Below are 115,343 nucleotides of genomic sequence, written 5' to 3'. Positions count from 1 at the left end.
TGTACGAGAAAGAATAATAACAAAATGACTTGCTGTAGGAATTTGGCCTTGTGCTCCCCAAGAAACAGCTTTTAATTTTTCTTTTAAATCTTCATTTTCAACGACTAAAAATTTCCACGGCTCGTAACCTACTGAGCTTGGAGATAAACGCCCCGTTTCTAAAATGAATTGGAAATCTTCATCGGAAATTTTCTTCGCTGGATCAAACTCTTTTGTAGCATGACGAAAGTTAAATGCGTCTAAAATTTCTTGTTTCTTATCTGTATTGTTCATGTGTAAACAACCTTTCTGTAAAAATATTTAATGATGAACTGTTCAGAGTAATCTATACCCTGTATAGCTTACAACTAACAGTCAGTTAACATACAATTTGTCGTAAAATCCGTTTGCAGATTTATCATAAATCATATAATTCATCCTAACAAGTACGCACATTTTTGTTGTATAGTATACTTTTTTATACTATTGATACAGTTTTATAAGAAGCAGAAAGAAGTAAACGACCTGGGGAGTGTATGTAGGAAAGCAGTTAAGAGGGGGAGAAAGGAGAAGAGGAACCTTCTCCTTTTTAGTTAAATTTTTGTATTTGATTTTTTCGCTTTGTTTTCAAGTTCACTTTTCGGTTCTGTTGAAAATTCAACATCTTTTCCGTGCCCTTGAGGGTTAACACCAGGAGCTACTTGACCTCGGTTAGCAGATTTTTTTGTACCCATTTTCGTCACCTCCGTTCGGTTAGTATGTGCAAAAAAGTGAAACAAAAATCAGGAAATAAAGAGTGCAAGTATAAGTCGAGTTTGAACACGACTATCTTTAAGCATTTTCATCACATAAACAAGATACCCATTCAAGAGTCCATAAAAAAACACCCCTAAAAGGGTGCTTTTCTGTTTAAGAATCTGAACTTGTCGCTCTGTCTGCATATGGATAGATAGGATCTTTTAATTGAAATTCGTAAGTCACGCCATCTACAAGTCCTACCGTTTTATTGCTATCATAAAGGTCCAGCATAAAAGCAGCCATTTCTTTTGACGTATGAAACTTAGGTACTCGTCCTTCGTATTCAAAATCACTCATATCCATCGAACGCTGTGCAAATTCTGTTTCAGTAGCCGCTGGAGCTAGAACTTTAGCCTGCATTTTTGATCCTCTTCCTTTCAATTCTTGAGAAAGACCTTCTGTAAATGCACTTACATAGAATTTTGTTGCGCAATAAGTGACTGCATCAGCAACAATGGTGTAGCCGCCTCCAGAAGAGACATTAATAAGCTGTGTACCTTCAACATTTTCATAATCTCTTACAAATAGAGAAGAAAGAATGGTTAAGGCTTCGATATTTAAGTGAAGCATTGTTTCAATTTTAGTTAATTTTTGTTCACCGACAGAAGCAAAGTTTCCAAATCCAGCATTGTTAATCCATGTTTCTAACTCATATTCTTTAAGCGACTCATAAAACGTGTGAGCATTTTCTGCCACGGATAAATCAACCGACTGGATAATAACATTTACATCTTGGTTCAGTTTTTCAATCTTTTCTTTTAACTCATCCAGCTTGTCCTCTCTACGTGCAGCTAATATAAGGTTTTTTCCGCGCGCTGCGAAAGCTAAAGCTGTTTCATATCCAATTCCCGAACTTGCGCCAGTGATTACTGTATATTTCATGTTAATTCCTCCATTTGCGATGTTTTCGAATTGATTATAATTGTTAAAGTATACTTTAAGTCAAGCGTTTATTCGATTTATTTTTCCCTTTATCAGTCTGATTATAAACATTTGAAGTTTGGTGCTAAACTTCCTTTTTTTTATGCTAAACTTAAAACAAAAGACGGTATTTTATTTCATTATTAATTCCTTAAAAGGAGGAATGTATGCGTTCTCTTTACGTGAATAGAAGACTTAGCTTACTTGCCCAAATTACATTACTCATCACTGTAGTTATTCTTGTTAGTACCGTCCTTGTATGCATCTTATTTTCTGCAATGGTAGATGAAATTGTCGAAAAATATGTAGGTAATCAAGCTATGACAGTAGCAAAATTAGCTTCTGAAGATAAAATGATTGTAAAAGCTTTTAAGCAGAAAAATCCTTCTGAGCACATCCAACCTGTTGCTGAAAAAATAAGAAAAACCACAGGGGCAGATTATGTCACCATCGCCAATGATAAAGGAATACGCTATTCTCATCCCAATAGTAGTTACATTGGAAAACATACCAAAACAAGCAATGAAGCTTCTTTAAAGAAGCATCAATCCATTATTTATAAAGGAAAAGGAATTTCAGGATTTGCAATTAAAGCCAAAACCCCCATATGGGATAGCCAAGGAAACGTTATAGGTGTTTCTTCGGTAGGGCTTCTTGTAAGCAATATAGAAAAACAGATTAATGATTATAGAATAAAAATTATTAAATTGTCCTGTATTCCTTTTCTTATTGGAGCATTTGGGGCTTTCTTTATTGCAAGGCGGGTAAAAAGACTAATATTTGGACTGGAACCAGAGGAAATTTCCTTTCTTTTTAAAGAAAAAGAGGCTACCCTTGAATCTATTCGAGATGCTACTGTTACTGTAAATGTCGAAAAATATGTAACGTCGATGAATAGAAGGGCTAGAGAGCTCTTTGATAACCTTCATTTAGCAATAGGAGGAGAGATAAAGAACACCCGTTTAGGACAGCTAATTGATCAAGCAATAGAAGAGAAATGCGTGTATTCTAACCAATCCCTTCTACTAGATGGTCAGCAGTATATTTTAGATTTATCTCCTATTGTAAGAAAAAAAGAAGTGCAAGGTATCGTTCTTACCATAAGAACTTTATCACAAATTGAAGAATTGACTGAAGAGATTTCTAAAATTAAAATGTTCTCTGATAATTTACGCGCTCAAAATCACGAATTTTTAAATAAGCTGAACGTGATTTACGGGTTATTAAGGTTAAAGAAATATGAGCATGTCATGCAAATGATTTCATCAGAGGTAAAGGAACGCCAAGATATTCTTTCTTTTTTAATGTCTTCTGTGAAGGATCCTTTGATTGCTGCCTGCTTACTTGGGAAAATCAATCGTTCGAAAGAATTAGACGTCACTTTAGAAATTGATCAAGATAGTAACTTAACAAGTACTTTAGATATCGAAGAGGCAAAAAACGTTGTTTCCATCTTGGGGAATTTAATTGATAATGCGCTCGAGGCTGTGCGAGAACATAAAGGGAACGTGCTGGTATCTTTTACAGATGTAGGAAACGACCTGATTTTTGAAGTTGAAGACAATGGACAAGGGATATCAAAAGAAGTAGAAAATATGATTTTTATAGATGGTTACACAACGAAAAAAGGTGAAAATCACGGGATTGGATTGACCATTGTTAAAAGATCTGTAGAGTTGCTTAAAGGTGAACTATACATAAGCAAAAGTATGTTACAGGGAGCAAGATTCACATTAGTTATCCCAAAGCTATTAAATAATGAAAAGGAAGAATCGATATGACTGAAAATCAAATTAATGTCATGATTATAGAAGATGATTCTACAGCTGCACAAATTTATGAACAATTTACTAAGAAACTAGAGCATTTCACTGTTGTTGCGACAGCAGGATCTGGAGAACAGGCTTTAGAATTACTGACAATATTTACACCGCAATTAATTTTATTAGATGTCTTTTTGCCAGATATCAATGGAGTAGAACTGCTATGGGAAATTAGAAAGAAGTATCGAGGAATCGACATTATTTTAATAACGGCAGCCAATGATGTTGAAACAGTAGGAGAAGCAATAAGAGGCGGAGCGTTTGGTTATTTGGTGAAACCTGTAATTATTGATAAATTTTTATCTACTTTAAAACATTATCAGTCTACGAGAATAGAATTAACTGAAAATAAAATGATTAATCAAGACAAAATAGACCATTTATTTAGAACACATCATAGTCGCCGCAATCAATCAGCGGCTGCAGTAACAGCATTTCCTAAAGGTATTGATAAACATACTCTTCGTTTGGTAAGAGATAAAGTTTGCAAAGTTCAGGAAAGCTTGAATGTAGATGAGTTTGCTCAATTAGTCGGTATCAGTTATTCAACAATGAGAAGGTATTTAGAGTATTTAGTATCGTGTAAGGAAATGCAGGTTGAAATAGTGTATGGAAGTGTAGGGAGGCCCGAACGGAAATATCGAGTAACTAATCTTACATAAAAACGAGATAGTGGGTTTTTATCCGCTATCTCGTTTTTATATAGAAATGATGCATGAAAAAAATGAAAAAAATTACTTTTATAAAAGATATTAAACTTATGTTGGTTATCTATGAACCAGCTTCAACAAGTGATACCTTTTTAGTAACGTGTAGCAAATAAAAATGAAAACGTTATCAAAAAAGGAGGAAAAATATCTGTGCTTTCTTTATTAGGATTTTTAATGGTTGCAGTCTTCATGTATTTAATTATGTCAAAACGACTTACCCCAATGGTTGCTCTTATCATTATCCCCATCATATTTGGTCTAATAGGCGGTTTTGCTAGTGGAATGGGACCTATGATGCTCGAGGGTGTAAAAGACATTGCGCCTACAGCTATTATGATTTTATTTGCTATTTTATATTTTGGGTTGATGATTGATTCAGGATTGTTTGACCCTCTTGTTTCATTCATTTTAAAGGTTGTAAAAGGAGATCCTCTAAAAATCGTTGTAGGAACTGCTGTGCTTTCAATGATGGTTGCTTTAGATGGGGATGGAACTACTACATATATGATAACGGTTTCTTCTTTGCTTCCGCTATATAAACGCTTAGAAATGAATCCACTTATCCTTGCAGGAGTAGCGATGCTATCTATGGGAGTTATGAATATGACTCCGTGGGGAGGTGCTTCTGCTATGGCTATGAGTTCATTAAATTTGGATTCATCTCAGTTGTTTTTGCCTTTGATACCTGTAATGGGTTTTGGGCTTCTATGGGTGCTATTTGTTTCTGTTGTACTTGGAAGAAGGGAAAGAAAAAAGTTAGGAGTTATCAATATTAAACATTCTGCAAATGAAATTGCACACGCACATGAAGTAGAGGGAACAGTGCAATATTCAGACTATCGACGTCCTAAGTTAGTATGGTTTAATTTTCTGCTTACCGTTAGTCTTATGGTGTGCTTAATTATGGACTTCATGTCGCTGATGCTTTTGTTCATGGTAGCATTCGCTATTGCATTACTAATAAATTATCCAAACATCAAAGATCAACAGCAGCGAATTTCATCTCATGCAAATAATGCGGTAGCCGTCGTTTCAATTGTTATTGCAGCAGGTATTTTTACAGGAATTATGTCTGGAACAAAGATGATTGATGCTATGGCAAATGCACTTGTAGGAATAATTCCAGATGCAATGGGCCCTTTTTTGCCAGTTGTAGTAGCATTTTTAAGTGCTCCTTTTACATTTTTTATGTCTAATAATGCTTTTTATTTTGGCGTATTGCCGATTATTGCTCAAGCTGCCGAAAGTTATGGCATTAGCGCAGCTGAAATTGGAAGAGCTGCTATCTTAGGACAACCTGTTCACGTGATAAGTCCCTTGGTAGCAGCAGCTCACTTATTAATTGGAATGGTAGGAATTGAATTTAGTGATTTGCAACGATTTTTAATTAAGTGGGCGCTAGGAACTACGGCGGTGATGACACTAGCTGCATTAATCTTAGGTGTTATTTCTATTTAATAAAAAAAGACCCCGAGGGGTCTTTTTTTATATTCTTAATCTTAAGTTGAACTAGACTGTTCGCTGCAGCTGCTCTTTTTTAAATAGAACTTATAAATTAAAAATCCGCATACAGCCACTACCGCTGCAATTAGAATATAAGTTTGTGCATCTGAGATAAAAGACTGAATGGACTTAAAGTTTCCGATTTGTCCTAGCCAAAGCATGGCAATATTCAAAGGAAAGATACCAAGAAATGTGAGCAGAGCAAACGGCATAGGTTTTACTTTAGATAGCCCTGAAAGGTAAGAAATGTAGTTGCCGAGCCCTAAAGGACGAGCAATCGCAATACTCCATAATCCGCATTTTTTAAACCATTTTTGCGATTTCTCAAATGCTTTTTTCTTTTTTGATAATTTTTTCTTTACCTTATCTTCTAATTTATAGCCTATCCCATACGGTATAAAGCTAAAAGCTGTATAAACGGCGCTTCCTGCAAGAGCGATTAATAATAATTTCACTATGTGCATGTTTAATAAGTATCCGTAGGTAAGGGTGAGAAGAGAACCAGGAAACGGCAGGGAGGAAGCCTCAATGGCCAGTCCGCTTAAAAGTCCCCAAATTCCAAATTGTTTCAGTAAGTCTGTTATGAAGTGTAGCATAAGATCGCCTCTTTTTCTGTGTCATAACATTCAAATACCCATCTATATGTTCGGAAAAACTTATAAGAGAAAAGAAAATAAAGGAAGAGCGCGGGATATAACAGAAAAAAACTTAGCTTGTACAAGGAAAAAAGAAGGAAGTATATTTTATAGCTTCTACTCAAAGTGAAATTATAGGAAAAAAATAATTGAGTGTGAATTTTTAAATAAACTACGACTTTTATTCATAGTTTTGATTCCTTTTATTCATTTTACTTATAAAACTAACGGGTGTAAACTTGTTGTGTTGTGAAATAATCCATTATGTATATGTATTAAAAGGAAAGGAGGTTACCGTGTGGTTATTATTGTAGGATTGTTATTGTTGATGTTTTTTGCTTATCTAGGATGGTCTATTATCTGGGTGGCACCTGTTGTCGCTACGTTTGTTGCTTATTTTAGCGGTTTAAAAGTACTGCCTACTTATACAGATGTGTATATGGGAGGGTTTGTAGATTTCGCTGCAAAATGGTTCCCCATCTTTTTATTAGGAGCCGTCTTTGGAAAGCTAATGGAAGATACAGGCGCAGCTAAGTCGCTAGCGCAGCGCATTGCTAAATTGTTTGGAAGTAAAAGAGCCATTTTAGGGGTGCTGATTGCTTCAGCCATTTTGACATACGGCGGAGTCAGTTTATTCGTTGTTGTCTTTGCGATTTATCCTTTAGCAATCGCATTATTTCGAGAAGCTAACGTATCGCGAAATTTACTGCCAGCAACCATTGCACTCGGAGCATTTACATTTACAATGACAGCGATTCCAGGTACGCCTCAAATTCAAAATCTGATTCCGACTGCTACATTTAAAACCAATGCAATGTCCGGTTCGATTATTGGAATTGTCTCAGGTCTTATTATGGCAGTGGGAGGCTATTTATGGTTAGCTTATCGCGATAAAAAATTAAAAGCTAAAAATCAAGGGTTTACTGAGCCTAATGAATCATCGGTTGCCGCAAGTGAAGAGCAGGACTCGATGAATGTAATGTTAGCTATTTTACCGCTGATTATCGTTGTCGTGACATTAAACGTTTTAAAATGGGAGCCTATCGTATCATTATTAATTGGTATTTTTTCTATTTTACTTATTAATTTCAAACACTATAAGACGTTTATTTCTTCTATAAATGAAGGAGCAAAAGGATCCGTAATGGCTGTTATTAACACGAGTGCAGCAGTAGGCTTTGGCTCGGTTATTACAGCAGTTCCAGAGTTTAAAGATGTCACGCACGTACTACTAAACATTTCGAGTAATCCGCTCGTTTCAGAAGCGTTAAGCGTTCAAGTGCTAGCGATGATCACGGGTTCAGCATCCGGTGGTATGGGTATTGCGCTTCAAGCATTAGGAGATACGTGGTATCACTTGTCTCAAACGACGAATTTAAGCGCCGATGCGCTTCACCGTATTGCAAGCGTTGCGTCAGGTGCATCTATTTTACCGCATAACGGCGCGTTGTTAACGCTATTAGCTGTAACTGGTCTTCGGCATAAAGAAACGTATAAAGACGTATTTGTTGTTGCATTTATCATCCCGACAATCGCTTTATTTGCAGGAGTCGCATTAGCGGCAGCCGGCATTATTTAAAAACAGGAGGAGAATACACATGGTTGAAAATCAAGTAATTGTAATCACAGGAGCAGCAAGAGGAATTGGATTTGAAATAGGTAAACGATTCGCTGAAAACGGCGGGAAAATTGTGTTATCTGATATTGATCAAACTGCCGTAGAAGCTGCAGCACAAAATCTTCGTGAAGCTGGATTCGAAGCACTTGGTGTCAAAGCGGATGTAACAAAAGAAGAAGAAATCAAACATTTAATTGAAACAGCAAACGCACATTTTGGAGCGGTTCATACGTTCATTAACAACGCTGGTTTGCAGCATGTTTCTCCAATCGAAGAGTTTCCAACTGAAAAGTATGAGTTAATGATTAAAATTATGCTGACAGCTCCATTTATGGCGATTAAGCACGCGTTTCCAATCATGAAAAAACAAGGGTTCGGACGTATTATTAACGTTTCTTCTATCAATGGTTTAATCGGTTTTGCAGGCAAAGCGGCTTATAACAGTGCCAAACACGGTGTAATTGGGCTAACAAAAGTAGCTGCTCTTGAAGGTGCAGCACACGGTATTACGGTTAATGCACTTTGTCCTGGTTATGTGGATACACCACTAGTGAGAGGTCAGTTAGATGGTTTAGCTAAAACAAGAAACGTACCATTAGAAAGCGTTCTTGAAGAAGTTATTTATCCTTTAGTCCCTCAAAAAAGATTACTAGACGTGAGCGAAATTGCTGACTACGCTATCTTCTTAGCGAGTGATAAAGCAAAAGGTGTAACTGGTCAAGCGGTAGTAATGGACGGCGGATATACAGCTCAATAAAAATAGAACAAATCATTAAAAGCATAAATGAGTCCAACGGGCTCATTTATGCTTTTTTAGGTTATATCTATTCTATTGAGTTAATCAACGTTAAAATATAACTAGGCGATACATAAAAAAAGCCTCATATGCTATTTCTACTGTCAAGATAAATAGTAGGATAAAAAAGCGTACAGATTAGAAAGGATGATACATATGGTGCAAACAGTAAATGAATTAATTAAACATCCGGTTTTCTATTTCTTTAACGAAATCTCAGCTATTCCTAGAGAATCTGGAAATGAAAAAGAAATTAGTAACTATTTAGTTTCTTTTGCAAAAGAAAGAAGCCTTGAGGTTATCCAAGACGAAGCTTTAAATGTAATCATTAAAAAGCCGGCAACTAAAGGATATGAACATGCTTCAGCTATCATTTTGCAAGGACATATGGACATGGTATGCGAGTTAAATAAAGGAACTGTCCATGACTTTGAAAAAGATCCGCTTCAACTGCGAATTGTTGAAGATATGCTTTATGCAAATGGTACTACGCTAGGAGCTGATAACGGGATTGCCGTTGCATATGCACTGGCTTTACTAGATGCTCAAAATATAGCGCATCCCTCTCTTGAAGTAGTCATTACCACTGAAGAAGAAACGACTATGGGCGGAGCCATTGCTGTAAATCCAGCTTATTTTGAAGGGAAAATCTTTATTAACCTTGATACAGAAGAGGACGGAAAGCTCCTTGTCAGCAGCGCAGGCGGGGTAAAAGGCGTGCTTCGTATTCCTATAAACTGGGAGTCGTCTTCCAATAACTCAGAAACATATAGCTTAAGCATCGGAGGACTGCGCGGCGGACATTCCGGAATGGAAATTGACAAAGAAAGAGGAAATGCGAATAAACTGCTAGGGAGAGTTTTGTATGATTTACAACAAGAACTTCCCTATTCTTTAAGCAGCATTAGCGGAGGATTAAAATCAAATGCAATTCCCCGTGAATCAGAAGCAATTCTATCAGTTGAGCCTTCTGAGGTAGGAAAGCTAGAAAATAAGATTCGTGAGTGGAACGAAATAGTAAAAAATGAATTACAAGCGGCTGATCCGAGCGTATATGTAAAAATAAACAAATTTTCTTCCGTTGAGAAATGTTTTACAAGAGAAACGACAGAACGAATTGTACAAGCTATTATGCTAACACCAAACGGCGTTCAAAGCATGAGTATGAATATTGAAGGATTAGTAGAATCTTCTACCAACTTAGGTGTGATCACGACGACAGAATCTGAGGTTGTTTTTCAAAATGAAATTCGCAGCTCAGTAAAAAGCTTAAAAGAAAAAATAGTAAGTCAAGTGCGCATACTTGCTCAGGTAGTCGGGGGAAGAGTTGAAACAAAAGGTAATTATCCTGAATGGGCGTACAATGGAGATTCAAAAATTCGCGAATTATGTAAAAAGGTTTACAAAGAAAAGTATGGTGAAGAGGCGGAGATCATCGCCATCCATGCTGGAATTGAATGCGGTATTTTCTTAGAAAAAATCCCTGGATTAGATGCCATTTCGCTCGGACCCGATATGTACGACGTTCATACACCTGATGAACACCTGAGCATTCCGTCTACTATTAAGACATGGGAATACTTATTAGCAGTATTAAAAGAGGCAAATAAGATATAAAGTTATCAGCATTCCTATAATCTTAAAAAGAGAGCTTCTGTAAAGGAGCTCTTTTTCATTCGTCATTTATCAGATAATAAATAGGGTTCCATCAACGCGTCAGGCAATTGAGAACATTTATGTAAGCGTTTTACAAATAAAGGTTTTAAAACGGTCCTAAAAGAGGTAAACAATTACTAAAACGATAGACAAATGAATTCAAAACAAGCTCTGCAACTAATAAATTAGTAGGGAGAGAATGTATATGAATGATAATAGTCTTATCAAAGATCCTTTTTTAGAAAAAGGAGAAATTGAATTTTTAGAATTAAAGAAAGACGAAATACGTTATCTAAAGTTCGATCGATTTTTAAAAGTCATTAAAGCACTTAATCAACGCAGTGATAAAGGCTACCAGAGTCTTATGCTTTCCGTTGATGGCTTTAAAGGTACTTCAAGAGAATTATATGAGATAGAGGAGTTTCGCAGGTATGTAAATTTGTTAATTAATCAAGTTCCTCAAATGTTATTTTATATTCATGATAAAAACAAAATGACTAATCAAATTTTGAAGAGTTTATCAAATAATAGCAGCCAGCCGGCCTCTATAGATCCTAAAAGAGCACGTTTAATGATTGATGCCATACAAGAGCAAGTAACGAAAACAGAAGATAAAGAGATAAAGGAGAATCTTTCTGAATTCGTATGTAAAATCCAGAGCTTTGTGAATCAGTATTAACAGTTCCCAATAGAAAAGCAGAATCCATATTATAAAAAAGTACGAGAACTTAAAGCTTCTCGTGCTTTTTTTGTTGGGAAAACTGTAGAAAAAGAAAAGGATTATCAACATATATTGATAAATAATAAAAGTAAAACTTCATATTTGGCAGTGAAATAATCAGGAGGGATGAACATTGAATCATATTGAAATAAGAAGACCAAAAATAGAGGACAGCGCAGAACTCCACGAGCTTTTTAATGAAGTGATCACAGATACCTTTCATAGAGAGGGTCTATCTGACATGGTGAACGATATACAAATAGAAATTGAAAGTAAAGAACAATATTTAAAAAGTGACCTTGATAGCGATGGGAAATGTCGATTCTTTTGGCTCGGAATAGATACGTGCACCAATAAGATTATTGGCTGCATTGAATATGGCCCTGTTAGTGAATTAATTATGGCATGTACAAAAGGGGAGCTGCAAGGATGGATTGAAATCGGCACAGTTTTTGTTCATCCAAAGTACCAAAGAAAAGGGGTAGGAACACTGCTTATACATATTATGCTGCTTACGCTTCAAAGCAGAGAAATTAAAAAAATTTGTTTGGATAGCGGATACAAGAATGCTCAGAAAGTATGGAAAAACATATTTGGAATTCCCGATTACTTAGTAAAAGATTACTGGAGCAAAGGATATCATCACATGATTTGGAAAATAGAAACAGAACGTACACCGATAGTATTTAAGTTCAGTCATAACGGATAATAAGATGTCTTCTAGAAAATAGCCGGTAGAAAGGTACCGGATATTTTTTACGGATTGAGCTACGATTATTTAAAGATAAAAAAAGACCTCTCTGAAGGTCTTTTTTTATGGACATATAACAATTCTTTTTAAGAGCGAGCAGGATAGTTTATTAGAGAGCTAGAACACATTCATAATACGAACGATTACGGCAACAAGCTGAATATGAGAAAAACATATTCGTATCTTTGAATAATAAAGCTTTTATCACTTATGTGGAGGAGTATGGAAATGTCTATATATGAAATTTGGAATGAAGTGGATCTTTATATGAATCATAAGCTCATACAACCTGACCCTATTCTTGATGAGGTATTGAAGGCAAATCAAGAGGCTGGATTACCTGCCATCGACGTATCGCCTAGTCAAGGAAAGTTTCTGCATTTGTTAGCTTCATTAAAAGGGGCTAAACGCATTTTGGAAATTGGTACTCTTGGAGGGTACAGCACGATTTGGCTAGCCAGAGCTCTTCCGAAAGACGGACAGCTGATTACGCTCGAATTAAGCGCTCAGCATGCAGAAGTAGCACGAGCTAATTTAAAAAGAGCGGGAGTAAGCCACTTAGTAGAAGTCATTGTCGGCCCCGGGCTTGATACATTAGCTGTATTAAAGGATAAGGGAACAGAGCCGTTTGATCTTATCTTTATTGATGCTGACAAGCCGAATAACCCAAATTACTTAAAGTGGGCTCTAGAATTATCAAAACGAGGAAGTACGATTATTTGTGATAATGTTGTTCGTCAAGGGCATGTGGTGAACTCAGAAAGTGAAGATGAAAATGTAAAGGGAATTCGACAATTTATGGATGCTCTGGCTCAAGAAAAACGAATCAGCGCCACGGCTATACAAACCGTTGGAAGCAAAGGCTATGATGGATTCATTGTAGGGATTGTTGAATGATAGAACTCGTGTTACATATAAAGAGGCTGGGACAAAAGTAGTTTTGTTGAAGGGAAATCCGACCGATGAATTCAAATTCTTGATGGAGAATCTCGATTCCTCGGTCGGATTTTTTCATGGTGATAGTGAACGTAAATTTCATGTGTGTAGGCGTAGGTGCTTCTAGCTGTGGATTGATTTCGTTATCTCCCAGCCTCTATTTAATTTGCGTCCAACTTATTTGTTATTTGTTTTGCTGTCAGAAAATTAATCAACTCTCTTACAGCGAATGAACTGTAGCGTTCTTTTAACAGAATAATTCCAAGTTCCCACATCATTTCAGGATCTGCAATAGGTACCGTAATAATATTGGAATCTTTCACTTTGGCATAAAGCGATTCGGGTAAAATAGCAATACCTAGTTCTGCTGCTGTTAATTCAATAATTAAATCCCATTGAGAACTTTTATATGCGATAGAAGGCACAAATCCTGATTTTAAAGCATCTTGAATTAACCGGTCGTGCAGCGTAAATTCTTCACTGAACATAATGAATTTTTCATGCTCCAATTCTTTCATCCAGACGGAAGAACGTTTCGCTAAAGGATGGTTTTTATGGGCGTATAAAAGGAATCTCTCCTTAACGAACGGGTATAAGTGAAAATGCTCATCATGACCGCTTGTGAGAGGAAGCATAACAATCCCCATATCTACACCAGCCTCTTCCACAAGGGCTTCAATTTTTTTTGCTCCAAATTCAATAAGCTCTAGAGATACTTTAGGGTATTGTTCATTAAATGCTTTTGCAATCTTCGGGAAAAACAAGGTCCCGATGAGCGGAGGGATTCCCATCTTGATTTGCCCTGTTTGCAAGTTCATTAAATCGCCCAACAAGTGAGGCATGTCTTTTAACACCGACAGCGCTTTAGTTGCCTGATGATACACGACTTCTCCTGCATCGGTTAGCTTTAATTCTCTTGTTGAACGGTCAAGAAGCTCAAATCCTAGTTCATTTTCTACTTTTTTGACGGCTTTACTTAAAGCCGTTTGTGACAAATGAACTTGCAGCGCTGCCTTTGTAAAATTTTTATGATTCGCTACCTCTATAAAGTATTCTAAGTCTCTGATTTCCATGTGAAACTCCATTTCTGCAAACTGCTTATCCTTTTTTTTTACTCTTTATTTTAACCATTAAATTATTTACTGTAAATGCGCTGATTAAAAAAGGGAGCTATCCAATGAATAAAAACGAGGAAAGGAAATGAACTAAAGTTTCTGTCGAAATTGATTTATAAAACCAATAATCTTTTTATAGAGAAACATAGATTTTGCTACTAGCTGATGAGGAATATAAAGATTTTTGCCTGTACGTTCGGGCAAAAATGCAAAACTTATCAAAATAACTGAAAGCCCAAAGGCTGCAGCTGTAATCTCTATCCAAGAAAACACCATATCATTCCTCCTTTTACAAACCTATTAATAGAATATGTAAAAGTTTGAAAGGAGGTTGTACGATAGACCTATAAAGAGCGTCGTCATTAAGCTCTCTCAAAATAAAATGACGTCAAAGAACGCAGGGCCTGTGTCAAACGTTCTTTGACGTCATTTTATTTTCGCTCTTCAGCTTGATGCTCTTGTTTGTTTTGCTCAGTGAGACGTTTTTGATGAGCTTTTGTTTCTGCACTTACGTGATTCGCATCATTCGGTTGATTCTTCTTTGAACCTCCTGCAGCGTTACTCATTAGACGACACCTCCAGTCCGGTTATGAAACATACCTATAGAATGTGCGTATTTACAAACTTTATACACGGCTATCGATATTACTGCACACGAAAAAAGCAAAGGGAGAGTCACTAAGACTGTTCCCTTTGCTTTTTTACTAGGCGACTTTATCGGTGGTGATAATTTTGTTAATCCAGTCTTTTCCTTCTGTAAACCTTGTAACAAGCATCGCTGTTACTGTATTTCCCGTACTGTTTAAGAGCGTAGCAGGGGCGTCAATAATTGTGGAAATGACCGCAATGATGGGCAGAACTTCTGGCGAAAATCCGTAAATTGTAATGATTAACATTTCGCCAATCATACCGCCTCCAGGAATTGCTCCCATTACGGCTCCAACTAAAAAGGCTACGCCTAATATGCTCAAAATACTCGTAGCAGACGTCATATCTTTGCCGAACAAACTGAATAAGAAAACAATTTTTAGAATACCACCGATAACAGAACCATCTTTATGGGTGTTTGCTCCTAATGGAATCACTGTTTCAGCAATATCCAGCGGCACACCCATTTTCTTTGTTGCGTCTAAATTGACTGGAATAGATGCCGCGGAAGAACAGGTAGCAATAGCAGTGATAGAAGGAGCAGCTGCATTTTTCCAAAACAGCTTAATTCCTGCTTTACCGCCAGCAATCCATGCGTATAGCGTAAAGAAGCCAAAATAGTAAACGATTGCAATTAATAAATAAAGAATAAATGCTCTAGCATACCCTTGCAAGATCTTTGGTCCAAGTTCTCCTACTACAGTAGCAAAATAGCACCCTAAACCAATTGGAGCATAGTACATGACAATTTTAACGACTTTCATCGATACTTCTTGACCCGAAGTCAGAAATTTCGCCATAGGCTGTCCTTTTTCACCAGCCATCGTGGTAGCAATACCGAAGATAACGGCAAAGACAATTAATTGTAAAATATGCTCTTTCGAAAATAACTGAACAAAATCAGGTACAGTAAATGTACTAACAAGCTGATTTAAAAGCGTCATTTTTTCAGCTGTATTTTCACTGTCACCCATTAATTCTTTAATGGCAGAAGTATCTACGTTGTGCAGCGGATTGTAAAGTGATGCGCCTAAAAAGCCTAGAACGGCTGAAACAGCAGCAGTGGCGACAAACACAACGGCGATACCTAGCATAATTTTACCAAGACGTTTCATTTCGTTCATGTTTGCGATTGCCGAAGCCACACTAAAAAAGACAAGGGGAACGATAATCATGAACATTAAATTAAGAAACAAATCACCAAAGGGCTTTACGACTGCCACATCGGGCCCGATAGCATATCCTGCTATCCCGCCAATTAAAATAGCGAGAAGCAGAATAAGCGATGATCTGTACGTTTTAAATACACTTAAAACCATATAGATTTCCTCCAAACAACAATAGCTTCTTTACTACGCAAGAACAGCTATCATTTGCTCATTGCATACGTAGTAACGACTGGCTTTACATCTTTACGCACCAAATCTTCGTATGTTTCTCGCTCTACAGCAAGACGAGCTTCTCCATTTTTCACAAATACAACAGCAGGGCGCGGAATACGGTTGTAATTGCTAGCCATTGAATAGTTGTAGGCACCTGTAGAGGATACTGCTAGTAAATCTCCTTGATTAACGCGCGGTAAATCGATATCCCAAATAAGCATATCTCCTGATTCACAGCATTTCCCCGCAATTGATACTGTTTCATCTTTTTTATCCGTCACTCTATTAGCCAAGACAGCTTCATGTTTTGCATCGTAAAGAGCAGGACGGATATTATCGGTCATACCGCCATCAATTCCTACGTATTTGCGTACACCTGGAATCTCCTTCGTTGAGCCGATTGTATAAAGCGTTGTACCTGCTTCTCCTACGATGCTTCTTCCAGGCTCAATCCAGACTTCCGGAAGGGTATAATTCTGTTCAGTTAACGTGCGGCTTAGCTTTTCTGTCAGTGCATCTACATAATACTCAACTGGAAGTGGAGAGTCGCTTTCGGTATAACGAATACCAAAACCACCACCTACGTTTAAAACTTTTACTTCAAATTCCATTTTATCACGAATACTGAATAAGAAATCAGTTAAAATATCAATGGCGCGAGAAAAACCATCTACTTCAAAAATTTGCGAACCAATATGACAATGAATGCCTAAAAGATCGTAGTAAGGCTTTTCTAATGCAGAACTTACCGCTTTCATAGCCTGGTCATTGGAAAGACCAAATCCAAACTTGGAGTCTTCCTGTCCGGTCATAATATACTCATGTGTGTGGGCTTCAATCCCTGGAGTAACACGCAGAAGAATAGATGCTTTCTGTTTGCGCTCAGCTGCTAAGGCATGTAAAACTTCAAGTTCGGTAAAGTTATCCACAACAAAACAGCCAATATTCGCATCAAGAGCCATTTCAATTTCTTCAATCGTTTTGTTATTTCCGTGAAAATGAATGCGTTCAGCTGGATATCCCGCTTCAAGAGCTGTAAATAATTCGCCTCCTGAGACCACATCTAATGACATATCAAGCTTCGTTAAAAGGCTAGCCATTTCCATACAAAGAAACGCTTTCCCTGCATAGGCGATTTGATATGAAAATCCGCTTCTTTGAAAGGCTGAATGGAAGGCCTTGCATTTCGTCTCAATTAATTCTTGATCGTAGATGTATAGGGGAGTGCCGTATTGTTTTTTCAGTTCGACCGTATCACACTGCCCAATTTCTAAATGATTGCTGCTGTTAATTTTACTCGTTCCATGTAAGTACATAATCCGTATCCCTCCATTTAAATCATTCAACTATAACTTTGATGGTCAGTAGAAAAACACAAAAAAGACCCGTGAAGTGATGTTCACGCGTCTTGGTTTCATAATAATAAAGTATTATTACATTCTAGGCATCAACATCTCTTCAATAGCTCTCCACAAACCAAGTGGTTTGTGACAGCTCAGCATTTATTCAATACTGAACCAGTATATGAACACAATGGATGTTTATATACTTCGGCACGAAATCCCTTTTACTTATCTTCACAGACTCCATTAGTCTCCAATAAGTGACTCTTGATTTCATGCACCTCTATTCTCAGAGAGGAAAATTATATTTAAATGTAACTCCTATTATATTTCCTTTTCCTCTGTCTAGTCAATGAAAAGTTAAGGCATAGGAATATCAAAGAAGGTAAATAAAAAAGCTATGAAGCTTCCAGATAGAATCCAAGCAGCCAGCGCTGTCTTCTGATGAATGATTAAAAGTGAGAACGTGACAATATTGAAGAGAAAAGAACATAGCAGCGACCATCCATAATGATGAGTGATACTGTGATTAACATAAGCAATGAACTCAATCACAGTAAATAAAAGCGCCCATAAAAGAATCCACCACAGCCGGCCGCTTACATGCAGCGGCAGCCTTCCTAAAAAAACCGGTATAACAAACGGATAAATAATTAAGGTTATTCCAAGAGAAACCATTAGGTGATCGGGTAGAAAAAGATGATCAATACCAACAGGGTGAAATACCCATACGCGGTGATGAAACAGCAGCACTTCATAAAGCAAATTCCCCGTGACCCAAAACAGCAAAGTAGGGTAGTATTCTTGATACCTTCGCCACTTGCCAAATAGTAAACCAAGAATGATAAAAAATAATACAAATGAAGATTGCATACGCTCTCCTTAAAATAATGGTTATTTCTTTTTATTTACATATTATAGTGGTTTTATTCTTTCATTTTTTTATTCAGCACCTATAATAGAAAAGCCGTAAGCCACAGCGTTAAAGACGTACTACCACTATTTATGGCTTTCTTCACCCTGTTATAATCTTGGTAAAAGAACTTCTACCGCTTTTGCTTACGAGACTAAAGGAGCTATATGTCAAAGTCAGCAAGGCTTAAAAATAAGCTTAAAATAGCTTCGCCTAGTATGTGACTTCTTTTTTTGCTATGCTAAAATTGCATACATATAGCATGAGAATACTAGAAGAAAGAAAAGGGTGTTTCGGTATGAAAACATACATCGTAGTTGGAGCTGGGGTACTTGGAGCTTCTACGGCATATCATTTAGCAAAAGCAGGAGCAGATGTGACATTGATAGATCGCAAGGATGCTGGTCAAGCTACTGATGCAGCAGCAGGAATTGTTTGTCCGTGGCTTTCGCAGCGTCGAAATAAAGCATGGTACCGCTTAGCAAAAGGCGGCGCCAAGTACTATCAAACATTAATTCAGCAATTAGAAGAAGATGGAGAAACGGATACGGGATATAAGCGAGTAGGAGCAATTAGTTTACACACTGATGAACAAAAGCTTAAAAAAATGGAAGAACGAGCATATAAGCGTCGGGAAGAAGCCCCCGAAATAGGCGAGATTACACGTTTATCCGCTAAAGAAACACAGGCTTTGTTTCCGGCTCTTTCGGAAGAATACAGTTCAGTTCATATTAGTGGAGCCGCTCGCGTTAACGGAAAAGCTCTTCGAAACGCACTTGTGAATGCAGCGAAGAAAAACGGTGCAAAAATAATAGAAGGAAACGCAGAACTACTTTATGAAAATAATCGAGTAACGGGCGTTGCCGTAAATGGACAAACCCTTCTAGCAAGTACAACAATCGTGACAGCAGGAGCGTGGGCAAATCAATTACTAGAGCCTCTTGGAGTGAAATTTTTAGCAAGCTTTCAAAAAGCGCAAATTGTCCACTTGCATCTTCCTGATTTAGATACAAAAGACTGGCCCGTTGTAATGCCTCCAAGCGACCAATATATTCTTTCGTTTGAACAAGGTCAAATTGTCATAGGAGCAACACATGAAAACGACACGGGTTATGACTTGAGAGTAACGGCTGGGGGGCTTCATGAAATTTTTTCAAAGGCCTTATTAATTGCTCCTGGCTTAACAGAAAGCACAGTCTTAGAAACAAGGGTAGGGTTTCGACCATTTACTCCAGGCTTCTTGCCAGTCATCGGGGCTCTTCCAGCTTACGAAGGAATACTAGTAGCGAACGGTCTCGGAGCTTCAGGCTTAACGTCGGGTCCTTATCTTGGTTCAGAGCTTGCTAAATTAGCACTTGAAATGGAAATGGAAATTGATCTTAGCGATTATGATGTAAGAGGAGCTATTGAGTCCTAAGCAAATAGAATGAATGAAAACAAATAGAAGTTCGCAAACTATAACTACTATATGATGAAAGGAAGTAGATTGTTTGCGAAAGGTTATGATAAGTGCAGCAGCAGCTTTTTTATTTATGAGCGGGACGCCTGTATTAGCGGAAAACAATCCTCAGCCAGAAACAAAAGACGTGCAGCTGACGTCTCAGCAAAAGCAGGAATTATCCGTTCTTTACAAAGAAATGTTCGAAAAAAAGAAAGAAATACTTTCAAAATATGTGGAGTACGGCGTGCTAAGCAAAACGGAGAGTCAAAACATTTCTTCACATATGGAAAATCGCTATCAGCATATGGAGAAAAATGGGTTTGTTCCGAAGCGGCACTGTCATAAAATGCATCATTCAAAGTAATTCCTATTCACATAAAAAAGCGCCTATACAGGCGCTTTTTTTATGTGAATGAATGGAAAATATCTGCTTCTTTATCTAGTAAATTTTAAACGCCTCATGTAAAATTAAGAGAATGAGAACGATTAGGAAAGATGCTAGTGAGGGGTAGGTAAATATGAACGATGAACGAAAATAAAAAAATAGTCCGATTACATGCAGAAAATCATTCAGCTGAGGCTCTAGGAATCATATTTGCTTACAAACAAAAAGGTGACCACCTTGTTTACAGTATGTATCAAGGAGAAAGCGTTTCTGAGCAAAAAATACCTCTAGAAGAATGGGTCTCGTATGAGCATTTTTTCGAAGCGCTAAATAAAAAGAAAAAGCTTATGTACGAGCTTCAAATAAATGATAAACGCTATGTAGTAAACTTAACCCCTTTATCTTACACAGAAAAACCTGAAATTATGGGACATTGCGTGAATATAACTAGTTATCAGGAGAAAAAAGAACAGATTCAGCCTTTTATTTATCATAACGCAGATGCTGTTGCTATCGTTGACTTAGAGGGTAAAACGCTTCAAGTGAACCCTGCGTTTGAGAATACATTTGGCTGGACGTTTGAAGAAATTCATCAAAAGCCTCTTCCGATTATACCTTCGTTTTTAAAGGAGCCCGTGTGCGAACTTCATAAGACTATTCAATCAGGGGAATCGAAAACGGAATTCGAGACGGTCAGACAGCATAAAGACGGGCATTTAATTAATGTAAGCGTCACACTATTTCGCGTTGAAAATATGAATGATTGGCCGTTATGCATTGCGTTTGTCTATCGAGATATAACATCGCGCAAGCAGGATGAGACGGCTTTAAAAGAAAGCGAACAGCGCTACCGAAGTTTGATTGAGTTATCCCCGGAAGCAATTATCGTTCATAGTGAAGGTAAAATTGATTATATCAACCCTGCAGGAGCTAAAGCACTAGGATACAAGAATCCTCAAGATGTATTAGGAGCTTGTGTTTATCAGTTTGTTCACCCTGATTACTATGATGTTGTAAAACAGCGAATTTATCGAATGAAAACAGAAAATAAATCTGTGGATCTGCAGGAAGAAAAGTTTATTCATAAAGACGGTCATACGATTGATGCCGAAACCATTGCCTTTCCTATTCCGTATATGGGAAAGCAGGCCATTCAAGTTTTGTTTCGTGATATTACAGAACGTAAAAAAACTGAAAAATTGCTGCGTGAATCCGCTCAGCTTTCCTTAGTCGGACAGTTAGCAGCGGGTATCGCTCACGAAATCAGAAACCCTCTAACAGCGGTAAAAGGATTTATGCAGTTATTAGAAGAAACGAGCGGTCAGCCTTACTATGTAGAAATGATAAATCATGAGTTAGATAGAATCGAATTGATTGCCGACGAGTTCTTGAGTCTTGCAAAGCCTCAGGCGAAAACCTACAAAGACAAACACGTCCAAGATATCTTAGAGAACACGTTAAAGCTAGCTGAGGTGCAGGGGATTACAGAGAAAATTCACGTAAAAAAAGAGATTGATCTTCATCTTCCTCTCGTATTATGCGAAGAAAACCAGTTAAAACAGGTCTTTAGCAATATATTTAAAAATGCCGTCGAATCCATGCCAAGTGGAGGAACTGTAACGATTCAACTAAAAAGATTTAATCAGGAGAACCTTGTTGTCCGGTTTAGCGACGAGGGGCCAGGCATCACGCAGGAACGAATGCAGCATTTAGGAAAACCTTTTTATAGTACGAAAGAGAAAGGAACGGGGCTTGGACTGATGGTGTGCTATAAGATCATTCGAGAACATAGAGGAGAAATTAACTTTGTAAGTGAACTTGGAAAAGGAACTACCGTAGACATTCTTTTGCCTTTTAAAAAGTAGATTCTACTTTTATAAGCATGAAACCTTTTCTAAAGGGGAATACATGTTAGTGAACGAATAATGAGGTTAAAATAGGAGGGAATACGATGGAACGTATTGAAACGGGAGAGATTTTTACAATTTTAGATGAAAATGATCAAGAGCAAGATATTGAAGTGCTTGGAAAAATGACGATTGAAGGCCACGATTATATTGCCGTTGCGTTTGTGGAAGAAGTTTTAATTGAAACAGAAGAAGAAATTGATGTTTTCTTTTTAAAAATTGAAGATGATGGTGAATGGTCTTCAATTGAAGATGATGATGAGTTTGAAAAAGTATCAGCCGTATTTGAGGAAATGACATCCGCGTAAAAAGAGAGGTTACAACCTCTCTTTTTTTATTTATAAATAATATAATATTTAGAATTTTTCTAAAAATATCTTGCTGAATTATTTCCCTTCATTTATGATGAATATGTAACATACCAACCGGTTAGTAAGTAAATGAAAGCGAGGGACTACCGTGTATTTTTCTTACTCTGACAAAGTAGTGAAGCTGCAAAAAGAATTGAGCTCTTTTATGGAAGAGCATATTTATCCAAATGAACAGCTATACGAACAACAGCTGAATGAACAGCCATCTAGATGGTCAGCTGTTCCTCCAATCATGGAAGAGTTAAAAGAAAAAGCAAAGCGAGCTGGGCTATGGAACTTATTTTTGCCAGAAAGCGAATACGGAGCAGGTCTAACAAATGTAGAATACGCTCCTCTTTGCGAAATTATGGGCCGTTCTATTATTGGACCAGAAGCTTTTAACTGCGGAGCTCCTGACACTGGCAATATGGAAGTGCTGGTTCGATACGGAACGCCTGAACAGAAAGAAAAATGGCTAAAGCCTCTGTTAAATGGAGACATTCGCTCCTGCTTTTCTATGACAGAACCGGATATAGGTTCTTCTGATGCCACAAACATTCAGTGCAGTATTGTAAGAGAAGGCGATGAATATGTAATCAATGGAAGAAAATGGTGGTCTTCAGGTGCGGGAGATCCTCGCTGCAAAATTGCTATTGTCATGGGAAAAAGCGATTTTAACGCATCTAAATATGAACAGCAGTCTATGATTCTAGTTCCATTAAATACTCCGGGAGTTAAAATTGAACGAATGCTGCCAGTCTTTGGATACGATCACGCTCCTCATGGACATGCTGAAATTCATTATGACAATGTGCGTGTGCCAGCATCCAATATGCTTTTAGGCGAAGGAAAAGGGTTTGCTATTGCTCAAGGTAGATTAGGGCCTGGACGTATTCATCACTGCATGCGTCTAATAGGAGCAGCTGAAAGAGCGCTGGAAGAATTATGTAAGCGTATTCAAAGTCGTTCTACATTTAATAAGTTGCTTTCTCAGCAAGGGGTTATTCAAGAATGGGTGGCAGAATCGCGTATTGAAATTGAGCAAGCTCGCTTATTAACATTAAAAGCTGCTTATATGATGGACACAGTTGGAAATAAAAAAGCGCGGAAAGAAATTGCCATGATTAAAGTAATAGCTCCTGCTATGGCTTTAAAAGTCATTGATCGTGCCATTCAAGCATTTGGAGCAGCAGGTGTTTCAGAAGACACGCCGCTTGCGGCACTTTGGGCAAATGCCCGCACTTTGCGCCTTGCCGATGGTCCAGACGAAGTGCACAAAGCACAGCTTGCAAGACTTGAGCTAAAATCCTATCAAGAACAGGAGGCAACCTATGCACATAAAGGATCTGTTTGATTTAACTGGAAAAACAGCTATTATTACCGGAGGAGGCAGAGGATTAGGAGAGCAAATGGCAGAAGGGCTTGCAGAGGCAGGGGCAAATATTGTTCTATGCTCAAGAAAAAAAGAAGCATGTCAGCAAGTGGCTGATCGATTGGCCACCGTGGGCGTAAAAACCCTCGCTTTAGCATGTGACATCAGTCAGCCTGAAGATATTAAAAATGTCGTGCATCAAACGATTGAAACATTTGGACGCATCGATATTTTAATTAACAACAGCGGAGCTACGTGGGGAGCTTCGGCTGAAGAAATGCCTCTTGAAGCATGGCAAAAAGTGATGAATATTAATGTGACGGGCACGTTTTTAATGTCACAAGAAGCTGGAAAAGAAATGATTAAACAAAAAGCTGGTAAGATTATTAACATTGCTTCAATTGCGGGTCTTGGAGGAACGGACCCTCAGTATATGGATACAATCGGGTACAACACGAGTAAAGGAGCGGTCATTACGTTCACGAAAGATTTAGCTGTCAAATGGGGACAGCATAATATTCAAGTTAATGCAATTGCGCCGGGATTTTTTCCTACTAAAATGTCAGGTGCGATTATGGAACAAGGAAAAGATTATTTTCTAAGTCAAACCCCTTTAAAACGCTTTGGCTCCGAAGCTGATTTAAAAGGAGCGGCTGTTTTTCTTGCTTCTGCAGCGTCTAATTATATTACGGGCGATATTCTGACAGTAGACGGTGGAGTTCATGCTATGTGAATAAGAAAGGAGTTACTCAATGGAAGACGTTAAAAAATGGTTTACACCTTATCCAGAAGCCTACACTCATGACATTCACATCGAAGATATTTCACTATTTGATATGCTGAAAGAAACAGCCGAACGTTATCCTGCTCACACAGCCACGCGCATGTATCAGCATACGTTAACGTACCAGGAGCTGTACCACTCAGTTCGCGTATTTGCAGGAGCACTGCAGAAAAAAGGGATTAAAAAAGGAGATCGTGTAGCAATTATGCTGCCAAATTGTCCGCAATATATAATAAGCTATTTTGGCATTATAGCAGCGGGCGGCATTGTCACTCAGGTCAACCCCATGCTTGTCGAACAAGAACTAAAGCATATTTTACACGATTCCGGCGCAAAAAAAATAATTCTACTCGATGATTTTTATACGAGACTTCAAGAGATAAGGAATCGTGTTGAGATAGAAGAAGCGATAACCGTCAGCTTGCAAAAACCTTTTGTTCCTACATCACCAGACCTTTCCTTCTTAGATTTTCTAACCATTAAGCATGAATTTAATCAGCCGGTCATCCATCCAGCACACGATATTGCTGTTCTTCAGTATACGGGAGGAACGACCGGACCATCTAAAGGTGCGATGCTTACACATACAAACATTTACACAAACGCAGTTCAATCATACGAAATATTTAAGCATGATATTGAATTAGGAAAAGAAAAATGCTTAACCGTTATTCCATTGTTTCACGTATTTGGCATGACTTCCTGTATGCATTTATCAATTCTTTGCGGAAATGAAATATTGCTATTGCCGCGTTTTGATTTAGAAGAAGTACTAAATACAATCAAAAAAGAGCAGCCTAGTATTTTTCCTGGAGTGCCAACTATGTATGTCGCGATTACCAATCATCCGCGGGCAGAAGAATACAATATCGAAAGTATTCGCATCTGCAACAGCGGCAGTGCGCCAATGCCTGTTGAGCTGATGAAAGAGTTCGAACGAAAAACGGGTGCTAAAGTGTTAGAAGGGTACGGCTTATCAGAAGCGTCCCCCGTTACCCATTGCAACCTGCCGTTTTGTGAACGAAAGCCAGGCACAGTCGGACTTGGCGTTCCGCAAACTGCTTATAAAATTGTAGACGTGGCTACAGGAACAAAAGAACTGCCAAGAGGAGAGCTTGGAGAAATAGTGATTAAAGGCCCTCAAGTTATGAAGGGCTATTGGAATCAGCCTGAAGAAACAGCTCACGCGCTTAGAAACGGCTGGCTGTACACAGGAGATATTGGACAGATAGACGAAGATGGGTATTTATCCATTGTTGATCGCAAAAAAGATATGATTATTGCGAGTGGTTTTAATGTGTATCCTCGAGATATTGAAGAAGTTTTATATGAGCACAGCCACATTAAAGAAGCCGTTGTCATTGGCGTTCCGCATCCTTACAGAGGAGAAACAATTAAAGCGATTTTAGTAGTGAAAGAAGGAAAATCTCTTTCTGAAGAAGAGCTTACTTCTTATTGTCGACATCATCTTGCAGCTTACAAAATTCCGCGAATCTTTGAGTTTCGCGCTGAGCTTCCTAAGACCAATGTAGGGAAAATTTTACGAAGAGCACTGCGAGAAGAAGTGGTGAAAGAAACGATGTAAAGAAGCTGAACATAAACAAACTTTTTCAAAAGCTCCCTCTAAGCCATGGTATAATTTGTGAAAATGAGAAAAGACAGAGAGGGTTTGACGATGAAAGATTTGATGATGGAACGAAGCATTCAGCTTTTTGCTCAAAAAGGTTTCAAAGAAACGTCTATTCAAGATATTGTAAATGAATTAAACGTCACAAAAGGAACGTTTTATTATTATTTTAAAAGCAAGCAAGAGCTTTTAATGGATATTCACCTTCAATATATTGAAAGATTAATAGAAAACCAAGAGACGATTCTTGCAGATAAGACAATATCTTATCCTGAAAAGCTGCACAGCATTATTTTTAAACTTGTTCATGATATTGAGAAAGAAGGTCTTCGAGCTAAAGTGTTTTTTCGAGAGATGCGTCATTTGAGTGAAGAACACTTACAGCAAATCATTCCAAAGCGCGATCGTTTTAAAGAAAACGTACAGGAAATTATTGAAAAAGGAATGGAAGCAGGGCAGTTCCGTTCAGATGTGCCTTCAGATATCGTGACGCTAGGCATATTAGGAATGACAAATTGGAGCTATTTTTGGTTTCAGCCGGATGGTGAAAAGTCAGATCGAGAAGTTGCGGCTATTTTTTATAAGATGTTAATGAAAGGTATTCAGTCACAGTAGCTGCTAGGCTGGACAGTGCTCGTAAAAGGTGGGAAAGTATAAGCTCTTTCTCTCCTTTTATATTAAAAGGAGGCTATAACATGAATAGTAAAGATATACAGCGTATTGCTGTCATTGGCGCAGGACAAATGGGACATCAAATTGGTATGCTTTGTGCACTTGGAGGATATGAAACAATTATTCAAGATATGAATGAACAATCACTCATAGAGGCAAAAAATAAGCTGGAAGCAATTATAGACAAGTGGGTTCACAAAGGCAAAATTTCCTCTGATGCTAAAGAAGCCGCATTTCAAAGGTTGTCTTTTACAAGCACATTAAAGGAAGCGGTTTCAAGTGCTGATTTTGTGATTGAAGCTGTTGTAGAAAAGTTAGATGTAAAACAAAGCGTCTTTAAAGAAATAGATGAGTACGCACCAAGTCACGCCATTTTAGCATCGAATAGTTCAACAATTGTTAACTCGCTTATTGCAAGTGCAACAAACCGTCCAGAGCAAATCGTTAACATGCATTTCTTTTTTCCTCCTCTTGTAATGGACTGCGTAGAAGTTGTGATGAGTGAAAAGACAAGTGAACAAACAGCTCAAACGACAATGGAAGTTTGCAAGCAAATTAATCGCACAGCAGTCCTTCTGAAAAAAGAAATCTCAGGTTTTATTGCCAATCGAATTTTAGGAGCGCTGCAAAAAGAAGCCGTTTTCCTTTACGAAAATGGATACGCAGATTTTGAAGACATTGATACGATTTGCAAAAAAGCGCTCAATCACCCGATCGGTCCTTTTGAATTGATGGATCTCTCAGGAATTGACGTCGGATATTTTGTGATGCAGCAGCGCTATAGCGAAACAGGGGACCCTGAGGACAAGCCAGCTGCGTGCATAGAAGAAAAAGTTCAAAAAGGCGAGCTTGGACGCAAAACAGGAAAAGGTTTTTACACATACCACACACAGGGAGTGAAGCAATGATGAAAAAATTTGTACGTATTGAAAAAGAAGAGAAAACAGCTATTGTAACCATTGATAATCCGCCTTTAAATGTAATGAGCCAGGCTGTTGTGCAGCAGCTTGAAGAAACGTATGAAGAGCTTAGTAAAGATCCTGATGTCATTACAATCATTTTAACGGGAGCGGGCGACCGGGCGTTTATGGCTGGAGCTGATATTAAAGAATTTCCACAGCTAATGGGACAAAGCGGTATTAAAGAAGAGTTTATGAAAACCCATCGTGTTTTGCAAAAACTTGAAAACATTGAAAAACCAACAATTGTCGTGTTAAACGGTTTAACGTTTGGGGGAGGGTGCGAACTTTCACTAACCGCTGATATACGCATTGCCGAAGAACATGCTCAAATCGGTCTTCCGGAAGTGAAGCTCGGATTGTTTCCCGGAGGCGGCGGAACTCAGCGTCTTCCGCGCGTAATCGGCGCATCTAAAGCTAAAGAATGGATGTTTGCCGGCAGTCCTGTTTCGGCGGAAGAAGCACTTCATGCAGGCTTTGCCAATCATGTAACGCCTAAAGGAAAAGGGCTCGAAAAAGCAAAAGAGCTGGCTAAGAAATTTAACCGTCACTCTCTTCCGTCACTTTCTCGAATTAAGGCAGCGGTAAACGAAGGAATGAATCGTACACTATCTGAAGGTCTTGAACTTGAGGCAGAGCTGTTTGAAGAAGTCTTTCAAACAGAAGATATTAAAGAAGGAGTATCAGCATTTATTGAAAAGCGTCCCGCTGTTTTTTCACATAAGTAAAGGAGGAGAAAACCATGTATGAAACACAGGTCAAAGTGCGTTTTTGCGAAACAGACGCACTCGGTCACATTAACAATACGAGCTATTTCATTTATTTAGAAGAGGCACGCATTGCTTTTTTTGAAGAAATGGGAGCATCCATGCATACAGAAAAGTGGGAGTATATTTTAGCGTCTACTAAATGTGATTTTGTTGCGCAAGGATATTTTAATCAAGTGTTAATGATTAAAACCTTTGTATCTAATGTCGGCAATAAAAGCTTTACAATTGGTCATGAAATTACCGACAGCAAGACGGGATCGCTGATTGCCAAAGGAGAAGCTGTCATCGTGTACTTTGATTTTGATGCACAAAAAAGCGTTTCTATTCCAGCGGATATTAAGCAGTTTTTGATGAATTATAAAGTAGCTGTTTAACTATAAAAAAGCAGGTGGTAAAAGAATGTCACAAATCATTCCCGTACGAAAAGGAGAGGAATTAAACACGGAAAAACTGCATCAGTTTCTCCGTGTTTCGATTCTTGATTTACCTAAAGAGCCTCTTGTAATCAAGCAATTTGGATCAGGTGCGTCCAATTTAACCTACGCTCTTTCAGTCGGAGAGTGGGAGGCGGTGTTGAGACGCCCGCCATTTGGGCCAGTTGCGCCAAAAGCGCATGACATGGAAAGAGAATACAAGATTTTATCTGTTTTATCGAAGTCGTTCCCTCTCGCTCCTAGGCCGTATGTGTTTTGTGAAGATGAGACGGTGGTCGGAAAATCCTTTTTTTTAATGGAGCGAAAGCACGGTGTTCTCATCGACACAGCGTTTCCAAAAGAAGTGAAAGAAACGAGCCAACTTTGCCGTCGTATTTCAGAACAAATGGTGGATGTCCTTGTTCAGCTTCATGATGTTCCTTATAAAGGCACGCTCCTTGAAGAAATCAGCAAGCCTGAAGGTTTTTTAGAACGTCAAGTACACGGCTGGATTCATCGTTATGAAAAATCAAAAACAAGTGACATACCGGAAGTAGAAGCACTAAAGAAATGGTTGACCACACACATCCCCACTTCACAGCATCCAACCATTATTCACTATGATTATAAGCTTAACAATACGTTATTTTCACCGGATGGAAATAAAATTGTAGGATTATTTGACTGGGAAATGACAACCGTTGGAGACCCGCTTTCTGATTTGGGAGTGGCGATGAGCTATTGGATGGAAGACAGCGACCCTGAACTTTTAAAAAGAGGATTGGGGAACCCACCTGTTACTGTGCAAAAAAGCTTTTATTCCCGTCGAGATTTTGTGGAAGCGTATGCTAAAAAAAGCGGACGAGATGTGTCACACATTGACTTTTACCTGAAGTTTGCGTACTTCAAACTTGCTGTCATTTGTCAGCAAATTTATTACCGTTATAAAAAAGGCCAAACAAATGACAAACGGTTTTCACAATTTGGAGAGTATGTAAAAACGCTGATTATTCATGCTCTGCATACAGAACGCAGGCATATATGAAAAGAAAAGTTCACGTAATACTCAAAAAAGAAGAGCTTCTTGCCAAAAAGCTAGAAGGAAAAACGGTCGTTATATTTGACATCTTATTGGCTACTTCAACAATTGCGGCTGCTTTACAACAAGGAGCAATAGAGGTTATTCCCGTAAAAAACGAAGAAGAAGCGCGCAATAAAGCAAAAACGTATAAGCCTGATGAAATTGCGCTTGTAGGCGAATATAGAGGGAAAACGATTGAAGGCTTTTTTGATCCAAGCCCCAGCACGATAAAGCAGCATGTTCAAGATAAAACGGTTATTTTGTCCACCACTAATGGAACGGTGGCCATTCATAACGCTGAAAAAGCAAAACATGTCTATGCAGCTTCACTGTTAAACGGAGAAGCGGTTGCCAGTGCTGTTTGTCAACCAAGTCAAGATGAAACTGTTTTATTGGTTTGTTCAGGTTCATCCGATCGCTTCTGTCTAGAAGATTTATATGGAGCGGGGTACTTTATAAGCTGTCTTCTGCAACTAAAAACATTTTATTTAACGGATGCTGCAAAAGCCGCACTGCTTTTGTATAAGGCTTATGAGCATTCATCTCTTGAAATATTGAAACACTCAGCCGTAGGAGAAATGCTCACTCAGTATGGCTTTCTAGACGAAATTGGCTTTGTAAGCCGGAAAAACGTCTATTCTGTAGTTCCTAAGGTAGTGAAGAAAAAGCTAGTAAACGGGGAGGAAATGATATGTCTGAAATGAAAACCGAAGCAAAAGGCGGATCATTTTTACTTAAAAAAACATCTGCGCAGCACGTCTATACATCTGAAGACTTAACGGATGAGCATCGTATGATCGCTCAGACAGCAAAGCAGTTTATTGAAAAAGAAGTCGACCCTTACCACAGTGACATTGAGCAGCAAGATTTTGATAAAGTAGTAGAATTGATGCAAAAAGCAGGCGAACTCGGACTTCTTGCTCACAGTATTCCAGAAGCATATGGAGGACTAGGTCTTGATAAAGTAAGCAAAGGACTCGTCGGTGAAATCATCGGCCGGACAAGCGGATATGGAGTCGCTCATTCTAATCATACATGCATTGCGACACTTCCTATTACGTATTTTGGTACCAAAAAGCAAAAAGAAAAATACTTGCCCAAATTGGCAAGCGGTGAATATATTGGCGCCTACTGTTTGACAGAGCCAGAAGCTGGTTCTGATGCTCTTGCAGCCCAAACAAAAGCCGTATTAAATCCTGAAAAAACGCATTATGTATTAAATGGAACGAAGCAGTACATTACCAATGCTGCCTTTTCAGATACGTTCATCACATATGCAAAAGTAGACGGAGAACATTTTACCGCTTTTATTGTAGAAAAAGATTTTGAAGGACTGTCTCTCGGGCCAGAAGAAAAGAAAATGGGGATTAAAGGGTCGTCTACTCGCCCGGTTATTTATGAAGATTGTTTAGTACCCGTAGAAAACGTACTTGGACAAGTAGGAAGAGGTCACTTAATTGCGCTGAACGTTTTAAACCTTGGACGTTTTAACTTAGGTTCTGCATGTATGGGCGCAGCGAAATATGCGTTTGAACTTGCTTTAGGTTATACAAAAGAACGCAAGCAGTTTAAAACAGCTATTGCGGAATTTAACGCTTCAAAAGAAAAAATAGCAAAAATGGCGGCTCGTATTTTTGCATCTGAATCTATCCAGTACCGTACAGCTGGTTTACTAGAAGAGGCGCTTGGTGGACTATATGAAAGTGAAAATCATAAGTTAGTAGCTAAACAGCTGGCTGAATTTGCAATGGAATGTTCAGTGTGTAAAGTGTATGGATCGGAAACTCTTGATTTAATTGCCGATGAATCGCTGCAGCTTCATGGCGGAGCAGGATTTATTCAAGAATATAAAATTGAACAAGTATACCGTGACTCACGCATCAATCGTATTTTTGAAGGTACAAATGAAATCAACCGCCTTTTGCTTCCAACTCAGCTTCTAAAAAAAGCAGGCAAAGGAGAAATAGAGCTGAACAAACGAGTAGAACATGCCGTTAGTGAATTGATGAGCGGTCAGTGGGAAATATCTTCAAATGAACTTCTAGCACGAGAAAAGCAGGCTGTTATTACAACAAGGCATTTATTTCTTGCATTGCTAGGAACAGCATTCCAAACGTTTCAGAAAAATCTAGCGCAAGAACAAGAAACGCTGATGAAACTAGCAGAAATTGCTATTGGGCTATTAGCTATGGAGTCATCTGTGCTGCGCGTGGAAAAAGCTGTAACCAGAAATGGAGAAGAAAAAGAAACGTTAAAAAGCAAGCTCACAGCAACAGTTGTTAGTGAAACGCTCTTTGAAATTGAAAAGCAGGCTCGACAATTAATAAACGGGATGTTAACGGGTGAAAAACACCGACAGTACCGCACAATTCTTGGAAAATGGATGAATGATTTGCAAAGTGAAGGAGAGTTCATGCGCAATCGAGACATCGCCCGTGAATTTATCGACAGCGGACGATATGTTGTATAAGGAGGGATATTATGCTGCGTTTTGAAGGGCAAATAGCTGTTATTACAGGAGCTGGAAGCGGCATTGGAGAAGCGACCGCTCAAAGAATGGCGAAAGAAGGCGCTCGCGTCATTCTTGTCGGGCGAACGAAAGAAAAACTAATACAGGCTGCATCCGCTATTGACACACGGTGTGAACGAAAATGTACAGATATTTTCCCAGCTGATGTAACGCAAGAAGAAGACGTCAAAGAGCTTGCTGAGTTTATAAAAGAAAAGTACGGACAAATTCATTTATTAATTAATAACGCAGGCGGATCTGTTAATTCCACAATCAAAGAAACAACGCTTGAACAGTGGAAACAGGTGCAGGACGTCAATTTAACAAGCGTATTTCTTGTAACAAAACATTTGATTCCTATTTTAACTGAAGAAATAGCAGAAAATCGATCTATTGTTAACATCGCTTCTCTTTCAGGACATAAAGCAGGTGCGCAAATTCCCCACTATAGCGCTGCTAAAGCTGCTTTAATCAACTTTACAAAAGCAATGGCATTTGAATTAGCACCTCACGGAATCAGAGTAAACTCTGTGTCTCCTGGATTCGTAGAAACACCTTTAACACAGCCTGGACTTGAAAATGAGCGCTTCACTAAGGCAATCGAAAAAAATACGGCTTTAAAACGTGTAGGTAAACCAGATGAAATTGCAAATGTTATTGCTTTTGTAGCGTCTAAAGAGGCATCGTATATGACGGGAAGTGATTTATTAGTAGACGGCGGGTGGCTTATCGTTTAATACAAAGCAAAGAGGAGGAAGTCGAAATTATGAGTGATTTAGTAGTAGAAAAGCAGGGGACTATTTTATCTTTAACGTTAAATCGACCGGATCGTTTAAATGCATTCAGTGAGGAAATGATTGAAAAGTTAACAGCTGAAATAAAACAGGCACAAAGCGATGAGTCTATTAAAGTGGTTATATTAAATGGAGCGGGGCGCTCGTTTTCTGCCGGAGGCGATGTGAAAACGATGGGCCAAGCATCGGGAGCTGATGTTTATGAACATATCGGCCGTTTAAATGAATGTATTTTAGCGATGCAAAATCTAGAGAAGCCAATTATTTCAGCAGTTCATGGGTTTGCAGCAGGAGCTGCTTTTAATTTAGCTCTTGCCTCTGACTTTATCATCGCATCACAAGAAAGCCGATTTGTATTAAGCTTTTCTCAAGTGGGATTGATTTCAGATGGAGGAGGTCTTTACTTTCTCACAAAAGTCGTTGGCCCCCACAAAGCTAAAGAACTGCTATTTTTAGCAGAGCCTCTGGATGCCGATACGGCTTACAAAGCCGGTTTTTTGAACCGTGTAGTGCCGTTAGATCAGTTGAAAGATGAGGTTACGTCTTTTGCAAGCCGTTTATCACAAGGGCCAACGAAAGCGTACGGAAAAATGAAAAAAATCGTCAACGATTCATTCCATTTAACGCTAGAACAAGTGCTTGAACAAGAAAGGCTAACGCAAGTTCTTATGGTAGAAACGAGGGATCATCAAGAAGGAATATCTGCATTTAAAGAAAAAAGAAAGCCACTATTTCAAGGGAAATAAGAGGGGGATATAAAAGATGAAAGCTATTCAATTCACGCAGTATGGAGGGCCTGATGTTCTGCAAGTTATCGATATTGCACGCCCTGTACCTAAAAAGAAAGATGTGCTCATTAAAGTTGCGGCAATTGGCGTTAATTATGCCGACGCTGCGCGGCGCGAAGGAGCATATGTAGTCGAAACGCCGCTGCCTTTTATTCCAGGCTCTGAAGTAGCAGGCGAAGTGGTTGAAGTAGGCGAGGATGTACAAGGGATAAAAGTAGGTACAAAAGTCGTGACACTGCTGGGATCTAATCGAGCAACAGGATACGCTGAGTACACGCTGGCAGATTCAAGAGGCCTTATTCCGTTGCCGGAGAATGTGGATTTAACACAGGCCGTTGCTTTGCCTCTTCAAGGACTAACGGCTTATCATATTTTAAAAACAATGGGTCGCCTTGAAAAAGGAGAAATCGTCATCGTTCATGCAGCAGCAGGCGGCGTCGGAACCTTAGCTGTTCAGCTTGCGAAAATTTTTGGAGCTGGAAAAGTTATTGCTACAGCGAGCTCTAAAGAAAAGCTTGAGCTTGCAAAAAATCTTGGAGCCGACGAAGTGATTAACTATACAGAAACAGGCTGGGAAAAACGGATTTTAGAAGTAACAGAAGGAAAAGGAGCCGATATTATTTTAGAAATGGTAGGAGGGCATATATTCTATGAATCTCTTCAATGTCTTGCACCATTTGGACGCCTCGTTTTTTACGGAATGGCTAGCGGAAAATCTGTAAAGTTTAACCCTGCTCGCCTGATGGAAAAAAATCAGTCGGTTCTCGGCTTTTTCTTACCTCAAATGATGGCAAAACCAGCACTTTATCAGCAAAGCCTGCATGAGCTATTAAACTACGTGAATTCCGGTCAGTTAAAATTAATGCTGGGCGGTACATTTTCACTTGAAGAAGCAGCAGATGTACATCGTCTGCTTCAAGGAAGAAAAACGACCGGAAAATTAGTGTTAGTTCCTTAATAAAACAGCTTCCGTCTCTAATAGGGATGGAAGCTGTTTTAGTTTAAAAAATTGGCTTTCGCCTGCCAAATTTTTAAAAACCGCTTAATAATTCGGCATAAAAATCAGTACTTTTTACTAATTTCTTCTATATTTTAACACTGGCATGGAAGTTGCATAATAAGTGTTTGAACATATAAAGGAGGAATTGAATATGGTGAGAAATGGAACGGACCGCGTGAAGCGGGGAATGGCAGAAATGCAAAAAGGCGGCGTTATCATGGACGTGATTAATGCAGAACAGGCAAAGATTGCAGAGGTAGCAGGCGCTGTTGCTGTTATGGCGTTAGAGCGTGTTCCAGCTGATATTCGTGCAGCAGGCGGCGTGTCTCGTATGGCAGACCCAACAATTGTTGAAGAAGTGATGAACGCTGTATCCATTCCAGTTATGGCAAAAGCCCGAATCGGCCATATTGTTGAAGCACGCGTGCTAGAAGCGATGGGTGTAGACTACATTGATGAAAGTGAAGTACTTACTCCAGCTGATGAGGAATATCACCTTAACAAAAGTACATTTACGGTTCCATTTGTATGCGGATGCCGTGATTTAGGGGAAGCAGCAAGACGAATTGGTGAAGGTGCTTCGATGCTTCGTACAAAAGGCGAACCAGGAACAGGAAATATCGTGGAAGCAGTGCGTCATATGCGCCAAGTCAACGCTCAAGTACGTAAAGTGGTAGGCATGGATGAAGACGAGTTAATGACAGAAGCCAAACTATTAGGTGCCCCCTATGAGCTATTACTGCAAATTAAACGTGAAGGCCGCTTACCGGTTGTAAACTTTGCAGCAGGCGGCGTAGCAACACCCGCGGACGCAGCGTTAATGATGCAGCTTGGAGCAGACGGCGTGTTCGTTGGATCAGGAATCTTTAAATCCGACAACCCTGAAAAATTTGCTCGAGCAATCGTTGAGGCAACAACGCATTATCAAGATTATGAACTCATTGCAAGCTTGTCAAAAGGGCTAGGAAGTGCAATGAAAGGAATTGAAATTTCATCATTATTACCAGAAAATCGTATGCAAGAACGCGGCTGGTAATAAGTAATAACTTTTAAACTTAGTTAGGAGAATGATCATGGGGAAATATACAATAGTCGATAAAGAAACGTGTATTGCGTGCGGCGCATGCGGAGCTGCGGCACCTGATATTTATGATTATGATGATGAAGGAATTGCGTTCGTTATCCTTGATGATAATCAAGGCACTGTTGAAGTGCCCCAAGAGTTAGAAGACGATTTAATAGATGCGTTTGAAGGCTGTCCAACAGAGTCCATCCGTATAGCAGATGAAAAGTTTGATGGAGATTCGAATAAATTTCAATAAAGCCGAATAAATAAAAAAATAGAAAGTTTTTTTAAAAGAAAAGAAGGATTTTGTCTAGAAAAGGCGAAATGTTAGTTGTGTAAGAACATATCTTTTTAAAAATGAAAGCACTTACATAACTAAAAGCATATGAGTTAGTCTCATTTGACCTTTCAGAATTATTAGTGTAAATGTGCGGAGTAATTAAATAGTTTTTAAAAGGAGATTAAGGGGCATGCAAATACTGAATACAGTCATTGTGACAGGATATGCAAAAGCTCCACAGGGAACTTCCATGTATGAAATGTATAAGCATGCGGGAATTGTACTAGAAGTGGATCTGACAGAGCATAAAATTGTAAATGCTGAGTTTACGTTTATTACGGAGCTGACGCAAAATTTTTTCCGGAAGCTGCTTATTGGTTACTGCCTTGCAGATGGAATTGAACCTCTTATTGAACGTATTCAAAATTATTATTTTGCTCCATCTCAACAGGCGATTATCGTAGCGCTTCAGGCTGCAATCCAACGTTACTGGGATAATGTGAATCAAAAAATTACATAGCGTTTGGTTAGAATAAAGTGAGAAGACAACCTCTTTTCATGGTCTTATTAAAACCAAGCAGACACACACGCTTTACAAAGAATGGGGGACGTTCCTGTTTCTTTGGGGAGTCATTGTGTCCTGCTTGGTTTTTTTCGTGTAAAGCGCTGTGAAATATAAAAAGAAAAGGAGGAAACAAAATGAACAAAATCATCACGCGCGAAGAAGCAGTAGGAAAAATAACTGATGGCGCACGCATTATGGTAGGTGGATTTGGTCTTGTAGGAAGCCCGCTTAGTCTAATTGAGGCGATTGCCAAATCAAACCTTAAAGATTTAGAGATTATTAGTAATAACCTCGGTGAACCTGGAAAAGGATTGGGTATATTGGTTCAAAGAAAACAAGTAAAAAAAGCTATAGGTTCGTATTTCACTTCCAATCCTGAAGTTGTGCATGCCTATCAACAACAAGAACTTCAAGTGGAGCTTATCCCGCAAGGAACAATGTCCGAGGCTATTAGAGCAGGAGGTGCGGGCATTGGAGGATTTTACACGCCTGTGAGCGTAGGGACTCAGCTCGCTGAAGGAAAAGAAGAACGAGTATTAAAAGGAAAGAAATATGTTTTGCAAGAATCGCTGCACGCAGATGTAGCGCTTATAAAAGCTAAAAAAGCAGACCGACTCGGAAATCTTATTTACAGCAAATCAGCAAGAAACTTTAATCCAATGATGGCAACGGCCGCTGATATCGTGATTGCTGAAGTAGAAGAAGTGGTTGAAGTTGGACAAATTTCTCCTGAAGAAATTATCACTCCTCATTTATACGTTACTTATATCGTAGTGAAAGGAGAAAAATAAGATGAACGTCAAACAATATATTGCTGGGCGCGCTGCAAAAGAGCTTTGTCAAGGAGATGTAGTGAACTTAGGGATAGGGATTCCTACTTTGGTTGCTAATTATATTTCACCCGATGTTCACGTGTTTTTACATTCAGAAAACGGAATTCTCGGCGTTGGCCCTACTCCTGAAGAAACCTATATAGATCCAGAGCTTGTGAATGCTGGGAAGCTTCCCGTCACGGTCTTGGAAGGTGCCTCATTTTTTAACAGCGCTGATTCTTTTGCGATGATACGCGGAGGTCATGTGAATGTATCCATTCTTGGAGTGCTTCAAGTAGATGAAGCAGGGCGAATTGCGAACTGGGCTGTCCCTGGGAAAAGTGTTCTTGGCGTAGGAGGAGCAATGGATTTATTAGAAGGATCGAAAAAAGTGATTGTGACGACTCTTCATACGAATAGTCAAGGAGAGTCAAAGCTAGTTAGGAATTTAACCTATCCGCTTACTTCAGAGCGACGAGTCGATATGATTATTACGGAATTAGCTGTCTTTTCGGTAACCCATCTTGGTCTTGAACTTCTTGAAACAGCTCCGGGTGTTTCTTTAGAGGAAGTAAAACAAAAAACAGAGGCTTCTTTTCATGTTTCTAAATTATTTAATAAAAACAATGAGGTGACGGCATAATGGCAGTGATTGTAAATGCATTTCGAACCCCTATTGGAAAGTTTGGCGGTTCGCTTGCAGATACGCTTCCAGAAGAACTAGTCTCTCTTGTGATGAAAAACAATTTGTCTTCAGCGGGATATACTTCAGAGATTGTTGATGAAATCATTGTCGGACAGACGAAACAAAGCGCTCATGCTCCTAATATAGCGAGAGTAGCCGGGCTGAGAGCTCAATTCTCTGAACGTATTCCAGCTTATACCGTGCACCGCCAGTGCGGTTCAGGCATGCAGGCTGTAATGAATGGAGCTATGTCCATTTTATCAGGTCAAGCCGAAGTGGTATTAGCCGGAGGAGCGGAAAGCATGTCTCAAGCACCGCACTATACGGTAGGCACTCGTTTTGGTTTTCACGTTGGTGATTTAACACTCTATGACTCTAATACAGAAAGTCAGCCAAAATCACAGCCTGAAACGCTATACGGAACGTTTACAATGGGACAGACGGCGGAGTGGCTTGCTGAAAAGTATAGCATTAGCCGTACGGAGCAGGACGAGTTTGCTTTTTATAGTCAGGAAAAAGCTAGGCGGGCTATAGAACTTGATTTGTTCGAAGAAGAAATTATACCGGTTCCTGTAAAAGAAGGAATGAGGCATTTTGCAACAGATGAATTTCCTCGTCTTACTAGCAAAGAAAAGCTTGGTACGCTTAAGCCCGTTTTTCAAAGAAATGGAACGGTGACAGCTGGAAATTCATCCGGCAGAAACGATGGCGCTTCAATGATGCTGTTGATGTCGGAAGAAAAAGCTGAGCAGCTTGGATTAACGCCTATGGCAAAGATTGTGTCGTTTGCCGCAGCCGGCGTCTCTCCAAAGGAAATGGGAATTGGCCCCGTTTCTGCTTCGCAAATTGCTTTAAATAAAGCTGGTTTAAGCTTAGGTGATATGGACTTGATTGAATTAAACGAAGCATTTGCCGCTCAAAGTATTGCTTGCTTAAGAGAATGGGACATCACATCAGAAAAAGTGAATGTAAACGGAGGAGCGATTGCTCTTGGACACCCTTTAGGCTGCTCCGGGGCAAGAATCATCACAACTCTGTGTCATGAACTCCACAAGCAAAAAAGACGATACGGCCTGGCTACTATTTGCGTTGCAGGAGGATTAGGAATGGCGATGGTGGTGGAAAGATGGACGAAATAAAAAGAGATTATGTTTTTCATAGAGATTTAACAAAAAAGTATCCAATGATTACGCATGGTGAAGGAAGCTACTTAATAGATGAACAAGGAAAAAAGTATTTAGACGGCTGCTCCGGCGCCGTGGCGGCAAACTTAGGGCACGGCATTGCGCAAATAGCCGAGGCGATGGCGGAGCAGGCAAAAAAAGCGGCGTTTGTTCATACATTACGTTTTGAAACGGATGTTTTGCATAAACTTGCAGGCAAAATTGGAGAAATGGCGCCGCTTCATTTAAACAAAGTCTATTTTACATCAGGAGGATCAGAAGCAAATGAAAGTGCATTAAAATTAGCAAGGCAATATCACAGGGATGCCGGAAAGATGCAAAAACACATCGTAATCGGAAGGTGGCAGTCTTACCATGGAAACACGATAGGGGCACTATCAGCTGGAGGAGACGTAAAAAGACGATATCCTTATACACCTAATCTTTTACATTTTGCGCACGTCTATTCGCCGTATTGTCATCGCTGTCCGTATAATCGCAATCAAGAAGACTGCGTGGCAAATCAAAACTGGAGCTGCATCACCGATATTGAACGCACCATTTTAGAGCTTGGTCCAGAAAATATTTCAGCTTTTATCGCAGAGACCATCGTAGGAAGTCAGCAAGGAGCTGTTGTACCTCCGCTTGACTATTTCAAAAAAGTACGTGAGCTCTGCAGCCGTTATGACATTCTTTTGATTGTTGATGAAGTGATGACAGGCTTTGGGAGAACGGGAACTGATTTTGCAGTGGAACAATTCGGAATCGAACCGGATATTCTAACGTTTGGTAAAGGAGTTTCAGCAGGGTACGCTCCTTTAGGAGGAATGGTTGTCCATGACCGTCTGATTCAAGGACTGTTAGAAAATAGCGGCGGAAAATTCCTTCACGGCTATACGTACAGTGGACATCCTGTTTCGATAGCGGCAGGACTTGCTGCTTTGGACATGTATGAAGAAGTAAATATCCTTCAAAATGTAGAAACTCAAGGTGCGTATTTAATGGAATGTTTAGTAGCGCTGCAGCGCAAGCATCCGTATATTTCAGATATTCGCGGCCGCGGACTTTTAATTGGATTAGAACTAATGAAAGACGCCAATCAACAGATATTTTTCGAGCCAGGTGAAGCAGCCAGCGAAAAGCTCAATGAAATTTGTATGGAGCTTGGAGGCGTATTTTATCCAGGGTCCGGATCTATAGATGGACATAAAGGAGAACATATCATTATTAGTCCTCCTTTAAATATAACGAAATCAGAAGTTGATGAAATAGTGAGATTGCTAGATCATGCGTTTTCTATTTTTCATCAGCACATAAGAAAGGATGAGTCATATGAAAGTGCAAAATAAAACAGAAGAGCTTCAAATCAAAGGCAAAAAACATTTATCACCCGTGATGACAAGAGTAACAGAGCTTGTTATTGAAAAAGCGCACGGTGCGAAATTTTGGACAGCTGATGGCACGGAATATATTGATTTTGTATCAGGAGTAGCTGTCAATGCAGTAGGTCATACACATGAAAAGATGGTAGAAGCAATTAAAAAACAAGCAGATCAGCTGCTTCACCTCGGTTTAAATTACGGATACTACGAAACAGCTGTGAATTTGGCAGAAAAACTTGCGCAAATTACGCCAGGAAACTTAGATACGGTTTTCTTTTCAAACTCAGGCGCAGAAGCTATTGATGGAGCGCTTAAGTTAGCAAAAGCGGCCACTGGCAGACCAGGGATTATCGCTTTTGAAGGTTCTTTTCATGGCCGTACACTCGGAGCTACAGCTATTACGGCTTCAAGCTCCAAGTACCGAAGCTACTACGAGCCGATTTTGGGAGAAGTGTATCACGCGCCTTATCCGTATCCAAGTCAGCTTCCTAATATTGACGAGGAAGAAGCGGAAGCATATTGCTTAAATCAACTGCAAAAGCTGTTTGAACTGCGAGTGGATCCTTCACGCGTAGCGGCGATTGTTATTGAGCCAGTCATGGGCGAAGGAGGCTATTACCCTGCTCCTTCTAGCTTTTTACGCGCACTGAGAGACATAGCGAATGATTATGGCATTCTGCTTATCTTTGATGAAGTGCAAACGGGATTCGGGCGCACTGGAAAAATGTTTGCCGCGGAACATGCTGGAGTCACACCAGATATTTTAGTTTTAGCAAAAGCTCTTTCCGGTGGTATGCCACTAGGAGCGATTGTAGCAAGCCGAGAACTGCATGAGAAATGGCCAACAGCCGGACATGGTTCTACTTTTGGTGGAAATCCAGTATCGTGCGCAGCTGCTTTAGCTAACATTTCAATCATTGAAGAAGAAAAGCTTGTAGAGCGCAGTGAAAAAGTAGGTGCCGATATTGTGAAACGTCTTCAGCATTCTATCGGACATTTACCGGCTATTAAAGAGGTTAGAGGAATTGGCATGATGATTGGCATTGAATTTCATGTTGAAACAGCAGCTGCTTATGTTCCTGCCATTAAATCAAAAGCGCTGGAAAGAAGACTGCTTATCATGAACTGTGGAGTCAAAGGGCAAACCATTCGCTTAATGCTGCCGCTGAATATTGATAAAGACGTGCTGAATCAAGGGCTGTCTTTATTAGAAGAAGTCATCACAGAAGCAGTTTCAATTAACTAGCTTTTTAAATGAAAAGGAGGGTAACGATATGAGTCAAACTAAAACCGAACTGCTGCAAGGAGATTTATATATTAACGGCGAGTGGGTAAGTGAAGAGGAGCAAACCTATTTTAAAAGTATAAACCCTGCAACACAAGAGCTCGTCGGAATGTGCGCAGCCGCTACGGCTAGTCAAGTCGATGCTGCCGTAAACGCGGCTAGTAAAGCCTACAGCCACTGGAAAAATACATCTATTCCTGAACGTGCAGCATTTTTAACAAAAGCAGCTTTGCTTTTTGAAGACAGAAAAGAAGAGCTAGCTCAAGTGATGACAAAAGAAATGGGAAAACCACTGACAGAATCCATAGGGGAAGTTGGTGTCGTCATTGCAACAGCTCAGTATATGGCGGGAGAAGGAAGACGTTTGTTTGGCGAAATAGTGCCCGCTGGCTTTCCTGACCGAGATATAAAAATGGTGCGCGAACCGCTTGGAGTTGTGGCATGTATTACACCTTGGAACTTTCCTGTTTCTCTCGCTTCTTATAAAATGTTTGCTGCTTTAATTGCTGGCAACACGGTTGTTTGGAAGCCGGCTTCAGAAGTGGCGCTCTCAGCGAAGATTTTTATGGAAGTATTGCACGCTGCGGGGCTTCCAAAAGGAACGATTAACTTGCTTACAGGATCGGGCAGAATCGTTGGACAAAAGCTTGCTACGCACTCTGAAGTGAAAATCATCTCATTTACAGGTTCTACGGAAGTTGGTCAGCAATTAGCAGAAATGAGCAGCAAAACCTTAAAGCGTATTTCTTTAGAGCTAGGAGGAAAAAACGCGGTTATCGTATTAAAAGATGCCAATCTGGATAAAGCAGCAGAGGGAATCGTTAAATCAGCATTCACGACAACGGGTCAGCGCTGTACCGCAGCTAGCAGAGTCATCGTGGAGCGTTCAGTAAAAGAAGAGCTGTTGAAAAAAGTAATAGCTCTTACAGAAGAAATGAAGATTGGAAATGGTCTTGATGAAGGGGTTGCAATAGGACCGCTTGTTAATGAACAGCAGTGCCGTTTAGTAGAAGATTACGTACAAAAAGCGGTAGAAGAAGGTGGGAATATTGCGCTCGGAGGTCGTGCTTTATCAGAGTTAGGAACTTGTTATTACATGCCTACAATCATCGATAACGTCTATTCAAATCACACAATTGCTCAAGAAGAGATTTTTGGTCCCGTGCTTGCTTTTATTGAAGTAGATGGCTACGAAGAAGCAATGAGCGTCAATAATGGAACGGTGTACGGACTTTCCACTTCTATTTATACAAGCAGCTTGCACTATGCCAGCCGAGCTGCCAAAGACGCTGTTAGCGGATTAGTCTATATCAATAACGGAACATCTAATGCTGAAATGGGGGTAGCATTCGGTGGAATGAAAATGTCTGGCAACGGCCACAGGGAAGTTTCTCATCATGCATTTGATGTGATGACAGAATGGAAGTCTGTCTACACCAACTATTAATCTCGCACCTTAGCGAAAAGGAGGAGCACATGTCTTCATATCGCATTGGCATTGCCTTTTTTTATCATGAATCTCACAGCTTTAGTCCATTAAAAACAGAAATAGAACAGTTTGTACAAGAAGGATATTTTGTTGGAACGGAAATATATAAAGCATACTCAGGAACCAAAACAGAAGTAGGGGGATTTTTGGATGTATTAAAGCAAGAGAAGCAAGTAGAAATCGTTCCCCTTGTTTGTGCAGCTGCAATTCCGTCTGGGGTTGTATCTTCGGCAGCTTATTACACAATTGAAAAGCAAATGCTGCATATGCTTACTCACGCCGGCCCGCTAGATGGCTTATTAATCGCCTTGCACGGCGCAATGGTAGCAGAGCATCTTTTCGATCCGGAAGCTCATTTGTTAGGTCAAATAAGAAGCTGTATAGGAAATAACGTTCCTATTGCCACTACGCTCGATATGCATGCAAATGTCAGTGAAGATATGCTTACGTACACGTCGCTTCACTTTGGTTTTAAAACATATCCTCACGTTGATATGTATGAACAAGGAGTTAACGCTGCGCGAGCGCTTTTAACACAAGTAAAAGAAAGCGCTATCTATTATGCGTCTTTAAAAAAACTGCCCATGCTTTTGCCGTCGATTAATATGCGAACAGCAGAAGGGCCGATGAAAAAAATGATTGATCTTGCTAAGCAAGCCGAGCAAGAAGAAGACGTATACAATGTTTCCATTTTTGGAGGCTTTCCGTATTCTGATATTCCAATTGCGGGAGCAAGCGTGCTCGTAACAGCTTTGAATCCTGAAACAGCAGAAAAAACAGCAAATAGACTAGCTTCTCAGTTTTGGAGTATAAAAGAAGATTTTATCATGGATTTGCCTACCGTTGAAGAAGGTCTGCAAACAGCGTTAAAACGATCAAACGAACAGCCAATTGTGCTCGCTGATATAGCGGACAATCCTTTAAGCTGTGGAAGCGGTGATACAACAGAGCTTTTAGAATACATGCTGAAGCTAAATATGCCGGGGACACTGTTTGGAGGTCTTTATGACCCTGAATCTATTAAACAATGCGTGCAAGCAGGAGTTGGAAGCTACGTCTCTCTTTCCTTAGGAGGAAAAGTTTCTCCTGAGTTTGGAAAGCCCGTTGAAGTTGAAGCAAAGGTCATTGGCTTATCAGAAGGTGAGTTTTACAATTCGGGACCGTTTAATCAGCATTTAAAAGTAAATGTAAAAGGCGCAGCTCATATTCGAGTAGGAGAATTGGATATTTTGTTGATTGGAAGGCCGGTATCAGCAAACGACCCTGAACTTTTTCGCCATATCGGTATCGAGCCAGCAAGGAAAAAAATAATTGGTTTAAAAGCTAAAAATCATTTCAGAGCCGCTTTTGAACCGCTTGTAGGGTCTATCGTCTATGTGGATGCTCCAGGCTTAGCGTCAAATCGCTTAACGACCTTTAATTATCAGCACCTTCCAAGTCCAATATGGCCGCTGCAAGATGCAAAATATGAAAGTGAAAAAAGGAGGAAAGAAAAATGGATGCATTAAAAGAGCAGTATTATATCGAAGTCCCAGAGTCGTTAAGTCCCGCGCAGCAAAAAATGATGATTGAACTTGAAAAAGATGCGTTTCCGGGCATGGGAGCCGTTGATGAACAGACGCTTGTACCTTTAGCGCGCTACGGAAAGCTCATTCAATATTTCCAGGAAAATGACGCAAGGCCAATTGCCATTTGCGAGCTGCTTAGAGATTACAAAGATGTCACAAAAGCTTATATCTTTGGGTTCTACGTCCGCTCTGATAAACAAGGAAGCGGAATTGGACAGCTGTTCTTAGAAGAGATATTTTCGATTCTACAAAAAGATAATTTTGAAAGTGTTTGTTTGACTGTGAATGTAAAAAATGAAGGCGCTGTTAAGCTGTATAAAAAAATGGACTTTACGATTAAAGAAACGCGAGCAGGAGAGTTTGGCGAAGGAGAAGATCGCTATTATATGGTGCGGTCAATTTCTTAGTAGAACATCTATTCAAAAAATGAACCTTGGAGGGAATATAAAATGAAAAATACATTATATAAAGCAAGCAGACATTGGAAAGAAATCGAGCTTTGGAAAGATGTAACGGACGAGCAGTGGAACGACTGGGTATGGCAGCTGACAAACACGATTAAAACATTGGAAGATTTAAAGAAAGTCATAAATTTAACACCTCAAGAAGAAGAAGGTGTTAAAATTGCAACCAAAACGATTCCGTTAAATATCACTCCTTACTACGCATGGTTAATGGATGTGAACGATCCGAAATGTCCAATCAGAATGCAGTCCGTTCCTATTTCAGAAGAACTGCATAAAACAAGGTATGATTTAGAAGATCCGCTTCATGAAGATGAAGATTCACCGGTTCCTGGCTTAACGCACCGTTATCCCGACCGCGTCCTGTTTTTAGTTACAAATCAGTGCTCCATGTACTGCCGCTATTGTACAAGAAGACGTTTTTCAGGACAAATCGGAATGGGCGTTCCAAAAAAACAGCTGGATACAGCGATTAATTACATTGCAGCCAACCCTCAAATTCGTGATGTATTAATTTCCGGAGGAGACGGCCTATTAATCAATGACAATATTTTAGAATATATTTTGAAAAATTTGCGCGATATTCCGCACGTAGAAATTATTCGTATCGGTACAAGAGCGCCGGTGGTGTTCCCTCAGCGCATTACAGAAAATCTGTGCAACATCTTAAAGAAATATCATCCGGTTTGGCTAAATACGCACTTTAACACATCAATTGAAATTACAGAAGAATCAAAGCGTGCATGTGAAATGCTTGCGAACGTAGGAGTTCCAGTTGGAAACCAAGCGGTTATTTTAGCTGGAATTAACGACAGCGTGCCAATCATGAAGCAGCTTATGCATGATTTAGTAAAGATCCGCGTGCGTCCTTACTACATTTATCAATGTGATTTATCAGAAGGAATCGGCCATTTCCGTGCGCCAATCAGCAAAGGGCTAGAAATTATGGAAGGACTTCGCGGCCATACGTCCGGCTATGCAGTTCCTACGTTTATCGTGGATGCTCCTGGAGGAGGCGGTAAAATTCCGCTGCAGCCAAACTATATTATTTCTCAAAGCTCCAATAAAGTGGTGCTTCGAAACTTTGAAGGTGTTATTACGTCTTATCCAGAGCCGCAAAATTACCAAAGTGGAAGCGCAGAAGAATTTTATAAAAAAGTATATCCTGAAGTGTTTGAAAAATTTGAAAGCAATGGTGTTCTTTCGATTATCGATGATACAAAGTTCAACTTAACGCCAGAAGGTCTAAACCGTCTTGACCGCCGGAAAACGTATGATCAAAATCCAGAGCATAGCTCTTTAAAAGACAAGCGTGAAAAGCGCGATCAATTAAAAGAGAAAAAATTTGAAACGCAAATGAAAAAATACGAAACAGCGGGAGCGAAGGAGGAATAATATTGAAGTGCCAATGGTGCGAATCATATGAAGCCAAGGAGACGGATGCAACGGTTTATTGGGAGCTTCCTGACGGTACAAAAGCTATAGAAATTAAAGAGACGCCTTCCATTACATGTTCAGAATGTGGAATTACGTATCAAACAGACGAAACAGTTGGACACATTGAAGATCAACTGTTTTTAATCAACACCTCTGCCTTAGAAAAAAGTGTAACGTACGAACAGCTTATGAGCCTGCCTCGTCTATTAAAACGAAACTACTTTGATTTTTCAAAGTGAGCAATAAAGGATCCATCTCCTACTTTTTATAGGAGATGGATATTCTTATACGCTTTACGTTAAACATGTTCGCATAGTTCTTTTATGAAGGTGGGATAAGTATGGAAGCAGTCGATATAAATCGTAATGAAGAAGAAAAAAAACAGGACGATAAGCATGTAAAACGCCATTTAAAAGCTCGTCATATGACCATGATTGCCATTGGAGGTTCAATAGGAACTGGCTTATTTCTAGCCACGGGATCTTCCATCCAAACTGCTGGACCGGGAGGAGCGCTGATTGCTTACGGGGCTATTGGAATTATGGTTTATTTTCTCATGACTAGCCTTGGAGAAATGGCCACGTTTATGCCGGTATCAGGTTCTTTTTCAACATACGCCAGTCACTATGTAGACCCAGCTCTCGGGTTTGCGCTCGGCTGGAACTACTGGTTTAACTGGGCTGTTACGCTCGCTGTAGAAATAGCTGCTTCTGCTATTATCATGAAGTTTTGGTTCCCTGATGTGCCAAGTATTATCTGGAGCGCTTTGTTTTTAGGCTTAATTTTTTTACTTAATTTCCTATCTGTAAAAAGCTATGGAGAATCTGAATATTGGTTTGCTCTCGTAAAAGTAGTAACCATCATTGTATTTATCGGAGTGGGCCTTCTGACGATCTTTGGCATCTTCGGCGGTGAATATATCGGCTTTAAAAACTTTACATTAGAAGAAGCGCCGGTCAACGGCGGATTTCTGTCCGTACTAAGCATTTTCTTTATCGCGGGATTTTCTTTTCAAGGTACAGAGCTAGTCGGTATTGCGGCAGGGGAAAGTGAAAACCCTCAAAAAAATATACCAAAAGCCATTCGCCAAGTCTTTTGGCGCATCCTTCTATTTTATATTGCAGCCATTGCTGTAATCGGGCTTATCATTCCTTACACCAGTCCATCTCTTCTAGGAGGAGATGTGGATAACATTGCGGTTAGTCCATTTACGCTTGTTTTTGAAAAAGCAGGAATTGCTGCAGCTGCTTCGGTGATGAATGCTGTTATTCTTACATCCGTTTTATCAGCCGGAACATCTGGTTTATATGCTTCTACGCGAATGTTATGGTCAATGGCCAATGAAGGGCAAGCGCCTAAAGCGCTTCGGAAAATTAATCGTCGAGGAATTCCAGTAAATGCGCTTGTTTTAACCACTATTATTGGCGGTCTTGCCTTTTTAACATCCGTTTTTGGTGATCAAATGTATATGTGGCTTTTAAACGCTTCAGGTATGAGCGGATTTATTGCGTGGATTGGTATTGCCGTCAGCCACTATCGTTTCCGAAAAGCATATGTTGCTTCAGGACAAGATCTAAATGATCTAGCCTATAAAGCAAAATGGTTCCCTCTAGGACCTGTTCTTGCATTTGGAATGTGCCTCATTGTTATTTTAGGACAAAACTATCAAGCGGTACTTTCCGACAAAATTGATTGGTACGGCTTGACGGTCTCATACATCGGTCTGCCTCTCTTTTTAGCGACGTGGTGGGGATATAAAATAGCAAAGAAAACCAAGGTTGTGTCTTTGCATGAGTGTATTCAAAAAGAGGATAAGAAATAAAAAAAGGTGAGCCTTAGACAACAAGGCTCACCTTTTTACTTATAAAAATCATTCGTATCAGGCTTCATTCTATAGATAGCATAACACAAAAAGTGATTTTTTTCCAGTCTGGTTTTTATTTTGTTTATTGATAAAATTCAAGAATAGCACTGGAATCTGCACAATTATGGGAGGTTAAAACCTTCGTAACTTTAATAGGAAAAGGGGTTTGTGATGAGAATTTCAGAAGGTGTTGAAATGCTACAGTTGACTGCCAGAGCGTTTAATCAAGACATAACATTAAATCCTACATTAGTGTGGAATAACGAAGAAGCGATTTTAATTGATACAGGTATGCCTGGCCAAACCAATCAACTTAAAGAGGCGTTAAACGAATTAAATATGTCTATTGAACAGCTAAAAGTAATTCTTCTAACACATCAAGATTTAGATCATATAGGATGTGCGACTGATATACGAAATAATTCAGATAAAAATATCATCGTATATGCTCATGAATTTGATAAGCCGTACATTGAAGGAAAACTTCCGCTTATTAAAACGAATGCGAGCCGAATGAGTAACGAAGAACTAGCAGCTATACCTGATGAAATAAAATATTTATATAAAAACCCTCCCAAAGTTGAGGTAGATACAGTATTAAAAGAAGATCAACTGCTTCCATACTGCGGAGGTATTGAAGTTATTTTTACTCCCGGACATACGCCTGGGCATGTTAGTTTTTATTTAAGAAAATCAAAAACGCTGGTTGCTGGAGATGCTCTAGTATTGGTAAATGGAAAACTAATGGGACCTGTTAAACAAACGACCTTAAATATGGACCAAGCGGTTCAATCACTCGAAAAGTTTCTAAATTATGAGATTGAGCATGTTATTTGTTATCACGGAGGCTATTTTCAAGGCTGTCCGAAAGAAGCGATTTTAAGGATAAAAGAACACGTTGCAGAGAGACAAAGTTAAGATTAATAGAAACCAAAGGGGATGGATAAAATGTTTACACCAGCTATTAGCGTTCAAAAAATAAATGATAGCCTCATTATAAAATGGCAGATTGCACACTTTACGATTCCGTTAGAAGACATTCTTGAAGTAACGGAAGATGACACGTACGGAGGTAAAGAAGCGAATGCCATTCGAATTGGCCCTCCGTACGGAACAACTGACCGAATTTTTATTAAAACGACCAATAAAAACTATCTGTTATTTACTTCAAACGCACCGGCTATATTAAATGAAATACATTCATAACTACCATTACCAAATACGAGATATGTGGGAGAGAGAAAATTGAAGATTAGCCGTACTTTCGATGCTGATAAAATCGCCAAGCTTAATCAGTCTGTTCATCAACTGCATGTAGAATTATACCCCGAGCACTTTCAAGCATATGATTTTCAGAAGATACATGAATTTTTTAAGAAAGCGATGAAAAACGATAGATTTATCTTTCTTTTAGGAGAAGACGATGGAGAGCATGTGGAATTCGCTTGGCTAGAAATAAAGCAGTATTCAGAGACAGTGTTTAAAAAAGCTTACGAGTCAATTTATGTTCATCAAATAAATATCGCCGAACATTATAAAAACAAAGGGTTTGGTTCGAGTTTGATGAAAGAAATTTATAGTATTGCTCGTGAAAAAGAGATCACTACAATTGAGTTAGACTGTTGGAGTGACAATACAATTGCCGAGAGCTTTTACGAAAAAGAAGGCTTTGTTACGTATAGAAAAATGGTTTATAAAGAGCTTTAAAGAGAGCATTTACTTGCTCTCTTTTTTATGTCTAGGAAGCCATTTTCTTTATTTTAATCACTCAACAAAACAAAGTACGCGATTTGAGAACCTAACTCTTGAAAAATTTTTGTTTTACATTTATACTTACATTCTTGTTCGCGTAATGCGACAACTTACTTTATATTCAACTAGGAGGTATACAGATAGTATGGAAAGTTTCATTTATCATAATCCCACAAAATTAATCTTCGGAAAAGATCAGCTTCAAGCATTATCAGAAGAACTCCCGAAATACGGAAAAAATATTTTGCTTGTATATGGCGGAGGAAGCATTAAGAAAAACGGTTTATACGATCAAGTTCTTACGCTGTTAAAAGAGTTAAACGTAAATATACATGAGTTAGCGGGCGTAGAGCCAAATCCTCGACTATCTACGGTACGAAAAGGAATTGAAATTTGCCGAAATGAAAACATTGACTTCATGTTAGCAGTCGGCGGAGGAAGCGTTATTGACTGCACAAAAGCAATCGCTGCCGGAGCTGAGTATGAAGGCGACGTTTGGGATATTATTAACAAAAAAGTAACGGCTACAAAAGCACTGCCGTTTGGAACGGTATTAACGTTGGCAGCAACAGGTTCTGAAATGAATCCTGATTCTGTTATTACGAATTGGGAAACAAATGAAAAATACGTTTGGGGAAGCACCGTTACGCACCCTGTATTTTCTATACTAGATCCTGTGAACACGATGTCTGTTCCTAGAGATCAAACTATCTACGGCATGGTAGACATGATGAGTCATGTGTTCGAACAATATTTCCATAACGTGAAAAACACGCCTTTACAAGATCGTATGTGCTATTCCGTATTACAAACAGTAATTGAAACAGCACCGAAATTGCTAGAAGATCTGCAAAGCTACGAACATCGCGAAACGATTTTATATTCCGGAACAATCGCATTAAATGGAACACTTCAAATGGGATACTTTGGAGATTGGGCTTCACATACAATTGAACACGCGGTATCAGCAGTATATGACATTCCTCATGCGGGCGGTTTAGCAATCCTATTCCCAAATTGGATGCGACACGTTGTAGATCAAGATGTAACTCGTATGAAACGCGTCATGACAAGCATGTTTGATATTGAAACTGCAGGTAAAAGTGACAAAGAAATTGCGTTAGAAGGAATCGATAAGCTAAGCGCTTTTTGGTCAAGCCTTGGTGCACCTTCTCGCTTAGCAGATTACGATATCGGAGAAGAGCGACTAGACGAAATTGCTGGAATTGCTGCTCGTGAAATGGAGCACGGAGGTTTCGGTAACTTTAAGAAACTAAATAAAGATGATATTTTAGCTATTTTAAAAGCATCACTGTAAAGTGAAAAATAAAAAAGAAGGAGACACCTGTCTTCTTCTTTTTGTTTTATCTTATAAATGACTGGAAATTAAGTAGAGTAGGAAGAATGGTTTTTTTTCTCAAATTTCAGTTAACAACTAAAGGAAAAGCTTTATAATTAAGTACAGAAAGAAAGTTTTAGAGAATTTAAGGGAGTGGGAAGATGAAAAAGTTTGCGCTAGCTTCATATGCGCTTTATTTGTTGGGCGGATTAGTCATTACAGCCGTAGGATCCGTCTTACCGCAATTGTTAATACATTATCATGTTTCCTATACAGTTGGCGGGCAGCTTGTATTATTAGGTTCTTTAGGATTTTTGATAGGAGTTCCGCTATCTTCTTTTTTATTAGGACGCTTCAGAGAAATGAATTTACTTACAATTTCCGCACTAATGATAGCGCTATCACAAATAGGTATGCTTTTATTGCCTCCATTTGAGTGGATTATTGCATTCAATTTTTTAAACGGTATTGGTGTAGCCGCATTGGAAGTAGTTGTAGCTACTTTAATGATGGAAGTATTTATCGGTAGAAGAGCTATTGTTATGAGTTATTTAGAAGTATCATTCGGTCTAGGTGCGCTGTTGATGCCGTTAGTAGCTAGCTTATTGATTTCACAGAACAGCTGGAGGTTTTCATTTTTTATAACAAGTGTACTAGCTTTACTAATGGTTGTGGTCTGTAAAATGATTCCTTTTGAAAAAGAGACTGTTTCAACTTCAGAAAGCGATGCTTCAGATGCCAGCTCAGAACCTGCGCCTGTGCTTGCTAAAAATCAAAGGTGGAAAATACTCGCTCTTTTTAGTGTGATGATTTTTATGTATGCCGGAGTGGAAAGCAGTATGAATAATTTTCTTTCGTCTATTTTTATCGTGTATCTAGATGTAATTCCCTCACAGGCTACTTTAAGCATAAGCGTTTTTTGGGTGGCTATGCTCATAGGACGAGTGGCTACTGGATGGATTATTCGAATTGTTACATACGAACGTTATCTTTTTGGCAGCATTGGAGGGACAATTGTGAGTTTAGGGCTGTTTATCTTGTTAAAAGAAGCAGTAGCAGGCTATATTTTATTAGGGTTTTTAGGGCTTGCAATGTCAGGTATCTATTCGATAACGATGGTATATGCTAATCATACGTTTACCGGATCTGCTCGTATTGTCACTAGTTTAATTACTGGTTTTTCAGGGCTTGGAGGTGCTGTTTTCCCTGCGCTTATTGGCTTTACTATGGACGCAAGCGGCATTACCTCAGCGCTTTGGTACATAACAGCTTTTGCATGTTTATATCTTCTGGCGCTTTGCATCATTTTTTTCGTTCAGCGTGATGCAAAACAAAAAGCTAATAATCATTTGCAGCCTATGAAATAAATGTTACGTCAAAAAAAGAAGTGAACTTATAAGTTCACTTCTTTTTCTTTTTATTTTCTCTTTCGTTATAGTAAACAAAAAGGGTTCACATAAATTCAAACAAGAAAGTGAAAAATGGATATATCTATGAAAAAGGAGAGCAATATGAAAGAAGTGAATATAAAGGATCCCGCATTAAACCTCGACGTGGCATTAAAAAGAATACTAAATGAGATGGCTGAAAAAGATGTAACTTTATAAATGGTTAATATCTATTTTAATAAAAAAATAAAAAAAGAAAGGTTGAATCTATGTCGACCTTTCTTTTTTTCAGAAAAATTCTTGTTAAATTTTTTCTCACAATATCTTTATAATCAAATAGCAAAATTCCTGCTTTTAATTTCGCTTTAGTATTAACCCTACAAACCATTCTTTTCTTTACTTTTTACTAATATATCAAATATTCTATATATTCCTAATGTTATATAAAATTAAATTGACAAATATATGAAGCGATCATTAGAATTTAGTCATCGAACAGTGAAGAGCTGTTTAAAAGTAGGGGGGAAGTAAATGCCGTTACAAAACAAGCATCTAGCAGTTGTGTTACAAAATACATATTTACCGTTTATTTTTGAAGAAGCAGAAGCTCTCGGAATTAAAGTGACGTTTTTTTATAACCAAGAAGAAGTAGAACCTAAGCATCTTAAAAACGTACAAAATTTCATACCCATTGATTTATTTCACACCTCAGACAAAGCTCTTGAGATTATTAAAGCAGAGCATCACAAAAATCCTTTTGACGGCATTATGACATTATATGAGCCCGCGTTAGAGTTTGTAGCTCAGCTGACAGAAAAATTAAACTTACCGGGCTTATCACCGTTTGTGATTAGTAACTGTCGCAACAAACAGAAAATGAGAGAGGTTTTAAAAGATAATGATCTTAACACTCCGTATTTTAAAGAGGTTGAAAATACGGAGGAATTAAAGAATCTTTCACTGCCTTATCCTGTCGTAGTAAAACCTTCTAACGGATTTTCCAGTCAAGGTGTATCACGAGCGAATAATAAAAAAGAACTGATTGACAGCATAGAAAAAGTGAGACGCGTAAATGAAGAAGACCTAAGTAAATTCACAAAAAATAAAACGGGCATGGTAATTGAACAATTTGTAGACGGACCAGAGTTTGCTATTGAGACGTTTTCTGTAGAAGGAGAGGTTTGTGTACTCTCTATAGGATACAAAGGAAATTCCAAAGGGCCTTTTTTTGAAGAAGGTGTTTATATAGCGCCAGCTCACCTAGAAGAAAACGTTTGGGAATCTATTTCGCAAGAAGCAGCTAAAGCAGCAACCGCTTTAGGGATTGAGAATGGCCCCGCTCATATTGAATTACGTTTGGACCCAGCAGGAAAACCTTATGTGATTGAAATAGGAGCGCGCATTGGAGGGTCTGGGATTTCTCATTATATCGTAAAAGAAAGTACAGGTATTAACTATATCGAGCTAGTTTTTCACTATGTATTAGGATTAAAACCTCCTGTATTAAAAAATGAAAGAAAACGAAAGAAAGTGGTGGGCAACTACATTATCCCTGTGCAAGGCCATGGGATTTTTAAAGAAATTCAAGGCTTGGAAGACGTGCGTAGAGACACTGAAGTAAAAAGGGTTATTCAATTTATAACTGAAGGGACAGACATTTTACCATATCCGCACTTTTCAGGTTACCCTGGATTTATTTTAAGCACTCATGACTCTTATTCCGACTGTGAGCAGTATTACAGCTATTTGGATAACAAAGTAAAAATCGTTTATCAAAATAAAGTAAACGCATAGGGGGTATCAAAGGCTATGATAGTTGCAGAGTCGTCTAGTAAGAAAAATAAGCAGCTTCAAAAGATTAGCATTATCCATACCTTAGGGCCTGAAGGAACCAATTGTGAAAAAGCAGGCTATCTGTGGTTTGAACGCCAAAGCATACAAGGTCAGGTCTTTTTGCATCAAACGTTGGAAGAAGCTTTAGTTCATGTGAAAGAAACAGAGAGTTCTGCTCTACTAGGCTGTGCGGTATATCCTTACTTACATGATATTGTGTTCAAAAATTTAACTAGTTTAGAGCTAGTAGATAGCTTTATTATGCCAACGTATAACATGGTGCTTGCCTCAAAAGAAGAGGTGATAACAAACAACAACCTGTTAATTGCTTCACATCCTGCCCCTGTTGATTTAGCTCATTCCATCAGTTCCAATGTTCAGTTAGTAAATAGTAATGCTCAAGCCGCGATTGATTGCTTAGAAGGAAAGGTAGACGCATGTATTACAACAAGTAAAGCTGCTAACGAGCAGGGTTTAACAGTTGTAAAAGATTTTGGAGAAGTGCCGATGTGTTTTACGCTTCACGGAAGAAAATAGGCTCAACTTTAAAAAAGAAATAAGGTGAAACAGTGATTTCTAAATTAACCCGTATTCATGTACATCTTTTGTTTTGTCTGTTAGCCGTCATCGGGGGAACGACATGGGCTTTTCAAAAGACTGGCTTAAAGGATAGCTTGCCTCTATGGTCAGCAGGTATGAGGTTTTTAATTGCTAGTTTAATAATTGCCCTCTACCTCTTACTCACAAAAAAAATGGCCATTTCAAAAGAAGTAGTAATTATTTCAGCATTAAACGGAATTTTGTACTTTGCTCTACCGTTTGGTTCTGTTTATTGGGCATCCGTCTATTTGCCAAGCGGGCTTGTTTCCGTTTTAGCTGCCAGCATTTCAGTGTTTGCTCTTTTATTTAATCGCTTATTTAAAGGAACACCAGCTACAAAAGGACAAAAGATAGGTGTAGTCATGTGCTTAATTGGTATGAGCGTTGTATTTGGAAATCAGCTGTTTATACAGGGAAATGTGATTCAAATAGTAGCCATGATTGTCATTTTAATGGCTATGCTAGGTTCTGCTTTTATAACTGTTCAAGTTCAATCTCGCATAAAATCCTTGCCTATTATGACCTTTAATTCCTTTTCGATGCTAAGTGGAGGCGCTTGTTTACTGATTGTTAGTTTATTTATAGAAAATGGAAACCGCACTTTCTCTGGGGTTAGTCTTATCTCATTATTATACTTGGCTATTATAGGATCGGTCTTGGGGTTTTCTATTAATATTTATTTATTAAAAAAATGGCATATATCAAAAGCAACGGCGCATCTATTTATTTCACCGGTTATCGCCTTATATGTAGGATTTGTCTTTTTAGGTGAAACATTAAACAAACAGGTCTATATAGGTACAGCATTTGTAATAGCAGGGGTTATATTTATTAACTTGAAAAAGCAAGTAGAGAAAAACACAAATAACTCTACTCTTACATCATCTAAAAATATTTCTGCTAAGTAGCTGCCCTAAAAAAAGGAGGGTTTTAATCATGTTAACAAAAAATCATACTCAAAGTTTAGTGGAGTTATTAAACGATAAAATAGTACCTGCTCTATATGAGATAAGAAAATATCAGGGCCCAAATGGAGAGGTCAAAAGAAATTACGAAAAAGCTAGAGAACTCTTATTAAAAGTAGTTGCTGAAACTGAAACAATATATAACTCTCTAAATTTACCTAAAGTGTGGAATGCATTAAAAAATGACGTATGTGATTGGATCGAAAGAGGACTCGATCAATCTCCTTATTTTGATCAAACGTTAATTGCTTATAGCCCGCCTGCAAACGGAGAGGCGACGTTCTTTTTAGGACCGATTGTAACGCCTAATGGCCCTACCAAAAGAGGGTTTTATTTAGAAGCCTTTATCGCCGTTCGTGATGAACCTGAAATCATGAACTCCATTGAAGCAGACCTTCCTCATCCTAAAAATGGATGTGAATCGTTAAAGCTGTTGGCTGGTACTCAAGGATTTATGGAAGGGAAGTGTATTGTATTTTTCCCTGAGAATGTACAAACAAAAGAAAAGGTAACAACTCAAAACTTCGCGATATTTTTCTTTAATAAATTTCACAGCATATACAATGATGATACATTAAAAAGAGCGTATTCTATCTTTCCTGATTTTAACTTTAAATCTCATACTATGAATAGAGAAGACACCTATCAGGCAAGGGTAATCTGGGGATATCTACATGACTATTATCATCACTGTGGAAATAAACCTTTCGATCAACATATACAGGCAAAAATGAATTTTTTTGCAGGCATACTGGAAGAAGTTAAAGTAGACTGTCAGACGGTGCTGACTCTTCATAAAAGAAAATACCCTTTTTGGGAAGAGATAACAGAATTTGTTCTCTTTGAACGTCTGTTAAGGTATCCTAGTCAGCATAATGCACCTCGAAACTTTGATTCTGGCACAGGATTTTTTCTTTTTAGCTGGTTAGTTGCAAATGGGCATTCAATATCCCGAAAAGAAGACCATGCTTATTTAGATTTAGACATGTGTTTGAAGGAACTAGACCTTTTAGTAAAAGAAATTGAACAACTTGAAACAATTCAAAGTGACCTTGGCTATAAAGAAGAAGCCGAACGCTATGTTCGAAAATACTTATTGCCTAGTGAGAACGGTGATAAATTTACTATTCCGGACAATTATTTTATTAATCAGCAAAATAAAAAGATTGAAGTTCCATACTTACTATTCGATGACCATAATCTCTAAGGAGAAGATGCACTAATGAATGCTTTGCATTTAAGTAAAATAGGAAACAAAATGACTAATAAAGTAGGCGTTCGTGCTATTATGCATGACATTCAAGAAGTGCTCAATTCTGATCTCAATCAATATGTGAATTTAAGCGCTGGAAATCCTGCCATACTCCCTCAAGTTTATGAAATGTGGGAAGAAGCTTTAAAAGATATTGTGAACGACAAACAACTAAAGAATTTGATTAGCCAATATGGGTCTAGTTACGGTACGTATGAATTAATTGATTGCATAAGAGAATACTTCTTTAGGAATTATCGTATTGAGCTGGACAGAGAACAAGTCTTGATCACTTCAGGAAGTCAAAATCTGTTTTTTTTAGCTATAAATTCATTTTGCGGTACAAGTAAAGAAGGAAGAGTTAAAAAAGCATTAATACCTATGCTGCCGGATTACGCTGGGTACAGCGGAGTGGCACTAGAGGAAGCTATAATAGAAGGAATTCCTCCTATCGTCTCAAAGCTTGATCATCATACGTTTCGTTATGAATTTAACAAACAGGCATTCAAAGATAAAATAGCACAGGACCCAGATATCGGAGCTGTCGTATTATCAAGACCTAATAATCCAAGCGGCAACATTCTTTCAAAAGAAGCCGTACACTTTATATCCCAAGTATGCAAGGACTATAACATTCCATTGCTAATTGATTCAGCGTACGCACCTCCTTTTCCGGCTATGAACTTTGTTGAAATGAATCCAATTATACATGACAACATCATTCACTGCATGAGTCTTTCTAAAGCCGGATTGCCTGGAGAGAGAATAGGAATTGCTATAGGAAAAAGTGACTTCATAAAAGTAATGGAAGCATTTCAATCAAATATTTTGATTCACTCTTCTAGGTTAGGTCAGCGGATGGTGGTTAACACCTTAAAGAACGGAAAGTTACCTGGAATTTCAGCTAACTATATAAGAACTCATTATAAACAAAAACATGACTATTTAAAAAATCTTTTAACTACACATATGCCGGATGATATTCCTTGGTATTTACATAAAGCGGAAGGTTCGTTGTTTGGTTGGCTTTGGTTAGAAGGTTTGACTTTCAGTGATAACGATCTATACAATAAATTAAAAGCAGAAAACTTGATTGTAGTACCAGGCGGATCATTCTTTCACGGCAACCGGTCTTGTCCTCACAACCAGGAGTGCATTCGCATAAGTCTTACTGCTACAGATGAGGAGTTAAAGAAAGGAATTGATATTCTTTCGTCAGTAGTCAAGAAAGTATACAGTTCAGATTTTATATGTGAAACAGAAAAAATCTAATTTCTTAAAGGTTTAGAGGTGAAAAAAGCCGACCTGGTTGCTAGGGTCGGCTTTTTTGTTTAGATTAAGCAATAGGCGCATTAAAGAAAACAAACAGACATTTTTAATAATGTTTCTCTTTTAATTGGTTAACTTTATAAAGACCAGGATTTCACCGTTGTAAATTAAAGTTTTTTAGATACTTTGATGACGGTTTCTTTTTGTTTTGAGATACCTTTAACAGTACCTTCTGTTCGCTGGAAACCTTCTCCGCAAAAAGTATGACTTGTTTTTTGGACAAAAGGTTGATCTGTCTTTAAAGAGTTAATAAGCTCTCGTGCATCATCAGGCTTCATATCTTTATACCAAATACCGTCTGGGTAGGAAATGACGACGCATTTATCATGACATCTTCCATTACATCGAGTGCGAGTCGTATGTATGTATTCGTCCATCTCTTGATTAGCTATCTCAGTTCGAATCGCTTGTGTAACTTCTTCGGCTCCAACTCGATTGCAGCTGCTTCCATTGCAAATGAGAACGTGATGTTTCGTTGTACCTAAGTTCCATGTAGCCATGTTGATCCCTCCTATTAAAAGTAATGATTACGATTTATGACGTATAATGATTCCTTTTTTAGCAAAGAGGGCCCTTTACCTCATTAGAATTTTACCAGCTTGATTTTTTCACCCTAGGAAGCTGTCCCTTGTGAGCAAGTTCTCTAAATGCAATTCGCGAAAGCTTAAATTTACGTAAATATCCACGAGGTCTTCCCGTTACTTCACAGCGATTATGCAAGCGAGTAGAAGAAGAGTCTCTAGGAAGCTTTCGTAGTTCATTATAATTTCCTTGTTCCTTTAACTGTTTTCTTAACTCAGCATATTTTTCGACAAGTGCTTGTCGGTGCTTTTCTTTTGCTATTTTTGATTTTTTAGCCAAATAATCAATCCTTTCTTAAAGCCCTTCTTGAAAATCGTAATCATTACTATTTATATTTTTATATCATAAACCACTAAAGAATGAAATGCAACTCATATTTAATGAGTAAAGTTATATTTTTATATGCTGAAAAATAGTTAAAAAAATACGATAATATACAATTTCTTTTGGAACTGGATAATTTTTTGCAATGAAAGACTCTTATATTTCTGCTAGCATATGAACCACGTCAAGAAATAGCAAGGAGGCTTTTATTTTTATGATGAAAAAACTAGTAATTGCTATCGCAATGCTTATCCCGAGTTTTGGTGCAGGTTACTCAGCATTTGCTGCAGCACCCGCTCATGAACAGCACATTCAAGTAAATAAAAATGATAAAGAACTATTAGCTCGTCTTGTATCAGCTGAAGCCAAAGGAGAGCCGTACGCAGGCAAAGTAGCCGTGGCAACAGTTGTATTAAATAGAGTCGACAGCAGCAAATTCCCGGACACTGTAAAAGGCGTTATTTATCAAAAAGGTCAGTACAGCCCGGTCAGCAACGGTCAAATCAATAAACCTGCAGACAAAGGTTCAAAAAAAGCTGTAGAAGAAGCAATTAACTTCCAAGGTCAAGGAAAAGGTTCATTATTCTTCTTTAATCCTGATAAAACGGGAGATCAATGGCTGCGCCAAAAACAAGAAACAATTAAAATAGGGCATCATGTATTTGCAAAATAATAAAAAAGCTAATGGCTAGCTACGTGCTGTCATTAGCTTTTTTAGTTATGTACATAACATAAACAGTAGAACAACCTTCAAAATTAGAATTTTATGGTAAAATAAAAGAGGTCATTTGTAATTAAAAATATGAGGTGATAACTTGAAAGAGAATATGATGTTTGCTTGGATAGCTTCATGGTTAGCTCTTGTTGGTCAGCTCATTTTTTTTATGGGAGTAGCGCTTTTTACAGGGGATTGGCGCTACATGATGTGGAGTTTTATGATAAGCATAATTGTAGGTATACCTAGTATAATGGGTACCTATAAACGAAATCAGCAGCTAAAAGCATACAAAAAATAAGGAATATCGTATTGAAACGCGTTATGAAAGACTTAGAGAAATCCTCTAAGTCTTTTTTTGTTTGGGTATAAAAAGACATGAACCGTACTCCGTTCTTCTAAAAAAAGTACTTTTTACATAGTTTATCAATACAGAACATTTGATAAACACGCGGAGGAGTAAACATGAAGGAGCAGCCTAATTTTTTGTTGATTATGGTGGACGAAGAACGATTTCCACCCGTATATGAAAGTAAAGAAGTAAAAAAGTGGCGAAAAAAACATTTAAAAGCACATGAATTTTTAAAACAGCATGGAATGGGGTTTACTCGTCACTACGTCGGTTCTACAGCCTGTTCACCGAGTCGAGCTACATTGTTTACAGGGCAGTACCCTTCCTTGCACGGAGTGACCCAAACGCAAGGTATCGCAAAGAAGTCACAAGATCCTGATATGTTTTGGCTGCAGCCTAATACCGTCCCAACGATGGGAGATTATTTTAAGCAGGCTGGGTATCAAACCTTTTATAAAGGAAAATGGCATATTTCTGATGAGAACATCTTAATTCCAGGAACACATAACGTTTTTTCTAGCTACCAGATGCAAACAGGAATACCGGATCCAGAAAAAGAGCGCCTCTATCAACGGGCTAATAAGCTTGAAAAGTTTAGTTTTTCAGGGTGGATTGGTCCAGAGCCGGAAGGGAGAAACCCGCACAATTCTGGTTCATCTGCGGCCATTGGAGTGAGTGGACGAGACGAAATATATGCAGAGGAAATCATAGAGCTTATTCAACAATTAGAATATCAAAAGACTGCGCAGCCTTGGCTCATGGTAGCTTCGTTTGTGAACCCGCATGACATTGCGCTGTTCGGAGCAATCACCAAACACCTTGCTATGTTTCAGTTTTCTATTGATGAGACAATTCCGAACATCGAGCCGCCACCTACTATTAGAGAATCTTTACAAACGAAGCCTAGCGCTCAAAGCAGCTATAAATACATCTACCCAAAAGCGCTGCAGCCGACGCCAAATTCTAGTTTCTACCGGCGCTTATATTATCAGCTTCAAAAAAATGTTGATAAACAAATTTTGAAAGTCCTTCGGACTATAGAACAATCTTCGTTCTATGACAATACCATTATTATTTTCACGTCGGATCACGGTGATTTGCTTGGGGCTCACGGAGGACTACATCAAAAATGGTACAACATGTATGAAGAGTCGATTCACGTGCCGCTTCTCATTCATAACAAGCATTTGTTTCCTAGTTATCAACGTACAGACGTGCTGACTAGTCATGTTGACTTGATCCCGACAATGCTTAGCTTGGCTAATATCGATGCTTCCGCTGTTCAAAAGCAATTGCAAAAAAGTCATACGGAAGTACATCCATTTGTTGGGCGAGACCTCTCAGGAACGTTGCGAGGAGAAACATCGCTCCATAAAGAAAAAGCACCGATTTTCTTTATGACGGATGATGACCCGACAAAAGGACTTCACCAAACAAATTTTTTAGGAGAAAGCTATCCGTCAGTCGTTCAGCCTAATCACATTCAAGCGATCATTGTCGAGTTTCAATCAGCCGCAGGAAAGGAAATCTGGAAATACGCTCGATACCATGATAATCCGCAATTTCGGTCAGCACCTAACGAAAAAGATGAAGTCATCCACCGAGAGCAATATGAAAGTTACCCGGTAGATCTTACTAACCTTAAAGAAACATCGGTTCCGGATCAAATTGAAATGTACAATTTGACCAAGGATCCGTTAGAAACAGTAAATTTGGCTTACCCGTATTTTTCAACAAATGAAACAAGGAAAATTCAGCGGCAGCTTGATGTTATTCTTAAAGAACAACTCAGGAAAAAACGGATTTTTCCGCAAAGTGGAAGCATGTACCAGGAGCTTCCGTCTAAAGATAGATAAAAAATAGTTTCGACGAGTTCAAGCCAAATATTGGTGTAAGTAGAAAAAGGTATATTTAATATTTTAGTATATAAATAAAAAACTGATGATACTTGTGCTATGTTACTTATTCTGATTTGAGCAGTACTGGATTTTAATTCGTTAATAATACTTAGATAAAGCAAATAAATGCTTGTAACATCTTTCTTTTTTGCCTTTATTCTTACACAATAAAGGTAAAAACAAAAATAAAATGTAGGTGTTAATATTATAATAAAAAACTTTTTAAGCCCATATATTCTTAAGTAACTTTTCGGGAATTTAAGCATAAATTAATTCTATAACATTAAGAAATAAAAATTACTTCTTGACTTCTGTAAAATTTATACACTATAATCACTTTTAACAACTAACAAACATTATTTGGCAACGAAAAGGACATGAATTAGGTGCTGTTTTCTTCGCAGAGAATAGGGTCAGCGGCTGGGAGCCCTTAAGAAATCATCTAATTTACCACCTTAGAGCTATTGCAGGGAATGTGCATAACTGAAACTGCAATCGGTAAAACCGTTATCTTTTTTTGAGCGTAAAATGCGTACAGGTATTTTACGGAATTAGGGTGGTACCACGACCGCATTCGTCCCTTCACTAGGGATGAGTGCGGTTTTTTATGTAGAAAAAATGAATATACAAGCATTGAAAAGGACATGAATCATTTTTGGATTTTCTTTACAGAGAGTAGGGTCACTGGCTGAGAACCCTTAGAAAACGAAATGAATTTACCACCTTGGAGCTGCGGCGGGGAATGTGTATACACTGAAACTGCAACCGGTAAAACCGTTATCTTTTTAAGCGTAAAATACGTATAGGTATTTTACGGAATTAGGGTGGTACCACGGCCGCATTCGTCCCTTTATTAGGGATGAGTGCGGTTTTTTTGTTGAATAAAAACATATTGGAGGAATGAACATGTCAAAACAAATGGAAGCAGAAAAACGAAATCATCAAAAATTAGGTCAAGAACTGGAGCTGTTTATGTCGATGGAAGAAGCTCCTGGTATGCCGTTTTTCTTACCTAACGGAATGATTGTTCGAAATGAGTTAGAAAACTACTGGAAACAAAAGCATTACAAAGCAGGCTATCAAGAGATAAAAACACCCATCATGATGAAACAGAAGCTATGGGAACAATCAGGGCATTGGGAGCACTATCATGAAAATATGTATTTTTCAAATGTTGACAAACAAAACTATGCGATTAAACCGATGAATTGTCCGGGAGCCATTTTATTGTTTAACAGCAAGCGAAGAAGCTACCGAGAACTTCCAGTTCGATACGCGGAGCTCGGGTTAGTTCATCGCCACGAGCTTTCTGGCTCTTTAAACGGATTACTAAGAGTTCGGTCATTCACACAGGACGACGCTCATTTATTCGTAGAACCCAGTCAGATCGAAGCTGAGATTAGCCGCATTCTAGCGTTTATCCATGACTTTTATTCACATTTTGGCTTTGATTACAAAGTGGAGCTATCCACACGTCCTGAAAAATTTATGGGAGATATTGAAACATGGAATCAAGCAGAAAAGTCGCTTCAATCGGTGCTAAATGAAAAAGGCTTAGACTATCAGGTAAATGAAGGAGACGGAGCTTTTTACGGGCCGAAAATCGATTTTCATATTTTAGATTCCCTAGGCCGCAGCTGGCAGTGCGGAACAGTTCAGCTTGATTTTCTAATGCCAGAGAAGTTTGACTGTATGTATATTGGAGAGGACAATAAACCGCACCGTCCCGTAATGATTCACCGCGCTATATACGGTTCCGTTGAACGATTTATGGCCATCTTGATTGAACATTATGAAGGTCAATTTCCTCTTTGGCTGGCTCCTGTTCAATTTAAGCTTTTGCCTATTGCACCGCCGCATGTGGAATATGCATACAAGGTGAAACACGAGCTGGAGTCACAAGGGTATCGTGTTGAAGTGGATGATCGTATTGAAAAAATAGGTCTGAAAATTAGAGAAGCCGAAATGCTCAAAGTTCCTTATATGGCCGTAATAGGAGATAAAGAAGTAGAAAATAAATCGCTTGCTATGCGAAAGCATGGGAAGAAAAACATTGGAACAGTAAGTGTTGAAGAGGCAGCTGTACACTTGAATAAAGAAATGGATTCAAACAGAGTTTATTGAAGCCATTTACCTTGCTAAATAGAAAAATCCGATTTTTTAAGTCGGATAGTGATTCCCTTCATCTTGTCTTACACCAAAATGAAGGGAATATTGAACTAGAAGGGTATAAGATAATATATATCAGCAGTATAACTTTTGCCTTAGACAAACGCCGGTATTTTATAAAAAAAATTATCTTGTTCCATTCGAATCGTTTGTACGGGGGGAAGCTGAATCTTCATTTGACAATTTGTTCATAGGTTGCTGACCTCGCTTCTTTTTAGAAGGAGAATAAAAAAGAAATTTAAACATAAAGTACACTCCTAATGCTAGTAAAATACAGCCAATAAGTAAGTTAAGCATCTCTCTCCGCCCTTCATACACTTCAGTTTTCATCATTATAACACCCGTTAAGGTAAAACATTCATCGTTCTGTAAATAATCCCTATGTCAGGAATTTATATTTGAAGATAGGCGGCGAAAAAACTATCTGAAAATGAACCAATTTATTTTTTAGAATATTAATTTTATTCAAACTTATTATACATAATCACAATGATGATTTCTTTATTTAGTTGATAAAGCCAAAATAGATAGAGATTAAGAAATCGCTTACAAAAACTCTTGAAATATATATAATGATATTAGTATACTAATAGACAAGTTAGTAATTATTTCTATATAATTACTTCTGTATCTGAAGTAAAAACGCGTAGTCAAATAGGAAAAGACGTCATTTTTAAGTTTTTTAATGGATGAGTGGCAACAGAGAGGAGAGAGTGCAATGGGAAAACTATTTAAAAAGAAGTCAATCGAGCAATTATTAGAACAAAGTCAAAACAAATCTCTAGTCAAAACATTAGGGGCATTCGATTTGACTCTTCTTGGTATTGGAGCCGTAATAGGAACGGGGGTTTTAGTTTTAACAGGCTTAGTAGCTGCTAACGATGCGGGGCCAGCCGTTATTTTTTCTTTTATACTGGCTTCTATTGTATGCGGTTTTGCAGCGCTGTGCTATGCGGAATTTGCTTCAACTATACCTGTATCTGGGAGCGTTTACACCTATACATATGCAACCATCGGCGAAGTGGTAGCACACTTAATGGGATGGACATTGCTTTCCGTCTATTTATTAACGATGTCAGCAGTAGCAAATGGATGGTCTTCTTATTTTAATAATTTTTTAGAAGGCTTTGGTTTTTCACTCCCAAAAGAATTGATTACGATCCCTGCAAATGGAGGCCTGGTGAACCTTCCTGCTATTTGTATTACCCTTCTTATTACATGGCTGCTTTCAAGGGGAACTAAAGAAAGTAAAAAAGTGAATAATTTTATGGTGCTTGTTAAATTATTTATTATCCTTCTCTTTATTATTGTAGGGGCTTTTTATGTGAAGCCGTCTAATTGGACTCCTTTTATGCCTTATGGAATTGAAGGGGTTGTGACAGGGGGAGCGGCCGTATTTTTTGCTTTCTTAGGTTTTGATGCTTTATCTACATCAGCAGAAGAAGTAAAGAACCCGCAGCGCAATTTGCCAATTGGAATTATTAGTTCACTCGTGATCTGCACGATTATTTATGTAGCGGTATGCCTTGTTATGACAGGGGTTGTTTCTTACAAGGAACTGAATGTTCCAGAAGCAATGGCCTATGTTCTTCATTCAGTAGGACAAAATGCAGTGGCAGGAGTTATTGCTGCAGGAGCTGTCATTGGGATTATGGCTGTTATTTTCGCCTACATTTATGCAGCAACACGAATTTTATTCTCAATGAGCCGCGACGGCTTGCTACCAAAAGCATTTGCTAAAACAAATGAGAAAACGGGAGTTCCGACTCTCTCCACTTGGCTAGTAGGAATTATCGGAGCGTTAATTTCAGGATTTATCGATTTAAAAGAACTTGCGAATTTAGCAAATATCGGAGCCCTTTTAACTTTCGGTATGGTGGGCGTCAGCATTATCATCTTACGCAAAACGCACCCAACTTTAAAACGTGGATTTACAATGCCGTTTGTCCCGGTTTTACCAATTTTATCTGTATTATCTTGTTTATTTTTAATGATTAATCTTCCTAAAACAACATGGCTATATTTTAGCATATGGATTGTGCTTGGTATATTTGTGTATATAGGTTATTCTCGTAAACACAGTCGATTAACAAGTAAAGAAATGAAAAAAGCGAGTTAGAAGCAGAAAAAGAGCCTTTCATCCAAGAAAGGCTCTTTTTTTGCTTTTTGTTCAGTTGTTAGACAGTTAGGACGATTGTTCACTATGTTTTTTGCGTGTTTCCACAATAAACAGACAAGTGCTAATAACAAAAGCCGTTCCTACAAAAATGGCGCCAACCCAAGGAAGTGAAGTAAGTCCCATATGGTTAATAATTACGCCTCCGAAAAAGGCGCCAAAAGCATTTCCTAAGTTAGCAAATGAGTGATTCGAAGTAGAAGCTAAAGCAGGTGCTTCCTGTGCTAAGTTCATAATTTTCACTTGAATACCAGGCATTACAGCAAATGCTGCTGCTCCCCAGAAAAACAGCGTGATAATCGCGGCTGTTGGGCTTTTGACAGTAAACGTAAAAATAGTCAGCACAATACAAAGAAAAGCAAATATACCTACAACCGAAGGCATTAACTTCCAATCTGCAAGCTTTCCTCCAACAACATTTCCAAGCGTAACGCCGCATCCGTACAATACAAGTATCCACGTAACGCTGTGTTCACTTACTCCCGTAACGTCTTCAAGAAGCGGTGTAATGTACGTAAATACAGTAAATAAACTACCGCACCCTATTGCACTTAAAAGAAGCATCACAAGAAGTTTTGGTTGGCTAAAAGCAGCAAACTGCTGTTTTAGACCCGTTAATTTTTCTTGACCAAGCTTTGGGATAAACAGAATAATACCGATAAATGCAATGATTCCCATAATGGTAATAGCCCCAAACGAAGCTCTCCAACCTAAGTGTTGGCCAATAAATGTTCCTACAGGAACGCCGATAATATTTGCAATGGTTAAACCTGCCATCATCGTTGCAACAGCACTTGCTCGCTTATGCGGTTGTACGAGCCGTGAAGCAATAACAGCGCCTACTCCAAAGAAAGTACCGTGACATAACGCCGTAACTAAACGAGCTCCCATCAAAATTCCATAGTTAGGTGCAATAATAGCAATCGCATTTCCGAGAATAAATAAAAGCATGAGTAAACAAAGCAGAAGCTTTTGAGGAAGTCGATGAGTAAAAATGGTTAAAATTGGCGCGCCAATCGCTACTCCTAAAGCATAGCCCGTAATTAGCTGACCAGCAGTCGAAATGCTAACATGAAGGTCTTCTGCAACGTTAGGCAGTATCCCCATAATAACGAATTCCGTCATTCCAATAGCAAAAGCTCCAAGAGTCAACGAGATAAGAGCAATTGGAAAGGAATCTTTCTTACTGACCTGCTCATTAGCATGCATTGTATTCATGTGTGATCACCCTTTCTGTGTATAAAATTTATATCTCCTTGAAAAGAAGTCAATTACTAATAATACTTAAGTGATTGAGCTTTGACAACCAAAAAAGCTGATGTAAGCGGTATCTTTTGGGATTCCGTTTATCTTTATCATATATGAAGACAGTCAGACATAAATTTATTGACAGAATAAAGTTTAGTCCTATAAACTATTTTTAAAGTTGAATAGTTTATACCTATAAACTAAATGAGCAAAGGAGGGAAAGAAGTGACGAAAAGCAAGTTATATCAAGCTGTAGAACTTTTTGAAGAAGTGCTGTTTGTAGGAACAGAAGTCATTCACAGAGAGCTGAGCCATAACCTCTTCGAACATGTCTCAAGGCAGCAGTTTGATTTGTTAAATAGTTTAATGATTAAAGGTCCATCTTCACCTGGCAGTCTCGCTGTCTTGCAAGGTGTTCATAAAAGTGCCATTTCGAATCGAATTAAAAAACTGCTCGAAAAAGGGCTTGTGGAGTGGGACACTAATGAACTAGAGAGCGATAAACGTTCTAAGCTTATTAAGATTACGGCTGAAGGAGAAAAGGTAATACATGACGGAAATGCCGCGTGTTTTAGTATCATTGAGAATTTGTTTGATGATGTAGAAGAAGAAAAAATAGATACATTTATTGAAATTCTTACAATGGCAAAAGAAAAGTTAACTATAAAAGGGGAAAGCAAAAAATGAAATTTATTGTGAAATTTAAATGGGTGATTGCGGCCTTTATTTTAGCTTTAACGGTCATATTGATGCTAACGGCACCCAATTTAACAAAGCTCGCAAGTGAAAAAGGGCAGTCTCAGCTTCCTGATGATGCCGTTTCATCTAGGGCCAGCCAAATTCTCAAAAATGCCGGGGAAGACAGTAACACCATCAGCATGGTGATCAAGCTAGATAACGCATTAGATAAAGATAGTGAGAAACAGATACAGAAAATCATTGATAAGACAGAGAAAATTAAAGGTGTAAAAGATGTTACAACGCCTTTAACAGATGATCAAGATGTTCGTAACCAATTAATGTCTAAAGACAAAAAAACCGTTTTAGTTCCGGTTACTGTCAGTGGATCGGATGAAAAAGTTGAAAAAATAGCGAATCAGATTTATGACAGCGTGCCAAAAGACGTTACGGCATATGTAACAGGTGCATCTCTTATTAATCAGGATTTTGCACACAGTTCAGAAGAAGGGTTAAAGAAAACCGAGTTTATTACTATCTTCTTGATTTTAGGTTTGCTTCTACTCGTTTTCCGTTCAGTCGTGACGCCGTTTATTCCTATTTTAATTGTGGGAATCACATACTTAATCAGTCAATCGTTACTAGGTATTTTAGTTAAAAATGTCGATTTTCCAATCTCAACGTTCACGCAAACGTTCTTAGTAGCTATTTTGTTTGGAATAGGTACGGATTACTGCATTCTTTTACTTAACCGTTTCCGTGAAGAATTGGCTAACGGACATGATAAAGTAGAAGCCACGATCACGGCTTACCGTACAGCAGGAAGAACGTTATTCATTAGCGGAATTGCCGTATTTATTGGTTTTGCAGCCATCGGATTTGCCAAGTTTGCTATTTTCCAATCGGCCGTTGGCGTAGCAGTGGGAGTTGGTGTGCTGCTAGTGATTTTATTTACCTTGCTGCCACTTTTTATGGTTACGCTTGGAGAAAAATTATTTTGGCCGTCTAAAAAAGTGGCTTCTCATAGCGATAATAAGCTGTGGGGGTTTTTAGGAAGAAAGGCAGTAGCGCGACCGTTCGTATTTTTAGTCATTACAGCGATTATTACCGTGCCTTTTATTGTAACGTATGACTCAAAAGTATCGTTTGATTCTACTGCTGAAATAAGCAGTGATTATAAATCTATAAAAGGACTAAATGCTATCAGTGACGCACTGGGAGAAGGAAAAGCATTTCCTGTCAATGTTATTATTAAAGGAGATAAAGAGTTAACAAAGGCGGATGTTATTCCGTATTTAGGAAATATAAGCAAAGCAATTGAAAAAGTGGATCACGTGGATTCTGTTATGACGATCACACAGCCTACGGGAGAAAAGATTGATGATTTATATGTTAATTCACAGCTGGGCTCTGTATCAGACGGAATCAAAGATGCTGTTAAAGGAATCGGAGATGTACAAAAAGGATTAAGTGATATTGAAAAAGGGCTAAATCAAATAGCCGACCAAACGGGTTCTGCTTCTAAAGAATCTGGCGGGTCACTTGCACCTGCCGCAGACGGATTAGCTCAAGTTAATCAACAGCTGCAGCTTGTCAGCACTCAGCTCTCTACAACAGGAAATGTGCAGCAAGCGGTTCCTCAGCTTGCAGCAATCAGCAAACAGCTTACTACCATTCAAACCGGTCTTCAACAAGCAAATGAGAATCTTTCAGCTCAGCAAGGCCAAGTCGGAACCCTATCAGACAGTATCAATCAATTAGCAGAAGGTGTTGATAGTGCAAATGATGGGCTAACGAAAATCTCAGATGGCTTAACAAAAGCAACAGGTATGCTTGATAACATGAGTGACAGCTCAACAGTTAGAGATACGGGTATTTATCTTCCAGCAGAAGTGATGAAAGATAAAGGGTTTAAACAATCCATCGACAACTATTCTTTTGCAGATGGAAAAGGAGTTAAGCTCAGCGTAGTGCTCGATCAAAATCCATATTCTGAAGAAGCCATTTCAACCGTAAAAAATATTGAAAAAGCGGTGGCAAGCGAAGTCGTTGATACGCCGTTTGAGCATACAGAAATTGTGTACGGAGGGGTATCGAGCTCAAATGCGGATTTAAAAGATTTATCTACAACGGATCTTTCACGCACAATGGTTATTATGATGATTGGATTGTTTATTGTTTTGACCATTTTATTCCGTTCAATGATCATGCCTGTATACATGATTGCTTCACTGTTGCTTACGTATTATACAGCAATGGGAATCTCAGAGCTTCTATTCGTGGATATAATGGGGAATGACGGAATCAGCTGGGCCGTGCCATTCTTTAGTTTTGTTATTTTAGTTGCTCTTGGAATTGACTATTCTATTTTCTTGTTAGACCGTTTTAACGAAGAAGTGAAAAGCGGCGTAGCAGAAGGCATGGTTACGTCTATGAGTAAGATGGGGTCGGTTATTATTACTGCCGCTATTATCCTAGCCGGAACGTTTGGGGCTATGATGCCATCAGGTGTATTAACGCTTGTTCATGTAGCAACAGTTGTTATCATCGGTCTTTTACTTTATGGTCTTGTTATTCTTCCGCTTCTTATGCCAGCGATTGTCGTGACGCTTGGAGAAGGAAACTGGTGGCCGTTTCTTCGAAAAAAAGAAAAATACAAAGTAGAAGAATAACTTATATATGCTGGATTTTATCAACAATCAGATATAACGTTAAGCATTAGATAGAGTAAAAATGAAGGATAGATGAGCGTCATGAGACTGCTTTATCTATCCTTTTTTTTGTGCTATTAGAAAACTTGAGCATGATTAAAAGTAAACTCAAGCAGGCGCTGTGATAAATATACCGGGTCGAATAAAAGGCTTCCTACTAGGAAAACCTATAGTCAAAAACATGCGGAGGTCTTTTTAATGAAATTTGTAAATCTTTTAGCTAATCAGCGAGAAAAACGACGCGAACAAATGCGTGAAGCAGGCACATGTCCAGACTGCTTAGGAAAACGTTTTCACCATGTTGGGCTTTATTTTGTGCACGTTTATGAATGTCCGAGCTGTCAGGGGAATGAGGAAAACTAAATAATTCAGCCGAAAAGCTTCTTCATAAAATAGAAGCTTTTTTTATTTCACCACTATTACAAGCTCAGTAGATTGAAAAGAATTGTTCCTTTAGAGCTAATAATGATAAGATTAAAAAAAGCAGCATCCAAGGTAATTCATACTCACTTTTACGTAAAAACCACTATAGTAGAGAGATTATATAAAAAGGAGATTCCGGCATGGGTGAAAAAAAGAATATTGATATAGGTGGTCTTAGTTTTGCTTGGGATTTAGAAAAAGGAAAATTTAGCTTTGAAGGAGAAGATGCGATTCTTTTTTGGATTTCTTCGGCGATGAAAACATTGTTTGACACAATCGAAGAAATATCTGGAGAAGAGGCAGCTTCGGTAGTACTGGAAACTACTGGTTTTCGACAAGGATTAGTAGTAGGAGAGTACTTTCAAAACATGAAGGGCGTAACGGTTTTTGAAGCGGCTGAGTTAATTACAAATACATACGCTTCGGCTGGATGGGGAAAAACAACTATCAAATATTTAAATCCTGAAAGTAAAACTCTATCTGCTGAATTAAAAGACAGTTGGGAACATAAAATTAACGTGGCGCAAAAGAAAACAATGGGAGGAAATTTTCTTCCGGCCCATTATGCAGGGATTTTTACAGGACTATTCGGAACAAATATTTGGTACAAGGTGATTCAACATCAAATAGAAGGGCATGAATGCACCACAGTAGAATACTTCCCTTCCAACATTGATATCACTCAAAATATTCATCAATTAGCGAGAAGAAAAGAAGCGCAGAAAATAGAACATTTGCAAAACATTGTAGCGGAAAAAACAGCAGAGTTAAAAGATCTTATTAAAAAGCTGTCTTCTCCTATTATTCCCGTTTTGGAAGGCATAGTCGTCGTTCCTTTGATTGGCAAATACGACGAGGATCGAACGGAAGATTTGATTGTCAATACATTAAATAACCTCCCAAAACATCAGGCTAATTATCTTGTGCTGGATTTAACCGGATTGGATAAAGAACTTACTGAATATACGGCAAGTCTTATCGAAAAATTAGGTGCAGCAGCGTCCCTGATTGGTACAAAAACCATTTTAGTAGGAATTTCTGCTGACTTAGGCTTAGTTATATCAGAGACTCATATTGATTTATCAAAATATGATTGTTTTCAAACACTGCAGCACGGCATTCATTATGCATTGGCACAAAGCGGACGAAGCATCGTTTAAAAGATATATTTTAAATATAACAAAATGCACTCATTCAACATCATAACAAATCTCTTTATCGAAGAACGGAAATGTATTGAAGGATTTCATTTTTTAAAAGAAGAATTGACACGAAACCAAAAGGTGTTATATTATTTTTATATAACACCTTTTGGTGTTATATTTGGAAAAGGAGAATGAAGACAACGATGAATGATAAAAGTGTAGTAGAAGATGTAAAACAGACGATAATATTTAACGCGCCGATTCAAAAAGTTTGGGATAAAGTAGCAACCGCAGAAGGGCTCCAACAATGGTTCATGCCTAATGATTTTCAGCCTCTGGTAGGATATGAATTTCATTTGCAATCGCCTTTTGGACCATCTCCGTGCAAAGTATTAGAAATAGATGCACCAAACTATCTTTCTTTCTCTTGGGATACGGATGGATGGGTCGTTTCGTTTACCTTAAAAGAAATGGGTAATCAAACTGAATTTACGCTTATTCATAGCGGCTGGAAAGAAGCTGAAACACTTCTTGAAAAAGCAAACGAAAAGAGTTCAGTGGTACGAGATAGAATGAGCTACGGGTGGACTAGTCTCGTGAATGAAAAACTTCGAAAGGTTGTTGAAAACTAAATGACTTCATCAGCTGCCAAGCATGATATCTTTCAAGCCATTGCTGATCCTACTCGAAGAAAAGTACTTGAGCTGCTTTCTGAAAAAGAATTGCCTATTTCAGAAATAACGTCCCATTTTTCAATAAGCCGTACCGCTGTTGTCAAGCATCTTCATATACTTTCAGAAGCAGACCTAGTCCATGGACAAAAAAAAGGCAGAGAAAAAGTGTATCATCTTCAGCCAGAGCCTTTGAAAGAAATAAAAGATTGGCTTTCTTACTACGAACAATTTTGGACAAACAAATTATCTATTCTTCAGCATATTGTTGAAAGAGACGAAGAAAGAAATCAATAGAAAAAGCATAAAAACGTTTTTTATAAGGAATATAGCAAAGCCAGTCGTTAAAAAGACTGGCTGTTTTACATAAAAGCTGGTTTTATTCTAGAAGGACAAATAAAAGAAAGATGCAGAACACCATAGGGCATTTCTTAAAATAAAAAGATAGACCTTTAGAAGAAAAAAAGGGGGAAACAGAGCAATGAACAAGCTTTTATTTTATGGGACGAGCGATGCTCAAGGAGTGCCTCGATTATTATGTGACTGTAAAGTATGCACGCAAAAAGATCCATTAAATCAGCGCACAAGACCTAGTGCACAGTTCACACTGGACGGTAACGTGTGTTTGATTGATGTATCACCTGATTTTAAACATCAATTTCATTTATACAATAACAAAAAAATCCCTTCTACCGTGTTTATTACTCATCCTCACAATGATCATGTTGCTGGTTTAGGGGATTTAGCCGACTTATGCTACTGGAATAATGTAAGTACAGAAGTCGTAGCAGCCCCTGAAGTCATCAGCGAGTTAATCAAAAGATTTCCTTATCTCGCAAAAAGAAAAGGGCTTACTTTTAATGGCACGTTAAAGTGGGAAAGCGGAGAAACGGCCATTACGTTTCATAAAGTGAATCACGGATTTAACGGTCATTCCTACGGCATTGTGGTTCATCAAAAACAAGGCGTACGCTGGGCGTATGTATCCGATTCTTTTAATGTGACAAAAGAACAGTGGGAGCCTTTTTACCACTTAGATTTACTGATATTCGGTACATCTTTTTGGAAAGAATATCTTCAAAAAGAAAAAAGATCCGTATATGATGTGACAGAGGCAATGGAGATTAAAGTGAAGCTACAAGCAAAAAACATGGTGTTCACTCATTTATCACACAATATTGATATCCCAAAGCACGCTGAGATGCTTTTAGATAAAAACGTAAGCTTTGCCTATGACGGACGCGAGATTTCATTACCTTATTTGTGTTGAGATTAATTAATATCTTATAGAATAATAATTTCAAACTAGGAAGGTAAAAGGGGTTAATAAGCAGGGATAGCTTGAAGTAGGAACGAACACGACACTAAATTGGAGCTAAAGAAGGGGATAGTGTTATGGATGCTATTATAGAAAAACCAAATAACCTCGGTGAATTATCTCGATTTCTATTAGAAAAAAATAGTCAGAAAACATCACATATTGGTTATTGTGGTGAAAAAGAAGAAGAAATCTACCAGACATTAAAAGAAGATTTTATTAGTGACGAGGGTGATATTAAATTTTTAATCGCTAGAAATAGGACAGGAGAAATTTTAGCGGCTATTGGATTTGATATCGAAGAAATGGTAGCAGAAGTGTGGGGACCTTTTAATAAAACATCTTCTATTGATTTGCAATCTCAATTATGGAAACAGTTAGTTAATGAAAATCCTTTGATCCAAGAATTTCATTTTTTTATCAATGAAGAAAATGAGCTGCAACAAGTATTTATGAATGAAATAAAAGCAAAAAAGACTGGTGAACACTTGATCTTAGAAATTAAAGAACAAAATTTTGATAAAGTTATTGAAATGAAAAGCGAGCCATTTAAACATAGTGATTTTCAAGCATTTGAAATGCTGCATAACGCAATGTTTCAAAATACTTATTATGATGGAAAAACAATTATTGAGAGACTTAACGATAGAAATATGTTAAAGATACTTAAAAATATGTCTAATGAGTTGCAAGGCTATGCGTACTTTGAAGTCGATACTGAAATGCGAGAGGCTTCATTGGAGTATATTGGTGTTTCAAAGAATGCTCAGAGTCAAGGTCTAGGAACGAGGTTGTTAAAGGAAGTTTTAACAGAGATGTTTTCATTTCCACAAATTAATGAAATTAAACTAACCGTTGATAGAGCAAATAGTCAAGCAAATCGAGTATATATGAAAGTTGGTTTTGAACCAAAAGATATTCTTATAAGTTATCGCCTCAAACTGTAAAAGAGTTAAGTTCAATGAGGGCGGAGAACATTAAGTGTAAAAGCGCTCGGATTTTTTTCGAGCGCTTTTACTTACCATTTATATTGCTGATTTGTAGTTCTAACTTATGCTTCTTTCTATCAACCGAATCCGTTAGAAACAAGGCAATTCTTTTTTTGTTGTAAATTAGATGCGCTCGATAAAATCACTCACAACTTTGTTAAACCGATCGCTTTCTTCGAGAAAAGGGCAGTGACAGCTGTTCTCAAAAACTTCAAGTACAGAACCTGAAACCAGCTTTTGAATATGCCTTCCAGCCGCTACAGGAATGAGTTTTTCTTCTTTTCCAAAGCACAGTAAAGTAGGAATTGTAATAAACGGGAGGAATTCTCGATAATCCACAATGGATTGATCAAACAAAATAGCACTAGCTATCGACTCGGGCATTTTCGTTACTTCTTTCATAATCCAATGTTTATCTTTTTCAGTTAATTCATCCTTAAACATAAGCGGAATAAAACTTTCTAATGTACTTGTTCGATCAAGCTGAATACCTTGCATAAGCGAAATAAGGGCAGGTAAATCAAATGCACCGATTGGAAAGTCTGACCATTTAAAGTCTGAAGCCATTTCATCTACAATAATATTCCCTTTTACATTTTCTTCACCAAATTGTTTCAAATATTCCCACACAACAAAAGCACCCATCGACCAGCCTACTAATATGACGTCTTTTAATCGATTATTATTTATAAACTCATGCACATCGCGAGCATAAGTGGAAATTGTGTGACCATATGGAGTATGACTTGAATTTCCATGTCCTCTTAAATCCAAAAGAATAGTTTGATACTGTTTCGAAAAAAAAGAAAGCTGGTTGTGAAAAAAACGACTGCTCATCCAAACTCCGTGAATGAAAATAATAGGTGTTCCTTCCCCTTGTTTTTCATAGTATAAAGTTGCACCGTCTTTTAATGTATAAAAAGGCATCATTTCCGTCTCCAATCTCAAAGGTTCATATCTCATCATGTATGCGCAGAAAAGCTCAGGTAGAACGTATCTCCGCAAGAAAATGTTCATAAAAAAACAAATCCTAGAAGTGTTCGCCTTGATATGTTATACTATTACAGGCTTAAATACTGTATGTTTTTGAAACAATCATTCACTGTAATACTTTTTAGATAGAAGCATCCTCATAAAAAGGATGTTGTTTTTGTCGTAATGTACCTTTAAGTAATGAATTGTTACCATCAATTCGGTTCACAATAACCGACCTACATGCATTATATCTTGCAAATATAAACAGATAGGTGGAAGAAGCAACATGACTGAAAGAAAACCATATCAAGTACTACTATATTATTTGTACACTCCAATTGAAAATCCTGAAGAGTTCACAGCTCAGCACTTGGCATTTTGTAAAGAGCTTGAACTAAAAGGACGCATTTTAATTGCGGCTGAAGGGATCAATGGAACAGTATCAGGAACAGTTGAACAAACAGATAAATACATGGAAACGATGAAAAATGATCCTCGTTTTGAAGGTATTGTATTTAAAATAGACGAAGCAGATGAACATGCGTTCAAAAAAATGCACGTGCGTCACCGCAAAGAATTAGTAACTCTTCGATTAGAAGAAGATGTGAATCCTCTTCGCGTAACGGGTAATTACTTAAGCCCAAAAGAATTTTATCAAGCGATGCAAGATGAAAATACGGTCGTAATCGATGCACGAAACGATTATGAATACGATTTAGGCCACTTCCGAGGAGCTGTTCGTCCGGATATTCAAAACTTCCGTGAGCTTCCTGAATGGATTCGCGACCACAAAGATCAGTTTGAAGATAAAAAAATCTTAACGTACTGCACAGGCGGTATTCGCTGTGAAAAATTCTCTGGATGGCTTCTTGAAGAAGGTTTTGAAGATGTAAGCCAGCTTCACGGAGGTATTGTAACATACGGAAAAGATCCAGAAGTACAAGGTGAACTATGGGATGGTCAGTGCTATGTATTTGATGAGCGCATCAGCGTACCAGTTAACCAAAAAGAGCATGTGATTGTCGGGAAGGATCACTTTACCGGCGAGCCTTGCGAACGTTATGTTAACTGCTCAAACCCAGAATGCAATAAGAAAATCTTAGCTTCTGAAGAAAACGAACACAAATATTTACGCGCTTGTTCACATGAATGCCGAGTAAGTCCCCGTAACCGCTATGTAAAAGAACATGGTTTAACAGAAGAAGAATTTGCAGCACGTGTTAAAGAGTTAGAAAACGAACACGTAACTTTATAATAAAAAAACAGCACGCTATATACAGCGTGCTGTTTTTTTATGAAAAGATTCTCTTGTAACCTAGTGTTTAGAGAATAACCTAGTGTTTAGAGAAGGTTATGCAACGGGTATTTATAAAAAGGAAACATATTCCTGTTTTTTTGTTTTGCATACTTAAAGGAATATTTTTTAGAAAGCGATTAAAAAACGGTTGTACATAAAAACAACAAAGGAGCTTGAAAATGGAAGCGAAAATTGAAAAAAAGTACGATGGACGTTTACTGGAAGGACCCCTATGGGATGAAGAAAATCAAAGATTAGTGCTAGTAGACATTTTAGATAAAAAACTTCTTACGTACGATCCAAAAACGACAACATTAGAAGATATGGATCTTCCTTCAGTTGTTACAAGCGTTTCTACAACCAATCATTCAAAATTGGTCGTCTCCACTCGTAATCAGCTGCTTTTAGTGGATAAAAACAAAAAGAATCATGAAGAGTATATCCGTTTAGATACTCTTGAAAAAAACATGCGTTTTAATGACGGGAAATGTGATCCATATAATCGCTTTTGGATTGGCACGATGAGTGAAGAAGATGAAGAAGGAAAAGCCCAGCTGTACGTAGTAGATGAAAAAGGTGTAATTAAGAGTGCTAAAGAAGGATTAAGCGTGTCAAACGGGCTAGCTTGGAATCGAAGAGGAGACAAATTCTTTCTGGTTGATTCCCCGAAAAATAAAATTATGTCTTATTCATTTTCTAAAGAAACAACAAGGCTCGAAGATGAAAAAGTGTTGATTGACCTTTCAGATATAGACGGGTTTCCTGATGGAATGACAATTGATGAGCACGACCGACTGTGGGTAGCGCTTTGGGGAGGTTCGAAAGTTATTTGTGTAGATCCAGAGAAAGGAGAAATTATAGAATCTATTCATCTTCCTGTTTCCAATGTAACCTGCTGTACATTTGGAGGAGACGATTTACAAACTTTATTTATCACCACAGCTAAGGAAGAAGAAAAATACGAAGAAGCTGCCGGCTCTCTTTTTTCATGCCGAGTAGGAGTAAAAGGCTTACCGGCTTATACTTACGTATATTAGACCAGCACTTATCAAAATGTAATGATTCAGACCAGTAACGATAGATATTAAATGCAGTTTCTACAACTCCTTTGCACTGCGTTCATTCCCTTTACATTTTATTCATTATGAGGAAGAGGAATAAAACATGACGATAACGAATTCCCATAAAGAAGCCTTTCAAAGAATATGAATACTTGTATTGGGTAACAATGGTTAAAGGTACAAAAGGAGGAATTGTTTTGGAACAAACATTGTATGAAAAAGTGGGCGGACAAGAAGCGATTGAAAAAGTAGTAGACTATTTTTATTCTGAACTTGTTTTAAAAGACGAAACAGTTAGTCACTTTTTCGAGCACACGGATATGGATAAACAACGTCGACATCAAGCCAAGTTCATAAGCTTTGCCTTAGGTGGACCGAATCAATATTCAGGAAAGTCGATGGCCAAAGCGCATGCAAATATGAATATTCAGCCCGAACATTTTAATGCAATTGCTAAGCATCTTCACGATGCACTTGCTCACTTTAATGTTGAAGAGCCTGATATTGACCAAGCATTAAGTAAAGTTGAATCCCTAAGAAATGATATTCAATATAAATAAATCATAAAAAAAGAAGGTTACTGTAACCTTCTTTTTTTATGCTCAAAGCTGTGATGTATGAAGGAAACATGGAAAAGACATCGTAATATGATAAAAATGCAATAGGTGAAAATATTTATCGAAAGTCTGGGAGTGGGAGTATGTCAGCAATTAATGGGAAGCAATACGTAGAGAGAATTAACCAATTAAAAGCAAATGTATGGGTTGATGGCAAGCTCGTAACAGGCGATATATCAGAACATCCGGCTTTTAAAGGAGCCATTAACAGTCAAGCTAAGCTTTATGATCTTCAGCATGATAAAAAAATCAAAGATATCATGACATACCAATCTCCGGCTTCTAAGGAATTTGTCGGTACATCTTATTTACAGCCTAAAACAAAAGAGGAGTTAAAAAAGAGGCGAGAGATGACTCAGCAGTGGGCTCGCTTAACTCACGGTATGATGGGGAGAAGTCCAGATTATATGAATACCGTATTGATGGCTTTTGCATCCTCTGCAGAACTCCTGAGAGGAGCAGAAAATTGCTTTCCTGAAAACATCATTTCTTATTATGAATATGTGAGAGAGCACGACTTATCGCTCACTCATACATTCATCGATCCTCAAGTCAATCGAATCCAATTTTATTACGAGCAAAACGATGAACCGATAGCAGCAAGAATAGTTGATAAAAACAATGAGGGAATCGTTATCCAAGGCGCGAAACTGCTTGCTACACAGGGCGGAATGACAGATGAACTGCTCGTACTGTCTTCAGCGGGCATTCAAGGAAAAGAAAAAGGATTTGCTTTTTCAATTCCAAGTAATACAAAAGGAATTAAATTTATTTGTAGAGAATCATTTGCAGGAAAAGATTCGACGTTTGATTATCCATTAAGTTCTAGATTTGAAGAAATGGATACAATTGTTGTCTTTGACCATGTATTAGTACCGTGGAACCGCGTGTTTTTCTATGAAAATGTAGACGTATCAAATACATTCCTTGCTTCTAGTTCCTTCTCAGCTTTTGCTCTGCATCAAGTAACTTCAAGGAGAATTGTCAAAACAGAGTTTGTATTAGGAATTGTACAATCTCTGATTGAAACCATTAACATTACGGACTATCCGCATGTGCGAGAAAAAGCCACGGAGCTTATTATTGCGTTAGAAACGATGAAAGCTCTCGTGATGAAAGCAGAAGAAGAAGCGGAGATTGATACATGGGGATACATGCGTCCGAATGAAACTACACTTCGTATTGCCGCAAATATATTTTCAAAAACATATCCTACCTTTACAGAGATTATCCAGCTTTTAGGTGCAAGCGGACTAATGGCAATACCAACAGAAAATACGTGCCGCTCATTGGTTAAGGAAGATATTACGCGTTATTTGCAAGCTAAATCGAGAGGAGCAGAAGATCGAATTAAGCTTTTTCGACTTGCATGGGATTTAACGATGAGTCCGTTTGGCACAAGAGAAACGCTGTATGAACGTTTTTTCTTTGGAGAGCCTGTACAGTTAACCAGTTATCTGTACTTATCTTACGATAAAGAGCGCTATGTACAGAGAGTCACCGATTTTTTGAAAAGTTAATGGAGAAAACTGATCTCCGCTGGGTATGATAATTTAGTTGCAAAAACAGCGGAGATGCTTATTGAATAAATTTGAAAAATCTGCAATAATTTTCAGGGAATCATTTCTGTGAAAATACTAAGGAATACTATAAAGATAGGATGTTACAATGAAGCAATTAATCTATTTTGGTTTAGAACAAGCAAAATCTTGTGTTTTTCCTGTTATTATTTTTCTTACATTGGCCATGACAAAAATAATTGAAGTACCGTTTATTTCTAGATATGACCTTATTTTATTAGTCTGTCTAGGAACTCAAGTTTTAATGGTGGCGTTTAAACGAGAAACGCTTGATGAAGTAAAAGTCATTGCAGTATTTCATTTAATTGGACTAGCGTTAGAACTCTACAAAGTTCATATGGGCTCATGGAGCTATCCGGAAAAAGCTTTCACTAAAGTCTGGGGAGTTCCGCTGTACAGCGGATTTATGTATGCTAGTGTAGCCAGCTACATGTGCCAAGTGTGGAGAAGGCTTGAATTAAAGCTTGCGAATTGGCCTTCTACGTGGATTGTCAGTATACTAAGTATGACTATTTACCTTAACTTTTTCACGCATCATTTCATTTACGACTTCCGCTGGTTTTTAAAACTTTTTACTTTACTTATTTTTTATCGAACTTTTGTATATTTTACGGTTAACAAACGTACATATCGCATGCCTTTAGTATTGTCTTTTGTACTGATTGGCTTTTTCATTTGGATCGCTGAAAATATCGCAACATTTTTCGGAGCATGGCAGTATCCAGATCAACAGCAGCAATGGACAATGGTTCATATAAGTAAAATTAGCTCTTGGCTTCTTCTTGTGATTGTTAGTTTCTTGATTGTTGCTTTACTAAAGCATTTAAAAGAAAATCAAAGCCAATTTAAACAAAGGAAGAAATCCAAAGAAACAAACGAAATATATGAAAGATAGAAACATAACTATGTACACGCTGTTAATATGAGGTACAGAAGCTTTGGAGGATTATATGCAAGAATATATCTTTTATCTTCCCTATTTTAAATCAGCGGGGAAGACCGTAGCAGTTACAAATGAAAATGGAGAAAACGTCGGACAGCTTAAGAGAGTGCATAAAAATATGTGGACTAAAAGTATTGATTTTGTAACTCGTGATGGACTTCCAGTTTTAGATTCTATTTCTTGGTTTCCTATCTTTTCCTGCGGCTTAAAGGTACATGTACAAGTTCAATGGGAAGGAAGAACGGTGTTTATTGATCACGTGAAGAAACACCGGTGGGTGATAAAAGAAAGTGGAAAAACAGTGGGGGATCTATTAGGTAAAGGAATAATCAAAAACGAAGGAGCACAAGAAATTAGATGGGGAAATAACGTCTACATGTTAAGTAGTCATGAAGCTGTAGAGGAAGCATGTATTTTTAATCAAAAAAGAGAAAAAGTCGCGGAGTTTAAATCAGACCTTTTTCATTTTAAACAAGGAAAACACTCAATAAGAGTAACAGAAGAACTGCCCGTACCCATTTTTATCGCTTCTTACTATATAACTACTTTTATTATGCCATGCATATAATCAGGCGCAGAATGATTCTGCGCCTGATTTTTATATCATGATTTTACAAATATCATTTGTGAATTCAACGGGATCACTAATAGATAAGCCTTCAATTAGAAGAGCTTGGTTATATAATAAATTTGTATAAAGGTCTAGTTTCTCTTTGTCATTTTCAAATGCATCTTTTAAAGAAGCGAATACATCATGATTTACGTTAATTTCTAACACTTTTTCTGCTTTTACATGCTGATTGTCAGGCATAGCACTTAAAATTTTCTCCATTTCAATCGTTACTTCACCATCAGCTGATAAGCAAACGGGGTGTGTTTTTAAACGTTTAGACGCGCGCACATCTCCTACTTTTCCCGCCAAAGCTTTTTTCATATAGTCAAATAGCTCTTTATTTTCTTTTTCCTCAGACTCATTGAGCTGTTCTTCTTCTGCTTCAATCCCTAAGTCACTGCTTGAAACAGATTTAAATTCTTTTTCTTCGTACGTCATTAACATTTTAATCGCAAATTCATCGATATCTTCTGTAAAATACAGAATTTCGTATCCTTTATCTGCAACCAATTCTGCTTGAGGAAGCTTTTCAATTCGGTCGTACGATTCGCCTGATGCATAATAGATATACTTTTGATCCTCAGGCATGCGCGATACATACTCGTTTAGTGTTACGAGCTTTTTCTCTGTAGAAGAATAGAATAAAAGCAGGTCTTTTAATACATCTTTGTTGCTGCCAAAGTCACTGTAAACGCCGTATTTTAGCTGGCGGCCAAATGATTCATAAAACTTCTCGTACTTTTCACGTTCGTTTTTAAGCAAGCTTTTTAATTCGTTTTTGATTTTCTTGCCGATGTTTTTGGCAATCAGCTGAAGCTGGCGGTCTTGCTGCAAAATTTCACGTGAAATATTAAGAGATAAATCTTCAGAATCTACCATACCTTTTACAAAGCTAAAGTAGTCTGGAAGAAGATCTGCACATTTATTCATAATTAAGACTCCGTTTGAATACAGTTCAAGCCCTTTTTCAAATTCTTTTGAGTAGTAATCAAACGGACTATTTTCTGGAATAAATAAAACAGCATTGTAGCGAATCGTTCCATCCACATTAATATGAAGGTGAGTGAGCGGTTTATCAAATCCGTAGCGCTTTTCTGAATAAAACTGCTCATAGTCTTCTGAAGTCAATTCATTTTTATTTTTCTTCCAGATCGGTACCATACTGTTGATAACTTGTTCTTCTGTATAATCTTCTAGCTCGTTATCAGAACCTTCTTTAGGCCGTTTTTCCGTTATGTCCATTTTAATCGGGTAGCGGATAAAGTCTGAATACTTTTTAATGATTTCTTTTAAACGATACTCTTCTAGATACTCATCATACGTTTCATCTTCTGTATTTTCTTTAATTTTTAAAATGATTTGAGTCCCAACCGTTTCTTTGTCGCAAGGTTCGATTGTATAACCATCAGCACCAGTAGATTCCCATTTATAGGCTTCATCGCTGCCTAACGCTTTACTAATCACCGTTACGACATCTGCCACCATAAACGCTGCGTAAAACCCAACGCCGAATTGGCCAATAATCGTGTGTCCGTCCTTTGTTTCATTTTCATTTTTAAACGCAAGGGAACCGCTTCGCGCAATTGTGCCCAAGCTACTTTCAAGCTCTTCTTGCGTCATGCCAATTCCAGTATCCGTAATGGTTAAGGTACGGTTAGTTTTATCGGGTGTTACTTTTATGTAATAGCTTTCTTTGTTAAAACGCAAGGAGTCGTCTGTTAAAGCTTTGTAATAAATTTTATCGATTGCATCGCTTGAATTTGATAGAAGTTCTCTCAAAAATACTTCTTTTTGAGAATAGATGGAATTAATCATCATCTCTAATAATCGCTTTGATTCGGCTTTAAATTCTTTTTTTGACATAAGAAGTTCTCCTTTCCAAATAGGGCTTACAAAATAATTAGCACTTGAATAGATAGAGTGCTAATCACTCTTTTTATTTAACATGTATTAGGGTATTTGTCAATATATTAGGAGATTCACCAAAGAGATTAAAAATTAGACTGAAAAAAGCAAACTTTTAAAAAAAGGTTGAACGTTCTGAAAGAGTTTGCTAGAATATACTTAATTTCAAAGACTATATGTGACTGGCGAAACGCGGATAACCGTGAGGAAGCATATAGTGACGTAGCCGTTCGCCTGGGCAGAGGTAAGGGATTAATACATATCTCTTACCTCTTTCTGTTTAGGGGGAGAGGATATAGAAGTTATCAGACATGTAGGCTAAAAAACCAGACTTTTAAAAAAATTAAAAATGAAGTTCCTTTATCCAAAGGTAAAAACATGTAAAACTACGATGATAATCAGAGGAGAGTACAAAATGAGCACATTAACATTAGAAAAAGTACAAACAATCAAAACATTAAACAACATTGCACAAAAAGGTCTAAATGTTTTTAATCAAGAAGGTTATCAAATTGACAACGACAGCGAAAATCCAGATGCGATTGTCGTGCGTAGCTTTAACATGCACAGCATGGCATTTGACCAAAATTTAAAAGCTATTGCACGAGCTGGAGCAGGGGTTAACAATATACCGGTGGACGCTTGCACGGAGCAAGGTATCGTTGTATTTAATACGCCAGGAGCTAATGCAAACGCAGTAAAAGAAATGGTTTTAACTACAATTATGGCTTCTTCTCGTAACTTATTTGCTGGAGTTGAATGGACAAAAGGATTAGACGGCCAAGGTGATCAAATTCCTAAGTTAGTTGAAGCAGGTAAAAAACAGTTTGTTGGAAAAGAAATCAAAGGTAAAACATTAGGCGTTATTGGTTTAGGTGCAATTGGTGCTCTTGTAGCAAACGACGCGCTTGATTTAGATATGGACGTAATTGGTTTTGATCCATTCATTTCTGTTAATACAGCTTGGAATTTGTCTCGCAACGTACAGCGTGCAATGTCTCTAGAAGAACTATTTGCAGCATCTGACTATATTACGGTTCACGTTCCATTAACGGACGATACAAAAGGTGTTTTCAATAAAGAGACGTTTAGCATCATGAAACCAGATGTTCATATTTTGAACTTCTCACGCGGTGAGCTTGTAAACGAAGAAGATATGAAAGCTGCTCTTGAAAGTGGAAAAGTTGGTCGATATATTACAGATTTCCCAAATCAAAATGTCTTGAACATGAAAAATGTTGTGCCAATTCCTCATTTAGGGGCATCAACTCAAGAATCAGAAGAAAACTGTGCGGTAATGGCAGCACGTCAAGTGAAAAATTTCTTAGAAACAGGAAACGTTAAAAATTCAGTGAACTTCCCGAATGCATCTCTTCCTTACACTGGGAAAAAACGCGTAGCTGCTTTCCATCACAACGTACCAAATATGGTAGGACAACTTACGCAAGTATTCTCAAACTACAATTTAAACATCGCAGATATGGTGAACAGAAGCCGCGGTGAATATGCGTATACAATGATCGATATTGACAATCAAGTAAGTGACGAGATTGTGCCTGAGCTAGAAGAAAAAATTGGTCAAATTGAAGGAATTATTACAAGTCGTATTATCTAATTTGGTTATCATCCTATTTTAGTGTTTCAGCCCTAACTTTTCTAAGTTAGGGCTGTTTTTACATGGTGCTTATCCTCATATCATTTCCTTCATTCCCATAGCATATAGAAATACCTTTAAAGAGGTGAACGTTTTGTCAGGAGAAATGATAGGAATTTTGATAGGGTCGCTCATCGCGCTGGCAGGAACTTTCATTACGTCTGTCGTAGCTATAGCGATGTCGAAAGAGCAATACAAGCAAGAGCTTCGCAAAGCATTTATCCAAAAGAAAGTTGATGCCTATACCCATGTGTGTCAGGTTATTTTAGCTATAAAAAATGATTTACTGACAATAACCGTTTCTTCAGCCGGCTTAAACTGGACGGCTCAATCTATTAACAAACTAGCAGATGTATGTATTACGGAAGGACTGTGGATCGATGAAGAAGACAGCAAAAAGCTGGAGGTTCTGCAAAAGCAGCTTTCAAAGTTTGTATTGGATGAAATAGAACTGTCTAGACATGATATCCTCACAACCTGTTATGAAATTATTGAGTATTGTGAAAAAAAGGTAAAGATTCTTCATTTTATGACTACAAAAGAATAGGTGATTACTACTTTAAGAAGGGATAGTAGACGGATAAAAAAAGCATCGGAATATAAAGTCAAAAAACAATCCGTTTATACACCAGCAGTCGACGAGGGCATTAGTAAGGAAAGGGCCAAGGGGAAATTTTTTGTAAAAACGATAGAAAAAGATAGGCTCAGTACCGGGTCTATCTTTTTGCGTTTATATAAAGATTAAATATATTTATATATGCATGTGTCCAAGCATTTACAGAAAAAACTCCTAAAATATAGTCCAGAAAGGAGACGATTGTATGTCAAATTACGAGTCGAGCAAACCGTATATTAAATCCGTTAATATACCTAATCCTTTATATCAATCGTTAAAAGGAGACTATTTTGTTGGACAAACTGAGCCTATTCGTTTTGGCGGAAACAGAAACGCTTGGGGCGGATTAGTGAACCCTTCCGGCTCCGGAGTAGATTTATTTGTGAATGCTTTTACTATCACTAACTATTCAAACGAACCTTTTACTGCTGAAATTTGGTTTAATTCTATCCCCCCTGGAAAAGGAACAACTTCAGATAATGTGAGTCCAGCAAATACTACAATACGTTCAAAGCCAAAAGGGAAAATTAAATTTGCAGAAATGGTAAAAGGCGTTCCTGCTAAAGGGGTAAACGTATTTAACCGTGTTGTTCCGCCGAAAAGTACATTAGTAAGTGATGAAGACGGCAAATTTATCTTTCCAAACAACGGTTCATACGTTATTTTCTTAGTTTCTCCAGGAAATAAAGAAATCGAAGCTGAAATTGCATATGGATGGTTCGAGAAAAAACGTAAGAAGGACTGTTAACTGAATAGGTCTTAGCGATTGTATGAGAAGTGTATGAGCTATTTCATATTTAATACAGTTCTTAACAAACGGTAAGTGTTTATGAAAAGAACTTTACAGTAGCATCCAAAGTTCTTTTTTATAGCTTGCGTTTTTTCGTTTGATTGTAGATATAACTAAAGAAAAACAAGCAAACGTATAATTCCGATTACGCAAGCGATTTGAACGGCATTTAAAGAAGTTGAGGACTCAAGAAGCAAAGCGATAATACATAAGTAGAATGAAGTAACTTTTTTGTCCAGGATATAAGCATGCTTAACATCTCACGTTCATGTCTACATTCACATTATCTTAAGTTTCAATTCATACTGGCTTCATATAAATGAATCATACTGAATGTATTAATGAAAGATACGAGGTGAAACAATGTTAAACAAGCTTTTTAGACTATTTACACAAGAAACCGAGATATCTAAAGATAAAGAAGGAGATCTCCAAGAAGAGAACGATTTTAACGAAGTTTGTGATGATTATTTCATTATAGATGAGTATTAGAAACCCTATAAAACGCTGCAAAATTTCAAGGATTGATTGAGTATATCTGTACAACCAGTAATCGTACAAGGATCGTAAAGGTATACTTTTATGGCCGATTAATATTGATAAATTGCTTTTTACATGAAACAATGCGAAAAAGATGGGCACCCTAAAAGCAAAAGGAGGGGATAGAATGAGCAAAGAACCAAACGATGAAACAAGTGAAGGGCTGAATCAGCTTTTTGAAATCATCAATGCAAAAGGCGACGAGGGCGAACTTAGAGAAATTGTAAGCAGGAGCAGTGAAAAGAATAATTATAAAAATCATGAGGATCAATCGTAAAAAGAAAATAAAAAACCTCTTCATGAAAATCATGAAGAGGTCAGATGAAATAGTATTACACCCATTCCATCCGGCAGAGTTTTAAAGTGTTTTAAACTCTTGATGCGACTGGTTTTATGGAACTGATGGGATTCGAACCCACGACCCCTTGTCTGCCAGACAAGTATTCTCCCACTGAACTACAGTCCCGCTTATGTAGAGTCTTTATTGCCTGTTGACTCTACTATATTTTAATACGTATGACGCACGTTCGCAATAGTTATTTTCAGTGTTTTCTAATTTCTTCATATGAATATTAACTTCTAAAAAAATCATTTACTTCTTGTTTGTACGTATTAAAAAAACTTGGAATTTGGCTTGGTTCCAATCCTTTTTCAGCGTATTTGCTGATGGACTCGTAGTACCATTTCTGTTTTTCGAATCCTCTTTTAAAACTATTCCAAATCGTATCTCCTTGCTGATCGTAGCTTTCTTTTAAAGACCGTAAATTGTCTAATTTATCTGCTACAATTAAAGATTTCACTTCAAGAGAACCAGTTTTCACAATTTGAATTGTATGCTGTTTACGTTCTTCCCAGCTTTTTGATTTGTTTTCTGTATGAGCTTCAACAATCCCTGCTACCTCTAAACCAAATCTTCGTACAATTTCTTCGAGTGTTACACTTGTATCTTCTACAGCATCATGCAGATAAGCTGCTGCAATTACTTCTTCACTAAAACCTGCTTTTTCTAAAATATTACCTACGTTAATAGGATGAACAATATAAGGTGTATCGGAAAGCTTGCGCATTTGGCCGGTATGAGCGTGTTCTGCATACCTACGTGCTTCTTTTATTAAAGACATCATATTCCTCCATTTTTTATACAGTATATCTTCATATTATTAGTATAAACGAATATAGCTCTTCTAACGTTATGAAATTGCACAAATTCATTTCTTATAATAAGGTAAGGCTACCAAAAGCCCTTCTTATTGTACGGTTTTTTATAAAGCCTAATATCTATTTAATAGGCCTGTATCAGTTGCCATTTCCTTTTTTATTCATAGTTTGTATGAAGGAGTGATAGCAATGCAAAACCGTAATAATCAAAATATTAAGGTCATTGATGTTTCTCATCACAACGGAACAATTGATTGGGCAAAAGTGGCGTCGGATGGGGTAAAAGGCGCGTATATTAAATTAACAGAAGGCACAACCTTCTTAGATAAAAAATCATATGATAATTATATAGGAGCAAAAAATGCAGGTCTAAGTGTAGGCTTTTATCACTTTGCTCATGCTGATAATGATCCTATTGCAGAAGTTAATTTCTTTTTAAATAAATTAGGCAGCATGAAGGTTGATTTGCCTCATTGCTTAGATTTGGAAGAAAATAAAGGGAAAACAAAAGCGCAGGTCACAGCCTTTGCAGTTAGATGGATGGAATATATTGAAAGGAAAACAAGCATTACGCCTATTCTTTACACCGGGTATAGTTTTATTAAATCCAATTTTACAAGCGCCGTGGCAAGATATCCGCTATGGATAGCTCGTTACAGTGGAAGTAACCGTTCCAAGGGGTTTACTAATCCAGGTGATACGGCCATTTGGGATAGATGGTCTATGTTTCAATATACAGATCAAGGAAAAGTAAACGGGATTAAAGGCAATGTTGATATCAATGAAATGGATCTGGATTTCTTTAATAGTATTAACACAGGGGTGACGGTGGTGGAAAATAATCAGCCATCAGCACAATTGCAGCAAGGTGATAGCGGACTAGCTGTAAAAGAACTGCAGCAAAACTTAATTAAATTAGGATTTGAGCTTTCCCAGAAAGGAACCGATGGCCAATATGGCAGTGAAACTGTTGCAGCTGTTAAAGCTTTTCAAGAAAAGTATGGATTAACGTCAACTGGAAAAGCTGATGAGAAAACATTAGCTAAAATGATGGAATTGCTTAAGGGTGTAAGTAATCCTATAGAAGAATCATTACCAAAGGTTACTTCACTCGGAGATAAATATTCTTTTCAAGTAAAAGCGAAGAAGGATATTGGAGTCTACAAATATGCGAATGTAACAGAGAATTTCAGAACTATAAAAAAAGGCACGGTATTTAGCGTATATGGCTATACGAGTGCAGCATGGGCTGTTCCAGGCGGATTCGTGCAAATGAAAGACGTAGAACCTATCCCAGTTACAATTAAAACAGGCGGATTAAGTAAAGACATGGAAACAGAGTTTCGTACTTTCTTAAAAAATGAAGGAATTGACAGTGAATTAAACGTACATGCAATAGGTAATCCGTCAGCTGAACTCACAGCAGCTGGACTGGATTTTGTAAAAGTTAAGCAGTTTTTAGATAAAAAAGGCTGGTATTACAAGCAATAAAACCCCGCTCTGAAGAGTAGGGTTTTATTTTGAGGTTTTATAAAAAAGAAGAGCAGACATCAATTAAGTAATTAAAATATGTTCTAAATAACAAATTAGGTGGCAACAAAAAAGTTTTTATGTATAGTCGACCTCTAACAGTCATATTTTTAGTCAACGACTCATGGAGGGTGAATGAATATGAAAAATACGCAGATTCGAATTGAAACACTATCCTATCACTATGAAAGCATTATGGTGAATGATGAAGTAGAGCGTGCGATAAAAAGTATTGAAGTGACGTATCGAGCATATAAACATAACCACGTTTTAAACGGACACGTAGTACTTTCAGGAGAAGAGATTTACGATCTTCAGCAGCTGACTCACGCAGTGGCTGGGAAAATAAAAGCAGAATTAGAAACTACATAAAAAAGCGCCTTTCTTTAAATTTCAAACATTAAAGAAGGGCGCTTTTTTATATTAATTATTAATTAAACTGCAAAAAGAAGAAATTAAAGTATGTTCTAAATAAAATATATAAATAAAAACATAGCATCTAAGAGAATTCCCTAAGCCATACGCATTACCTTTGCATTGTGAACATTGTCTCTTTTACCACTACTTTTCTTTTACTATGTGTAAGCAACACGCCGCATAACGTAATGATGCTTCCAGCAATGGAAGCTGCACTCGGGATATCTTTTAAAAGCAGCCACGCTAAGAAAAAGGACAGCGCAGGAGTTAAGTAAAGAGAGATGGCAGCCTCAGCAGAACCTATACGCGATGTCAGATAAGCGAGTACCATATAGGGAATAACGGTTGGAAATAATCCTAAATATATCACGCTTATTGCTGATCTGACAGAGATATACGCAAGTTCCGTTTCTAACCCAGGTAAAAAAACAAGCATAGAAATTGCAGCTCCCCAAATACTGTACGTCACAAAAGAAAGGAAACCATATTTTTTTAATAAATTTTTTTGACATACTATATAGACGCTTTCTGCAAGGGCAGCTAGCAGAACCAGTAAGATTCCATTAACTGAGTGTACAAAATTTTCTTTGCTGAAGGTTAAAAGTACAATACCAGCAAAGCTTACTGCAGATCCAATCCATTTTCTTTTTCCGAACTCCTCCTGAAAAAGAAAAATAGCTAAAAGCGAAGAAAAAATAGGAGTAGTCGAGATCAGTAAACTCGCAATACCCGCACTTACCGTTTTTTCTCCAATGTTTAAGGCCGTGTGATAGACGGTAAAGCCTAAAAAACCGAGCGCTAAAAGAAGTGGAATATCTTTTATATCAGGCAAGGACATGCGTGTGGCTATTGCAATAACTAACAGCACTACAGAAGCAATACTTAACCGAACAAAAGCGAGGTGCTGAGGAGAAAACGATTCCAGCCCTATTTGAATAACTGGAAATGCTGAAGCCCATAAGCTAATCATCAGTATATGTAAGAACACCAGACTAAACGTTAATTTCATACCTATTCATCTCCATTTTTCATTTTGAATCCAACCAGTATCTATTGTGGTTCCCATGTTAATAAACATTTGATAAAATGTCTTCAACCAGTTTAAAAGCAATTAACCCAACCACTTTAAAAACAGGAGTACGTGTATGAATCAAGAGAACAGTTCGAGTTATCCAAAATACAAGCAAATCATTGATTTTATGAAAGAGAAAATTGCGCGTGGAGAATGGCCGATTGGAAGTAAAATTCCTAGTCAGCGAAAGCTTGCTGCTATGTTTGATGTTAACCGAAGTACGGTCATCACCGCATTAGAGGAATTAACAGCGGACGGTTTAATTGAAGGTAAGATGGGAAAGGGAACCATCGTTATAAATAATACGTGGACACTTTTGGCTACAACTCCGCCCGATTGGGATGTTCATGTGAAATCAGGCATGCATCATCCGAGTCAAGCAATGGTACAAGATATTAATGAATCCGAATTTAACTCAAACCTTATTCAATTAAGCAAAGGAGAGCTTTCACCTGACATATTTCCTAAAAACAAAATGAAATACGCCGTAGAAAAAGTAGCAGAAAATATGGAGGTTCTAGGATACGAAGAACCAAAGGGGTATTTTCCTTTACGAAAAGAATTAAGTGCATATATGAAAACAATAGGGATTGAATCTTCTCCAGATTCTATTTTAATTGTTTCCGGCGCTCTTCAAGCTCTTCAGCTTATTTCAATTGGACTGCTGCAAAGAAACTCTTCGGTTTTGCTCGAAAAACCTTCTTATCTATATTCCTTACATGTATTTCAATCAGCCGGAATGAAACTCAAAGGCCTTGCTATGGATGAGGAAGGAATAAAAGTAACAGCTATAAAACGCGCCGACCCTCAAGAAGGGCAAGCTATTTTATATACAAATCCATGTTTCCATAACCCAACGGGAACATTAATGTCACAAAATAGGCGTTACGATTTGTTGAAAGAATGTGAGGAACATCAGCTTCCTATTATTGAAGATGATTTATACCGCGAATTATGGCTAGATAAACAGCCTCCGCTGCCATTAAAAGCTTTAGATAAAAATGGACACGTGTTATATGTTAGCAGTCTTTCTAAAACACTAAGCCCGGGATTACGGATCGGATGGATAGTCGGCCCAGAACCAGTCATTGAGCGTTTGGCGGATATTAAAATGCAAACAGATTATGGATCTAGCTCATTATCTCAAAGAGTAGCAGCAGAATGGTTTAAAAATGGCTTATATCAACAGCATATGGAAACTGTACGAACGGAATTGCGAACAAGAAGAAAAGTGATGCTGAATGCTTTGGAAACATACGCAGGAGATATAGCAACATGGACGAATCCTGAAGGAGGCTTTTTTATATGGGTGCATATTCAACCTTCTATTTCAATGAAATCTTTATACTCTCGTGCTTTAAAAAGAGGGATATTGCTTAACTCTGGAAGTATTTATGCACAAGAAACCGGCAGTTATCTTCGGCTTTCTTACGCCTATGCCTCTTTACCAGATATCGATAGAAGCATTGAAATTCTTGCTGAACTGATTCGGGAATTGCAAGTATAGTAAAAAAAGGAATAGTGGATTACCCACTATTCCTTTTTATTTGTATCAAACTATTCTTCTTATAAAAAACATCAAGTAACAACTGACTATATATTACCATCTATAAATACGTGTTATTTTTTATGGAAAAAATAAGTTAATAAAACTTTTAATTGACTTTCTGTACGTTTTACATGTAAATCGTGAATGGTTTTAACTACGTAATCATTATCAAACATTTCCAACACCTCAATTATTGTTAAGTTTCCTGTTTGTTATAGTTTATGAAATCAGCAGACGCATATCATCGGCCATCAGCTGTAACTTTACGGTTTATCTTTTACAACTAAAGGCTGAAACGTACGCTCATGATTGAACGCACGAATAACAGGATATGCAAAAAAATGAAAAGTGTGCACGTTTTGTTTTAAAAAAGCTATATCTTTAAAAAAAGAAAATTGTCACACACATTTATGAATATGTATCTACTAAGTAAGAAGACTTTTTTAGTTGGTGGGATTGAAGGTGAAAAAGGTGGATGAATTATTTAAAGATCTTGATCTGTACAGAACGCAAGAAGAAATGAAACAGTATTTTGAACATACGCAGCAAATGATTCATCAAAACAAAGAGTATATAAAATTAGCTCGACTCAAAAAAGGGCGTTTCAAAAAGTTTTTTGAAGAGTTTTATCCGCTTTATTGTTTCAGCCAATCTTCTTATTGTCCGAGGAATTCAAAATTGAAGCTTATTATTGGAAGTCAAGGATACGACGGATTAATTCTTCAGCCGGATGGTACTGAAAAACGAATTGAAATTACTTCTTATAAAGATGGGAAACTGGAATTTGAAGATGCACAGAGGGTCAATTCAGGAAATTTTGCTCTACCCCGTATCCAGACGGAAGGTTCTGTGGAAGAGTATATAGAAAAAGTGCTAGAAAACATCCAAAAAAAGAGCAAAAAAGATTACAGTGGAGCATCCATTCTATTTGTTGTACACACGTTTCATTATTTTGAAGCCTATGGAAAAAGTTCAGCTGCCTTTATTCGTACCTTAAAAAAAGAAATGAAGAATACTGATTTTCGAGCGGATGAAATTTATTTATTAGAATTAAATCAGCCAGAAAGTGAAAGTATTAAGCAAAACATTCATTTCATTAAATAAGAAGACACGCTGTAGATTTTGAGGCGTGTCTTCTTTTCTGATAATAGAAGTTAATGCAGGTGGATAATTTTGAAAATTACAACAATTAAGTGCTATAATTCAAGTATGAATATGCATTCAGAGGAGGAAAACCAATGGATTTAGCTTATAGAGAGAAAGCGTACGAATATGCTAAAAGATTCGAATCTAGCTATGACGATTATGATGAACGCTATAAGGTGCACAATAATCCGACGGTGTGGCGATTTATGCCGCTGTCTGATTTTCAAGATTTACTAGAAACCAATGCGCTTTTTTTCGCGAAACCTGATGCATTTTCAGACCCTCTTGAAGGATGCTCTTCAATGTGGAACATAGAAGAGTTAAGAAAAAAAGGCGAACGTCATAACCGTACCTCTAGAACCTATATAAGAAAAATCCATGAATTTTCTGCTGTTTCATCCTGGCATATCAATGACTACGAAGCCGCTGGAATGTGGGATCTATATTTAAAGGGGAATGATGGCGTAGCTATTAAAACCACCTATGAAAATTTATTGTGCAGTATTAAAGATTTGCGCTATAAAATCTTCTCTGGCAAAGTGCAGTACATAGACTTCCAAAAAGAAATGATCAGTCACTCTGTATATGACACGTTATTTTACAAGCGCAAATCCTATCAGCATGAAAATGAATTGAGGCTTGTTATTGTGGCAAGTCGTATACACGCTTGGAAGCTGCAAAAGCTATTCGAAATTCAAGGTATTTCCGCAAATCAATGGCAAAAACGAATGGATATCCTTGAAAAAAGATCGTATGAGTTTTCTCATGAGCATGGCAACCTCCTTACATGTAATTTACATCAGCTTATCAACGATATTTACGTATCGCCAAGAAGCGCTCAAAGCTGTGTAGATGAGGTAAAAGCTCTTACTAAGAAACACGGTCTCGCTTATAAAAAGGTTATTCAGTCTGACTTGTATAAGGACTATATTTACTAAATGCTAGCGAAGTACACAAAGGCTTAATCAAAAATGATTAAGCTTTTCGTGTTACACGTTTTATATTTCCATACATTTCCTCATATAAAATAAAACAAACCTCCAAAGCCTATGTATACATATTAGATAAATCAGGAGTACAGTATGGTTAAAAAAATGCTGTTTATTTTAGTATGCGGGCTTTGTTTGTGTTTGTTTTTTCAATGGGACGTAAAAAAAGGCTATAACGCTTATGTTCGCGTACATCCGCTTATCGAAACGCCTGTTTACCAAGGCGAGATAGCGCTGTATGCACAAGGAAGTAGTTTATATCCTGCTTTATTTGAGGACATTAAAAAAGCAAAAAAGTACGTGTACATTCAATTTTTTATTATTCGAGCGGACAACATTAGCATGAAGCTATTTAAGCTATTGAAAGAGAAAGCAGCTGAAGGGGTAAAGGTTAAACTTTCTGTAGATCGTTTTGGAGGAAACGATCTCTCCCGAACACTCATAGATGATCTTAAGAAAAATGGAGTTGAGTTTACTTTTAGCCGAAAAGCAAGCAGGCAGCACTTTTTCTATAGCATTAATCATCGAAATCACCGAAAGTTTGTCGTAATAGATGGCCAAGAAGCCTATCTCGGAGGTTTTAATATAGGAGAAGAATACTTAGGGAAGCATAAAAAATTGGGCTATTGGCGTGATTACCACTTGCGAATCAAAGGAGAAGGTATTTTTGAAATTGAAAAGCAATTTTTGAAAGATTGGGAAGAAGACACGGGACAACATATATCTCCTCAGCGAGTTCCTATCGCTCGCTCTAACGGAGCAAACTATCAGCTACTGTTTTCAACTGGAGAAGAACTTGAGCAAAAGATGATTGATCTAATCAACCGTGCCAAAGTAAAGCTTACCATTGCTACCCCTTATTTTATTCCAAGTGAACATTTAATGAATGCACTTATTTCAGCAAAAGAAAAAGGCGTTTTAATTGATATTATACTTCCAGACAATACCGATGCGTGGTTCACTAAACCGCCTAGTTACCCTAAAACAGAGAAACTATTAAACAAAGGTATTCGAATTTTCTTATATAAAAAGGGATTTTTTCACGGAAAAGTAATGGTCATCGATCATACGATTGCCAATATTAGCACAGCCAACTGGGATCCCAGAAGTTTTTATTTAAATGATGAAGCAAGCTGTATTATTTACGATCGCGAGATGATTGCACACATAGAACGAGAAATTAATGAAGATAAAACAAACAGCCGCAGATTAACCAAAACAGTAATAGATGAAATCCCTAAATGGGAACGTTCTCTTAAAAAAACACCGGAATGGATTTATTATTATTTTTGAAAAAATACCCAAATCAAGTTTTAATTATTTTTCCCCGGGTATATATTCTATGTAAGGCCAATACAGGAAAGGAGAGACTGTACACATGCATTGTTTTACAGCGACTTCAAGAAACGTATTGAGCACCTTAGAAGGAAGATTTGCTTTAATTACAAAAGGAACATTGGTAAACAATCGTTATACTAAGTGCTAGGCTGTCTAATTCAGACAGAATACTCGACTATTCTATTCAAACATAACATTCAGTATAAAAAAGAAGATGCGTGCTAAGCGCATCTTCTTTTTTGTTGACTCTATTTTCTCTCTCTTTTGTACTTCGTCTTATTTTTACGCATAAAATAATAAAAAGGAGGGGGTTATGCTGTTTGATTATGAACGGGAGTTAACGATTGACCGAAAAGATGCTACTCAAAAGACTGCAGTCACTAATGCTGAGACTTATAAAAAAATAGACTGGGAACAAGTGAAATCAGAACAAAATCTTGCGGATGACCAAGCCCTTGTACGCGTACCTTTTCCGCTGATTTTCAAAAAAAATCAGCTGTATCCTGTATGGGATTTAAGAAAGTACGCTTTTTTATTTGAACAATCTACACCTGCTACTGTCCACCCTAAACTGTGGGAACAAGGAAAATTAAATGTACAAGCCGGTTTATATCAAGTAACTGAAAACATCTTTCAAGTAAGAGGCTTTGATATGGCTAATATTACATTTGTTAAAGGGAAAACGGGGTGGATTGTTATTGATTGCTTAACATCCAAAGAAACGGCAGAAAAAGCGCTTGAACTAGTAAACCAGCAGTGCGGTAAGCGTCCTGTTAGAGCTGTTATCTTCTCTCATTCGCATATAGATCATTACGGCGGAGTTCTAGGGATATTACCTGACTCAACACAAAATAAAACTAGTAAAGTTTATGCTCCTGCTGGATTTATGGATGCGGTTATTGATGAAAACGTCACGGCGGCAACAGCAATGACACGAAGAAGTCAATACATGTACGGTATTCGACTGCGACGCGATGAAAAAGGCCTAATTGACAACGGCATCGGAAAAGAAATTTCATTTGGAACAATCACGCTTATTAAAGGAATAGAAGAAATTCATCCTTCCGAACATCATTCTTATGTAAGTAAGAAAATTGACGGCGCCTCATTTCAGTTTCAGCTTACGCCAGGGACGGAGGCGCCTGCTGAAATGAACATCTATATTCCTAGTGAAAAGGCTCTTTGTATTGCAGAAAACTGTACGGCCACTCAGCACAACCTCTATACCCTTAGAGGAGCAAAAGTAAGAGACGCAGCAGCGTGGGCAAAATACTTGCAGCAAGCAATCGATTTATTTGGCCAAGAACTAACAACTGTATTTGGGGTACATAATTGGCCAAGGTTCGGAAACGAGTCGTGTATTACCTATATCGAAAATCAACGAGATGTTTATCAATATATTCATGACCAAACATTAAGGCTGATGAATCAAGGTTATACCATCGACCACGTCGGCCGAATGATGAAGCTACCGGAAACCCTATCTCACGAGTGGTATACAAACGGCTTTTATGGAACGGTTAACCATAACGCAAAAGCGGTTTATCAGCGCTATATGGGCTGGTATAACAGCAATCCTGTAGATTTAAATAAACTGTTTCCTGAAGAGTCAGCTAAGAAATATGTAGAGTATATGGGCGGAGCGGACAACATTGTCCAAAAAGCACAGCGCTGTTTTCAACAAGGCGACTATCAATGGGTAGCTGAAGTGACCAAACAAGTTATTTACGCTGATCCTCACCATGTGAAGGCAAAACTTTTATGCGCAGACGCGCTTGAACAATTAGGGTATATAGCTGAATCTGGTCCTTGGCGAAATGAATATTTAACAGGAGCCAAAGAACTTCGTTTAGGTAATATACCGCTGCCAGTCAACATTATTACAAAAGAAGTATGGGATACACTTCCATTAAAAAATATTTTAGAACTATTTAGCATTCGCGTAGATGGATTAAAGGCGGGCGCATGTAACTATCGTATATTGTTTGTGATACCCGATCGTAATGAAGTAGCTCTCACAGAACTTAAGCATGGAATCTTTAGGTATCTTGGAGATACGCGAAAGAAAGCTGAGGTGACGGTAACGGTGTGGCAAGATACCTTATACCGGCTAACAACTACAAATGATCACTCTTATAGCTCGGTCATATTTGTTCAAGGAGATAAATCAAAATGGGATTTCTTTTTGTCTTGTCAGGATTCTATTGATCCAAACTTTAATATTGTGACACCTGTTTCTAAAAAATAGAGTACCTGATTACAACTCAGAAAGCACATCGTTGACTTTTTGTTCAAAACAGCTGTCGCATGTGAAGATTTCTTTTTCTTGAAAAGATGTTAGCCTTTCTCCACAGATGGAACAGCATTCTATATAGTGATTGTTTCGCTCTTGTTCTTTTCTTTCATGTAACATAGCACTTTCCTCCTTTTCAGTATAAATAGTTTGTCTTATTTCTTTAAGTATATACTAATATCAGCCTATGCAGGGAATATAAGGGGTGCTAATGCAGATTATTTATAAAATAAAAGCGTTGTAAAACCGCTGAAATTGGCACAGGAATTGCATATTAAATCATTGAGAAATTTCAATGATTAATATGGGGTGAACAGAATGTCCATTACAAAAACAGCTAGTGAATTAAAAAAAGAACAGCAGCAAGAACAGGAATCACTTAATTTATTTTTATCTACTCAAACTGTTATTCAAGAAGCGCTTCAAAAACTAGGGTATGGTGAAGAAATGTATCATTTGTTGAAAGAACCGCTGCGCATGATGACGGTTCGTATTCCAGTTAAAATGGATAACGGATCGGTAAAAGTATTTACGGGCTACCGCTCTCAGCATAATGATGCTGTCGGGCCTACTAAAGGAGGCGTACGCTTTCATCCTGAAGTAAATGAAGAAGAAGTGAAGGCATTATCCATTTGGATGAGTTTAAAATGCGGGATTGTCGACCTTCCGTACGGCGGAGGTAAAGGCGGAATTGTATGTGACCCAAGAAACATGTCGTTTGGTGAACTAGAGCGACTCAGCCGCGGCTATGTAAGAGCCATCAGTCAAATAGTTGGGCCTACTAAAGATATTCCTGCACCGGATGTCTATACAAATTCTCAAATCATGGCGTGGATGATGGACGAATATAGCCGACTGCGTGAGTTCGATTCTCCTGGTTTTATTACCGGAAAACCTATCGTACTCGGAGGATCTCAAGGACGCGAAACTGCAACGGCTAAAGGAGTAACCATTTGTATAGAAGAAGCTGTTAAAAAGAAAAACCTTAACTTGCAAGAAGCACGGATTATTATTCAAGGCTTCGGAAATGCCGGCAGTTTTCTTGCTAAGTTCATGCATGACGCAGGAGCAAAAGTAATTGGCATTTCAGACGCGTACGGAGCTCTTTATGATCCGCTTGGTCTTGATATTGATTACCTGCTTGATCGACGCGACAGTTTTGGTACCGTAACGAATTTATTTACAAATGTGATAACAAACGAAGAACTATTAGAAAAAGAATGTGATATTTTAGTACCCGCAGCCATTTCGAATCAAATTACGGTTCGTAACGCTCATCACATTAAAGCCTCTATTGTAGTCGAAGCGGCGAACGGACCGACTACGCTTGAAGCCACGCACATTTTAGATGAAAAAGGCGTGCTTTTAGTGCCAGATATTTTAGCAAGTGCTGGAGGCGTAACGGTTTCATACTTCGAATGGGTGCAAAATAATCAAGGCTACTACTGGTCTGAAGAGGAAGTAGCTTACAAATTACGCAAGGTAATGGTGGATTCATTTGAAACGATCTATCAAATCGCTCAAGAAAATGACGTAGACATGAGACTCGCTGCTTACATGGCAGGAATCAAAAAATCAGCTGAAGCTTCTCGCTTCCGCGGCTGGGTATAAGATAAAAAAAAACGATTTGGATTACATGTTCCAAATCGTTTTTTATTTGCCGGAACTGCCAAATAATTAAAAGAAAAACTGCTAAAAAAACAAACACGCTTAAAAAATTGGCATATTTATTTATCGCAACCCGAATGATGGCAAAACAATTGACAGTGAGAATGATTTTCAATTATTCTATATATAAGATATATACATACCTATACTAATAAATTGAATGTAGAAAAGGAGACAGAAAGCATGAGCGTATTAGATATTATTAAAGCCAGAAGAACGATTGGGGCTATGCAAGACAAAGACGTATCAGAAGATGCTATCAACCTTATGTTAGAAGCAGGCACTTGGGCTCCTAACCATAAAAAGACAGAGCCTTGGAAATTCCGAGTGTTTACAGGGGATTCACGCGTTCGTTTAGGAGACGAAATGGAACGTATTATGAAGCAAAAAACTGCTCACTTAAGTGAAGAAGAAGCGTTGAAAAAAACAACAAAAGCAAAAAAAGGACCGCTTCGCGCTCCTGTCATTATTGCTGTAGCAGTAAGTCCTTCAGGAAAAGTGCCTGAAATTGAAGAAATCTCTGCCGTAGCGGCAAGCATACAAAATATGCTATTAGTAGCGGAAGAACAAGGTTTGGCTACAATTTGGAGAACAGGTGAAATTGTCTATCAGACAGAACTGAATGACTTTTTATCTCTAGAAGAAGACGACAAGCTCTTAGGCTTAATTTACGTCGGTCATCCTAATAAAGAAGCTTCATCAAAACGTATTCCGTATCAAGATAAAACAATTTGGTATCGTTAAAAGGTTATTTCTGTGTTTCTATAAATAAAAGGCAGCAGCTCATCAGTTGAGCTGCTGCCTTTTATTGTTTTTAAGAAGTGGCAGAAGGAAACTTAAAATGAACATCAAATGATTATTTTATAATAAAATCCATAATCTAAACATAGCCCCTGCCTAGACTTAGGTAGGGGCTATGTTTTATGGGGTGAAAAGGGGAGGCTGCTTTTTTTCTTCAACATTATAGTATAACTCCTTAATATATGGAACGGAATCATAGTCCAATTCTATCTCAATGTGTGCAGGTGAATAACCTCTCTCTAGAAATGAACTTATCGTCCTTCTCCTAACTTTTTCACCTTCTTAAAGTTCTTCTAGATAACCTTCACGCCTAGCTGTATAATGTGTTTGCTTGATTCTGTATAAACCTGCCCTTTACTGGCTGTATGCTTTGCGTTGACTGCTTTTTCAAATATAATGTATAGTAAAAATATACTATATATTCCAAGGTGATTCCAATGAGATTTTTGATTGAGTATAAGGATTTTAAAACGAAAGAAGAAACTAACTTTTCTTTGCAATTATTAGATACTTTTTTAAATGAACATTTAATAGGAGAGTTTCACGGAAGCACATTTGAGTGCATTTTGATCCGTTTTATAAATAATCCTAGCTCTAAGAAGAAGTACAAATTACGTGTTCTCTATGAAGATATAGCCGAAATTGAGCTGCCCGGAAATTTTATCAATAACAAAACTCTTAATGTAGAGGATTTCTTAACAGGTCTACATAGAGTTGAAGAGGCTATTATGTTGGTTAAAACTATAGAACTAAAGTCAGAACTCGACTTTAGTGAAGACAAACTTCTATTAAAGTTTCAACAGTCGATAAAAAATGCACCACGTACACTCGAAGAACTAAAGGCATACTTCAAGAAGCAAAAGCAAACAGTTCAAAGTAACTGGGCAAAACTAGCTGACCTTTCAATGAAAAGATCTTTGTCTAATCCAAAACCTCTAACAAAGCCATTAATAACAATTAGTATTTCTGCTCCTATCGAAGAAACAGAACCAAACCACTCTTTTATCTACACCGAAGTTTTCAGCAACCTGCTAAGGAAAGCAGAAGTGATGCTGCCGGGTTATAGTCACATCTTTATACATTTAGCGGACACACTAGTGGAAGCAAAACAAGAATTTGCTCCAAATCACCGGATAAAAGATGCATTTTCGATAATAGATACTAAAAAATATATGGCGAGTGACAACGAAACTAAATCAAATATGATGTTTAATAGTATAGTTTCAGCATTAAGAAGCATTACAAAGTTTGATCACTTAGAAGAGAATAAAATAGAATCTGTTATTGGAAAAATAAAAGAAGAAGGCACCGACATTGAGCTCACATACTTCTCGAAACAAAATGATAAGTATTTAGCCGAGGTCATTTATACAGTGCCCAAATCTCATCTTACAAATGCTCCATTTAAACTGCGTGTTACGGACCGTAATTCTAACGCTGTTAAAACTACAAAAATAGATGATATTAATTTATTTTGGTGCCCGTATAGCTTCGGAAGCATAAATATAAAAAAAGATTCAGTTGTTATTAAAGGGAGAAAGAGCCACAGAGCAGAGATTTCAAGGAGAGCTGACAAATTACCGGATGAATACATTTTTAAGATTAAAGATATATTTATTTAGCTTTTTATAATGGTTAGAAATAAATTTACAATCAAGAACACAATAGTAGTAAGGATGACTGTTCTTATCCCCAATTTTTTTATAAATATCTTACACTCTAAAAAACAAAACAAGCTGCGCATTTAAAATGCCAGCTTGTTTTGTCTGTTTTTTTAAGTAAAAAAATTACTTGTGGGAGAAAAAAACAGATAACAATATTCAGTATGAAGATTGCTCTTTGCAAGCAGCAATTCTACAGACCACAAGTTAGGGTTTCATTATTGTTATAAGACCAATAAGGCTAGTATCCCAGCTTAATCCCCTCATTTTAGGCGTATGTGAGGTAAAATATCTTTTGCATCTAGTGTTTAGAAGCTTCAATAGTGTTATTTAAAACCCTTAATTTAATGAGTTACATTACAAAATAACCCATAATATGCTATTTTTTGTGCTATAATGATAAATTAATAGGTGTTATAGAGGATATAAAGCCTATAATCTTATAATGAAACGGAGAAATGATATGAAAAGAGTAACGCGAGTAGCATTAGCCGGAGTAATTACATTAGGTGGTTTAGGATTAGGATCTGTAGCAAGTCTCCCATTGGTTCCAAATGGGCATATTCAAGAAGCTGATGCCGCTTCATCATACGGTGTATCGGTTAACTCAACTAAGACAAATTGGACAAAAGAAGAATCAATTATTATGAAGTTTATTAATCATAATTCATTTGAAGTACGACTTGTCGGTCAATTGCAGCATTTAGAGAATGGTAAATGGGTAAACGTGCAATCTGCATCCCAATGGTATGCAGTCCCTGGAGAGAAATTTGGAACGAGTTTTAAAGTTGATACTAATGGCACATACCGTTATAAGCTTGCTGTATATCATATAACCAAACCGCTAACCAATTATGATGGAACTTTCGCTGGAAACCTTTATAGCAGCAACTTTTACGTGAAATGATCAAGTTTTTTAATACAGTTATAATAAAAAAGGACTTGATTAGACATCAAGTCCTTTTTTGCTTATGTGCTTATTTAGTAGCATTAATAGTCTGTCTTAAAGTATCGGCGCTATAATATTCTTTGCCATTGAACCTATGTAAAGTTAACTGTTTCTCAAACTGTCAAGAGAGTCCTGAACATCCTTTTTTCTATTGCCCATAACACTTCTTAATTAATCTTTAAAGACGAATAGACTACATTTATACATTTTAGGATTGATTCTATTGCCAGACTTAACTTTTATATTTTCTAATACATATTGGCTTACTGTCCCTAAGGATGCTACAACAATAAGACCGAGCGTGAACAAATCTATATAAATTTACTTTTTTTATAAGTGACGCAACGAAAATTCTGGAGTGAAAATCTTATAAGAAAGAGGGAAGTAATGGACGTTCAAAAGGTAGCAAATTTATTTTTGATTTTTGTCTTAATGTCAGCAGGCATTTCATTGGTAATTGGCTTTGTTGTTGCTGTGAGAAGTACAAACTATAAGAAGGGATATATAAGTACTTTTATATCCAGTGTGGTCTTTTTACTACTGATTGTGAGCTGGTATGATAAAGCATCTTCAAACGTTTTTATGGGGACAATACCTTGGATTTTAAATGTTATTGCCGTCATTATTGTGTTACCACTGTACGTGTTAGTTGCTCGCTTTATATTTAAAAAGGTGACAAAAGGACAAAAAGGAACAAATGAAAAAATTAGCGGTTAACTTACTTTTTTCATCGTTTTCCCTAATCTTCACGATTTTAAATAAATGAAGATACACAAAAAAAATTTTTATCAATATCCTGTTAGAGAAGGTGATTGATATCATTTTCTGTAAAGGAGAGAACGTCTATGATTAAAGTTAATCAACAAATTGTGAAAATAAGCGATTTAAATAATAGTTCGTTAACAAAAGAAAAAGCAGACATTTTAAAACAAATGGATGCCTATAGGGAAGTGTATGAGTATGCTACATTTGACCAGCTTGATTTTGATGTATCTGTTAAATTACAAATTATTGAATCGTCTGTGTTGCTGCGCAAAAGCGGCGCTAGGTTTGCTACATTCGCCCGTTCTAGGTGCAACGAAAAGTATTGGAAACGAACCGATAACGGAGGGTTTCAGCTATTGCCTACCGTTTCTCCTCATCAGGCCATTGATGATATTTTCTACAACGGACACGAATATGCATTTGAATGCGCGACGGCTGTTATCATCATCTTTTACAAAGCTGTATTAAATAATATTGGAAAAGCAAACTTTAACAGGCTTTTTGCTGATCTTTACTTACACGATTGGCAATACGATGACGATCTTGAGCTCCATGGTTATAAAGGATCTGACTACTTGCCCGGAGACTGTGCGTATTTTAAAAACCCTGATTATAACCCTGATACTCCCCAGTGGAAAGGTGAAAACACCATTGTATTAGATGAAACTCTATATTTTGGTCATGGAATTGGAATTACGACGCGGGAAAGAATTATTGAAGTGTTAAATTTAAAGAGAAAAGACAACGCAAAGCAATCAGCTTACCTGTCAGATGAAATTGTCAGGCTTCACACCGCTCACCTCAGTTATTTGGCGGTTAGATACGAACCTGTTGTTTGGTATGACAGAAACAGCGCTATTATTTCCACTATTGGATCGATTACGTATGTAGCTTGAATGATCAAAGTTTTGATACTTTGGTCTTTTTTTGTAAAAAGGAAAGAATTACATGAAGGTAAATTTGAGAATTCAAAAGGATTTTATGTATAAAAGAAGAATCCATTTAATACGCAGGTCTTAAAACTAAAAGGAAAGGAGGAGATTACTATTAAAAATCGTGATAAAAGACGCAAGAGAAAACGCGGCGCATTAAAAGATTATCTGAAAAATAAGCTTGGTCAGCTAAAACCGAAGCCAAACAAAGGACCTGTCTCAAATTTAAAGTCTTCTGCTTAAAAAATCCCCCTAGTTTTTATATAGGGGGATTTTCTTTTGAATTTTCTTTTATTTTAAGGTTTAAATGTTATGAGTGGCATTTAAGGGGTAATTTGTGCACAATAGACATTGAATAGTTTATCTAATACGACAACGTAAGGAGAGATTAGACGATGGAAAACATGATTTTAAAACATATGGACGTTGTAAGAGGAATTACGATTAGTATCCTTGAAAAAACAACAGAAGAGGCAGCGGACATCACACCAAAAGGGTTCAATAACAATATTCACTGGAATCTTGGACACATTGCCTTTATTCAAGAAAAGCTTGTGTTTGGCTTAGCTGGTGAACCGATGCAAACGCCAGAGAGTTATGAAAGCTTTTTTGGTGCCGGAACAAAACCTGCCGATTGGACGGAGGCTGCTCCTTCTCTTGAAGAAATTGCGAATGTGTTGAAAGATCAAGCACATCGTATTAAAGAGTTTATGCCGGGGCAGTTTGATAAGCAGTTAATCACACCTTTTACAAATAAAGCGGGTATCAACTTTACAACAGTTGGCGAAACGTTTTTATTCAGTTTCTATCACGAAGCGATGCATGTAGAAACGATTAAGCAAATTGGGAAAGCAGCAGCTGCACAATAAGGAAATAAAAAAGAATAAATCACATATTCTTTATAACTATTTTACATAGCGCCTATGCATATACTGATCTATACAGCGCATAAGATGTAACATGAGCTGCTTTTCCTAATGCAGTTCGCAAGGAGGTGACAACGTGAAATTTCTTTCAGGTTTAACGACTCTTCTTGTGATTTTAGGCGGTTTAAATTGGTTAGCTGTAGCATTAGGCGTGAATGTAGTAGAAGAGCTATTTGGCTCTTGGGATTGGTTAGTAACAACGATTTATTGGTTAGTTGGCCTGTCTGCTCTTTATCAAATTTTTGATAAGTTCTTCGGAACGGGAGCAAGTGTCAAAAGCAAAGCGCTATAATAAATATTATTTTTTATTATCTCTTTAGGGGGTTTGAATGTATATTCAAACTCCCTTTTTCATGGATAAAAGACGTGACATCTTTACAAAATACGGTAAAATAAGGTAATAACCAAAAAGTAGGAGGGATGAGATGGAGCTTTGGGGTGTAGTACCTATCTTAGTGTTTGGAGTTCTTTATATAGGAATCATTGCTGGTATGATAGCTGTTATTGTTATAGTGTTAAAGAGAATGAAAGAGAGAAATCAATATTTACGTGAAATACGGGATGAACTGAGAAATCAAAACAAGATAACTATAGCAGAAAATAAAGAATAGAAGAGGGTTTAATAGATGAATAAAAGTGTACTTCCTAGCTTTTTTATCGTAAATCTTTTTTTTATTTACTGTTTATTATTTAATCAAGGATACATCTTTCAGCTAAAGAATCTACCTTACATATGGGCTATTTATTTACTTATTGGCACCTGTTTAGCTTTTTATTATATGCTGCGATACAAACAAAAAAGAGACGGACAGGTGCTGCTTTCAATCGGTATTTTAACTACAAGCATTAGTTCACTTGGCTGTTTGGGTTTCTTTTATTTCTTTTATCGTGCGATGGGTGGATAAGAAAGAGCACCAAAAGCAGAGACTTCAGTGAAAGTCTCTGCTTTTTATATGGAAATCTATTGTATAATAGAAAAAAAGAAATGGATGCAGGAGGGGAAATATGCGAATTGTTTCGCTTTGTCCAAGCAATACAGAACTAATAGCGTATTTAAAATTTGAGCATTTGCTCGTAGCAATTGATGATTATTCCGATTGGCCGCAGTCTATTCAGAGTCTGCCGCGTTTAGGTCCCGATTTATCTATTAATATGGATGCGGTGGAAGAAGCCAAGCCAGATTTAGTCCTAGCTTCACTAAGCGTTCCTGGAATGGAGCGAAATATTGAAGAACTTAAAAAACGAAAGATACCTTACGTCGTATATAATCCTAATTCGCTAGAAGATATCCGTCAAAATCTACAGGATTTAGGCCAGCGATTAAATATTGAAACAAAAGCAGCTGAACTGTTAGAGCGGTATGATCAGTTTCTTTCTACATATAAAGGAATGGCAAGTCAAATCGAAAAAACCACTGTATACTGGGAATGGTGGCCAAAACCCGTTTTTACTCCTGGAAAAGCAAACTGGCTGACCGAAATTAGCGTGTTAGCGGGAGGAGAAAATATATTTGCTGATCACAAAGAAGCAAATGTACAGAGTGATTGGGAAGAAGTGCTCAAACGAAATCCACATCACGTGTGTTTGGCTTGGGTAGGCGTACAGACAAACAAAGTAAATCCAACGATTTTACACAAGAGACCGAACTGGTCTGACATGCCGGCCATAAAAGAACATCGTGTATATGTACTAGAAGAATGGCTGTATTGTCGTCCTTCACCTCGATTGCTGTTAGGGTTAAAAAAACTCGCGCCGCTTCTTCATCCAGATACGTTTCCTGCATTTGACGGTAAGGACCCTTTATTATAAGAAAAAGGAGCGATACATATGAAAGATATTGAACAAATAAAACATACCCTTCAACACCGCTATCCTTTTTTACTTGTTGATCGCATCTTAGAGCAAGAAGAAGGAAAGCTTGCTGTAGGAATTAAACAAGTAACAGCAAATGAACCTTTTTTTCAAGGTCACTTCCCGGACTACATGGTAATGCCTGGTGTACTTATTGTGGAGGCTCTTGCTCAGCTCGGCGGATTTGCCATGGCTACGGATGACCACCAAAAAGGAAGACTTGCTTTTTTAGCAGGAATAGATGAATGTCGCTTTAAGCGTCAAGTAAGGCCAGGAGATACACTACGCTTAGAATTTGAGATTCTTAAGCAGCGCGGAAAGATTGTAAAAGGAAAAGGAAAAGCATTTGTAGGCAGCGAATTAGCTTGTGAAGCGGTCATTACCTTTGCTCTTGATGTATAATACAAACGCCTTTGTAAAAAAGCAGCTGATGTTAGTAAGATGAAAACGACCGATGTAAAAAAGGAAATAATTCAGGATAAAGCGTAGCGAGAAAACCGCCTTATGTCGTAAAAGCGGTTTTTTATGAATACCTTTTTACCTTTTGATAAAAGAAGAAACGGGGTATAGAAGAAAAAAGGGAGAGGGGAGAATGCAGTGAGAACATTAACGGAAGTTGTTGTATTACTCACACTATTGGGTACGTATATAGGCATCTCACTACTTGTCTACAAACGGAAAAGAACGAATCCGTTTTTCTACAGCATTTACTTTTATTTAGCTACCAGCGTCATTTTGATTTGCTTGGTTATCTTTTGGCTTCAGCTTCGTTTTGGACTCACTGATAAGCAAGTAGGAGGATTGCTTATCAGTGTGGTGGCATTCTTTTTACTTATTTATGGTTTGTTAAAAACAAGACAAAAAGACAGGTAGCCGGTGCTATCTGTTTTTATTTATATTTATGTTATATATTTTTATCAATTGTAGTGTCAATTCAATACATCTCTTCATATAATAAAGATAACAGCTTTCTTTTGCAGGTTAGTTGACATCGCAGCTTATAACTCGCTATTCTTTTGATAATTTATTTTGTGAAAGGAAGTGGACGTATGGATGCATCCCGCATTATAGCTAAGTTAGAAAACCGGATGCCGACAATCCTTGGGATGGAGCAGTTCTCCCGCTTCGGCATTCTTGTTCCGCTTATTGAAAAACAAGGGGAACTACAAGTTTTATTTGAAGTAAGAGCGCTCGATTTACGTAGACAGCCCGGAGAAATTTGTTTTCCAGGAGGGCGTGTTGAAAAGACGGATGCAGATGAAAAAGAAACGGCTATCCGTGAAACCTCTGAAGAGTTAGGGATTACACCCCAATCTATTCAGCACGTACAAGCTTTAGATTATATTGTTTCTCAATTCGGAACAATCATTTATCCTTATGTAGGTTTCATTGATAGGTCGCTTGAACTTCGACCGAATCCTTCGGAAGTAGCAGAAGTATTTACCGTGCCTCTTTCTTTTTTTCAGCGTACCGAACCTGATATACACAATATTAATTTCAGAGTAGAACCCGAACATAATTTTCCTTATGACGCGATTATTGGTGGTGAAAATTATAATTGGCAAACAAGAGAGATGGAAGAACATTTTTATTACTATGAAGATCGAGTCATATGGGGACTGACAGCAAAAGTAATTTATCATTTAATACATGTATTAAATGATAAATAAAAAGCAGCGAATACGTATTCGCTGCTTTTTTATATTAAATAGATTGAATAGCTTCTGTGATAGGTGTATCACCTGAAACTAAATCAAAAGAACGTCCGAATGTATGATCTTCACTTAACGTTTCTACTACCACACGCGCGACATCTTCACGAGGAATGGATCCGCGCTCTTTGTTCTCACCGGCATCTACACGTCCTGTTCCTGGTTCGTTTAACAATCCGCCTGGACGAACAATTGTATATGTTAATCCGCTTGCTTCTAAGATTTTATCTGCATAATGTTTGGCTACATAGTAAGGAATTAGTGAAGTATTCCAGTTTTCACGGTGATGTGCTTGAAGGGCGCTTACCATCACAAATCGTTTAATTCCTAAATCTTCTGCAGCTTCCATCGCTTTTACTGCTCCATCTAAATCAATTAAAAGTGTCTTATCATGACCTGTGCTGCCGCCTGATCCTGCGCTAAAGATAACGGCGTCACAGCCTTTCATCACTTCCTTAATTTCATGCACAGTGCCTTCTAAGCTTGCAAAAGCCGTTTCTACACCTCTTGCTTCAAGCTCTTTTGCTTGTTCTTCTTTACGAACCATCGCACGTACAGTGTGCACATCACTTTCATTCAAAATGTTTACAATATGTTTGCCTACTTGACCATTCGCACCAATTACAAGAACTTTCATGTCTAAATTTGCTCCTTTCAAATCCAAATACTTATATATTATTGTTTCATATTCACCGTTTTCATTCAATGAATGAGCTCAAAATCCGGTGAATAAGGGGAAAGTAAGAAAATATATTAAAAAAATGAAAAACAAGAAATAAAAACTAATTTACAAACAAAAAAAGGAAAAAAATAGTTCATTAAACCCAGTGTCTGAACTGTTTAAATTTTGTAAATTTTTCTCAAACCCTTGGTAATACAACACTTCTTAAAAACAGTATCTCTTTTAACATTTCCCGATACAACCTATATAAACACATTTTGATAATTTTAAACTTTTACTTCGGAAAAATTTTTTGTTATTATGTTTTAGTCATTAAAATATTCACGAACGAAATATTTAGTCCGAGCGGACAAAGGAGAGGATAAAATGAACACATTACAATACTTAGTCGCAGAACGTGCAGAGATTTCTCCTCAACATGAAGCACTAGTTGAACATAATGAACGTTATACATTTAATGAATTTCATGAAAAAGTAAATCAATTGTCTCATTACTTCTTAGAGAAAGGAATTCAAAAAGGAGATCGTATTGGTATTTTAGCTCATACAAGCATTGCTTACCCAGTTGTTACAATGGGGATTTTACAAGTGGGAGCAGTCGTTGTTCCATTAAGTAAGAGCATGACGCCTTATGAGCTTGATAGCATTATTACAAGCGGACAGTTAAAAGCGATTATCCACCACAATGAATTTACGTCTGTATTAGAAAAAGCGGAACAAACGGCTGGACTTAGCTTTACGTTAAAAATTGAGGATGCAAAAGAATTTACAACTCAATTCTCAGCGTATAACACAAACACACCAGAAGCACTTCCTGAAGTACTTCCTGAAGATTTAGCATTAATGATGTTTACATCAGGTACAACAGGTAAATCAAAAGGATGTATGATTGCACACGGATCGGTAAGTGCCTTTTTAAACTCTGGCGGACAGGAAGAACGTGCAAATATTGATAAAAGCATGCGCTATTTATTTGTTCATCCATTCTTCCACATGAGTTCGATGAGCATTTTATTTATGTGCATTAACACAGGAAACACAATGGTATGTTCTGAAGAAACAGATCCAGCTAAAGTAATTGAGGTAATCGAAAAAGAAAACATTAAAATGCTGTTTGCACTACCACCAGCATTAAAATACATCGTAGAAGAGCTTGAAAAAGGAGATCACTATGATTTCCCTCTAAAACTTGCTGTGTCAGGCGGAACAAAAGTATCAGAGTCTTTAATCGAACAATATGACCGTAACGGTATGATTTTAGCTCAAGGATACGGAAGCACAGAAGCTTGGATTATCAGTTCATGGCATCCTCAAATGGGATGGAAGAAAGTAAGCTCAGCTGGGAAACCGGCTCCACATGTGGAAGTTAAAATTGTAGACCCAGAAACACGTCAAGAAGTTCCAACTGGAGAAAAAGGTGAAGTGCTTGTACGAAGCCCTTATCTATTTAAAGGCTACTGGCAAAACGAAGAAGCAACAAACGCTGTCTTACAAGATGGCTGGTTAGCGATGGGCGATGCAGGTCGATTAGATGAAGACGGATTTCTTTATATTGAAGGACGCTATAAAGATGTAATTGTATATGGAGGAGACAACATCTACCCAGATCAAGTAGAAGAAGTTGTCCTAGCAGCAGACGGTGTGTTAGAAGCGACAGTTGTCGGCATGCCTGATGATGTGTACGGCGAAGTTCCATATGCATTTGTTGTTAAACAAGCAGCGTCAGCTCTAACTGAAGAAGACGTAGTGAATTTCTGTAAAGAACGATTAGCACCATATAAAGTGCCAACTGTTGTATTTGTTTCATCACTTCCTAAAAACAGCGTAGGAAAAGTGTTGAAAAACGAAGTGAAAAAACAAGCCTTAGCACACGCATAATAAAAAAAGCGGCCTTTATAGCCGCTTTTTTTATATTTATTGCTGTAATTTTTGAGATATTTTTTTCATAATGTGAAAGTATTGATCTCTTTCTTCTTCTGATAAGTGTGAAAGTAAATCTGACCAAAAATCGACACGAGTAGCTTGCAATATTTCGACAACTTTTTCGCCTTTTTCTGTCAACTCTACCCACACGCTTCGGCGGTTTTGCTTTTTATATATACGATTCACAAGCTCATCATCTTCTAATTGATTTAATACAATGGTGATAGCACCGGGTGAGAGCCCAAGTACTTTTGTGATATCGCTAACAATACAGCTTTTTTTATCGTGAATCGTCTTTAAGATTGCCTCTTTTGTTGAAGTTAAATGGTAGGGAAGCAAATCATATTTCTCACCGATTACGGTGTTTTTATAT

Annotated in this window: 116 protein-coding genes, 1 tRNA gene, 2 riboswitches and 1 other annotated feature (2 of these 120 running past the window's edge); of the genes, 95 read left to right on the top strand and 22 right to left on the bottom strand. The window is 37.7% G+C overall.

Features of this window, described 5'->3' with window-relative positions; all coding sequences use genetic code 11:
• From ACH6EI_RS12805 to ACH6EI_RS12795, 3 genes are all read right to left on the bottom strand, one after another.
• Positions 1-273, bottom strand: the 5' portion of a protein-coding gene (locus ACH6EI_RS12805; RefSeq protein WP_028413365.1) for an NAD(P)H-dependent oxidoreductase. Its footprint begins 399 nt before the window's first position; the window shows 273 of its 672 coding nt (coding positions 1-273); its start codon is at positions 271-273; the stop codon falls past the left edge of the window.
• Positions 274-572: 299 nt separating this feature from the next.
• A complete protein-coding gene (gene sspL, locus ACH6EI_RS12800; RefSeq protein WP_013057030.1) occupies positions 573-713 on the bottom strand; it encodes a small, acid-soluble spore protein L in 141 nt (46 codons plus the stop codon).
• A 175-nt stretch (positions 714-888) separates the two neighbouring features.
• Positions 889-1,659 carry an SDR family NAD(P)-dependent oxidoreductase gene (locus ACH6EI_RS12795; RefSeq protein WP_028413364.1) on the bottom strand — a complete coding sequence of 257 codons (771 nt, stop codon included), beginning with the start codon at positions 1,657-1,659 and terminating at the stop codon, positions 889-891.
• A gap of 359 nt (positions 1,660-2,018) precedes the next feature.
• Here ACH6EI_RS12795 and ACH6EI_RS12790 point away from each other — a divergent pair, with 359 nt between their 5' ends.
• From ACH6EI_RS12790 to ACH6EI_RS12780, 3 genes are all read left to right on the top strand, one after another.
• Positions 2,019-3,479 carry an ATP-binding protein gene (locus ACH6EI_RS12790; RefSeq protein WP_226313294.1) on the top strand — a complete coding sequence of 487 codons (1,461 nt, stop codon included), beginning with the start codon at positions 2,019-2,021 and terminating at the stop codon, positions 3,477-3,479.
• Positions 3,476-4,183 carry a response regulator gene (locus ACH6EI_RS12785; RefSeq protein ID WP_098999322.1) on the top strand — a complete coding sequence of 236 codons (708 nt, stop codon included), beginning with the start codon at positions 3,476-3,478 and terminating at the stop codon, positions 4,181-4,183. Before ACH6EI_RS12790 ends, ACH6EI_RS12785 begins: the two co-directional genes overlap by 4 nt.
• 198 nt (positions 4,184-4,381) lie before the next feature.
• Positions 4,382-5,689 (top strand): CitMHS family transporter, encoded by a 1,308-nt coding sequence (locus ACH6EI_RS12780; protein ID WP_108674721.1) that lies wholly within the window; start codon positions 4,382-4,384, stop codon positions 5,687-5,689.
• A gap of 41 nt (positions 5,690-5,730) precedes the next feature.
• On the opposite strand, the gene ACH6EI_RS12775 is transcribed toward ACH6EI_RS12780, so the two are convergent.
• Complete coding sequence (locus ACH6EI_RS12775; RefSeq protein WP_098999324.1) at positions 5,731-6,330, bottom strand: DedA family protein; 600 nt, start codon at positions 6,328-6,330, stop codon at positions 5,731-5,733.
• Between the two features lie 337 nt (positions 6,331-6,667).
• Here ACH6EI_RS12775 and ACH6EI_RS12770 point away from each other — a divergent pair, with 337 nt between their 5' ends.
• The 6 genes from ACH6EI_RS12770 (at position 6,668) to ACH6EI_RS12745 (ending at position 12,808) form a co-directional block, all read left to right on the top strand.
• A complete protein-coding gene (locus ACH6EI_RS12770) occupies positions 6,668-7,948 on the top strand; it encodes a GntP family permease (RefSeq protein WP_014460118.1) in 1,281 nt (426 codons plus the stop codon).
• 19 nt (positions 7,949-7,967) lie between these two features.
• The gene (locus tag ACH6EI_RS12765; RefSeq protein ID WP_028413363.1) at positions 7,968-8,744 is read left to right on the top strand and encodes a 3-hydroxybutyrate dehydrogenase; all 777 of its coding nucleotides are present in this window, start codon (positions 7,968-7,970) and stop codon (positions 8,742-8,744) included.
• 195 nt (positions 8,745-8,939) lie between these two features.
• Positions 8,940-10,400 (top strand): aminoacyl-histidine dipeptidase, encoded by a 1,461-nt coding sequence (locus tag ACH6EI_RS12760; RefSeq protein WP_028413362.1) that lies wholly within the window; start codon positions 8,940-8,942, stop codon positions 10,398-10,400.
• 244 nt (positions 10,401-10,644) lie between these two features.
• Positions 10,645-11,118, top strand: coding sequence for a hypothetical protein (locus tag ACH6EI_RS12755; protein WP_034266114.1), 474 nt, complete (start codon positions 10,645-10,647; stop codon positions 11,116-11,118).
• Between the two features lie 175 nt (positions 11,119-11,293).
• A complete protein-coding gene (locus ACH6EI_RS12750; RefSeq protein ID WP_028413360.1) occupies positions 11,294-11,869 on the top strand; it encodes a GNAT family N-acetyltransferase in 576 nt (191 codons plus the stop codon).
• A gap of 252 nt (positions 11,870-12,121) precedes the next feature.
• The gene (locus tag ACH6EI_RS12745) at positions 12,122-12,808 is read left to right on the top strand and encodes an O-methyltransferase (protein WP_028413359.1); all 687 of its coding nucleotides are present in this window, start codon (positions 12,122-12,124) and stop codon (positions 12,806-12,808) included.
• Between the two features lie 200 nt (positions 12,809-13,008).
• Here the strand turns inward: ACH6EI_RS12745 and ACH6EI_RS12740 are convergent, their stop codons facing one another.
• The 6 genes from ACH6EI_RS12740 to ACH6EI_RS12715 form a co-directional block, all read right to left on the bottom strand.
• Complete coding sequence (locus ACH6EI_RS12740; RefSeq protein WP_098112601.1) at positions 13,009-13,920, bottom strand: LysR family transcriptional regulator; 912 nt, start codon at positions 13,918-13,920, stop codon at positions 13,009-13,011.
• Positions 13,921-14,052: 132 nt separating this feature from the next.
• Entirely contained in the window at positions 14,053-14,238 is a 186-nt protein-coding gene (locus ACH6EI_RS12735) for a hypothetical protein (RefSeq protein ID WP_028413357.1), read from the bottom strand.
• A 155-nt stretch (positions 14,239-14,393) separates the two neighbouring features.
• Positions 14,394-14,528 (bottom strand): hypothetical protein, encoded by a 135-nt coding sequence (locus ACH6EI_RS12730; RefSeq protein WP_013057043.1) that lies wholly within the window; start codon positions 14,526-14,528, stop codon positions 14,394-14,396.
• A gap of 138 nt (positions 14,529-14,666) precedes the next feature.
• The gene (locus tag ACH6EI_RS12725) at positions 14,667-15,929 is read right to left on the bottom strand and encodes a dicarboxylate/amino acid:cation symporter (RefSeq protein ID WP_033578970.1); all 1,263 of its coding nucleotides are present in this window, start codon (positions 15,927-15,929) and stop codon (positions 14,667-14,669) included.
• Between the two features lie 50 nt (positions 15,930-15,979).
• Positions 15,980-17,308: a diaminopimelate decarboxylase gene (gene lysA, locus ACH6EI_RS12720; protein WP_014460106.1), complete on the bottom strand. Its 1,329-nt coding sequence runs from the start codon at positions 17,306-17,308 to the stop codon at positions 15,980-15,982.
• A gap of 138 nt (positions 17,309-17,446) precedes the next feature.
• A riboswitch (Lysine riboswitch) is annotated at positions 17,447-17,629 on the bottom strand.
• Positions 17,630-17,695: 66 nt separating this feature from the next.
• Positions 17,696-18,208 carry a CBO0543 family protein gene (locus tag ACH6EI_RS12715; protein WP_098112603.1) on the bottom strand — a complete coding sequence of 171 codons (513 nt, stop codon included), beginning with the start codon at positions 18,206-18,208 and terminating at the stop codon, positions 17,696-17,698.
• 338 nt (positions 18,209-18,546) lie between these two features.
• On the opposite strand from ACH6EI_RS12715, the gene ACH6EI_RS12710 reads away from it, so the two are divergent.
• The 41 genes from ACH6EI_RS12710 (at position 18,547) to ACH6EI_RS12510 (ending at position 59,561) form a co-directional block, all read left to right on the top strand.
• On the top strand, positions 18,547-19,665 hold the full coding sequence (locus ACH6EI_RS12710) for an NAD(P)/FAD-dependent oxidoreductase (protein ID WP_028413354.1): 1,119 nt from the start codon (positions 18,547-18,549) through the stop codon (positions 19,663-19,665).
• Between the two features lie 73 nt (positions 19,666-19,738).
• Entirely contained in the window at positions 19,739-20,053 is a 315-nt protein-coding gene (locus tag ACH6EI_RS12705; RefSeq protein ID WP_028413353.1) for a YckD family protein, read from the top strand.
• Between the two features lie 161 nt (positions 20,054-20,214).
• Positions 20,215-21,939: a PAS domain-containing sensor histidine kinase gene (locus ACH6EI_RS12700; RefSeq protein ID WP_028413352.1), complete on the top strand. Its 1,725-nt coding sequence runs from the start codon at positions 20,215-20,217 to the stop codon at positions 21,937-21,939.
• An 86-nt stretch (positions 21,940-22,025) separates the two neighbouring features.
• A complete protein-coding gene (locus ACH6EI_RS12695) occupies positions 22,026-22,289 on the top strand; it encodes a DUF1292 domain-containing protein (protein WP_013057050.1) in 264 nt (87 codons plus the stop codon).
• Between the two features lie 151 nt (positions 22,290-22,440).
• On the top strand, positions 22,441-23,685 hold the full coding sequence (locus ACH6EI_RS12690; protein ID WP_028413351.1) for an acyl-CoA dehydrogenase: 1,245 nt from the start codon (positions 22,441-22,443) through the stop codon (positions 23,683-23,685).
• Positions 23,663-24,436 (top strand): SDR family oxidoreductase, encoded by a 774-nt coding sequence (locus ACH6EI_RS12685; protein ID WP_028413350.1) that lies wholly within the window; start codon positions 23,663-23,665, stop codon positions 24,434-24,436. Before ACH6EI_RS12690 ends, ACH6EI_RS12685 begins: the two co-directional genes overlap by 23 nt.
• Before the next feature lie 19 nt (positions 24,437-24,455).
• The gene (locus ACH6EI_RS12680) at positions 24,456-26,072 is read left to right on the top strand and encodes a long-chain-fatty-acid--CoA ligase (protein WP_028413349.1); all 1,617 of its coding nucleotides are present in this window, start codon (positions 24,456-24,458) and stop codon (positions 26,070-26,072) included.
• 90 nt (positions 26,073-26,162) lie between these two features.
• Positions 26,163-26,729, top strand: coding sequence for a TetR/AcrR family transcriptional regulator (locus tag ACH6EI_RS12675; protein ID WP_098999325.1), 567 nt, complete (start codon positions 26,163-26,165; stop codon positions 26,727-26,729).
• A gap of 80 nt (positions 26,730-26,809) precedes the next feature.
• A complete protein-coding gene (locus tag ACH6EI_RS12670; RefSeq protein WP_033578977.1) occupies positions 26,810-27,694 on the top strand; it encodes a 3-hydroxyacyl-CoA dehydrogenase family protein in 885 nt (294 codons plus the stop codon).
• Positions 27,691-28,473: an enoyl-CoA hydratase gene (locus ACH6EI_RS12665; RefSeq protein ID WP_028413346.1), complete on the top strand. Its 783-nt coding sequence runs from the start codon at positions 27,691-27,693 to the stop codon at positions 28,471-28,473. Before ACH6EI_RS12670 ends, ACH6EI_RS12665 begins: the two co-directional genes overlap by 4 nt.
• 14 nt (positions 28,474-28,487) lie before the next feature.
• Positions 28,488-28,889 (top strand): acyl-CoA thioesterase, encoded by a 402-nt coding sequence (locus ACH6EI_RS12660; protein WP_013057057.1) that lies wholly within the window; start codon positions 28,488-28,490, stop codon positions 28,887-28,889.
• Positions 28,890-28,914: 25 nt separating this feature from the next.
• Positions 28,915-29,973 carry a phosphotransferase family protein gene (locus ACH6EI_RS12655; RefSeq protein ID WP_028413345.1) on the top strand — a complete coding sequence of 353 codons (1,059 nt, stop codon included), beginning with the start codon at positions 28,915-28,917 and terminating at the stop codon, positions 29,971-29,973.
• Complete coding sequence (locus ACH6EI_RS12650; protein WP_098112606.1) at positions 29,970-30,713, top strand: 2-phosphosulfolactate phosphatase; 744 nt, start codon at positions 29,970-29,972, stop codon at positions 30,711-30,713. Before ACH6EI_RS12655 ends, ACH6EI_RS12650 begins: the two co-directional genes overlap by 4 nt.
• Complete coding sequence (locus ACH6EI_RS12645; protein WP_098999326.1) at positions 30,701-32,479, top strand: acyl-CoA dehydrogenase family protein; 1,779 nt, start codon at positions 30,701-30,703, stop codon at positions 32,477-32,479. Before ACH6EI_RS12650 ends, ACH6EI_RS12645 begins: the two co-directional genes overlap by 13 nt.
• Positions 32,480-32,493: 14 nt before the next feature.
• Positions 32,494-33,255, top strand: coding sequence for an SDR family NAD(P)-dependent oxidoreductase (locus tag ACH6EI_RS12640; RefSeq protein ID WP_028413342.1), 762 nt, complete (start codon positions 32,494-32,496; stop codon positions 33,253-33,255).
• Positions 33,256-33,284: 29 nt separating this feature from the next.
• The gene (locus ACH6EI_RS12635; RefSeq protein WP_028413341.1) at positions 33,285-34,058 is read left to right on the top strand and encodes an enoyl-CoA hydratase/isomerase family protein; all 774 of its coding nucleotides are present in this window, start codon (positions 33,285-33,287) and stop codon (positions 34,056-34,058) included.
• A gap of 16 nt (positions 34,059-34,074) precedes the next feature.
• Positions 34,075-35,058 (top strand): quinone oxidoreductase family protein, encoded by a 984-nt coding sequence (locus ACH6EI_RS12630; protein ID WP_028413340.1) that lies wholly within the window; start codon positions 34,075-34,077, stop codon positions 35,056-35,058.
• A gap of 193 nt (positions 35,059-35,251) precedes the next feature.
• Positions 35,252-36,136: a pyridoxal 5'-phosphate synthase lyase subunit PdxS gene (pdxS, locus tag ACH6EI_RS12625; RefSeq protein ID WP_028413339.1), complete on the top strand. Its 885-nt coding sequence runs from the start codon at positions 35,252-35,254 to the stop codon at positions 36,134-36,136.
• Between the two features lie 37 nt (positions 36,137-36,173).
• Entirely contained in the window at positions 36,174-36,422 is a 249-nt protein-coding gene (locus ACH6EI_RS12620) for a ferredoxin (RefSeq protein WP_013057065.1), read from the top strand.
• A gap of 214 nt (positions 36,423-36,636) precedes the next feature.
• Positions 36,637-36,966 carry a DUF3870 domain-containing protein gene (locus ACH6EI_RS12615; protein WP_013057066.1) on the top strand — a complete coding sequence of 110 codons (330 nt, stop codon included), beginning with the start codon at positions 36,637-36,639 and terminating at the stop codon, positions 36,964-36,966.
• A 179-nt stretch (positions 36,967-37,145) separates the two neighbouring features.
• On the top strand, positions 37,146-37,802 hold the full coding sequence (locus ACH6EI_RS12610) for a CoA transferase subunit A (protein WP_028413338.1): 657 nt from the start codon (positions 37,146-37,148) through the stop codon (positions 37,800-37,802).
• A 1-nt stretch (position 37,803) separates the two neighbouring features.
• On the top strand, positions 37,804-38,466 hold the full coding sequence (locus ACH6EI_RS12605; protein ID WP_028413337.1) for a 3-oxoacid CoA-transferase subunit B: 663 nt from the start codon (positions 37,804-37,806) through the stop codon (positions 38,464-38,466).
• Entirely contained in the window at positions 38,466-39,647 is a 1,182-nt protein-coding gene (locus ACH6EI_RS12600; RefSeq protein ID WP_028413336.1) for a thiolase family protein, read from the top strand. Before ACH6EI_RS12605 ends, ACH6EI_RS12600 begins: the two co-directional genes overlap by 1 nt.
• Positions 39,635-41,020 carry an aminotransferase family protein gene (locus ACH6EI_RS12595; protein WP_098999327.1) on the top strand — a complete coding sequence of 462 codons (1,386 nt, stop codon included), beginning with the start codon at positions 39,635-39,637 and terminating at the stop codon, positions 41,018-41,020. Before ACH6EI_RS12600 ends, ACH6EI_RS12595 begins: the two co-directional genes overlap by 13 nt.
• Complete coding sequence (locus ACH6EI_RS12590) at positions 41,004-42,299, top strand: aminotransferase class III-fold pyridoxal phosphate-dependent enzyme (RefSeq protein ID WP_028413334.1); 1,296 nt, start codon at positions 41,004-41,006, stop codon at positions 42,297-42,299. The genes ACH6EI_RS12595 and ACH6EI_RS12590 overlap by 17 nt, the downstream gene beginning before the upstream one ends.
• A gap of 28 nt (positions 42,300-42,327) precedes the next feature.
• Positions 42,328-43,785 carry an aldehyde dehydrogenase family protein gene (locus tag ACH6EI_RS12585; protein ID WP_028413333.1) on the top strand — a complete coding sequence of 486 codons (1,458 nt, stop codon included), beginning with the start codon at positions 42,328-42,330 and terminating at the stop codon, positions 43,783-43,785.
• 29 nt (positions 43,786-43,814) lie between these two features.
• Entirely contained in the window at positions 43,815-45,335 is a 1,521-nt protein-coding gene (locus ACH6EI_RS12580) for a M81 family metallopeptidase (protein WP_028413332.1), read from the top strand.
• Positions 45,323-45,802 carry a GNAT family N-acetyltransferase gene (locus tag ACH6EI_RS12575; protein WP_028413331.1) on the top strand — a complete coding sequence of 160 codons (480 nt, stop codon included), beginning with the start codon at positions 45,323-45,325 and terminating at the stop codon, positions 45,800-45,802. Before ACH6EI_RS12580 ends, ACH6EI_RS12575 begins: the two co-directional genes overlap by 13 nt.
• Positions 45,803-45,844: 42 nt before the next feature.
• On the top strand, positions 45,845-47,254 hold the full coding sequence (kamA, locus tag ACH6EI_RS12570) for a lysine 2,3-aminomutase (protein WP_028413330.1): 1,410 nt from the start codon (positions 45,845-45,847) through the stop codon (positions 47,252-47,254).
• Between the two features lie 2 nt (positions 47,255-47,256).
• A complete protein-coding gene (locus ACH6EI_RS12565; protein ID WP_013057076.1) occupies positions 47,257-47,535 on the top strand; it encodes a YokU family protein in 279 nt (92 codons plus the stop codon).
• Between the two features lie 101 nt (positions 47,536-47,636).
• Positions 47,637-49,118: an amino acid permease gene (locus ACH6EI_RS12560; protein WP_028413329.1), complete on the top strand. Its 1,482-nt coding sequence runs from the start codon at positions 47,637-47,639 to the stop codon at positions 49,116-49,118.
• Positions 49,119-49,331: 213 nt separating this feature from the next.
• Positions 49,332-50,078 (top strand): MBL fold metallo-hydrolase, encoded by a 747-nt coding sequence (locus tag ACH6EI_RS12555; RefSeq protein ID WP_028413328.1) that lies wholly within the window; start codon positions 49,332-49,334, stop codon positions 50,076-50,078.
• A 30-nt stretch (positions 50,079-50,108) separates the two neighbouring features.
• Positions 50,109-50,366, top strand: coding sequence for a SunI/YnzG family protein (locus ACH6EI_RS12550; protein WP_028413327.1), 258 nt, complete (start codon positions 50,109-50,111; stop codon positions 50,364-50,366).
• 39 nt (positions 50,367-50,405) lie between these two features.
• The gene (locus ACH6EI_RS12545) at positions 50,406-50,867 is read left to right on the top strand and encodes a GNAT family N-acetyltransferase (protein WP_098999329.1); all 462 of its coding nucleotides are present in this window, start codon (positions 50,406-50,408) and stop codon (positions 50,865-50,867) included.
• A 190-nt stretch (positions 50,868-51,057) separates the two neighbouring features.
• Complete coding sequence (locus ACH6EI_RS12540; RefSeq protein WP_098112612.1) at positions 51,058-52,230, top strand: iron-containing alcohol dehydrogenase; 1,173 nt, start codon at positions 51,058-51,060, stop codon at positions 52,228-52,230.
• A 182-nt stretch (positions 52,231-52,412) separates the two neighbouring features.
• Positions 52,413-53,618 (top strand): MFS transporter, encoded by a 1,206-nt coding sequence (locus ACH6EI_RS12535; RefSeq protein ID WP_099331003.1) that lies wholly within the window; start codon positions 52,413-52,415, stop codon positions 53,616-53,618.
• A gap of 552 nt (positions 53,619-54,170) precedes the next feature.
• Entirely contained in the window at positions 54,171-55,433 is a 1,263-nt protein-coding gene (locus ACH6EI_RS12530) for an ATP-grasp domain-containing protein (RefSeq protein WP_394530699.1), read from the top strand.
• A gap of 15 nt (positions 55,434-55,448) precedes the next feature.
• Positions 55,449-56,009, top strand: coding sequence for a hypothetical protein (locus tag ACH6EI_RS12525; RefSeq protein WP_098112615.1), 561 nt, complete (start codon positions 55,449-55,451; stop codon positions 56,007-56,009).
• A gap of 32 nt (positions 56,010-56,041) precedes the next feature.
• On the top strand, positions 56,042-56,980 hold the full coding sequence (locus tag ACH6EI_RS12520; RefSeq protein ID WP_098999332.1) for a DMT family transporter: 939 nt from the start codon (positions 56,042-56,044) through the stop codon (positions 56,978-56,980).
• Positions 56,981-57,008: 28 nt separating this feature from the next.
• Positions 57,009-58,244, top strand: coding sequence for a DUF6421 family protein (locus tag ACH6EI_RS12515; RefSeq protein WP_098112617.1), 1,236 nt, complete (start codon positions 57,009-57,011; stop codon positions 58,242-58,244).
• A gap of 15 nt (positions 58,245-58,259) precedes the next feature.
• The gene (locus tag ACH6EI_RS12510; RefSeq protein ID WP_098112618.1) at positions 58,260-59,561 is read left to right on the top strand and encodes a valine--pyruvate transaminase; all 1,302 of its coding nucleotides are present in this window, start codon (positions 58,260-58,262) and stop codon (positions 59,559-59,561) included.
• Between the two features lie 164 nt (positions 59,562-59,725).
• On the opposite strand, the gene ACH6EI_RS12505 is transcribed toward ACH6EI_RS12510, so the two are convergent.
• Entirely contained in the window at positions 59,726-60,118 is a 393-nt protein-coding gene (locus ACH6EI_RS12505; RefSeq protein ID WP_014460065.1) for a (2Fe-2S) ferredoxin domain-containing protein, read from the bottom strand.
• A 91-nt stretch (positions 60,119-60,209) separates the two neighbouring features.
• On the bottom strand, positions 60,210-60,479 hold the full coding sequence (rpsN, locus tag ACH6EI_RS12500) for a 30S ribosomal protein S14 (protein WP_108674722.1): 270 nt from the start codon (positions 60,477-60,479) through the stop codon (positions 60,210-60,212).
• A 259-nt stretch (positions 60,480-60,738) separates the two neighbouring features.
• Between rpsN and ACH6EI_RS12495 the strand changes: the two genes are divergently transcribed.
• The 4 genes from ACH6EI_RS12495 (at position 60,739) to thrS (ending at position 65,613) form a co-directional block, all read left to right on the top strand.
• The gene (locus tag ACH6EI_RS12495; RefSeq protein ID WP_033579000.1) at positions 60,739-61,197 is read left to right on the top strand and encodes a cell wall hydrolase; all 459 of its coding nucleotides are present in this window, start codon (positions 60,739-60,741) and stop codon (positions 61,195-61,197) included.
• 142 nt (positions 61,198-61,339) lie between these two features.
• Positions 61,340-61,540: a hypothetical protein gene (locus ACH6EI_RS12490; RefSeq protein ID WP_098112619.1), complete on the top strand. Its 201-nt coding sequence runs from the start codon at positions 61,340-61,342 to the stop codon at positions 61,538-61,540.
• A 164-nt stretch (positions 61,541-61,704) separates the two neighbouring features.
• Positions 61,705-63,447 (top strand): sulfatase family protein, encoded by a 1,743-nt coding sequence (locus ACH6EI_RS12485; RefSeq protein WP_098112620.1) that lies wholly within the window; start codon positions 61,705-61,707, stop codon positions 63,445-63,447.
• A gap of 666 nt (positions 63,448-64,113) precedes the next feature.
• Positions 64,114-64,342: a binding site (T-box leader), on the top strand.
• Positions 64,343-64,395: 53 nt separating this feature from the next.
• Positions 64,396-65,613: a threonine--tRNA ligase gene (gene thrS / locus ACH6EI_RS12480; protein ID WP_397377385.1), complete on the top strand. Its 1,218-nt coding sequence runs from the start codon at positions 64,396-64,398 to the stop codon at positions 65,611-65,613.
• 171 nt (positions 65,614-65,784) lie between these two features.
• Here the strand turns inward: thrS and ACH6EI_RS12475 are convergent, their stop codons facing one another.
• Entirely contained in the window at positions 65,785-65,988 is a 204-nt protein-coding gene (locus tag ACH6EI_RS12475; RefSeq protein WP_223546605.1) for a hypothetical protein, read from the bottom strand.
• 388 nt (positions 65,989-66,376) lie between these two features.
• On the opposite strand from ACH6EI_RS12475, the gene ACH6EI_RS12470 reads away from it, so the two are divergent.
• Positions 66,377-67,777, top strand: coding sequence for an amino acid permease (locus ACH6EI_RS12470; RefSeq protein ID WP_048020877.1), 1,401 nt, complete (start codon positions 66,377-66,379; stop codon positions 67,775-67,777).
• A gap of 66 nt (positions 67,778-67,843) precedes the next feature.
• Here ACH6EI_RS12470 and ACH6EI_RS12465 read toward each other — a convergent pair whose 3' ends face one another.
• Positions 67,844-69,052 (bottom strand): MFS transporter, encoded by a 1,209-nt coding sequence (locus ACH6EI_RS12465; RefSeq protein WP_098112622.1) that lies wholly within the window; start codon positions 69,050-69,052, stop codon positions 67,844-67,846.
• A gap of 255 nt (positions 69,053-69,307) precedes the next feature.
• Here ACH6EI_RS12465 and ACH6EI_RS12460 point away from each other — a divergent pair, with 255 nt between their 5' ends.
• The 8 genes from ACH6EI_RS12460 to ACH6EI_RS12425 all read left to right on the top strand — a co-directional run bounded on the left by ACH6EI_RS12460 (position 69,308) and on the right by ACH6EI_RS12425 (position 76,975).
• Entirely contained in the window at positions 69,308-69,769 is a 462-nt protein-coding gene (locus ACH6EI_RS12460; RefSeq protein WP_033579007.1) for a MarR family winged helix-turn-helix transcriptional regulator, read from the top strand.
• A complete protein-coding gene (locus tag ACH6EI_RS12455) occupies positions 69,766-72,432 on the top strand; it encodes an MMPL family transporter (protein ID WP_098112623.1) in 2,667 nt (888 codons plus the stop codon). The genes ACH6EI_RS12460 and ACH6EI_RS12455 overlap by 4 nt, the downstream gene beginning before the upstream one ends.
• A gap of 237 nt (positions 72,433-72,669) precedes the next feature.
• Positions 72,670-72,834, top strand: a complete 165-nt coding sequence (locus tag ACH6EI_RS12450; RefSeq protein WP_165573448.1) for a hypothetical protein — start codon at positions 72,670-72,672, stop codon at positions 72,832-72,834.
• Positions 72,835-73,034: 200 nt separating this feature from the next.
• Positions 73,035-74,054 (top strand): STAS domain-containing protein, encoded by a 1,020-nt coding sequence (locus ACH6EI_RS12445; protein WP_098112624.1) that lies wholly within the window; start codon positions 73,035-73,037, stop codon positions 74,052-74,054.
• A 188-nt stretch (positions 74,055-74,242) separates the two neighbouring features.
• Positions 74,243-74,671, top strand: a complete 429-nt coding sequence (locus ACH6EI_RS12440) for an SRPBCC family protein (RefSeq protein WP_028413312.1) — start codon at positions 74,243-74,245, stop codon at positions 74,669-74,671.
• Positions 74,672-75,007 carry an ArsR/SmtB family transcription factor gene (locus ACH6EI_RS12435; protein ID WP_028413311.1) on the top strand — a complete coding sequence of 112 codons (336 nt, stop codon included), beginning with the start codon at positions 74,672-74,674 and terminating at the stop codon, positions 75,005-75,007.
• A 184-nt stretch (positions 75,008-75,191) separates the two neighbouring features.
• The gene (locus tag ACH6EI_RS12430) at positions 75,192-75,980 is read left to right on the top strand and encodes an MBL fold metallo-hydrolase (protein ID WP_028413310.1); all 789 of its coding nucleotides are present in this window, start codon (positions 75,192-75,194) and stop codon (positions 75,978-75,980) included.
• Between the two features lie 125 nt (positions 75,981-76,105).
• On the top strand, positions 76,106-76,975 hold the full coding sequence (locus ACH6EI_RS12425) for a GNAT family N-acetyltransferase (protein WP_028413309.1): 870 nt from the start codon (positions 76,106-76,108) through the stop codon (positions 76,973-76,975).
• Between the two features lie 165 nt (positions 76,976-77,140).
• Here the strand turns inward: ACH6EI_RS12425 and ACH6EI_RS12420 are convergent, their stop codons facing one another.
• Positions 77,141-77,944 carry an alpha/beta fold hydrolase gene (locus ACH6EI_RS12420; RefSeq protein ID WP_028413308.1) on the bottom strand — a complete coding sequence of 268 codons (804 nt, stop codon included), beginning with the start codon at positions 77,942-77,944 and terminating at the stop codon, positions 77,141-77,143.
• 334 nt (positions 77,945-78,278) lie between these two features.
• Here ACH6EI_RS12420 and trhO point away from each other — a divergent pair, with 334 nt between their 5' ends.
• The 6 genes from trhO to ACH6EI_RS12390 all read left to right on the top strand — a co-directional run bounded on the left by trhO (position 78,279) and on the right by ACH6EI_RS12390 (position 84,058).
• On the top strand, positions 78,279-79,247 hold the full coding sequence (trhO, locus tag ACH6EI_RS12415) for an oxygen-dependent tRNA uridine(34) hydroxylase TrhO (RefSeq protein ID WP_028413307.1): 969 nt from the start codon (positions 78,279-78,281) through the stop codon (positions 79,245-79,247).
• A 221-nt stretch (positions 79,248-79,468) separates the two neighbouring features.
• Positions 79,469-80,326 (top strand): SMP-30/gluconolactonase/LRE family protein, encoded by an 858-nt coding sequence (locus ACH6EI_RS12410; RefSeq protein WP_028413306.1) that lies wholly within the window; start codon positions 79,469-79,471, stop codon positions 80,324-80,326.
• 221 nt (positions 80,327-80,547) lie between these two features.
• The gene (locus ACH6EI_RS12405; RefSeq protein WP_025751868.1) at positions 80,548-80,910 is read left to right on the top strand and encodes a group I truncated hemoglobin; all 363 of its coding nucleotides are present in this window, start codon (positions 80,548-80,550) and stop codon (positions 80,908-80,910) included.
• 140 nt (positions 80,911-81,050) lie between these two features.
• Positions 81,051-82,487, top strand: a complete 1,437-nt coding sequence (hpaB, locus tag ACH6EI_RS12400; protein WP_028413305.1) for a 4-hydroxyphenylacetate 3-monooxygenase, oxygenase component — start codon at positions 81,051-81,053, stop codon at positions 82,485-82,487.
• Between the two features lie 148 nt (positions 82,488-82,635).
• Positions 82,636-83,442, top strand: coding sequence for a DUF817 domain-containing protein (locus ACH6EI_RS12395; RefSeq protein ID WP_028413304.1), 807 nt, complete (start codon positions 82,636-82,638; stop codon positions 83,440-83,442).
• A gap of 55 nt (positions 83,443-83,497) precedes the next feature.
• Complete coding sequence (locus ACH6EI_RS12390; protein WP_028413303.1) at positions 83,498-84,058, top strand: tubby C-terminal domain-like protein; 561 nt, start codon at positions 83,498-83,500, stop codon at positions 84,056-84,058.
• 30 nt (positions 84,059-84,088) lie between these two features.
• On the opposite strand, the gene htpG is transcribed toward ACH6EI_RS12390, so the two are convergent.
• On the bottom strand, positions 84,089-85,966 hold the full coding sequence (gene htpG, locus ACH6EI_RS12385; protein ID WP_099331007.1) for a molecular chaperone HtpG: 1,878 nt from the start codon (positions 85,964-85,966) through the stop codon (positions 84,089-84,091).
• Positions 85,967-86,176: 210 nt separating this feature from the next.
• Positions 86,177-86,255, top strand: a riboswitch (ZMP/ZTP riboswitch).
• A gap of 168 nt (positions 86,256-86,423) precedes the next feature.
• Here htpG and ACH6EI_RS12380 point away from each other — a divergent pair.
• The 4 genes from ACH6EI_RS12380 (at position 86,424) to ACH6EI_RS12365 (ending at position 89,885) form a co-directional block, all read left to right on the top strand.
• Entirely contained in the window at positions 86,424-87,623 is a 1,200-nt protein-coding gene (locus ACH6EI_RS12380; protein WP_013057119.1) for a phosphoglycerate dehydrogenase, read from the top strand.
• A 133-nt stretch (positions 87,624-87,756) separates the two neighbouring features.
• The gene (locus ACH6EI_RS12375) at positions 87,757-88,209 is read left to right on the top strand and encodes a hypothetical protein (protein WP_028413301.1); all 453 of its coding nucleotides are present in this window, start codon (positions 87,757-87,759) and stop codon (positions 88,207-88,209) included.
• Between the two features lie 274 nt (positions 88,210-88,483).
• The gene (locus ACH6EI_RS12370; RefSeq protein ID WP_099331008.1) at positions 88,484-89,026 is read left to right on the top strand and encodes a DUF6143 family protein; all 543 of its coding nucleotides are present in this window, start codon (positions 88,484-88,486) and stop codon (positions 89,024-89,026) included.
• A gap of 709 nt (positions 89,027-89,735) precedes the next feature.
• Entirely contained in the window at positions 89,736-89,885 is a 150-nt protein-coding gene (locus ACH6EI_RS12365) for a hypothetical protein (RefSeq protein ID WP_167387320.1), read from the top strand.
• Between the two features lie 117 nt (positions 89,886-90,002).
• Here the strand turns inward: ACH6EI_RS12365 and ACH6EI_RS12360 are convergent.
• Both ACH6EI_RS12360 and ACH6EI_RS12355 read right to left on the bottom strand, forming a co-directional pair.
• Positions 90,003-90,074 (bottom strand) — tRNA-Ala (locus ACH6EI_RS12360).
• 106 nt (positions 90,075-90,180) lie between these two features.
• On the bottom strand, positions 90,181-90,729 hold the full coding sequence (locus tag ACH6EI_RS12355) for an HD domain-containing protein (RefSeq protein ID WP_028413300.1): 549 nt from the start codon (positions 90,727-90,729) through the stop codon (positions 90,181-90,183).
• Positions 90,730-90,955: 226 nt separating this feature from the next.
• On the opposite strand from ACH6EI_RS12355, the gene ACH6EI_RS12350 reads away from it, so the two are divergent.
• Both ACH6EI_RS12350 and ACH6EI_RS12345 read left to right on the top strand, forming a co-directional pair.
• On the top strand, positions 90,956-92,257 hold the full coding sequence (locus tag ACH6EI_RS12350) for a GH25 family lysozyme (protein WP_099331009.1): 1,302 nt from the start codon (positions 90,956-90,958) through the stop codon (positions 92,255-92,257).
• 180 nt (positions 92,258-92,437) lie between these two features.
• The gene (locus ACH6EI_RS12345) at positions 92,438-92,668 is read left to right on the top strand and encodes a hypothetical protein (RefSeq protein WP_016764194.1); all 231 of its coding nucleotides are present in this window, start codon (positions 92,438-92,440) and stop codon (positions 92,666-92,668) included.
• Positions 92,669-92,822: 154 nt separating this feature from the next.
• Here the strand turns inward: ACH6EI_RS12345 and ACH6EI_RS12340 are convergent, their stop codons facing one another.
• Complete coding sequence (locus ACH6EI_RS12340) at positions 92,823-93,722, bottom strand: DMT family transporter (protein WP_099331010.1); 900 nt, start codon at positions 93,720-93,722, stop codon at positions 92,823-92,825.
• 136 nt (positions 93,723-93,858) lie between these two features.
• Between ACH6EI_RS12340 and pdxR the strand changes: the two genes are divergently transcribed.
• The 5 genes from pdxR (at position 93,859) to ACH6EI_RS12315 (ending at position 101,055) form a co-directional block, all read left to right on the top strand.
• Positions 93,859-95,292, top strand: coding sequence for a MocR-like pyridoxine biosynthesis transcription factor PdxR (gene pdxR / locus ACH6EI_RS12335; protein ID WP_047750930.1), 1,434 nt, complete (start codon positions 93,859-93,861; stop codon positions 95,290-95,292).
• Between the two features lie 504 nt (positions 95,293-95,796).
• Positions 95,797-96,438 carry a hypothetical protein gene (locus tag ACH6EI_RS12330; protein ID WP_226313295.1) on the top strand — a complete coding sequence of 214 codons (642 nt, stop codon included), beginning with the start codon at positions 95,797-95,799 and terminating at the stop codon, positions 96,436-96,438.
• A 134-nt stretch (positions 96,439-96,572) separates the two neighbouring features.
• Positions 96,573-97,418 carry a DUF2971 domain-containing protein gene (locus tag ACH6EI_RS12325; protein WP_033579026.1) on the top strand — a complete coding sequence of 282 codons (846 nt, stop codon included), beginning with the start codon at positions 96,573-96,575 and terminating at the stop codon, positions 97,416-97,418.
• A 144-nt stretch (positions 97,419-97,562) separates the two neighbouring features.
• Positions 97,563-98,762, top strand: coding sequence for a phospholipase D-like domain-containing protein (locus ACH6EI_RS12320; RefSeq protein ID WP_099331011.1), 1,200 nt, complete (start codon positions 97,563-97,565; stop codon positions 98,760-98,762).
• Positions 98,763-99,120: 358 nt separating this feature from the next.
• Positions 99,121-101,055, top strand: a complete 1,935-nt coding sequence (locus ACH6EI_RS12315; protein WP_098999343.1) for an alkyl/aryl-sulfatase — start codon at positions 99,121-99,123, stop codon at positions 101,053-101,055.
• Positions 101,056-101,064: 9 nt separating this feature from the next.
• Here ACH6EI_RS12315 and ACH6EI_RS12310 read toward each other — a convergent pair whose 3' ends face one another.
• Positions 101,065-101,220, bottom strand: coding sequence for a hypothetical protein (locus ACH6EI_RS12310; protein ID WP_162871471.1), 156 nt, complete (start codon positions 101,218-101,220; stop codon positions 101,065-101,067).
• A gap of 198 nt (positions 101,221-101,418) precedes the next feature.
• Between ACH6EI_RS12310 and ACH6EI_RS12305 the strand changes: the two genes are divergently transcribed.
• From ACH6EI_RS12305 to ACH6EI_RS12240, 14 genes are all read left to right on the top strand, one after another.
• Positions 101,419-102,711, top strand: coding sequence for a Glu/Leu/Phe/Val family dehydrogenase (locus ACH6EI_RS12305; protein WP_028413292.1), 1,293 nt, complete (start codon positions 101,419-101,421; stop codon positions 102,709-102,711).
• Positions 102,712-102,951: 240 nt separating this feature from the next.
• Positions 102,952-103,512, top strand: a complete 561-nt coding sequence (locus ACH6EI_RS12300; RefSeq protein ID WP_028413291.1) for a nitroreductase family protein — start codon at positions 102,952-102,954, stop codon at positions 103,510-103,512.
• 494 nt (positions 103,513-104,006) lie between these two features.
• Positions 104,007-105,191: a hypothetical protein gene (locus ACH6EI_RS12295; RefSeq protein ID WP_099331012.1), complete on the top strand. Its 1,185-nt coding sequence runs from the start codon at positions 104,007-104,009 to the stop codon at positions 105,189-105,191.
• Between the two features lie 502 nt (positions 105,192-105,693).
• Entirely contained in the window at positions 105,694-106,137 is a 444-nt protein-coding gene (locus ACH6EI_RS12290; RefSeq protein WP_049164640.1) for a hypothetical protein, read from the top strand.
• 429 nt (positions 106,138-106,566) lie between these two features.
• Positions 106,567-106,896 (top strand): hypothetical protein, encoded by a 330-nt coding sequence (locus tag ACH6EI_RS12285; protein WP_028413289.1) that lies wholly within the window; start codon positions 106,567-106,569, stop codon positions 106,894-106,896.
• A 128-nt stretch (positions 106,897-107,024) separates the two neighbouring features.
• A complete protein-coding gene (locus tag ACH6EI_RS12280) occupies positions 107,025-107,840 on the top strand; it encodes a protein-glutamine gamma-glutamyltransferase (RefSeq protein WP_099331013.1) in 816 nt (271 codons plus the stop codon).
• Between the two features lie 431 nt (positions 107,841-108,271).
• Positions 108,272-108,745: a DinB family protein gene (locus tag ACH6EI_RS12275; protein WP_099331014.1), complete on the top strand. Its 474-nt coding sequence runs from the start codon at positions 108,272-108,274 to the stop codon at positions 108,743-108,745.
• A 133-nt stretch (positions 108,746-108,878) separates the two neighbouring features.
• Positions 108,879-109,094 (top strand): DUF378 domain-containing protein, encoded by a 216-nt coding sequence (locus ACH6EI_RS12270; RefSeq protein ID WP_013057146.1) that lies wholly within the window; start codon positions 108,879-108,881, stop codon positions 109,092-109,094.
• A gap of 133 nt (positions 109,095-109,227) precedes the next feature.
• Entirely contained in the window at positions 109,228-109,413 is a 186-nt protein-coding gene (locus ACH6EI_RS12265) for a hypothetical protein (protein WP_034266296.1), read from the top strand.
• Between the two features lie 15 nt (positions 109,414-109,428).
• Complete coding sequence (locus ACH6EI_RS12260) at positions 109,429-109,707, top strand: hypothetical protein (protein WP_099331015.1); 279 nt, start codon at positions 109,429-109,431, stop codon at positions 109,705-109,707.
• A 100-nt stretch (positions 109,708-109,807) separates the two neighbouring features.
• A complete protein-coding gene (locus tag ACH6EI_RS12255) occupies positions 109,808-110,611 on the top strand; it encodes a cobalamin-binding protein (RefSeq protein ID WP_099331016.1) in 804 nt (267 codons plus the stop codon).
• 18 nt (positions 110,612-110,629) lie between these two features.
• Positions 110,630-111,055 carry a 3-hydroxyacyl-ACP dehydratase FabZ gene (gene fabZ, locus ACH6EI_RS12250; protein WP_033579045.1) on the top strand — a complete coding sequence of 142 codons (426 nt, stop codon included), beginning with the start codon at positions 110,630-110,632 and terminating at the stop codon, positions 111,053-111,055.
• A 195-nt stretch (positions 111,056-111,250) separates the two neighbouring features.
• Positions 111,251-111,526, top strand: a complete 276-nt coding sequence (locus ACH6EI_RS12245) for a hypothetical protein (RefSeq protein WP_014459988.1) — start codon at positions 111,251-111,253, stop codon at positions 111,524-111,526.
• Between the two features lie 176 nt (positions 111,527-111,702).
• Positions 111,703-112,323: an NUDIX hydrolase gene (locus tag ACH6EI_RS12240; RefSeq protein WP_099331017.1), complete on the top strand. Its 621-nt coding sequence runs from the start codon at positions 111,703-111,705 to the stop codon at positions 112,321-112,323.
• 34 nt (positions 112,324-112,357) lie between these two features.
• On the opposite strand, the gene ACH6EI_RS12235 is transcribed toward ACH6EI_RS12240, so the two are convergent.
• Entirely contained in the window at positions 112,358-113,002 is a 645-nt protein-coding gene (locus ACH6EI_RS12235; protein ID WP_028413280.1) for an SDR family oxidoreductase, read from the bottom strand.
• A 411-nt stretch (positions 113,003-113,413) separates the two neighbouring features.
• On the opposite strand from ACH6EI_RS12235, the gene ACH6EI_RS12230 reads away from it, so the two are divergent.
• Positions 113,414-114,925, top strand: coding sequence for a class I adenylate-forming enzyme family protein (locus ACH6EI_RS12230; protein WP_033579047.1), 1,512 nt, complete (start codon positions 113,414-113,416; stop codon positions 114,923-114,925).
• A gap of 36 nt (positions 114,926-114,961) precedes the next feature.
• Here the strand turns inward: ACH6EI_RS12230 and ACH6EI_RS12225 are convergent, their stop codons facing one another.
• Positions 114,962-115,343 carry the 3' portion of a MarR family winged helix-turn-helix transcriptional regulator gene (locus ACH6EI_RS12225; protein WP_013057155.1) on the bottom strand. 77 nt of this gene lie beyond the right edge of the window, so only the last 382 of its 459 coding nucleotides appear in the window; its start codon lies off the right edge, out of view — the gene reads right to left on this strand; the stop codon is at positions 114,962-114,964.

Source organism: Priestia sp. JSM ZJ58 (assembly GCF_044383985.1).
Classification (GTDB): Bacteria; Bacillota; Bacilli; order Bacillales; family Bacillaceae_H; genus Priestia; species Priestia zanthoxyli.
The sequence above is the reverse complement of the archived record's forward strand: the minus strand, read 5'-3'. Positions and strand labels throughout refer to the sequence as shown.

Coding starts and splice junctions, on each gene's coding strand:
- sspL (WP_013057030.1), bottom strand. CDS start 713: ATGGGTACAAAAAAATCTGCTAACCGAGGTCAAGTAGCTCCTGGTGTT.
- ACH6EI_RS12795 (WP_028413364.1), bottom strand. CDS start 1,659: ATGAAATATACAGTAATCACTGGCGCAAGTTCGGGAATTGGATATGAA.
- ACH6EI_RS12790 (WP_226313294.1), top strand. CDS start 2,019: ATGACAGTAGCAAAATTAGCTTCTGAAGATAAAATGATTGTAAAAGCT.
- ACH6EI_RS12785 (WP_098999322.1), top strand. CDS start 3,476: ATGACTGAAAATCAAATTAATGTCATGATTATAGAAGATGATTCTACA.
- ACH6EI_RS12775 (WP_098999324.1), bottom strand. CDS start 6,330: ATGCTACACTTCATAACAGACTTACTGAAACAATTTGGAATTTGGGGA.
- ACH6EI_RS12765 (WP_028413363.1), top strand. CDS start 7,968: ATGGTTGAAAATCAAGTAATTGTAATCACAGGAGCAGCAAGAGGAATT.
- ACH6EI_RS12760 (WP_028413362.1), top strand. CDS start 8,940: ATGGTGCAAACAGTAAATGAATTAATTAAACATCCGGTTTTCTATTTC.
- ACH6EI_RS12755 (WP_034266114.1), top strand. CDS start 10,645: ATGAATGATAATAGTCTTATCAAAGATCCTTTTTTAGAAAAAGGAGAA.
- ACH6EI_RS12745 (WP_028413359.1), top strand. CDS start 12,122: ATGTGGAGGAGTATGGAAATGTCTATATATGAAATTTGGAATGAAGTG.
- ACH6EI_RS12740 (WP_098112601.1), bottom strand. CDS start 13,920: ATGGAAATCAGAGACTTAGAATACTTTATAGAGGTAGCGAATCATAAA.
- ACH6EI_RS12735 (WP_028413357.1), bottom strand. CDS start 14,238: ATGGTGTTTTCTTGGATAGAGATTACAGCTGCAGCCTTTGGGCTTTCA.
- ACH6EI_RS12730 (WP_013057043.1), bottom strand. CDS start 14,528: ATGAGTAACGCTGCAGGAGGTTCAAAGAAGAATCAACCGAATGATGCG.
- ACH6EI_RS12725 (WP_033578970.1), bottom strand. CDS start 15,929: ATGGTTTTAAGTGTATTTAAAACGTACAGATCATCGCTTATTCTGCTT.
- lysA (WP_014460106.1), bottom strand. CDS start 17,308: ATGTACTTACATGGAACGAGTAAAATTAACAGCAGCAATCATTTAGAA.
- ACH6EI_RS12715 (WP_098112603.1), bottom strand. CDS start 18,208: ATGCAATCTTCATTTGTATTATTTTTTATCATTCTTGGTTTACTATTT.
- ACH6EI_RS12710 (WP_028413354.1), top strand. CDS start 18,547: ATGAAAACATACATCGTAGTTGGAGCTGGGGTACTTGGAGCTTCTACG.
- ACH6EI_RS12700 (WP_028413352.1), top strand. CDS start 20,215: ATGAACGAAAATAAAAAAATAGTCCGATTACATGCAGAAAATCATTCA.
- ACH6EI_RS12695 (WP_013057050.1), top strand. CDS start 22,026: ATGGAACGTATTGAAACGGGAGAGATTTTTACAATTTTAGATGAAAAT.
- ACH6EI_RS12685 (WP_028413350.1), top strand. CDS start 23,663: ATGCACATAAAGGATCTGTTTGATTTAACTGGAAAAACAGCTATTATT.
- ACH6EI_RS12680 (WP_028413349.1), top strand. CDS start 24,456: ATGGAAGACGTTAAAAAATGGTTTACACCTTATCCAGAAGCCTACACT.
- ACH6EI_RS12675 (WP_098999325.1), top strand. CDS start 26,163: ATGAAAGATTTGATGATGGAACGAAGCATTCAGCTTTTTGCTCAAAAA.
- ACH6EI_RS12670 (WP_033578977.1), top strand. CDS start 26,810: ATGAATAGTAAAGATATACAGCGTATTGCTGTCATTGGCGCAGGACAA.
- ACH6EI_RS12665 (WP_028413346.1), top strand. CDS start 27,691: ATGATGAAAAAATTTGTACGTATTGAAAAAGAAGAGAAAACAGCTATT.
- ACH6EI_RS12660 (WP_013057057.1), top strand. CDS start 28,488: ATGTATGAAACACAGGTCAAAGTGCGTTTTTGCGAAACAGACGCACTC.
- ACH6EI_RS12655 (WP_028413345.1), top strand. CDS start 28,915: ATGTCACAAATCATTCCCGTACGAAAAGGAGAGGAATTAAACACGGAA.
- ACH6EI_RS12650 (WP_098112606.1), top strand. CDS start 29,970: ATGAAAAGAAAAGTTCACGTAATACTCAAAAAAGAAGAGCTTCTTGCC.
- ACH6EI_RS12645 (WP_098999326.1), top strand. CDS start 30,701: ATGTCTGAAATGAAAACCGAAGCAAAAGGCGGATCATTTTTACTTAAA.
- ACH6EI_RS12635 (WP_028413341.1), top strand. CDS start 33,285: ATGAGTGATTTAGTAGTAGAAAAGCAGGGGACTATTTTATCTTTAACG.
- ACH6EI_RS12630 (WP_028413340.1), top strand. CDS start 34,075: ATGAAAGCTATTCAATTCACGCAGTATGGAGGGCCTGATGTTCTGCAA.
- pdxS (WP_028413339.1), top strand. CDS start 35,252: ATGGTGAGAAATGGAACGGACCGCGTGAAGCGGGGAATGGCAGAAATG.
- ACH6EI_RS12620 (WP_013057065.1), top strand. CDS start 36,174: ATGGGGAAATATACAATAGTCGATAAAGAAACGTGTATTGCGTGCGGC.
- ACH6EI_RS12615 (WP_013057066.1), top strand. CDS start 36,637: ATGCAAATACTGAATACAGTCATTGTGACAGGATATGCAAAAGCTCCA.
- ACH6EI_RS12610 (WP_028413338.1), top strand. CDS start 37,146: ATGAACAAAATCATCACGCGCGAAGAAGCAGTAGGAAAAATAACTGAT.
- ACH6EI_RS12605 (WP_028413337.1), top strand. CDS start 37,804: ATGAACGTCAAACAATATATTGCTGGGCGCGCTGCAAAAGAGCTTTGT.
- ACH6EI_RS12600 (WP_028413336.1), top strand. CDS start 38,466: ATGGCAGTGATTGTAAATGCATTTCGAACCCCTATTGGAAAGTTTGGC.
- ACH6EI_RS12595 (WP_098999327.1), top strand. CDS start 39,635: ATGGACGAAATAAAAAGAGATTATGTTTTTCATAGAGATTTAACAAAA.
- ACH6EI_RS12590 (WP_028413334.1), top strand. CDS start 41,004: ATGAAAGTGCAAAATAAAACAGAAGAGCTTCAAATCAAAGGCAAAAAA.
- ACH6EI_RS12585 (WP_028413333.1), top strand. CDS start 42,328: ATGAGTCAAACTAAAACCGAACTGCTGCAAGGAGATTTATATATTAAC.
- ACH6EI_RS12580 (WP_028413332.1), top strand. CDS start 43,815: ATGTCTTCATATCGCATTGGCATTGCCTTTTTTTATCATGAATCTCAC.
- ACH6EI_RS12575 (WP_028413331.1), top strand. CDS start 45,323: ATGGATGCATTAAAAGAGCAGTATTATATCGAAGTCCCAGAGTCGTTA.
- kamA (WP_028413330.1), top strand. CDS start 45,845: ATGAAAAATACATTATATAAAGCAAGCAGACATTGGAAAGAAATCGAG.
- ACH6EI_RS12560 (WP_028413329.1), top strand. CDS start 47,637: ATGGAAGCAGTCGATATAAATCGTAATGAAGAAGAAAAAAAACAGGAC.
- ACH6EI_RS12555 (WP_028413328.1), top strand. CDS start 49,332: ATGAGAATTTCAGAAGGTGTTGAAATGCTACAGTTGACTGCCAGAGCG.
- ACH6EI_RS12550 (WP_028413327.1), top strand. CDS start 50,109: ATGTTTACACCAGCTATTAGCGTTCAAAAAATAAATGATAGCCTCATT.
- ACH6EI_RS12540 (WP_098112612.1), top strand. CDS start 51,058: ATGGAAAGTTTCATTTATCATAATCCCACAAAATTAATCTTCGGAAAA.
- ACH6EI_RS12535 (WP_099331003.1), top strand. CDS start 52,413: ATGAAAAAGTTTGCGCTAGCTTCATATGCGCTTTATTTGTTGGGCGGA.
- ACH6EI_RS12530 (WP_394530699.1), top strand. CDS start 54,171: ATGCCGTTACAAAACAAGCATCTAGCAGTTGTGTTACAAAATACATAT.
- ACH6EI_RS12525 (WP_098112615.1), top strand. CDS start 55,449: ATGATAGTTGCAGAGTCGTCTAGTAAGAAAAATAAGCAGCTTCAAAAG.
- ACH6EI_RS12515 (WP_098112617.1), top strand. CDS start 57,009: ATGTTAACAAAAAATCATACTCAAAGTTTAGTGGAGTTATTAAACGAT.
- ACH6EI_RS12510 (WP_098112618.1), top strand. CDS start 58,260: ATGAATGCTTTGCATTTAAGTAAAATAGGAAACAAAATGACTAATAAA.
- ACH6EI_RS12505 (WP_014460065.1), bottom strand. CDS start 60,118: ATGGCTACATGGAACTTAGGTACAACGAAACATCACGTTCTCATTTGC.
- ACH6EI_RS12495 (WP_033579000.1), top strand. CDS start 60,739: ATGATGAAAAAACTAGTAATTGCTATCGCAATGCTTATCCCGAGTTTT.
- ACH6EI_RS12485 (WP_098112620.1), top strand. CDS start 61,705: ATGAAGGAGCAGCCTAATTTTTTGTTGATTATGGTGGACGAAGAACGA.
- thrS (WP_397377385.1), top strand. CDS start 64,396: ATGTCAAAACAAATGGAAGCAGAAAAACGAAATCATCAAAAATTAGGT.
- ACH6EI_RS12475 (WP_223546605.1), bottom strand. CDS start 65,988: ATGAAAACTGAAGTGTATGAAGGGCGGAGAGAGATGCTTAACTTACTT.
- ACH6EI_RS12470 (WP_048020877.1), top strand. CDS start 66,377: ATGGGAAAACTATTTAAAAAGAAGTCAATCGAGCAATTATTAGAACAA.
- ACH6EI_RS12465 (WP_098112622.1), bottom strand. CDS start 69,052: ATGAATACAATGCATGCTAATGAGCAGGTCAGTAAGAAAGATTCCTTT.
- ACH6EI_RS12455 (WP_098112623.1), top strand. CDS start 69,766: ATGAAATTTATTGTGAAATTTAAATGGGTGATTGCGGCCTTTATTTTA.
- ACH6EI_RS12450 (WP_165573448.1), top strand. CDS start 72,670: ATGAAATTTGTAAATCTTTTAGCTAATCAGCGAGAAAAACGACGCGAA.
- ACH6EI_RS12445 (WP_098112624.1), top strand. CDS start 73,035: ATGGGTGAAAAAAAGAATATTGATATAGGTGGTCTTAGTTTTGCTTGG.
- ACH6EI_RS12440 (WP_028413312.1), top strand. CDS start 74,243: ATGAATGATAAAAGTGTAGTAGAAGATGTAAAACAGACGATAATATTT.
- ACH6EI_RS12435 (WP_028413311.1), top strand. CDS start 74,672: ATGACTTCATCAGCTGCCAAGCATGATATCTTTCAAGCCATTGCTGAT.
- ACH6EI_RS12430 (WP_028413310.1), top strand. CDS start 75,192: ATGAACAAGCTTTTATTTTATGGGACGAGCGATGCTCAAGGAGTGCCT.
- ACH6EI_RS12425 (WP_028413309.1), top strand. CDS start 76,106: ATGGATGCTATTATAGAAAAACCAAATAACCTCGGTGAATTATCTCGA.
- ACH6EI_RS12420 (WP_028413308.1), bottom strand. CDS start 77,944: ATGCCTTTTTATACATTAAAAGACGGTGCAACTTTATACTATGAAAAA.
- trhO (WP_028413307.1), top strand. CDS start 78,279: ATGACTGAAAGAAAACCATATCAAGTACTACTATATTATTTGTACACT.
- ACH6EI_RS12410 (WP_028413306.1), top strand. CDS start 79,469: ATGGAAGCGAAAATTGAAAAAAAGTACGATGGACGTTTACTGGAAGGA.
- hpaB (WP_028413305.1), top strand. CDS start 81,051: ATGTCAGCAATTAATGGGAAGCAATACGTAGAGAGAATTAACCAATTA.
- ACH6EI_RS12395 (WP_028413304.1), top strand. CDS start 82,636: ATGAAGCAATTAATCTATTTTGGTTTAGAACAAGCAAAATCTTGTGTT.
- ACH6EI_RS12390 (WP_028413303.1), top strand. CDS start 83,498: ATGCAAGAATATATCTTTTATCTTCCCTATTTTAAATCAGCGGGGAAG.
- htpG (WP_099331007.1), bottom strand. CDS start 85,966: ATGTCAAAAAAAGAATTTAAAGCCGAATCAAAGCGATTATTAGAGATG.
- ACH6EI_RS12380 (WP_013057119.1), top strand. CDS start 86,424: ATGAGCACATTAACATTAGAAAAAGTACAAACAATCAAAACATTAAAC.
- ACH6EI_RS12370 (WP_099331008.1), top strand. CDS start 88,484: ATGTCAAATTACGAGTCGAGCAAACCGTATATTAAATCCGTTAATATA.
- ACH6EI_RS12365 (WP_167387320.1), top strand. CDS start 89,736: ATGAGCAAAGAACCAAACGATGAAACAAGTGAAGGGCTGAATCAGCTT.
- ACH6EI_RS12355 (WP_028413300.1), bottom strand. CDS start 90,729: ATGTCTTTAATAAAAGAAGCACGTAGGTATGCAGAACACGCTCATACC.
- ACH6EI_RS12350 (WP_099331009.1), top strand. CDS start 90,956: ATGCAAAACCGTAATAATCAAAATATTAAGGTCATTGATGTTTCTCAT.
- ACH6EI_RS12345 (WP_016764194.1), top strand. CDS start 92,438: ATGAAAAATACGCAGATTCGAATTGAAACACTATCCTATCACTATGAA.
- ACH6EI_RS12340 (WP_099331010.1), bottom strand. CDS start 93,722: ATGAAATTAACGTTTAGTCTGGTGTTCTTACATATACTGATGATTAGC.
- pdxR (WP_047750930.1), top strand. CDS start 93,859: ATGAATCAAGAGAACAGTTCGAGTTATCCAAAATACAAGCAAATCATT.
- ACH6EI_RS12325 (WP_033579026.1), top strand. CDS start 96,573: ATGGATTTAGCTTATAGAGAGAAAGCGTACGAATATGCTAAAAGATTC.
- ACH6EI_RS12320 (WP_099331011.1), top strand. CDS start 97,563: ATGGTTAAAAAAATGCTGTTTATTTTAGTATGCGGGCTTTGTTTGTGT.
- ACH6EI_RS12315 (WP_098999343.1), top strand. CDS start 99,121: ATGCTGTTTGATTATGAACGGGAGTTAACGATTGACCGAAAAGATGCT.
- ACH6EI_RS12310 (WP_162871471.1), bottom strand. CDS start 101,220: ATGTTACATGAAAGAAAAGAACAAGAGCGAAACAATCACTATATAGAA.
- ACH6EI_RS12305 (WP_028413292.1), top strand. CDS start 101,419: ATGTCCATTACAAAAACAGCTAGTGAATTAAAAAAAGAACAGCAGCAA.
- ACH6EI_RS12300 (WP_028413291.1), top strand. CDS start 102,952: ATGAGCGTATTAGATATTATTAAAGCCAGAAGAACGATTGGGGCTATG.
- ACH6EI_RS12295 (WP_099331012.1), top strand. CDS start 104,007: ATGAGATTTTTGATTGAGTATAAGGATTTTAAAACGAAAGAAGAAACT.
- ACH6EI_RS12290 (WP_049164640.1), top strand. CDS start 105,694: ATGAAAAGAGTAACGCGAGTAGCATTAGCCGGAGTAATTACATTAGGT.
- ACH6EI_RS12285 (WP_028413289.1), top strand. CDS start 106,567: ATGGACGTTCAAAAGGTAGCAAATTTATTTTTGATTTTTGTCTTAATG.
- ACH6EI_RS12280 (WP_099331013.1), top strand. CDS start 107,025: ATGATTAAAGTTAATCAACAAATTGTGAAAATAAGCGATTTAAATAAT.
- ACH6EI_RS12275 (WP_099331014.1), top strand. CDS start 108,272: ATGGAAAACATGATTTTAAAACATATGGACGTTGTAAGAGGAATTACG.
- ACH6EI_RS12265 (WP_034266296.1), top strand. CDS start 109,228: ATGGAGCTTTGGGGTGTAGTACCTATCTTAGTGTTTGGAGTTCTTTAT.
- ACH6EI_RS12260 (WP_099331015.1), top strand. CDS start 109,429: ATGAATAAAAGTGTACTTCCTAGCTTTTTTATCGTAAATCTTTTTTTT.
- ACH6EI_RS12255 (WP_099331016.1), top strand. CDS start 109,808: ATGCGAATTGTTTCGCTTTGTCCAAGCAATACAGAACTAATAGCGTAT.
- fabZ (WP_033579045.1), top strand. CDS start 110,630: ATGAAAGATATTGAACAAATAAAACATACCCTTCAACACCGCTATCCT.
- ACH6EI_RS12240 (WP_099331017.1), top strand. CDS start 111,703: ATGGATGCATCCCGCATTATAGCTAAGTTAGAAAACCGGATGCCGACA.
- ACH6EI_RS12235 (WP_028413280.1), bottom strand. CDS start 113,002: ATGAAAGTTCTTGTAATTGGTGCGAATGGTCAAGTAGGCAAACATATT.
- ACH6EI_RS12230 (WP_033579047.1), top strand. CDS start 113,414: ATGAACACATTACAATACTTAGTCGCAGAACGTGCAGAGATTTCTCCT.